Genomic DNA, 113166 nt, shown 5'->3' on the forward strand with positions numbered 1-113166 from the left:
TCGTGGTGTGATCGACGTCATCGCCACATCGCGCGCGTCAATGCCGGCGACGATACGGCCTGCGAGGAACCACCGGCGTCGGCCCGGCCGTGGCATCCAAGGGCGCCATCTGGTGCGCCCGCCGCATCAGGGCCTCGGGCGTCAGCGCGCCGCCATTGAGCACGTCGCGATCGGGGTGCATCGCCTGAAAGGCGGCAGGCTCCGAGAACGACTGTGCCGATCCGGCGGACATGGCCGCCATGGACAGCACCAGCGATGCGGCAAGTGTCTTCGCAACGGTCCTCGTCATGAATTCAACCTCCAGCTGCTGGAAAAGATCATAGCACGCCAACGGTTCCTGCAACATCAGGCCGCCATCATCAGCGGCGATACGGCCGCTGATGATGCACATAGACCCGGCCCGGCACCGGAGTAGCATACGGATAAACCGGCGCCGCGCCGCCGGCGCGCTCCAGGCCCATGCGGCCCGCGGGCGTCAGCGCCCCGCCATTGAGCACGTCGCGATTGGGGTACATGGCCTGAAATGCAGACGGCTCCTGCTCGCCCCAGAACCAGCCCTGGGCCGATGCCGGCGCAGCGCCAGCAACTGCCGACAGCGCAAGCGTCACTGCAAATACCTTCCAAATAGTCATGGTTGTCCTCCGTCTCTCTTACGTGCGGAGAAACGCGTTCGTCTGCTGCTCTGATCGGAGACGTTTCCAGCGGAAATTCTTGTCGGTGATGCCGATGTAGGAAGCACGCCGGCAGACGCCCAATCACCGTGCATCACGACCATGCGAATGATACGAACTATCGTTCTCGATGCGCGCTCCTCCGCTCCCGAAAGCGCGTTGTTTGTTGCTCTCGCTTCCGAGACGGTGCGCAAGACGGTTTTATTCCCCGGCAGACGCGTGCTGACAAAGAACTAATGGCTGGCGATCACGGCTCCGCGACCGCTGACTGACGATGGTCTCACAGCGTTTCGCGATGCTTCCACGATGATTCTCGCGGGAGCGTCAGAAGTACCGCGCCAGCCGCTTCCCTGGCAGCAGGTCATATGGCGCCTTCCAGCCGGGCAGCGCGGCGATGCGCCGCAGCCAAGCGTGAACATCAGGAAAGTTTGCGGCGAGATCGTAGCCGCTCTCCTCCACCGGAAACATGAGGTAGCCGCACATCGAGATGTCGGCCACCGTCGGCCGCTCGCCGATGATGAACGGCCGCTGCGCCACTTCGCTCGCGACAATCGAGAGGAAATCATCGATGCGCTTGCGGAAGAATTTCTGCACGCCCTCGTTCGGCGACGGTGTGAAGGCACGGCGATAGCGGTAGCTCGCCATGTAGCCCGATAGCTTGTGATTGTCCCAGAACAGCCAGCGCAGGATCTCGAACCGCTCGCGCTCGTCGGTCGCGCCGAACTGTCCATAGCGCTCGGCGAGCCGTAGCAGAATCGGCGCGGTCTGGGTCAGGCGGACACCATCCTCCTCCAGCACCGGAATCTCGCCCATGGGATTGACGCTCCCGCGCCACTCCGGCGTGAGGGTGACGCCGCCACCGAAATCGGTCCACACCGGTTCGAAGCTTTGGCCGCAAAGCGTGAGCATGAGCGCCAGCTTGTAGCTGTTGCCGGATTCCGGGAAATAGTGCAGCCGATAGGTCGCCATCTCAGCGGTCGCCTCCATGTGCGGACGGAAGCCTAAACGAGCGCGGCGGACCTGACCATTCAGTTTTCGGCTGCAAGCCTTCAGCGGCATGCAAGGCGTCGTCACGCCTCCCATCTATGCCGCGAAGGCCGCGGCCTCCGCAAACAGCCAGTCGCGGAATTGCGCGAAGCCGCGCGCCTGCTCCGCACGACCGCCGCGATGCACCAGATGAAACTGGCGCGGCAGCCGCACAGGCTCGGTGAACAACGGCGTCAGCCGGCCGCTCGCAACGAATGGCCGAACCACCGGATCGAGCCCGAGCGCGATGCCCATGCCCGCAGAGGCGGCCTCGTAGACGACCTGCAGATTGTCGAAGGCAAGACAGTGTTGCGGGATAGCGTTGACCCCGACGCCGGCGAACCACTCCTGCCAGAACGCGATCTGATGGCTGGTGCCGATCAGCCTCTGCTCCAACAGCGCGCGCGGCTCGTGGCATTCGGTCTTGCCGAGAAACTGCGGGCTGGCCACCGGCACTGCGTCGACGGCCAGCAGCGGTTCGCAGACGAGACCCGGCCACGGTCCCCGCCCGAGCCGGATCGCGCAGTCGATCTCCCGACGGGACTCCAGGTCTTCGATCTCCGGCGAGGTGTGCAGCTGGAGTTCGATCCCATCGTGCTGCGTCTGAAAACGCTGCAAACGTGGAATCAGCCAATTTGCGGCGAATGTCGGCATCACGCTGACGGTCAGGCCCTTGCGCTGCCCACGCCTCCTCACCGCCTCCGTCGCCCGCGCCATCCGCTCCCAGGCCGGATCGAGTGCCGCGAAGTAGTCACGACCGGCATCTGTCAGCGAGAGTCCGCGCGGCTGCCGTTCGAACAGCCGTGCGTCAAGCTCGGCCTCCAACAGCTGGATGCGCCGGCTCAATGCAGGCACCGTGAGGTTCAACCGAAGCGCGGCTTGCGCCAGGCTGCCGACGCGCGCCACCGCCACAAAGGCTTCGATGTTTTTCAGAGGAATTCGCCGCATGAGGGAAGTTTAGAGCAGCATCTCGACCGGTGCGAGGATGCTGCATGCAAGATCGAGACATAGCCTCATGCAGAAATTGCCCGTCGTGCCAATCTGCCGCATGTGTGTCGCCTTGCCGTGTCGGGCAAATCACCGGCACACTCTCCCGCGTCTCAGCCCACAAGAGGGGCGCTTCGCGATCGTCACGAGTGTCGGGCCTGGGATGCGACGGACGCAAGGGTATCGCAGCGTGGTTGCACGCCGACGAACGATATCAGCGCGTACGGTGAAATCGTGTGGTCCTGATACTCCGACGCTAGTATCAAGCTCGCGATGAGGTTTCGCCTCGCGCAGGTGACGGTGGCCAAAAAGCCCGGCGCACCGGGGAGACCACGTATAAGCCGTAAGACCGTCGTGCAGGGAAGGCCGGTTGTTCGGCTCGTACCTGTGGTGACTGCCGCCTGCATTTTCTTCTGCAGGCGGGCCATGGGTGCGGCCAGCATCCGGCCTTCCCTGTGCCCTCTTCGCGGAGAGGGACGCGAAACCATCATCACTCGGACGCAAAACGCGCCGCGAGGTCGGCAGTCATGTTCGCTTTCAGCTTCGGCTTTCATCGGCCCAGAGCGGTCCGGTCGCAACCCTTATCCTATCACGCAGTCGTGTCCCGGAGGCCGTAACGGGCACGGACGATGCGCGTATCTTGCGAGGATGCCGGCGGGACAGCCTCGCCCCGTCCGGACTTGACGACGAATAGCCAGAGACTGACTGAGAGGACACCCCATGCGCCGCAATCCGCTCCACCGCCTGCTCCCGAAAGCCACGATCCTCGGCGTCTTGACAGGCGTCTTGGCCGGAGCCGCCCTGCTCGCCGTCGCGCCTTTGCGTGCGGCCGAGGATGCCGTGGTGATCCCGCCGCCAGCCCAGGATGAGCCGGCCGCCAGCGGGCTGGAGACGGCCGTCCTGGCCGGCGGCTGCTTCTGGGGGGTACAGGGCGTCTATCAGCACACCGCGGGCGTCGTGAATGCGGTGTCGGGCTACGCCGGCGGCAGCAAGGCGACCGCCGACTACCACACCGTCTCGACCGGCAGTACCGGCCACGCGGAATCCGTCGAGATCAAATTCGACCCGAAGAAGATCAGCTACGGCAAGATCCTGCAGATCTTCTTCTCGGTCGTGCACGATCCGACCCAGCTCAACCGGCAGGGGCCGGATACCGGAACGCAATATCGCTCGGCGATCTTCGTAACCTCAGACGCGCAGAAGAAGGTGGCGGAGGCCTATATCGCCCAGCTCGACCAGGCCAAGGTGTTCAAGAAGCCGATCGTGACCAAGATCGGCAAGCTCGATGGCTTCTATCCGGCGGAAGGTTATCATCAGGACTATCTGACGCTGCACCCGAGCCAGCCCTATATTGCCTATAACGACCTGCCGAAGATCGAGAACCTGAAGAAGATCTTCGCCGAGAACTACCTGGAAAAGCCGACCTTGGTGAGCGACGCCAAAGCGACCAACTAAGGCGAACCAACTGACGGCATAACAAGAATGCGGCTGATCAAGCCGCTGGAGAGCGAGACATGACCGACACCAAGACGAGCGAGAAGATCGTCAAGAGCGAGACAGAGTGGCGCAAGGAGCTGACACCGATGCAATATGCGGTGCTGCGCGAGAAGGCGACCGAGCGCCCCTTCACCGGCGAGTACGAGCATGATCACCGCGCCGGCACTTACGTCTGCGCCGGATGCGGCCAGACCCTGTTCGAGTCCGATGCGAAGTTCGAGTCCGGCTGCGGCTGGCCGAGCTTCACCCGGCCGGCGGCCGAGAGCCATATCGACGAAGAGAGCGATACCAGCCACGGCATGGTCCGCACCGAGGTCCTGTGCTCGCGCTGCAGCGGCCATCTCGGTCACGTTTTTCCGGATGGCCCCGGCCCGACGGGGCTGCGTTATTGCATCAATTCGGCGGCGCTGAAGCTGAAGCCGCGGTGAACTGGTGAGGGCGGCGCTGGGGTCCGCCCTTGGCCCGTCATCCGGCGGAGGTAGGCGGGCGCCGTCCCGCTCCTGCCAAAGCAATCAAACCAGCACACGACATCGCCAGGAGGGTGATCAGGAAATGATTATTCACCCACTGGTTGAAAATAACATAAGTTACTGAAATACATTTATTTTCCGGGCTCGAGGGGAGCGCTCCTGGATTTACGATGTGCTCCTGGGGGATTCGCAATTTTGTCAAAAAGGCTTATATTAGCGCTGTAACTGACATGCAGGGCCGGGCCGCCTGGGCGGCTTTAACCGCCCTCGACACCCGCAATCGCTGGCGCCAGCCGCCACGCTGCAACAGAAAGCTCGCGTCAGCGCTCCATCCGACAAGAAGAGGTCTCAGACCATGCGTCCTATGCGTCCGTTCAACTTCAACACATCGGCCGAACTGTTCCCCGCCGCCATCCGCAAGAAGAAGCGGGCAGGCTTTGCCTATCGGCGGTTTGGCACCGCGGCGGAAGCCGTGCGTTTTGCCATGGAGGAACTGCCGGCGGATTCGCTGAACGGCGCCTATCTGCAGGTCGAGGAGGCCCGCTTCGACCAGAACGGCATTCGCTCGCTGTACGAGAGCGAGGCGTTCCCGCTGCCGCGCCGCGCGGCGCCGAAGACGCCGGATGCCAATGCGGCGTAAGCCTCCGATACATTCGACTTTAAACCCTGCCCCGCCTTGTGCGGGGCAGTTTTTTTCTGAAGCCTCTTTTGCTGCTTTTGCCGGTTTACCGCGGCTGGGTGTCCAGCCAGCGCCGCAAGATCCGGGCGTTGCGCATATTGGCGCGGAACAACACGTCGAATGCGTCACCCGCCACGGGCACCATGCCGACCACGCCTTCGACGGCGACATTGGCGAGCATGCGGGTGATGACATGCCAGGGCGCGCCGAGCGCGCGGGCCTCGCGCACCAGCCACAGCGACAATGCCGTCGCGATCAGGTCGCCAACGACCGGGATCAGGCCGATGATGCCATCGATGCCGTAACGGATATTGGTGCCGGGCAGCACGAAGGCGACGTCGAGCAGCTTCGCGATCGCTTCCAGGCGGATCATCCGCTGCTCGCGGGTCAGGTTGCCGAATGGATTGGCCGTCTGGAAATCGAAACGGTAACCGCCCGCATTCTGGAACGAACCCGTAAACGCCCCATGGGGCATTTCGTACGGGACTTCGCGCCCCTCCTGGTCGATCACCGGCCCGCGCGCCTCGGCGCCCGTGAAGCGCGCATGCGAGGTCCGTCCGGTGGGGCGGCGCGACCGGCTCGTGATGTTGTCTTGTGGCATGCCCATGAGATGGAAACGCGAGAGCGCAACACAAGTTGCGTCACGCCGTCGCGCTCAGGCGGCCGAAGGGGCAGCCGGCTGCGGTTCCTCAACGAATTTGTGCACCAGCCAGGACGAGACCGTCGCCGGGATGAAACCGACCAGGCCGTACAGGATGAACTGCGCCACGCCGGAATCCGCCCCGTGCGACGAATAGTTGAAAGCAGCCAGCAGGAACGCGATCGCGCCGACCAGCAGCATGCGCACGACCGGCCCGATGCGCCTGACATGGCAGAGGATGTCGTCGATGGCGCACATCATGAGCGCAGGCAGGAAGCCGAACAGGTAGCTGTATTGCAGCGAAACCGCGAAGACCTTGAACACCTTTGCGATCTCGGCCGCATTGGTGCCGGTCCAGTAGCCGGACTGATAGGTGGTGACGAGCAGGAGGCAGAATCCGCCGAGCGCAGGTCCTACGGCGACGAAGATCAGATAGCGTTTCATGCCTCACTCCCTCCGCCCTGCCGGTCGATCGCAGCCGGGCGCCCGCTTACTCACCCCATTGAGCGAACGCATCGTTGAAGGCGCGCTCGCCAGGCTCACCCTTCTCGATCGCGATGATCGCGCGGCGCTGGTTGGTGTAGACCAGCGGCACGTCGAACCAGGAGCGCTCCTTCAGGAGCTGGGTGTTGCGGGCGCGGTCGGAGTCCACATTGGACAATCCGACCAGGAAGAAGCCGTCGGTGACCTTGACCGCGAGGCCTGCGAGGGGCGTACCGCGCGCCTGCTCGTTGGACTTCATCAGCAGGCCCGGCACGTTCCCCACGCCGCCGCCGGAGAAGTCAGGCGGCAGGATGAAGGTCAGCTCGACCGTATGGCTGGCCGGCAGCGACGAATCCATGTTGCGCCGGAACGACATCGTCATCTTGAACTTGCGATCCGGGATCTCGATGTCGCCGCGTACCGCGATGTCCGGCTTCTGCTGGCCGGAGCCCTTGATCTGCTCGGTGCGCCAGACCACCGTCCCGATATACTGCTTGCCCTTGGGATCGGACGGATCCTCATCGTAGAGCACCACGCGCTGGGCGACCGGCGCGATCTGGTCGGACTGCGACTGACCGACCCGATCCGGAATCTTTGGTTTGGTCAACGGCGCCGTGGTGTCCTTCGGTGTCTCGACGGCGGGCGACGACCTGAGCATGTTGCCGACGGCCGAAACAATCGGCCTGCCCCACAACAGGCCCGCGCCGATCAGAATCAGGACGACGCCGACCGCGATCGCGCTCTTGAACGGGAATGTGGCGCGCCCGCCCAGCTTCTTGTTGGCCTCGCGGTCCCGCTCGGCGCCAGCGCGCGACCGGCCGGATTGCGCCGGCAACGCGTAGCGTTCGGCTTCCTCCACCGCTTCATCGTAGGAATAAGGTCCGTCGGACGCCGCCCCATGGTCATCGGGCCCCGGCTCCAGCCGGTCCAGGTCGGTCGGCGGCACGTTGGCGTAGGTCTTGCGCGCGGCCCGGTTGGCCTGGGCCGTCGCCTTGCCGAGGTCGTCGACGTCGGCCGTGATATCGCGGAAGCCGCGCATGGCCGGCGGCTGCCCGTCCCCATTATTGTTGTCGGGACCGCGCCGCGGTCCCGCGGCACGCTCGCGCAGGGGCGGCATCCGCGCCTCCGGGATCGCCCCTTGCGGCTGGCCCTGTGGCGGCTGCGGCCGAGGCGGCATCGCCGCTTGCCCGGCGTCGGGCCGTGGATTGCGCGGCAGCCGCGTCTGGTCGGGGGACGCAGGCTCACCGCCCGGCGGCCGCTCGCTGCGCCCTTGAGAAGGAGCGGCCGGCCGCGGCCGTGGTCCTGGCGCACTGGCACCCTGCTCGGACCCGGCCGGCGGTGGCGCTCCCGGCTGCCCCGCTGGGGCGGATGGAGCGTCTGCACCGCGCCCACCGGCACGGCGCAGGGCATCGCCCGGCCGGGGGCTGCCGCCCGCCGCCCGCGCTGCATCGCGCGCACGCTGCGCGGCTTCCGCTTCGACCTTGCGGACCGCCTCTTCCAGCGCCAGCCGCTCGCGGGTGATTTCCGATTCGGACAGCGGCGGCTGCACGCCGCGCAACTGCGCGATCAGCGCCGCTCGTGCCCGCTCATAGAGCGCACGACGACTTTCGCCGCTGGCATTGGGGTCCAGTCCGGCGATGGCACGGGCGATCAGCGGGTAGTAGTCGGCCATGTCAACTCAACTTGCGCGCTTGCCTGCCATATCCAGTCAAGCCTCGAACGGGTTCTGGACCAGAATAGTATCCTCGCGTTCGGGGCTCGTGGAAAGCAGAGCAATCGGACAACCCACCAGTTCCTCGACCCGCCGCACATATTTGATCGCCTGCGCCGGCAGATCCGCCCAGGACCGCGCATTCGCCGTGGGCTGCTTCCAGCCTTCGATGGTCTCGTAGATCGGCTCGACCCGCGCCTGCGCACCTTCGCCGGCGGGCAGATGATCGATTTCCTTGCCGTCCAGCCTGTAGCCGACACAGACATCGATCGAATCGAAGCCATCGAGAATGTCGAGCTTGGTCAGCGCCAGCCCGCTGATGCCGCAGGTCCGCACCGTCTGGCGCACCAGCACGGCGTCGAACCAGCCGCAACGGCGCTTGCGCCCGGTGTTGACGCCGAATTCCTTGCCCCTGCGACCGATCTCTTCCCCGATCTCATTGGTGAGTTCGGTCGGGAAGGGCCCCTGGCCAACGCGCGTGGTGTAGGCTTTGCAGATGCCGAGCACATAGCCGACACTGCCGGGCCCCATGCCGGTCCCGGTCGCCGCCTGCGCCGCCACCGTGTTCGACGAGGTGACATACGGATAGGTGCCGTGATCGACGTCGAGCAGCGCGCCCTGCGCGCCCTCGAACAGGATGCGCTTGCCCTCGCGCCGCTTGGCATCGAGCAGGCGCCAGACCGTCTCGGCGTAAGGCAGAAGCTGCGGCGCCATCTCCGCCAGCCCGCGCAGGATTTCGTTGCCGTCGATCTGTTCGAGGCCGAGGCCCCGGCGCAGCGCATTGTGATGGGCAAGCAGCCGATCGATCTTGTGCGGCAAGGTGCCGAGATCGGCGAGGTCCATCAGGCGGATCGCACGGCGGCCGACCTTGTCCTCATAGGCCGGGCCAATGCCGCGGCGCGTGGTGCCGATCGCAGTCGCCGTGTTCGACGACTCCCTGAGCGCATCGAGCTCACGGTGCAGCGGCAGGATCAGCGTGACGTTTTCGGCGATGCGCAGATTGTCCGGCCCGATCGCGACGCCCTGGCCCTGAAGCTTTGCGACCTCCTCCAGGAAGGCCTGCGGGTCGAACACGACGCCGTTGCCGATCACCGACAGCTTGCCCGGCCGGAGCACGCCCGAGGGCAGCAGCGCGAGCTTGTAGGTCGCGCCATTGATGACAAGGGTATGGCCGGCATTATGGCCGCCCTGGAAGCGCACGACGATGTCGGCTTGCTCCGACAGCCAGTCGACGATCTTGCCCTTCCCCTCGTCGCCCCATTGGGCGCCGACGACGACCACATTAGCCATTCCCAGCTCTTTCCTCTGCCATTATCCAAAACAGCACGATCTGCGCGGAAATTAACGGTTCCCATTTCCAAGGGCCGTCGTGCCCAATCATGCGCCCAGCCAGAATCGCGGCCGGGACCGCTCGCACGCGAGGCGCCCCACCGGATAAAGGAAGCGGCCCGGCTAGGCAAGCAAGAACGGGGCTTTTGGACCCGCCAGGGCGCGTCCAAGCCTTTGATAAGCCCCAAAATTTCATGCCGCCCCACCCGTCGGGTCGGATTGCGCCCGGTCATCCCGCTTCTTGGCGGCGGAGTCTCCCGGAGCTTGCCTCAATCACCACAGGACGACGGCAAATGTAGGTCATCGGTGCGTGTGGCCGTCGAGAGCGTGCTGCAGCCCACGGTCACATCGGCGGCGTCAGGATTGGATCCGGCCATCGACCACCTCGATGATGCGGTCGCAGCGGCGCGCCAGGTCGAGATTGTGCGTCACCAGAAGGAAGCTGGTGCCGCTCTCGCGATTGACCTGCCGCATCAACTCGAAGACGGCGTCGGCGGATTTGGTATCGAGATTGCCGGTGGGCTCGTCCGCAAGCACCAGGTCGGGATTCATGGCCAGCGCGCGGGCCACCGCGACCCGCTGCTGCTGACCGCCGGACATGTTGGTGGCGAGATTGTTGGCGAACTTCTCCAGGCCGACCTGCTGCAACAGCTTCAGCGCGCGCTGCTCGATGTCTGTGCTCGGGAAGCCGCGATCGACCAGCATCGGCATCATGACGTTCTCCTTGGCCGTGAATGCCGAAATCAGCAAATGATATTGGAACACGAATCCGATGGTGTGGCCGCGCAGGCGGGTGATCTCGGTGTCGCCGAGTGCCGCCGTATCCTCGCCCTTGATGGTGAGCTGGCCGGAGGTCGGCCTGTCGAGCAGACCGACGATGTTGAGCAGCGTGCTCTTGCCGGAGCCGGATGGGCCGATCAGCGCGACGAACTCGCCACGGTCGACCTCGAGGTCGATGTCGTGCAGCACCTCGGTCTCGGTCGGCTGGCCGATATTATAGGCTTTGCAAACGTTCTGAAGACGCAGGATTTCCTCAGCCACGGATCGCCACCACCGGATCGAGCTTGGCCGCGCGCAGCGCCGGCGCCATCGCCGCCAGCAGCCCGGTTATCGTGGCGAGCAGCGCAGTCATCACGAAGAGCTGGCGTTCGAGGATCAGCGGAAACAGCTCCGAGCCATCGGCCTGCCGCGCAACCGAGTGCCAATAGATCAGGGCGCCTGCCCCTAATGCCGCTCCGAACAACGAGCCGACAAAGCCGAGCAGCCCTCCCTGCAATAGGAACACGCGCAAAATCTGGCCGCGCGAGGTGCCCATCGCGCGCAGGATGCCGATCTCCTTGGAACGCTGAATTACCGAGACGATCAGCACGGCCGCGATGCCGAATGCGACCGAAAGCCCGACGAACAGCCGGATCAGCGTATTGGAGGTCTCTTGCGCGCGCACGGCCGTGAAGAACTGCGCGTTGGTCTTGATCCAGCTGTCGGCCTTGACGACGTTGGATGCCTGGATGCGCTGCGCGATTGTCTCGGCGGCGTAGATGTCCTGCACGGTGATGTCGATGGTGGTGACGCCGCCGATCATTCCGAGCAGCGACTGCGCCGTACGCAAGGCGGCATAGGCCGCGCGCTGGTTGACACCTTTGCTGCCGAGATCGACCAGTCCGGTCACCGTCAGCACGCGATTGGCGCCCGAAGCCGCCTGGATGTTGAGCTTGTCGCCGACGGAGGCGCCGAGATCCTTGGCGAGTTCGGTGCCGATGATGATATCGTCGCTGGTCAAACGCGGCTCGCCGGCGGCGATATAGTCTGGGATCTTGACGATCTTGAAATAGGTCTCTGGCTCGATGCCCGACAGCGTGACCGCGCGGCTGGCATCGCCGCGAATCGCGAGCACGGAGCCCGCAATGGTCGGCGACACCGCCGTCACCTCGGGCATCGCCTGCATCTGGTCGCGGATCTTCGGCCACTGGTCGATCGAGATCACCCGCTGGCTCGGGCGCTGCACGACCGCGTCCTCGATCACGCCCTTGTCATTGCGCAACGGCCGCGCGACCTGATCGGGCGTCAGCAGCTGGATCTGCGGCTGCGAGGTCAGCACACGTTTGATGAAATTCGCTTCCAGCCCGGCCAGCATCGCCGACATGAACACGATGACGCCGACACCGATGGAGATGCCGCCGATGATGAACAGCGTTTGCAGGCGCCCTTCGCGCAGGAAGCGCACCGCGGCGATCCACTCGAACGGCAGCCAGCGGTTCACGACAACACCGGACGCAGCCGCTGGCCGGTCAGGATGCCTGAATTGGCGGGAATTGCGACATCACCGGCCGAGAGGCCGCCGACGATCTCGACGTGGCTGTTGCCGCGGATGCCGACCTGCACCGGACGTTTGACGGCCCGGCCATCCTTCACGCCGAGCACCCAGGGCTGCCCCGAGGTGAGATCATGAACGGAGCGAACCGGAAGGACCAGCGCATCGTTCTTCGAGGCCACGTTGATGTCGACCGACACCGTCATGTCCTGCCGCAGATAATCCGGCGGATCCTGCACCGTGAGTTTGACCTGGACCGATGCCCGGGAAATGTCGATGCCGGGATTGATGTAGCTGACGATGGCGGCGAAGCGCCGGTCCGGATAGGCATCCGCCGACGCCAGCGCCTTCTGTCCCAGCGCGAGCTTGCCGAGGTTGCGCTCATCGATCTGCAACACGAGCTGGACCTCACCGGCGGGCGCGAGCACCAGCAGCGCCTTACCCGGCTGGGCCACCGTGCCCCGCTCGACATTGCGCGTGATCAGAACGCCATCGCGCGGCGCCACAATCGTGGCATACCCCAGGCGCGACTGCGCAGTGTCGAGATTCGCGCGCGACTGGTTCAACAGCGTCTCCGCCATCACATAATCGCTGCCACCCGGACTTGCGGTAAAGACCTGGAATTCGGCCGCACGCTTCTGTGCGAGCGCGACGTCGAGCGTCTTCTGCACGTCGTCGAGCGCCTGGCGCGTGGCATAGCCGCCCTCCGCCAGGTGCGAGGTGCGATTATAGGTCTGCTGCGCATTCAGCAGCGTGGCCTGCGCCTGGGTCAGGGCCTCCTTCGCCGAAGGCAGCGTCAATTCGGCGAGCTGGCGCATCCGCGCCTCGGCCTGCGCCACCGAGCCCTGCGCCTGCACGACGGCTGCCTTCAGCTCACGCGATTCCAGCGAGATCAGAGGCTGTCCTTTGGTGACGCGCTCGCCCTCCCGCACCAGCACCTCCTCGACCGTACCGGTGACCTGGCTGCCGATCTCGACCCGATAGGGTGTCTCCACATGACCACTGGCGACGACCGTTTCGACCAAATTGCCGCGCCTGACCTGGTCCACCACCACAGCGGGGCCAAAGATGACACGAGCGCCTTGCCAAGCTCCAATGCCGGCCAGCAGCAGAACGGCGAGAATAAGCCAGCGATGAGCGGAAATCGCGGACCACACCGCATGCACTTCGATGGTGCGCTTGGGCGGAAGGACGGCAGAGTGTTGAACCATCACATTCATGACAGAACCGGCCAAAGCGCGGTCTTCTCTGTTGGACCATGTCGGTCGGGGATTACAGCAACTAATACTCCAAGCTGTTCCCGTGTTGCGCTGGGTCAATCGCCTGACGAATCTTCATGCAAATCAGAGAGGAACATGAACAGTCATCCATGAAGATGAATGGAGCCGACGGTGGTCAACGACCTGAAGCAGACTGAGCACCAGTTCTGGCGGCTGTCGCCGGCACAGGCCGGCGACATGCTCGGTTGCGGCCTCGATGGCCTCAGCAGCGCCGAAGCCGGCGAGCGGCTGGAACGTTACGGTCCGAACAGCGACGCGCCGCCCCACGCCGTGGGCCCCTTGCGCGCCGTGCTGCGCCGCCTGCTCGAACCGCTCTCACTCATCCTGCTCGTCGCCGGGGTGATCTCGATGTTGACCGGCGACGGTATCGGCGGAACCATCATCGTGCTGATCCTGGTCCTTTCGATCGGACTCGACACGGTGCAGGAAGGGCACGCCGTCAGAGCCGCCGAGATGCTCCGCCGCTCCGTCGCATTGAAGGCGGAGGCCAAGCGCGATGGCGTGTTCCGCGAAATCGAGGTCGACGCCGTCGTGCCCGGCGACGTCTTGCGCATCCGCGCCGGAGATATCGTGCCGGCTGACGCGCTCATCCTCGAGAGCATCGCCTTCACGGCCGGTGAAGCAGCGCTGACCGGAGAACCCTATCCCGTCGCCAAGCGTCCGGGTGTTCCAAGCGATCCGGACGAGAGATCGAATGTCGTATTCCGCGGATCGGTGGCACAGACCGGTGAAGCGATCGCGATTGCTGTCATGACCGGGCCGAACACGGTGTTCGGCGCCGCAGCCTCGGCGCTGGCCGAAGCCCATGGCCGGACTCCGTTCGAGCGCGACCTGCATGAATTCGGCCTGGTCACGGCGCGCCTCACGCTCGCGCTCGCCTTCATCGTGCTGTCGATCCGTGTCGTGGCCGGCCGGCCGGTGCTGGACTCTCTCTTGTTTGCTGTCGCACTCGCGGTGGGGCTGACGCCGGAACTGCTGCCGATGATCACGACCGTGACGCTGTCGCGCGGTGCGCTGCGCATGGCCGGTCGCAAGGTCATCGTGAAGCGGCTCGCGTCCATTCACGATCTCGGTGCAATGTCGATGCTGTGCACCGACAAGACGGGAACGCTGACCTCGGCGGAGATCACCCTGGCACGCAGCGTCGCGCCCGATGGCAGCGACAGCAAGCGCCCGGCCGAACTCGGCGCGATCGCTGCGGCGCTTGGCGGCGACCGTGGCTCGCTCGATGCTGCGCTGGTGGCCGGAGCCGGTCATGCCGCCGAGGGCTGGAGCCTCGGCGGTCGCCAGGCTTTCGACTTCTCCCGCAGGCTGGGATCGGCACTCGCGGTCAGCTCGCTGGAACGGGTGCTGATCGTCAAGGGGGCGCCCGAAGCCGTGCTCGAACTCTGCACGACGCAACGACATGGGACAAACACGGACAGCATGGACAAGGCCGGCCGCGCGGCTGCACTCGCGCAGGTTCATGCGCTGGCCCAGGAGGGATTGCGGACCGTTGCCATTGCCTCCCGCCCCTGGCCCGGCGCGCCCCGCGAGATAGAGACTGAGGACGAACTGGACCTCGTCTTCGAGGGTCTCTGTGCCTTCGCCGATCCACCCAAGCCGACCGCAGCGGCGGCGATCACGCGGCTTGCACATGCAGGCATCGGGCTGAAGATCCTGTCGGGCGACGATCCCGTGGTGGTCAAGCGGCTCGCCGGGCTGGTGGGGCTGAAAGCCGAGCGCGTGCTATCGGGCAGCGACATTGCCGAACTCAGCGACGAGGCACTCGCCGTTCAAGTCCACTCCGCCGATGCCTTCGGCCGGCTCGCGCCCGACCAGAAGTCGCGTATCGTCAAGGCGCTGCAGGCCTCCGGCGAGGTGGTCGGCTTTCTCGGCGACGGCATCAATGATGCTCCGGCTCTGAAGGCCGCCGATATCGGATTATCAGTTGATTCCGCGACGGGCGTCGCGCAGGCAGCGGCCGACATGATCCTGCTCGCCTCCGATCTCGAAGTGGTCGCCGACGGCGTGGAGGAAGGACGACGCACCTTCGCCAACATCCTGAAATACATCCGGATGGGCGCAAGCTCCAATTTCGGCAACATGCTGTCGATGGCCCTGGCTTCGGTCGTGTTGCCGTTCCTGCCGATGCTGCCCACTCAGATCCTGCTCAACAACCTGCTCTACGACTTATCTGAGCTTGGCATTCCCTTCGACTGCGTCAGCCCGCGGGCGACAGCGCGGCCGCAGCTCTGGAGCATGAGGCGTCTGGTCCGCTTTGCGGCGATCATGGGTCCCCTGTCGTCGGTGTTCGATATCCTGACCTTCGCGGCGCTGATCTACCTGTTCAAGGCTTCGCCGGACGAATTCCGCACTGCCTGGTTCATCGAATCCATGGCGACGCAGATTCTCGTCATCTTCATCATCCGGACCAACGGGCCGCCCTGGAGCGATCGTCCCGACCCCGCGCTGACGGCCTCCTCGCTGATCGCGCTTCTGGTCGCAATGATCATTCCGTTCACGCCGGTCGGGACATGGTTCGGCTTCGTCCCGTTGCCAGCAGCGCTGCTTGGCACCATCGCGCTGCTGGTTGTCCTCTATCTCGTCTGTGCCGAGCGCCTGAAGTCACTCGCGGTGCGCCCGATGGTGCGACACGTGAGCCGAAGATACAGGCGACACCGACACGAAGCGGGCGCGTGAGGAAGCGGGCATGTGGCAAGGCATCACGGTTACAGAGATTCGGTTTGCTGCGGGCTCGATCCGTCGCGCCCCGTCGAAGCAGGCGGGCGCCCGCTGCATAGTTGCGATGCATCTGCCCCCTTGATAGGCACTCGCAATTGATGTCTTTGGATTGAGCCGAGGCAAATGCCGGCTCGATCGCAGTCGGGCTCGAACGTCGCGGCGCATCGAACCGGGCCTTAGACCTGATCATGTCCGCCGCAGACCCCGCCGCGCCTGCTTCACCTGCGCGCGCCTGGATCGCCAACCAGCCCTATCTGCTGCTCAGCATCACCGCGCTGTGCTGGGCGGGCAATGCCATCGTCGGCCGGCTTGCGGCCGGTCACATTCCACCGGTGACCCTGTCGTTCCTGCGCTGGTCACTGGCCTTCCTGATCATTCTGCCGTTCACCTGGAAGCAGCTGCGGCAGGATTGGCCCGCGATCCGCTCCCGGCTCGGTCTCATGATCACGCTGTCGATCGCCGGTATCGGTGCCTTCAACACGCTGCAATACTGGTCGCTCGAATACACCCAGGCGCTCAACATCCTGCTTCTGCAGTCCGCAGGTCCGCTGATCGTGGCGGTGTGGTCGATCCTGCTGCTGCGCGTCCATCTCACCGTCGCGCAAGGCCTCGGCATCCTGCTCTCCATGGCGGGTGTGCTCACCATCCTGACACGTGGCGATCTCACGGCACTTACGCAGATCAGCTTCAATCGGGGCGACCTGATCTTCCTGGTCGCGATGGCGATCTTCGGCTTCTATTCCGTGCTCTCGCTGAAACGGCCGCCGATCCACGGCCTGTCGTTCGTCACCTTCACCTTTGGCTGCGGCGCCGCCAGCCTGATCCCGTTGTTGGCTTGGGAGCTCTATGCCCGCCCCGTGATGGCATTCGACGCCAAGAATCTGCTGTCACTGCTTTACGTGGCCATTTTCCCCTCGACGATCGCCTATCTCTGCTTCAACCGAGGCGTGCTCCTGATCGGCGCCAACAGGGCAGCGCCGTTCTTCCACGTCGTGCCGGTATTCGGCTCGATCATGGCCATCGCGTTCCTCGGCGAACGGCCGCAGGCGTTCCATTTTCTCGGCTTTGCTCTCGTACTCGCGGGCGTGTTCGTCGCCTCGCGCAAGCAGGCGAGCTGACCCCGACCTGAGGCAAATCGACCCGGGACGGGGTTTTCCGGTCCCCATAGATGCTGTCGCACAGCCGCGCTATGCTGAGCGTGGCGGTCTCGTCCACCCGACGGCGGGCTCGCGATCTTTCGGGGTAACCGAGATGACGACCGTTCCGGAACTGGTAGCCGACGCGCTGGGCAAATTCCTGGCCAACTATATGCGCCGCCGATTTGGATCCCAGCAGGCTGAACTGGTCGAGATGGTGCCCTCGATCGCCCGGATCGCCATCGAATGCATCGGCAACAGCGATGCGCTGTATCACAATGTCGAGCACACGATGCTGGTGACCTTGGCCGGCCACGAGATCCTGCGCGGCCGGGCACTGCACAGCCACATGCCGGCGGAAGACTACGCCCACATCATCATCGCCTGTCTGACCCATGATATCGGCTATGTGCGCGGCCTGTTCATGGCCGACGACGAGGACGGCTACGTGGTCGACGACTCCGGCCGTAAGATCACCTTGCCGCGCGGCTCCTCCGATGCGGCGCTGATGGCCTATCACGTCGATCGCTCCAAGATGTTCGTGAGGGAGCGGATGGAAGGGATTGCGGCGCTCGACAAGGGGCGGATCGCCGCGGCCATCGAGGGCACGCGATTTCCCTGCAGCCTCCCGGACGGCACCGAATCCAGCGACGACGACGCGGCGATCCTGCGCGCGGCCGACCTGATCGGCCAACTCGGCGATCCCAACTATATCCGCAAGGCCAATGCGCTTTATTACGAATTCGAGGAGACCGGTATGAACCGCCAGCTCGGCTATTCCTCGCCCGCCGACCTCGTCAATCTCTATCCTCAGTTCTATTGGAACAGCGTCGCGCCACACGTGCAGACCGCGATCCGCTATCTCAACGTCACTTCGGTCGGACGGCAATGGATCGCCAACCTCTACAGCAACGTCTTCCGCGCCGAGCGCGAGATCTCGCTGTCCGGTCCGCAGACTTGAGCCGATCGCGTCGCGAGCGCAAGCGCATCGCCGACCAAGCTTGCCGCCCGATGCATGGCACCAATACGCCAGCCCTGCTTGCCGCCGGAGACGATTAGGCCCAACTTGCCGTTGCCCTGCACATCTGCATTTTTTCCTTGCTGACAAAACCCGCATCTCCGTTGCGCTGGCTCAACAACCAGCCCTATCTGTTGCTCGCTCTCGCCTCGCTGTTCTGGGCCGGCAACATCGTGTTGGCGCGCTATGTCGCGGGCCATGTGCCACCTTTGACGCTATCCTGCATCCGCTGGATCGGCACGTTCCTGATGCTCTGGCCGTTTGCCCGCCCCCATGTGAAACGGGACTGGCCTGTGATGCGGGCGCATTGGCCATTGCTGCTGCTGTTCGCGCTGACGGGATTCGCACTCAACAACGCGTTGTCCTATTGGGCGATGCAGTATACGCAGGCGCTGAACGGGCTGCTGATCCAGTCGTCCACCCCGCTGTTCGTCGCCCTGTGGTCGCTCGCGCTGTTCGGCGTCCGCCTCACCGCGCCGCAATTGACGGGCATCGCGGTCTCGTTAGCCGGCGTCCTGGTGATCCTGTTGCGCGGCGACCTTGCTGCTCTGGCCAACATTCAGTTCAATCGCGGCGACCTGATGTTCGCTGGCGCGCTCTTCACGTTCGGGCTCTATTCGGCGCTGATGTCACGACGGCCGACCATGCATCAGCTGTCCCTGATCTCGTTCTGCACCGCAGCCGGAGCCTTGCTGCTGCTGCCGCTCGCGGCGTGGGAATATTCATCCGGTGCCGTGCTCAAGCCCGATCTGCTGTCGCTCTCGACATTGGCCTATGTGATCGTCTTTGCATCGACGCTCGCCTATCTGTTCTTCAATCGCGGCATCAGCCTGATCGGGCCGAACCGCGCCGCGCCGTTCCTGCATCTAGTCCCGGTGTTCGGTTCGGCGCTCGCGATCCTTTTGCTCGGTGAGCAGCCGCAGCTTTTCCATCTCGTCGGCTATGCGCTGGTGCTCGCTGGCGTGATCACCGCGTCCCGCTCCGGTAGCGCAAAAAAACAGGGCAGCCGCGGCCGCCCTACCTGTTCTTCCTGATGAGAGCGAATTCAGGCCGCCCGGACCTTGGCGAGGAAGCCGTCGACCGCCTGGCGCAGCAGGCCGGATTGGTTGTCGAGCTCGCGGGCATTGGTCAGCACATCCGAAGCCGCGGCCCCGGTGGCCGCAGCGGCCTGGGTCACGCCGCCGATATGGGCACTGATCTCGTTGGAGCCCGCGGCCACCGACTGGATGTTGCGCGCGATCTCGCGCGTCGCATCCCCCTGCTGCGCGATCGAGGTCGAGATCGAGCCGGTGATCTCGCTCATCTGCGCGATGGTCTGGGTGATGCCGTTGATCGCGGCGACCGCGTCGTTGGTCGACGTCTGCATCGCCGCGACCTGCGCCGAGATCTCTTCGGTCGCCTTGGCGGTCTGATTGGCCAGTGCCTTGACCTCGGACGCAACGACCGCGAAGCCCTTGCCCGCCTCGCCGGCGCGAGCGGCCTCGATCGTCGCATTGAGCGCCAATAGGTTGGTCTGCGCCGCGATGCTGTTGATCAGGCCGACCACCTCCCCGATCTTCTCGGCCCCGGTCGAAAGCACCTTCACGGTCGCATTGGTGCGCTCGGCGTCGCTGACCGCCTGGCTTGCAATCTCGCTGGAACGGGTCACCTGGCGGGAGATCTCGGCGACCGAGCCCGACAGTTCCTCGGCGGCGGCGGCCACCGTGCCGACATTGCTGGTGGCGCTTTGCGACGCGGCACTCACCGTCGAGGCGCGCACGCTGGCATCGCTTGCGGTCGCCGTCATCGACTGCGCCGTGCTTTGCATGCCCTGGGCAGCCGCTGCGACCGAGCGCACGATGCCATTGACGCTGCGCTCGAACTCGGCCGCCAGATTCTCCATCGCGGCCCGACGCTCCCCGGCCGCACGCTCCTGGGTCGCCGCCTCCGCCTGCTCAAGCTCGCGCATGCGCAGCGCATTGTCCTTGAATATCTGCACGGTGGCGGCCATCGCGCCGACCTCGTCGCCGCGGCCGACACCGGGAATCTCGCCGTCGAGCCTGCCGTCGGCGATCTCCTGCATCCGCCTGCCGAGCAGGTTCAGGGGAACGCTGATGCTCCGGCCGATCATCCAGGCGATGCCGCCTGCAATTGCGACGATGCCGAGGATCGCAAGGCCCATCATCCATTTCAGCGGCCCCATGCGCGCTTCGATGTCGTCGATATAGACGCCGGTCCCGACATACATGTTGAAGAAGGGAATCGCGGCCGCATACGCCACCTTGGGAATCGGCTGGGTGGTGCCCGGCTTCATATAGTCGAAATACATCAGATGCTCGCCCTTGGCCGCGACATTGTCGCGCCATTCGCGTGCGATGAAACGGCCATTGGTCGACGTGTTCAACCGGTTGACGCCGATCTGCTTCGGATCAGGCACCAGGATCTGCATGCCATCCATGTCAGCACCGAACAGGTAGCCGTCGCCATTGTCGTAGCGGATCGAGTTGCCCCGCCTGCCGAACTCGGCAAGCGCCGCCTCCTTGGTCATCCGGCCCGCCTCGACCTCCTTTTGCAGGCCCGCGGCCATGCTGCGGGCGACGTCGATCACGGCATGGATCTGCTCGATCTTGGCGTTCAGCATCTCCCGCTGCATCAGATAGCCGGCAAGGGTGCCCGCGATGCAAAGGCCAATCAGCGCCACGCCCACCACGATGGCGAGCTTGGGGGCGATCTTCATATTGTTCAGCTTCACGGGGCACTCCACGGCAGGGACGAACCGAATTGGCATGACAACCGGTCACGCCTGCCGTGAAGGTAAATGGAAACCCTTTAGCGCCCGGTTACGACCGGCGACTTTCCGCCATGCCCGCCACGAATGCGCCCCTGACGCCAATGACGGGCGCAGGATGCGCTCGCCATGGCCGCAGACCTCGATCAGGCCGCGCGCACCTTGGCCAGGAAGCCGTCGACGGCCTGGTGCAGCAGAGCGGACTGGTTCTCGAGTTCGCGGGCATTGGCCAGCACCTCGGAAGCCGCCGTGCCCGTCGCCACCGCGGCCTGGGTCACGCCGCCGATATGGGCGCTGATCTCGTTCGAGCCCGCCGCGACCGACTGGATGTTGCGGGCGATCTCGCGCGTCGCATCACCCTGCTGCGCGATGGAGATCGAGATCGAGCTGGTGATCTCGCTCATCTGCGCGATGGTCTGACCGATGCCGCTGATCGCGGCAACTGCATCGCCGGTGGAGGTCTGCATCGCCGCGACCTGCGCGGAGATCTCTTCGGTCGCCTTGGCGGTCTGATTGGCCAGCGCCTTGACCTCGGAGGCGACGACCGCAAAGCCCTTGCCCGCCTCTCCGGCGCGGGCGGCCTCGATGGTCGCATTGAGCGCCAGCAGATTGGTTTGCGCAGCGATACTGTTGATGAGGCCGATCACCTCGCCGATCTTCTCGGCCCCGGTCGAAAGCACCTGCACGGTCGCGTTGGTGCGCTCCGCGTCGCTCACCGCCTTGCTTGCGATCTCGCTGGAACGGGTCACCTGCCGGGAGATCTCGGCGACCGAGCTCGACAGCTCCTCGGCCGCCGCCGCCACGGTGCCCACGTTGTCGGTCGCGCCCTGCGTGGCGGTGCTGACGGTGGAAGCCCGTGCCGTGGCGTCGCTCGCGGTCGCCGTCATCGACTGCGCAGTGCTCTGCATGCCCTGGGCCGCCGCAGCGACCGAGCGCACGATGCCATTGACGCTGCGCTCGAACTCGGCCGCCAGGTTCTCCATCGCGGTGCGGCGCTCCGCAGCCGCACGCTCCTGGCTGGCGACCTCCCCGCGCTCGAGCTCGCGCATGCGCAGCGCATTGTCCTTGAAGATCTGGACCGTCGCAGCCATCGCCCCGACCTCGTCGCCGCGCCCGACGCCGGGGATCTCCGCATCGAGCCTGCCGTCGGCGAGCTCGCGCATGCGGCTGCTCAGCTGATTGAGCGGGCCAGAGATGCTGCGCCCGATCATCCAGGCAATGCCGCCGGCGATCACGGCAATGCCGAGGGTCGACAGGCCCAGCAGCCATTTCAGCGGCCGCAGCTTGGCATCGATGTCGTCGATGTAGCTGCCGGTGCCGAGATACATGTTGAAGCCGGGCACTGCGACCGCGTAGCTGATCTTGCGGTTCAGCGTCTCCTGACCGGGCCGGGCGAATTCGTAGGTCAGAAGGATTTCACCTTTGGCCTTCACGCCGTCCATCAGCTCTTGGGACAGCTTGCGGCCGCCGGTCAACACGTCCATCCGGTTGGTGCCGACCTGCTTGGGATCGGGCGCCAGCACCGTGATGCCCTCATAATTGGTGCCGAACAGATAGCCGTTGCCGTTGTCATACGTCATGGAATTGGCGCGGCGGCTGAATTCGGCCAGTGCGGCCTCCTTGCTCATCTTGCCGGCCTCGACATCCTTCCAGATGGCCGCCGCCAGGTTGCGCGCGGTCTCGACGATCGCCTTGGCTTGGTCGATCCGCGCGTTCAGCATCTCACGCTCCATCAGCTGGCTCGCGAGCGTACCGGCCGCACCGAGCCCCAACAGCGCAACGCCGACGACGATGGCAAGCTTGGGCCCGATCTTGATGTTGTTCAGCAGCACGGCAGCTCCTCCGAGGGATTTTACGAACGTTCGAGGCAATTCCTCTCAAGCTAGCTGCGGTTTCTTAGTACTTGCTGTACGCGGAAGTCGGTAGAATTGCGGAGGACGCGCGTGATCTACGCACGCTCTGATACGGCCAGCCTGCAGACACGATTCTAGATCGTTGAGGGCGCGGAACTGTCGATGCAGCGCTCCACGGCAGCCAAATTTACCGTCGCCTCGTGGCGCGCGCAGACCGGCCTGGTACAGATCATTCTGCCTCAAGAACTCATCGAGTCCTTCCGGACCGCGCATCGCGCGGAGCCGTTGGCTCGCCTCAGCGACGCCGTCACGCCGACAGCTTCTGCTCCGCCAGAGGCCGCAGCGGCGGAAACTCGTCCGCGGTCAGCGTCTCCTTGGTGATCAAAAGCGCGACGCCGCGCTCGAGGTCTTGGCGGTGGCCTTCGAGAAGACTGCGCGCCCGCGCATCGCCCTCGGCGATGAGATCGCGAACCGCGAGATCGATCTCCCGACCCGTGGCCTCCGCGGCTGAGACCACCTGGTCCTGCGCCTGCAGGAAAGACATCTGAGGCCGTGGCGCGTAGGTTCGCTGGCCGACGGTCTTGTCCATCCCGTATTTCGTGACCATTTCGATCGCAATTTCGGTCGCGCGCTGCAGATCGTCGGCGGCGCCGGTGGAGACATCGCCGTCGAAGATCAGCTGCTCCGAAGCGCGGCCGCCCATCAGCACCGCAATGCGATTCTTCAATTCGCTGACCGATAGCAGGAAGCGATCCTCGGTGGGTCGCTGCATCGTGTAGCCGAGCGCGCCGACGCCGCGCGGAATGATCGAGACCTTCTGCACCGGATCGACACCGGCCAGATTGGCCGCGACCAGCGCATGTCCCATCTCATGATAGGCAACGCGGCGACGCTCAGCAGGGCTGAGGACTCGGCTCTTCTTTTCGATGCCGGCGACGATGCGCTCGATCGCGACCGTGAAATCGTCGAACGTGACTTCGTGACCCTTGCGGCGGGTCGCGGCGATCGCGGCCTCGTTGATCAGGTTGGCAAGGTCGGCTCCAGTGAAGCCAGCCGTGAGGCCCGCCACTTTGTCGAGATCCACGTTGGCGGCCATCTGGATCTTGCGGACGTGCACCTTGAGAATTGCGAGCCGTCCACTTTTGTCGGGACGATCGACCAGCACCTGGCGATCGAAGCGACCGGCGCGCAACAGCGCCGGATCGAGGATTTCCGGCCGGTTGGTCGCGGCAAGCAGGATGACCCCCGAGCTCGGATCGAAGCCGTCGAGTTCGGCGAGCAGCTGATTCAGCGTCTGCTCCTTCTCGTCATAGCCGCCGAACGAGCCACCGGCGCTGCGGCTGCGGCCGAGCGCATCGAGCTCATCGATGAAGATGATACAAGGTGCGGCCTTCCGCGCCTGCTCGAACAGGTCGCGCACGCGCGCCGCACCCACGCCAACAAACATCTCGACGAATTCGGAGCCGGAGATCGAGAAGAATGCAACGCCGGCTTCGCCCGCGACGGCGCGCGCGAGCAAGGTCTTGCCGGTGCCGGGCGGACCGACCAGCAGAATGCCCTTCGGCACATGCGCACCCAGGCGCCCGTAAGCCTTCGGATCCTTCAGGAACTGCACCACCTCCTGCAATTCGAACTTTGCCTCTTCGACCCCGGCGACATCGGCGAAGGTGACCTTGGTGTCGGTTTCGACATAGACCTTGGCCCGCGACTTGCCGATCGACATCAATCCGCCGAAGCCTTGGCGGTCCATCACCCGACGGCCGAGGAACACCCAGATCAGATAGAACATCAGCCCCGGGACCACCCAGGACAGCAGCGTCTGGATGAAACCGCCGGGCGGCACGCCGGTCACGGTGACGCCTTTGGCGGCGAGCTTGGCGGCAAGCTGCGGGTCCACCCGCGCCGTGATGAAGCCGGTCTTGCCGTCCGGCTGCTTGTCCTTGAACTTGCCCTGGATCGTGTCCTGGGCGACCGCGACCTCGGAGATCTTGCCCTGGTCGATCAGTTGTTCGAATTGACTGTAGGGGATGGTCTCGACCGTATTATAGGTGGTCAGCAGCCATTGCAGCAGCAGCATGCCGAAGCCGGCCAGCAGGATATAGCCGATGGCAATGGCCTGCTTGCGGGTGGACGGATCGGATTCCATGTGAGGCGCCTTTCGTCGGGTCGGGCATGCTGGTCATAACGCCGGAACGGCATCGCCTTTCCAAATCGACCACTTAACAAACGGCAGGTTCTCGGGCTTGTCCTGGATCAAGCCGCGCCGCACCCGCCATGGTTTGATGATCGACGAAGTCCAGCCGGTCGAGGACCCGGACGTGCCCTATGCCGAGATCGACGATCTTCCGCCATCGGTACGGATGCACTTGCCCGTGCATGCGCAGGAGATCTATCGCGCAGCCTTCAACAATGCATGGACGCAATATGCCGCACGCGGCCAACTTCAGCGCGAGCGCATCGCCCACCGCGTCGCCTGGGCCGCGGTGAAGCACAAATACGAGAAGGTCGGCGACGCGTGGCTTTCGCGGGACTGAAGCAAAATTCTACAGCGCGGCATTTGACCACGAACCTCCCCTCCTGAGCCACAGGAGGGGAAAGTCTGCACGGCAACAACGTAAGACCGGCTGGGGCGCACCCCAGCTCAGAACGCCAGCGCCTTGGCCTGCTTGACCTGGGGCAGCGCCTGGATCTGCGCGAGCAGATTCGCAGGTACCGCGCCGTCCACCTCGACCAGCGCGATCGCATCGCCGCCGGCCGCGACGCGCCCCAGATGGAAGGTCGCGATGTTGATCTTGGCGTCGCCCAACAAGCTTGCGAAGCGGCCGATGAACCCCGGCTTGTCCTCGTTGGTGACGTAGATCATCGACTTGCCGAACTCGGCATCGACGCGGATACCCTTGATGTCGACCAGCCGCGGCTTGCCGTCGGCATAGACCGTGCCGGAGACCGCGCGCTCCTGATGCTCGGTGGTGACGGTCACCGTGATCAGGCTCTCATAGTCGCTCTCGCCGGCACGCAGGATCTCGTCGACGACCATGCCGCGTTCCTTGGCGATGACAGGCGCGGACACGACATTGACCTCGCCCAGCATCGGCCGCAGCAGGCCGGCCAGCACCGCCGAAGTCAGCGCCTTGGTCTTCATCTCCGCGACCTGCCCCTCATAGGTGATCTGGATCTTGGCGATGCTGCTCTCGGTGAGCTGGCCCGCGAACGAGCCGAGCTTTTCGGCGAGCGCGATGAACGGCTTCAGCTTCGGCGCTTCTTCGGCCGTGATGGAGGGGAAATTGATCGCGTTCGAGATCGCGCCGGTCAGCAGGTAGTCCGACATCTGCTCGGCGACCTGCAGTGCGACATTCTCCTGCGCCTCGGTCGTGGAGGCGCCGAGATGCGGCGTGCAGATCACATTGGCGTGGCCGAACAGCGGATTGCTGGTCGCCGGCTCCTCGGCGAACACGTCGAGCGCCGCACCGGCGACATGCTTCGAATTGAGCGCATCGAGCAGCGCCTGCTCGTCGACGAGGCCGCCGCGGGCGCAATTGATGATGCGCACGCCCTTCTTCATCTTGGCGATCGCCGCGGCATCAATGATGTTCTTCGTCTTCTCGGTCAGCGGCGTGTGCAAGGTGATGAAGTCGGCGCGCTTCAACAGTTCGTCAAGCTCGACCTTCTCGACGCCGAGATCGCGCGCGCGCTCCTCGGTCAGGAACGGATCGAAGCCGATCACCTTCATATGCAAGCCCTGGGCGCGGTTGCAGACGATCGAGCCGATGTTGCCGCAACCGATCACGCCGAGCACCTTGCCGGTGATCTCGACGCCCATGAAGCGGTTCTTCTCCCACTTCCCGGCCTGGGTCGAGGCGTCGGCCTGCGGAATCTCGCGGGCCAGCGACAGCATCATGGTGATCGCATGTTCGGCGGTCGTGATCGAATTGCCGAATGGCGTGTTCATCACGATGATGCCCTTGGCGGTGGCCGCAGGAATCTCGACATTGTCGACGCCGATGCCGGCACGGCCGATCACCTTCAGCCGCTTCGCGCGCTCGATAATCTTGGCGGTGGCCTTGGTAGCCGAGCGGATCGCAAGGCCGTCATAGTCGCCGATGATGTCGGCGAGCTTGTCCTTGTCCTTGCCGAGATTGGGCTGGAAGTCGACCTCGATGCCGCGGTCCTTGAAGATCTGGACGGCAGCGGGAGAGAGTGCGTCGGAAATGAGAACCTTGGGTTTGGACATGGGGTCTATCCTGCAAAGCGGAATTGGCATGGCAGTCCAAGCCCTCTCTCCTTGTGAGAGAGGGACAACGTCGGCGAAAGTCTTGTAGGGTGGGCAAAGCGAAGCGTGCCCACCATCTTCGCTGTTTATGAATCCGTCATCGCGAGGAGCTCTTGCGACGAAGCAATCCAGACTTTTTGCTTGTCCCTGGATTGCTTCGCTGCGCTCGCAATGACGAGAAGAGCGAGCTTAAGCCGCCTTGGGCAGCGCCGCCTTGGTTTCGGCAAAGGCCCAGTCGATCCACCGCGTCAGGATCTCGACGTCCTTCGCTTCCACCGTGGCGCCGCACCAGATGCGCAGGCCGGCCGGCGCGTCGCGGTAATGCGCGAAGTCGAAGCCGGCATTCTCCTTCTCGACCAGCGCCACCAGCTTCTTCGCAAACTCGGCCTGGGCATCGGCCGAGAGCGAGGTGACGGCGGGATCGATCACCTTCAGGCACACCGAGGTGTTGGAGCGGATCGCCGGATCCTTGGCGAGGAAATCGATCCAGGGAGTTCGCGCTTTCCAGTCCGCCAACGCCTTGGTGTTGGCGTCAGCGCGCGCAATCAGCGCCTTCAGGCCGCCGATCGACTTGCCCCAGTTCAGCGCGTCCAGATAGTCCTCGACGCAGAGCATCGACGGCGTGTTGATGGTCTCGCCCTCGAAGATGCCGGCATTGAGTTTGCCACCCTTGGTCAGACGGAAGATCTTCGGCAGCGGCCAGGCCGGCTTGTAGGTCTCGAGCCGCTCCACCGCGCGAGGGGACAGGATCAGCATGCCGTGCGCGGCCTCGCCGCCGAGCGCCTTCTGCCAGGAGAAGGTCACGACGTCGAGCTTCGGCCAGTCGAGCGCCTGCGCGAAGGCGGCGGAGGTCGCGTCGCAAATGGTAAGGCCCGCGCGGTCAGCGCTGATCCAGTCGGCGTTCGGGACGCGCACACCGGAGGTGGTGCCGTTCCAGGTGAAGACGATGTCGCTCGCCGGATCGACCTTGGAGAGATCCGGGATCTCGCCGTAAGCGGCGTGCAGCTTGGTGACGTCCTTGAGCTTCAGCTCCTTGACGATGTCGCTGACCCAACCTTCGCCGAACGATTCCCAGGCGATCGTAGTCACCGGACGCGCTCCGAGCAGCGACCACAACGCCATCTCGACTGCACCGGTGTCGGACGCCGGCACGATGCCGATCTTGTAGTCGGCCGGAACTTCCAGCACTTCGCGCGTCAACTCGATGGCCTGCTTGAGCTTGGCCTTGCCGATCTTGGCGCGATGGGAGCGTCCGAGCGCTGCGTCTTTGAGGTTTTCGGGGGTCCAGCCGGGGCGCTTGGCACAGGGGCCGGACGAAAAATGCGGCACGACAGGCCGCTGAGCGGGCCTCGCTGCAGTCATGATCTACCCTTCCAGATAGTAAGCCTCCCGTTGGGGGGAGGTGTCCCGCCGTCGTGATTAAGGGAAACGCGACGCAGCGTCAAGGAAGTTCGCGCGGCGCGGAGACAGCATCACGCAGTCGTGGTCGCTCACCTCTATTCGGGCGCGGCGCCAATCGGCGCCTGCCCCGCTGGCGGACGATGTAGGAACGTCATCGATGCATAGGCGCCGATCCACGACCCGATCGCGGCGAAGCCGACATAGACCCAGTTCTCCGTGTAGCTGATCACTGCGAAGGACGAGAGCACGTACCAGACCGAGCTCCAGGTCGCGGCGGAGCCGCGCTTACGCGCCACCACTGCCGTCGTGAACATCACGTAGACCGCGTCGGTGGCCGCGGTCGCGAGCACGACACCGAGGGCCGTAAGCGGATTGATTGCAGACATCGCACCTGCTCCCATCATTCTGTTGCCGTGCCGCACAAACCGACTTCATTGTCTCGCTAATGACAATCATGCAGAATGCGACACGCGGCCAATGCGCAGCACGCGCCAACAACAAGGATACAGCGATGGAACGCGTCCGTCTCGGGAGGAGCGATCTCGAACTGACCAAGCTCGGTCTTGGCACCGCCCCGCTCGGCGGCCTCTTTGCGCCGGTGAGCGAGGAAGATGCCGAAGCGACCATCGCCCGCGCGTGGTCCCTCGGTGTGCGCTATTTCGACACCGCGCCACTCTACGGCTTCGGACTTGCCGAGCAGCGGCTCGGCCGATTTCTGCGCGCGCAGCCCCGCGACACTTACGTGATCTCGACCAAGGTCGGGCGTCTCCTCCGTGCCGGCGCCGCGGCGGCAGAGGACGATCACTACAAGGGCACACCGCGCCTGCGGCCGCAATTCGATTTCAGCTATGACGGCGTGATGCGCTCCGTCGAGGAGAGCCTCGCGCGTCTCGGCCTCGACCGCATCGACATTCTGCTGGTGCACGACCCGGACGATCACTTTGGCGATGCCGTTAACGGCGCGTTCCGCGCGCTGCAGCGGCTGCGCGAGGACGGCTCGGTGGGCGCGATCGGCGCGGGCATGAACCAATCTGAGATGCTGGCACGCTTTGCGGAGAGCGTGCCTGTCGACTGCTTCCTGCTGGCCGGCCGCTACACCTTGCTCGACCAAGGCGCGCTGACAGCCCTGCTTCCGATCTGCCTCGCCCAGAACATCGGCATTGTTCTCGGCGGCATCTACAATAGCGGCATCCTCGCCGATCCCCATGGCGCGGCGAAGTTCAACTACGAGGATGCCGATGCCGCGCTGGTGGCGCGGGCACAAGAACTCGATGCGCTCTGCAAGCAGCATGGCACCGAACTCAAGGCCGCTTCCATCCAATTCTGCGTCGCGCATCCGGCGGTGACGGTGGCACTGCAGGGCGCCCGCTCAGCCGATGAAGCCGCCGAGAACGTCGCGATGGCGAACGCTCCGGTGCCGGCGTCTTTCTGGCAGGAGCTCCGCGCTCGCAATCTTGTCGACCCGCGAGCCCCACTGCCGGGAGATATGCGATGACGATCGATGCCCATCAGCATTTCTGGGATCCTGGAAGGGCCGACTATCCCTGGATGCAGGGAGACGCGATGGCGCCGATCCGCCGCCCTTTTGGGCCGACCGATCTGGCGCCACTGCTCGATGCTGACGGCATCGATGCCAGCATTCTCGTGCAGACCCGATCATCGGTTGCCGAAACCGAGGAATTTCTTGGCATCGCAGACGTCACGCCGTTCGTCGCCGGAGTGGTCGGCTGGGTCGATCTGACCAATCCTGCCGTGGGTGCCACGATCGATCGGCTGCGGACACTTCGCGGCGGCCGCAAGCTGATCGGCATTCGTCACCAGGTGCACGACGAACCGGATGCGAACTGGCTCTGCCGTGCCGATGTCCAGCGTGGCATCGAAGCTGTGATCAGGCGCGATCTGGCTTATGATTTTCTGGTCCGTACCCGCGAGCTGCCGGCCGCGACCGCGACGGCGCGCGCCTTTCCGCAAGGCCGCTTCGTGCTCGACCACTGCGCCAAGCCGCCGATTGCGGCCGGCTTCGATCAGATTTGGGCGGGCCGGTTCGCCGAACTCGCCGCGTGCACGAACGTCTGGTGCAAGGTCTCGGGACTTGCGACGGAAGCCATGTGGGACGATTGGGACGCCGAACGGCTGTCCTCGTATGTCGCGCACGCCGCGCGCTGTTTCGGCGAGGATCGCCTGATCTTCGGCTCGGACTGGCCGGTGTGCCTGCTTGCCGGCGACTATGGCACGATCAAGCGTGCGCTGGAGCGCTGCCTGGCGAGGCTCGGCCCTTCGTTCCGAGACAAGGCGTTCGGCTCAAATGCAAAGGCTGCCTACCGCCTTTCCTTGTAGCTCTGTCGTCAGAACCGGATCGTCATGCCGACATGGCTGCGCTCGAAGCCGAGCCGCTCATAGAAGCGCTGCGCATCGACGCGGCTGTTGTGGGTCAACAACTCGATCAGCTTACAGCGCTTCTCGCGCGCCTGCGCGATCGCCCAGCGCAACAGCAGCTCACCGATGCCACGGCTGCGCCGGTCGGACGCCACCCGGACGTCTTCCACCAGCGCGCGCGAGGCGCCCTGCGAACTCAAGCCCGGCAGAATGCAGAGCTGCAGACAGCCGACCACCCTCCCCGCGTGCTCAGCCACCACGAGCGTGAGATTCGGATCAGCTACGATGGCCTCGAACGCCGCGAAATACGAGGCGGGCAGCGGATCCTCGATCCGCTCGCGCGCGCGGCCAAGATGATCGTCCGCGAGCATCGCGACGATCGCCGCGACATCCTCGCGCCGCGCGGCACGGATGGTGATTGCAGTCGTTTCGGTCATGATTGTCCTGCTCTCAGGCCGCAGGCTGCAGACCGAGTTCGGCTTCCGCGACGGCAATCCAGCGCCTCAGCGCCGGATAGCGCGACAGATCGAAGCCGCCCTCATGCGCCATGCGCGTATAGGCGAGCAGTGCGATATCGGCAAGCGAGAGCGTATCGTCCACCAGGAAGCTCGTGGCGTTCAGCTGACGCTCCATGTGGTCCAACGCCCGATAGCCGCGCGTGAACAGATTGCGGTCGAGCGCATCGACCGGCCTGCCGAGATAGGCGACCTGAAACCGCGCCACCGCGATATATGGCTCGTGACTGTACTGCTCCCAGAACAGCCAGGAATCCATCTGCGCAGCCGAGAAGGGATCGGCCGGAATGAGCACGCTGTCGCGCGCCAGATAGCGGATGATGGCGTTGGACTGAGTCAAGATCCGCGCGTCGGCGAGAACGACGGTCGGCACCTGCCCCCAGGGATTGAGCGCGAGAAAGCCGGAGGTGCGGGTCTCGCCCTTGACGACGTCGATGTCGATCCAGTCATAGGGCAATGCGAGCAGGTCGCACACCCATTTCACCTTGAGACAATTGCCGGATATGCGATCGCCGTAGATTTTCATGTCGCTGCCTCGTGATAGTCGCAGAGCAGCAGGTGTCTGTGGCGGTGTCAACCGCCACGAGCGATCGGCAGATCTTTGAAAGTCTCAGAACTTGTAGCCGAGACCGGCGCGAACGGTATTGATGTTCGTGTCGACTGTGGTCGTGAAGCGAACGTATTCGTACTCGAAGCGGGCAAAGAGTCCCGCGATCAGATTGACGTCGACACCGAGGCCGGCGGAATAGCCGTAGATCAGACGATTGTGCTGCCCTTCAGACGCGCTCAGCGTCGCGCAGAACGGGGGCGTTGCGCTGTTGCAGGGGGAGACCGCAACCGCGTAAGTCGTCGCATAATTGTCGTCGACGGATACGCCCCGGGTGATATCGGCCTTTCCCAGTGCCAACCCGAAGAATGCGTAAGGCAGGAAACTGCCCATCGCGTAGCCGGCCCGGCCGCGAATGGTGGCCATGTCGGAGATCGATATGGACGACGTAGCCGTCGACGTGACGGCGTGATAGAAGCCGTTGACCGGGGAATTGAATGCACGCGACATGCTGGCGGACGAGGTGCCTCCGAAGGAGCCGTGCATATAGCTCATCTCAACGCCCAGCACGACGTCGTCCCACTGCGAATTATATCCTGCGAAGGCGCCATAGGCGCTGGTTTGCGCGGTCGTCTTGCCGAAGGGAAGCGGCCACTGTGACACACCATAACTGCTCTCGATGGTAGTGTTGGCGAGCAACGCGGCCGTCATCGTCTGATTGCTGCCGCTGAACTTCTCATCCGACGAGCCGTAGCCGCCCTGTCCACCGATGTAGAAGCCCTCCCAGTTGACCTGAGAGGTGGTGAGGCCGTCGGTGAAGCTGCCCCGCAGAACGGGAAGATCCGGCAGGTCGGCGGCGTGAGCAGCAGCAGAAACGAAACCGCAGATCACACCCGCCAGCACAACGCGACGCATCGCAACGCTCCAAATCGGACAACTGAACTCTGACCGAGATCATCGCGCGTTAACCTTAATCATTCGTGTCTAAAATTGCCGAGCTGCAATTCTTTCATCCCCTGGTCGAGCGGACATGGAGCGCAAACAAAGCAAAACGGCGCGGGAAAGCCCGCGCCGTCGGCAAGTCGTCAGTTCAGGTGTCCGCTCAGCCCTTGCGGATCAGCGGCATCATCGGAGGCGGCGGCGGACTGTCGAAATTCCAGCGCACGCCGAGCTTCAGATCGTGCGAGGTGATGTCCTTGAACTTGAAGTAGTTGCCGGTGGTGGTGCCGTCATAGGCCGACAGCACGCCGGTCCGTCCTTCGCCCATGTTGACGTAACTGTAGGCGAGTTCGAGCACGAGGTTGGGATCGACCTGATAGGCGAGACCCGCATGGGCCGCCCAGGCGAAATTCCATCTCGAGGCGCTCGGCGCGCTGGCGAAGCTCGGAGCGCCCGTGAAGCTGTTGATGCCGGTGTCGGTGAAGTTCGAGATGGTCACGCGCGCGCCGCCGACGCCCGCACCGATGAACGGGGTGATGCACCACCAGGTGCCGAGATCGACATAGGCGTTGGCCAGAACCAGCCATTCGGACTTGCTGGCGCTGTAGTTGTCGATGCCGGAATACGGGATGCCGAAGGCAGTTGCGGTGAAGCGGTCCGTCCCCTTGAAGTTCGAATTGCCGCGATATTGCCCGGTGATGTCGCCGCGGAACCAGTTGTTGAAGCGGTACCCGACGCCGACCCCGTAGATGCCGGCGGTATCGAACGCCGAGGTCTGGTTGAATGACGTCATCGGCGTATAGGCCGACTCGCGGGTGTAATGAACGTCACTGGTCCTTTGGTTGCTGAAACCGATCTCACCGCGCAAATACCAACCGCCGAAATCCGCGGCCGGCGGCGGCGCGTACATGGGCGGAGGCGCGATCGGCATATCGGCCGCAAAGGCCAGTGTAGAAAACAGCGAGGCCGCTCCGGCGGCGATCAAAGACATAACGCTACGCATTGCTTCGTCCCTTTAGCGCGGTGGGGGCGAAATTCGAGGCCCACATCAAAACTGACGGCTACACGATGACGTCAAATGCTTAAGCGCCACTTAACCCTAATAATTAAGGTTGATAATTGCTTGATCGCGCGCAGCCGCATGGACACAGCACAAATACACGCATTGCGTGCCCATCAAATAACTAACAACTTACAGCAATCGATCTATGAAAGAACGGACGCAGATCTCGCCGGGCGCCGAAACCGGACTACGGCCGAACTAACAACTCGCTCGCATCGCCCCCTCATCGCAGGCCGATCAGGTACGAGCGGCAAAGACGACGACGCCGACCGTCAATTCAATGACGGCCGGCGCAGTTCGTCGCAAAGCTCGAATGGGCTAACAGCTCACGCCGCGGCAGCAGCGGCCTGACCGAGCGCATCGACGATGTTGTCGACGACCTCCTCGACCAGGATGCGGTCATCGCCCTCGCCCATCACGCGGATCACGGGCTCGGTGCCGGAGGAACGCACCAGCAGCCGGCCATGGCCGTTCAGGCGCTTCTGGCCGGTGTCGATCGCTGCCTTGACATCGGCATCGTCGAGCGGCTTGCCGCTGCGATAGCGTACGTTCTTGAGGATCTGCGGCAGTGGATCGAAGCGATGGCAGACTTCGGAGACCGGACGCCGCAGCTTCTGCACCGTCGCCAGCACTTGCAGCGCGGCGACGAAGCCGTCGCCGGTGGTCGCGTAATCGGACAGGATGATATGGCCGGACTGCTCGCCGCCGAGGTTGTAGCCGTCGGCCAGCATGCGTTCGAGCACATAGCGGTCGCCGACCGGCGTACGCACCAGCTCCAGGCCCTGCCCCTGCAGGAAGCGCTCCAGACCGAGATTGGACATCACGGTCGCAACGATGCCGGGCCGCGCCAATCGTCCGTCTTCCTTCCAGCTCTGCGCGATCACCGCGAGCAATTGATCGCCATCGACGATGTGGCCGCGCTCGTCGACCAGGATGACGCGGTCGGCATCGCCGTCCAGCGCGATGCCGATATCGGCGCGCATCTCCCGCACCTTGCGGCACAGCGCCTCCGGCGAGGTCGAGCCGCACTCCTTGTTGATGTTGAAACCGTCCGGCTCGACGCCGATCGCGATCACGTCGGCGCCCAATTCCCACAGCGCTTCCGGCACCACCTTGTAGGCGGCACCGTTGGCGCAATCGACCACGACGCGCAGGCCGTCCAGCGAGAGATCGCGCGGCAGCGTCCGCTTGGCGAATTCGATGTAGCGGTCATGCACGCCGTCGATGCGGCGCGCGCGACCGAGGCTAGCGCTCTGCGCGAGCTTCTTCTCGAGCGGCTCGTTGAGCAACTGCTCGATCTGCTTCTCGACCTCGTCGGAGAGCTTGAAACCCTGCGGGCCGAACAGCTTGATGCCGTTGTCCTCGAACAGGTTGTGCGAGGCCGAGATCATGACGCCGAGATCGGCGCGCATCGACTTGGTCAGCATCGCGACCGCCGGGGTCGGCATCGGGCCGACCAGCATCACATCCATGCCGACCGAGGTGAAGCCCGCCACCATGGCGTATTCGATCATGTAGCCCGAGAGGCGGGTATCCTTGCCGATCACGACGCGATGGCGATACTCGCCGCGTTGAAACAGTAGACCCGCGGCCTGCCCGACTTTGAGCGCGAGTTCCGGCGTGATCAGGCCATTGGCGCGGCCACGAATCCCGTCGGTCCCAAAATAGTTACGGCTCATAAAACCCCCAGCAACAGCCCCTGGATTCCGTGCCGGGCGACGAATCAACGGATCCGTTCCAATTCACCGGCCAGCTGCGGGGTTATAATCGCGTTACTGCGAAGATGGCTTCAAAAAAAATGATGAATCGTTACCGCGAGACTTCGAAGCCACACCTAACCCGTTGTTAACATTAATATTTGCCAGATCAAGCCCGTACTACTCGCGGCGTTCTCCGCTACCTTTGTCCCGGGATGGGGCCGGCTGCGTCGCACTCACGGGATCGGAGGCCGGGAAGGTCTCCTCCAGCCCCTCCTCCAGCTCCGCTTCGAGCCGCGCCTTTTCCGTGTCCTTTTTCTTGTCCGTGGCGTCCCGGTCTTTTGGTTTCGCGCTCATGGCTGGGAGCCCTTTCATCTCGCCCCGTCTTCTGTCTCGCCCTACCTTGACTCCCCGGCATTGCGTCCTGTTCCAAGTTCGATTTGGCAGCCGCCGCAAAGATGCTAGATGACACCCCGCGCATCAAAAGCAAGACGGGGCCGGGAGCCAACAGCGATGAAGCATATCACCTGCATCGAGGATCTGCGCGAGCTGCACAAGCGGCGCGTGCCGAAGGCCTTCTTCGACTATGCCGATCGCGGCTCCTATGCCGAGGAGACCCTGCGCGCCAATCGCGACGACCTGCAGAAGATCAAATTCCGGCAGCGCATCCTGGTCGACGTCTCCAAGCGCGATCTGTCGACCACGATCCTGGGCGAGCCGTCGGCGCTGCCGATCGTCCTCGCCCCTGTCGGCCTGCTGGGCATGCAGCATGGCGACGGCGAGATTCACGCCTGCCGCGCCGCGCAGGCGGCCGGCATCCCGTTTACGCAGAGCACGATGTCGATCTGCTCGATCGAGGACATCGCCGGCAGCGTGGAGAAGCCGTTCTGGTTCCAGCTCTACGTGATGAGAGACCGCGGCTTCATCAAGGCGCTGATCGAGCGCGCGATCGCCGCGAAGTGCAGCGCGCTGTGCCTGACCGTCGATCTGCAGGTGATCGGCCAGCGCCACCAGGACATCAAGAACGGCATGAGCGTGCCGCCGGAATGGTCGTTGTCCAAGTTGTTCGACTTTGCGACCAAGCCGGCCTGGGTCAAGGGCGTGCTGCAAGGCAAGCGCCGCACCTTCGGCAACATCGCCGGCCACGTCAAGAACACGGAAGATCTCACCAAGCTGTCGGCCTGGACGGCATCGCAATTCGACACCAGCCTGAACTGGAAGGACATCGACTGGATCCGCTCGATCTGGCCGGGCAAACTGATCTTGAAGGGCATTCACGACGTGGAGGACGCCAAGCTTGCGACAGAGACCGGTGCGCAGGCGCTGGTGGTCTCGAACCATGGCGGCCGTCAGCTCGATGGCGCGCCGTCGTCGATCCATGTGCTGCCCGGCATCGTCGACGCGGTCGGTGACAAGATCGAGATCATGTTCGATGGCGGCATCCGTTCCGGTCAGGACGTGATGCGCGCGCTCGCACTCGGCGCGAAATCCTGCATGATCGGCCGCGCCTATGCCTACGGCCTCGGCGCCGGCGGCCAGATGGGCGTGGCGAAGGCCATCGACATCATCAGGAACGAGCTCAACACCACCATGGGGCTCTGCGGCGTCAACACCATCGCCGAGATCGACCGAAAGGTGCTGGCGAATTAGGGCGCGGACGCAACTGACGCGAGGCCGCAGCCTGATTGTGGCTACAAAGTCGCTCCCGCCGACCATATGAGACGACAGCAAATTGAGGCCGCCGAACCGAAATTCGGCGGCCTCCTTTATGTCGACGCGGTAGCGGAGCACGAGGCTCAGATCCCGGTCTACAATCACTTCAAGTATGCAGGAGACTTAGCGGGTCGGGCACCGTTCCGTAGCTCGGTAGATTGCGAGGTGGTAGATCTACGGGTCCAGCGCCGCTCCGAGGCGCATTGAACCATGAGAGCGGCGCCGAGCCGGTCGTCAATTCGCAGCCGCGTTGGGGCACAGCTCGACGGGCAGATTGATTTCAAACTGCGCGCCGCCGCCTTCTGCAGACGACGCCAAGAGTTGCCCGCCGTGGCGCTCCACGATCAATCGACAGATGGCCAGTCCCAACCCCATTCCCTGAGATTTCGTGGTCACGAAAGCATCGAAGATGGTGTCGAGCTTCTCCGGATCGATGCCGGGTCCGGTGTCCGTGACCTTGATGCCGATCCCATCGTTCAGCCGCCGCTCGGTCGTCAATCTCAGGACCCGGAGTTTACCTTCGCTTGCATCCATGGCCTCGATGGCGTTGCGAATCAGGTTGAGGAGGACGTCCTGCAATTGACCCCGATGCCCCCAAACGAGCGGCAGCCCCGGCTGAAGTTCCGTTTGCACTTCAATGTCGTGTTCTGCGAACTCGAAATGCAAACTCTCCACAATGCTTGAGATCATTGCGTTCACATCGATCGCCATCCGCCGGCGATTGGACTTCCGGAACAGGTCGCGAATGTTATCGAATATCTCGCTCGCTCGGCGTCCTTCGGTGACGATCTTGTTGAGGGCCGACCGCGCCTTCCCGACATCAGGCGGGGTATGGCCCAAGAATCGCAAAGCGGTGCTTCCCCTCATCACGATGGCGGCAAGGGGCTGCTTGACCTCGTGCGAGATCGACGCAACCGCCGCCTCCAAGTTCATCAACTTGTTGTCGCGCTCGCGTCGCAACATCGCATTCGCACCAGCAAGGCGCGTGTACAGTCCGGTCGTCTCTGCAAGCAGGATGACGAGCACAATCGTCGAGGTGGCGATTGAAAGCATGCGGCTGACGTAAAATCCAAGACTAAAGCGAACCACAGTAAGAGCCAGTTCGCCGATCATCGCGCAAACCACCACCATCAACCCGAGATCGAGAATAGATCGACGATATACCCACAACAATCCGAGCGAGAGCGCACAAAACAGCAAGTCGACCAACGGGGCGAACGTACCCAGCATCGTGAGATCCGTTGCGCTTGTGAAAAGGCGCGGCAAATACGGATCTGCCGCAATTGCGATTCCTGTCAATGCCAATACGATTGCAACCGTGATCGCCACGCATCGGCCGATAGCAGACCGGATCGGGCCCCGAATTCCGGACGGGTCGCGTTTCAGCAAGACATAGGCAGAGAGAGCCGCCGGGAAGCCAAAATGCCAGAAAATATAGAGCCACGCGGTAGTCTGGATACCAGCGCCGAGGAAGCCTGCCGGAGCAAAGGCGCCCGGAAAAGTCAGCGCATGGGGAATGACAATGAGCGCCGTGAAAAGATAGCCGCCCGCAAGTACCAGCAATGCGCGTGACCGGGAGATCGAGAACTGGGCGAACAACAGAATGGCCGTGATCAGATCGGTGACGAGAATCGTGGCGTTCAGGAACGGTATGAACGCGGCGAAGATCGGCAGCGTGATCGACGCGAAGGGAGCAACAATCGCAACGGTGAAAAATAGAAGCACGACGGCTCTGCGCGCGATACGATTTTGCGTGGCTGTCGGCTGAAGATTGATGAGTCCGATCTCGCTGTCGAGCCCCTCGTAGGCTGACAGCTGGTCAACTGTGTCCCCGTCGCGCGCACCTTGAGAGGCTGCCTGGTCGCTCATTTACGATGGCGAGAGTTGGCTTGAGAGCCACAGACGGACGAGATCCGGCAGCCCTTTCGCCGCCAGCTTTTCAACGATATGCGCCCGATGGAATTCCACGGTACGCGGGCTGATGCCGAGTTCGACGGCGATCTCCTTGTTGGCTTTTCCGGTCACCAGACGCTTGAAAACCTCGTCTTCCCGCGGCGTCAACTTTTGGAGGCAGCGGCGCGCCGTTTCGGCGTCGATTGTCCCGATATAGCTCTGCTGGGGACGCAGGGCCAGATCGATAGCGGCCAGCAGCGCATCGGCTTCAAACGGCTTTTCCAGAAAATCCACTGCGCCCAATTTCATTGCCGCCACGGCCATGGAAACGTCGCCATGGCCCGTGATCAGCATGAACGGCAACATCGCGCCGGCAGCCCGAAGCCGGCGCAGGAGTGTGAGACCATCCACGCCCGGCATGCGGACGTCGCTCACGATGCAACCGGGCTCCAGCCCCGCGCCTCGCGCCAGCAATTCCTCAGCCCGTTTGTAGGTGCGGACCGTGTAGCCGGCGTCTTCGAGCAGATCGAGCAGAGACTCGCGCATCGCTCGATCATCTTCGACGACATGGATCACGGATTTACCAGGCACAGCGCTTTCCCCAGCGACAGCCAGCAAACCTGATAGCAGGCCCGCTATCCGTCGAGTTGATCAGGATCAACTCTCGGTTTCCAAGCGGCGCCGTGAACGTACCCAGGCTGACCGGATCTTGGCGCTGGAGGCGCTTTCCCCGTAAGTCTACTACCTCGCGTAATCCCGAGTTACCCGCTCATGTGTCCTCCGATAGACCGTTTGCCAATGGTTGAGTGACCAGATCGCAGGGAATGAAAATGGACCCGGCCTAGATCTTGATCGCTGCATTCGGTCGGTGTGATGACCCGAACCATCCCCAAGGTTGTCCCCTCATCACATGCGCACCGAAAAGGCCGTCGAACGATAAGTTCGACGGCCTTTTTTTTGTTTGGTGAGTGAGCCGGCGCGCCAACTATTTCCGAGAATGGCGGCTTTGCGGAGCAGCGCCCATGTCGCCTGCCACCCGCAATCAGTCTCGGGCCGATCGAGTCCCGGCGAGACGTGCCGGCGTGGTCGAACGTTCGGGTTTGTGCCGCCAAAAAGCTGGTTGGAAACAGACGCCGCAGCCGGCTTCGCAAGCACTCGCTCCCATAAGGAGAGAGGGCAGGAGCAGTCACATGGGCGGCGTGATGCCGTCGCGGCCGACGTTGACGCGGTTGGCTTCCAGCATGTCGTCCTTCTTGGTCGCTCCGAAAATGATGATCTGCGCCCCCACCTTCACTTCGGACTTATCGCTGGCGACGAAGGTCACGATCGGCGTGCCCGGCGGCACCACGACCTTCTTCTCCCCATCCTTGTACTTGACCAGGATGTTCTGGCCGTCGGTACCCTTCACCGTCTGTGCCACGGTCGCGTTGGTCATGGTCGAGTTCGGCTGGCGGTCCCAGGGACGGAAGCCTTCTGCCGCGCCGCGCTGATTCTCCGGGAAGATGTGAACAGCGATCGCCTTCTGGGTGCCATCGGGCTGAGGCATGCCGGTGACGCCGATATAGGAGCCATCATTGATCTCGGCCAAGGAGGTCTTGACAACCGCGAACACCGCAACGTCATCGGTCATGCGGACCTTCACCTCGTTGCCATCTCGCGTCTTGATGGCGAGCACGGGACCGTCGATCGCCTCGATCTGCCCCCGAATGCGGACTGTGGACGGCTGCTGAGCGAGAGCAAGCGTGGAGACCAGACCGAGCGCAAGCGCCGCAAGGCCCGACTTCAAAAGAGAACATTTTCGACATAACCTCTCCGGATGCTGGAACAATCCACAACCTGCGACCCGACCACAACGGAGCTATTCAGGTGACAGCGCGCAGCTGGATATGAGGGTATTACGCAACGAAGCGGCGGCTGTTACATCGGCGGCGTTATTCCATCGCGGCCGACGCTGACACGGCTGGTCTCGAACGAGCCGTCGGGCAGCTGTTTCATGAAGGCGATCACCTTGGCGCCCGGCTTGAGCTCGGACTTGTCGCCGGGCAAGAAGGTGACGACGGGCGTCTCCGGTGTCACGTCGACCTTCTTCTCGCCGCCCTTGTATTTGACCAGCAGCGTGTGACCGTCATTGGAGACGACGCTCTCCGAGACCGTGGCGTTGGTCATGCTGGAGTTCGGCTTCAGGTCCCACGGCCGCGAGCCCTCGCCCGTGCCGCGCATATTCTCCGGAAAGATGTGCACCTCGACCGCCTTCGGCGCGCCGTCCGGACCCGGCAGCGTGGTGACGCCGATGAAGGAGCCGACCTTCACATCCGCGAGCTGCGCCTTGACGACGCCGACCACGCGGAGATCGCCGGTCATGTGCAGCCGGACGTCCTCGCCTGTGCGCGACTTCACCGTGATCACATCGCCATCGGTGGTCTCGACCGTGCCACGCACGCGCGTCGGCACCGGCGCCTGCTGGGCGAGCGCGAAAAGGGATGTCGATGCAAGCATGACGACTGTAACAAACGGGCGGACCAGAACGACACGAACAGGCATGATGAGCTCCGAGGCTTGCCGCGGATGAATTCCCATCCGCGGCCCACACGACGCGTGCGGGGGACGAAGATAGATACGCTCCACCTTCGCGCTTATTCCGCGCTCAAGCCCTTGTGAGATCGGCTTCGACCAGCGCGCGGAGTTCCGCCGTCACTTGCGGCCGCTCCCCGAACCACAGCTCGAAACCGCGGACAGCCTGGTGCAGCAGCATGCCGAGCCCATCGGCGGTCCGCAGTCCCCTCGCCCGCGCGGCTGCCAGCAATTGCGTTTCGAGCGGCACATAGACGAGATCAGCGACCACGCAGCTTTCCGGCAATGCGCCGATGTCGAGCTCGAGCGGCGGCTGGCCGTGCATGCCGAGGGAGGTGGTGTTGACGAACAGGCCGGCGCGCGGCAGCAGCGCACCGATGCCGTCCCAGCGCGTTGGCAGCACGCACGCGCCGAACTGATCGGCGAGGCCTTGGGCCCGCGCCAGCGTGCGGTTGACGACATGAACGCGGCCGATGCCGCGCTCGAGCAGCCCGAACACGACGGCGCGCGCCGCGCCGCCGGAACCCAGCACGAGCGCCTCGTCGGTACGGTCCCAGCCAGGCGCCGAAGCATCGAGATTTTCGATGAAGCCCTCGACGTCGGTGTTGGTCGATCGCAGTACCCCGTCATCGTACCACAGCGTGTTCGCGGCGCCGACCGCGTGGGCGCGGGCATCTGGCTGCGTCAATGTGAGCACGCGCTCCTTGTGCGGAATCGTGACATTGGCGCCGATGAAGCCGTGCTTGGAGAGATGGGTGACGAAGTCGGCCAGTTCCTCCGGCGGCACGGCTTCGATCGAATAGCCGCCGGCGATCCCAAGCTTGTGGAGCCAGTGATGATGGATCAGGGGCGAGCGCGAATGCGCGGCGGGCCAGCCGATCAAACAGGCAGCGCGGGCTTTGGGAGCGGTCATGGCGGTGACATTGGCCAAGCGCGCGGTGCTGTCAATGCTTGCGGTCAAGGCCTGGTCAATGCTTGGGCTCGACGGCTGCGGCGGCGTACAGGGCTAGCAGCAGCGCAAAGGCCGCCGCGATCCAGACCGCCATCAGATTGAGCTGCGGATAAGCCCAGGCATCAGCGGCCGAGCCCGCCACCAGCGCGGCCCAGAGCAGGACGTTCGGCACCCAGCCAAACCGGGGTCCGCCGGTCAAGGCTACCGCGAGTTGCTGGCCACTTTGACCAGCGCGCCGCTCACATAGGTCAGGCCGAGCCCGCCGGCCCCGCCGATCTGACAGGCTGCATTCTCCAGGCCCATGGCCACCACGATGCCGGCCACCGCGCTCTGGGGCAGGCCCTTCAGATGACAAAGCGTCGCCGCGACCAGCAGGCCACCCTCGACCACCAACAGCAGAGACTGCGCATAGGCGCTGCGCAAGCGCATGATCAGGCTTCCCAGCGCCGCGCCCGCCACGAACAGGCCGATCAGGCCGGCCGCATAGGCCGCCTCCCACCACTGCGCTTCAGCGAGGCTGACGCTCATGCGGGTCGCGTTGCCGCTCATGAAGGAGACGAACAGGCCGCCCAGATGCAAAAAACCGATGCCGTCGACGAAGCCGGCGAGCGCGCTCAAGGCGAGGGCAAGGATCAGGTTCCGGAGATCGTCGAGCATGAAAAGCAGCCGATGCCAGCGCTGTTTTCAAAGCGAACGTATTGGTGAGCTGGCGCCCATCGCAGATGCGTTCCCCCTCGCCCACCGGGGAGAGGGTGAACGGAGCCGGGCCAGCATTGACCGGCCGGACATCGGGCTTCTAAAGCCGCTCCGCCGGCTCGGTTCCTATCGATCAGGAGAAAGCCGTCGGCGGAATGAGCATCAGCTCGCGGCCAGCGCCTCGGCCGCGATATCCGGCGGTGCTTCGCCGCCTTTGATGTCGCTCACCGCCCGCTCGATGGTCTCGCGATAGCGCACCAACGGCGGGCGCACGCCATGGGTCAGGAGAGCACGGCGGACAGTGGGAGAGGCGCCGGTGATGAAGAGCCTGATGCCCTGGCGCTTGGCTTTCGCGGCCACCCGGCTCATGGCGTTGGCGGCGGTCGAATCCAGGAACGGCACGGCGGAAAAATCGACCACGAAAGCCTTGCGGCGATCGGCGATCGAATCGAGCACGGTGCCCACGGTCGAGGCGGCGCCGAAGAAGAAGGCGCCGGTGATGCGGTAGATCAGCACGTCCTTGTCGGAACCGAGCTTCGGATCATAGGGCACCCGCGCGTCGTCGAAGTCCGGCCGGTCTTCCGTCGCCAGCGGCGTACCAGCCTCCACACCCGTCATCTGCGCCATGCGGTGGATGAAGAGGACGGCGCCGAGCGCGAAGCCGACCAGGATGCCTTCGGTGAGATCGCGGAAAATCGTGAGCAGGAAAGTCGAAAGCAGCACGGTGGCATCGCCCCAGGAGGAGCGGATCAGGGTCATGAATTCGTGCTTCTCGGCCATGTTCCAAGCCACCACCACGAGCACGGCGGCGAGCGCGGACAGCGGGATGTAGCTCGCCAGCGGTGCCGCGATCAGCATGAACAGCATCAGAAATACCGAGTGCAACATGCCGGAGACAGGGCCGCGCGCGCCGGCCCGCACATTGGTCGCAGTACGGGCGATAGTCCCGGTGACGCAGATGCCGCCGAACAACGCCGAACCGACATTCGCAAAGCCCTGCGCCACCAGTTCGCAATTGGAGCGGTGCCGGCGGCCGGTCATGCCGTCGGCAACGACGGCCGACAGCAGCGACTCGATCGCACCCAGCAGCGCAAAAGCGATGGCATCCGGGAACACAGCCACCGCCTTGGCGAGCGAGAAGGCCGGCAGGGCCGGCAGCGGCAGCTCGCGCGGGATGCCGCCGAAGCGGGTACCGATGGTTTCGACCGGAAGGTTGAAGGCCCAGGTGAAGACAGCGGCAACGGCGACAGCAATCAGAATCCCGGGCCAGGTCGGGCGCAGCCGCTTCAACCCGACGATGATCAAAATCGCGGCCGCGGCGAGCAGGAGTGCAGGGATGTTGGTCGTCGGCGCGCCATGGGCCAGCGCAACCAGCTTCGGAAGCAATTCGCCGGGCTCCTTTTCCGTCAGCGTGATGCCGAACAGATCCTTGAGCTGGCTTGCGAAGATGATCACGGCGATGCCTGCCGTGAAGCCGACCGTCACCGGATAGGGGATGAACTTGATGTAGGTGCCAAGCCGCAAGTAGCCCGCGATCACCAGGATCACACCGGACATCATGGTCGCCAGGATCACGCCGTCGAGGCCCTGGACATCGACGGTATGGGCGACCAGCACGATGAAAGCGCCGGCCGGGCCACCGATCTGGAAACGGCTGCCACCGAGCAGCGACACCAGGAAGCCGCCGATCACGGCGGTATAGAGCCCTCGTCCCGGCGAGACGCCGGAGGCGATCGCGATCGCCATGGAGAGCGGAAGCGCCACGATCGCAACGGTAAGACCGGAGAGTGCATCCGCCCGGAGGTCGGAGAGGCCATAGCCTTCGCGCAGCACAGTCAGCAGCTTGGGCGAAAACAGCTCGGCGAAAGTCGGCTGATGCTCCGCGCCCCGGCTCCGCGTCACGCGCTCACTGGCAATGCTCATTTACAATGCTCCCGTCGTATCATCGGCCGGCTCCCGCCACGCAACGATGTCTCAAGCACGACGAAACGCGCCGGCTCCGCCGTGCGGCGCAAGCCTATGACGCGTCATCGCGTTCAGCCTCAATATTTGACGGCCCACGCGGCGGAGGCGGTCCCGGCTCCTTCAGACGAACACCGCGCCCGCCATTCTCGCTGCGCGTATGTTCGCCGATCAGATCCACGCCCGCACGATTGAGCGCATCGACGACCTTGGTCAGCGTATCCACGACGCCCCGGACGTTGCCTGTAGAGGCTTCCATCCGCTGGATCGTCGGTAAGGACACACCGGCCAGCTCGGCCAAGGTTTTCTGATCTATCCCGAGCAGCGCTCGCGCTGCCCGCATCTGGAACGACGTGATCACACTGGCCTCACGTGACAAGCATCATAACTGATGCTTAGAACCAAGACAATGATGTAAAATACATCACACAAGGACGTGAAGCAAGAGCAAACCTCCCCCCGTTCAGGAGGGGAGGCCCGCAGCCGAACGAGGGGCTTAGTCCTTAGGCCGCATCCCGATGCGAAGCGATGATGTGCTCGGCGGCGCGCCCCGCCACCTCGGCCATGTGGTCGAACTGGCGAGTGAAGCTGCCGGCCCCGGCGGTGGCGGAGCGCAATTCGACGATCAGTTCGCCGATCTCGGCCTCCGGCATCATCGCCCGCACGCAATCCCAGCCCGGCCAGCCGTCGCGCGTGTCGAAGGAGAGGATCTGGCCGCGTCGCGCCGACAGAATGGCATTGATCTTGGCGGTCGCATCGGTGGGACAGACGATCTCGACCGTGTAGATCGGCTCGAGCAGCACCGGCTGGCACTGCGGCAGCGCCTCGCTGAGACCGATCCGGGCCGCGGTCCGGAACGCGAGATCGGAGGAGTCGACGCTGTGATAGGAGCCGTCGGTCAACGTCACCGCGACGTCGATCACGGGGAAACCGAGCGGGCCGCGCGCAAGCCCATCGACGACGCCCTCTTCCACCGCCGGGATGTAGTTGCGCGGCACCGCGCCGCCGACCACGGTCTCGGCAAACTTGAAACCCTCGCCGCGCGACAACGGCTTGATCTCGAGTACGACATCCCCGAATTGGCCGTGGCCGCCGGACTGCTTCTTGTGGCGCCCGCGCTGGGTGATGGGCTTTCGGATGGTTTCCTGATAGCCGATTCCCGGCGCATGCGATTTGACATTGACGCCGAAGCGGTCACGCAAGCGCTCCAGCGCGACCCGCAGGTGCATCTCGCCCTGCCCCCATAGCACCGTGTCATGGGTGCGTTGGTTCTGCACCATCGAAAGCGACGGATCCTCTTCGCTCAGCCTGAGCAGTGCCTGACCCAGCTTGACGTCGTCCTTACGGTCGATAGCGGCGATCGAGATCGCGAGCACCGGAGAGCACGGCTCGACCTTGCTCAGTGCCGCAGGCGCGCTCTTGCCGGTCGCGATCGTGTCGCCCGTCTTGACCGGGTCGAGCTTGCCAAGTGCAACGGTGTCTCCAGCTTCCGCGGCCGCGCGCTTGTTATCGTAGCTGCCGTTGGCGGCAAGAATACCGGAGACCCGCGCGGTCTCGCCCGAAGCCACATGCAACGTGGCGCCGTCGTCGAGATGACCGGCCAGGAGCCGCGTCAACGACAGCTTGCCGCCATGCTGCAGATGGAGCGTCTTGAAAACGTAGCCGAGCGCTTCCTTCTGGTCCTTCACGCCGAGCCGCTTCGCGGTCTCGGCCACACCTGGCGCTTCATGGCGCAACGCCTTCAGGAGGCGCAGCACGCCGTTCTCGCGCAGCGCCGAGCCGAGCAGCACCGGACAAATCACCCCTTCGCGCAGTTCGCGGGCGAGATCATCGAACACGGCATCGCGCGGCGGCTGGATGTCTTCGAGCAACTGCTCCATCAGCGCGTCGTCATGGTCGGCGAGCTTCTCCAGCATCGAGAAGCGCGCCTCCTTCTCACGGTCGAGATCGCCGCCTTCGAGCGCGATCACCTCGGAAGCCTTATGCTCGCGATAGACGAAGGCCCGTTCCAGCGCGAGATCGACGAAACCTTCGATCAGCTCGCCGTTCCAGATCGGGATTTGTCGCAACACCAGCGGCATCCGTGAGGCCGGCTGCAAGATCGCCAGCGTGTCCCTGATCCGCGCATTGGCGCGGTCGATCTTGTTCAGGAACAGAAAACGCGGAATGCCGAGCTCTTCTAGTTCGCGCAGAATGATCTGCAGCTGCGGCAGCTTCTTCTCGTCCGCCTCGCAGACCACGATCGCGGCGTCCACCGCAGGCAGCGCCGCGCGCATGTCGTGCGCGAATTCGATCGAGCCTGGGCAGTCGAGGAACGTGTAGCTGTCACCCATGAATTGCGTGGTCGCGACCGTCAGGGCGATGCTCATCTTATGATGGCGCGCCTCAGGGCTGGCGTCGCCGACGGAGGTGCCGGCGTCGACGCTGCCGGCGCGCGCAATCGCGCCCGTCCGCGCCAGGATCGCTTCCAACAGAGTGGTTTTACCGCTTTGGAAAGGGCCCACCAGTGCGATGCACCGTGGACCGCGGGGACTTCTGACGTCTTGTCCCATTCGCCGCCTCCTTGATCTGGAGCTCGGCCCTTGATTGGGTCGGCGAAGGCTAATGCTCTGCCTGGCGAGCTACTTTGGCAAGCGGGAAAACGTCGCTGCGTTGCAGAGACGCTTCCTCTCCCCGGGGCTTTACGGAGAGAGGCCGTGTTCACGACAAAGGGAAGATTACAAAAGGAAGATCAACGACCCGGACGCAGTTCCAGGCTTTCGAGTCCTGCCGACACGGCGAGGCCGACCTGCCCTTGCACGCTGAGCGGCTGCAGCGCGATCGAATTGGCGGAGCCGCCGATCAGCACGTTGCCGCCGAGGCCGACGCCGACCGCCGCCGAGCCCTGGGCGCCGGCGTAGTCGCCCGACAGATCGCCGATCCCGAGCCGCGCGACAGGCGCATAGACCACCCAGGCCAGCGTCGATTCCTGTGTGATGCCGAGGTCGACGCCCACCTTCCGGATCGTCGCGATATAGCGGTCCTCGGGCAAGCCATCGGCGCGCAGCACGCAGCCGAGATGAGTGACCGAGCCGACAATAAATCCGATGCTCGTGCCGCCGCGGCATTCGAGCACGCCGACGCGGACGCGGTCCATCTGTTGCGCATGAGCGCCGGCGCCGGTGGCCGCCACGACGATGGCCGCGAGCCCCGCAAGGAGAGACGAGCGCATGAACAAAAACTCCGGATGAAATGAAAGATGATGCAGGCCCGGCGATCAGGAGCGCGATCAACCGCGCACCGCATCTATGGCACAATGAAGGAGTTCGTACCAGGAGGCGAAAGCATCTTCGCTGCGAAAGACAATCAAGACGAACGGCGACGAAGCGATTTCGACTCGCGGAAACCCCATGGAGACGCGGCGGATGCTCGCGTTCCTGAACCTCCATTCATCCACTCCGCTTCGTCCGCGAAGTTCTTCACACCGATCAGGTCGACAAATCGTCGCAGCGCTGCGCGCCTCTCGCGGGCTCAACGGTAGAATAGTTCGAGGTGGGACGACGGATGGCTCGGACTGCGATGCAGTGGCAGAATCGGCTGCAGCTCGACCTCGACGACGCCGGCGGCGATGTTGAGGCCGATCTGGCCCTGCAGGCTGATCGGCTGCAGCGCCGCTGCACGATCAGGTCCGCCCCACAGGAAATTGCCGCCGAAGCCGACGCCGGCCGAACCGTTGGCCGTGAAGCCGCCATAGCGCCCGCGCAACTCGCTGCGGCCGAACTCGTTGACCGGTGCAGTCACGGCCCAGGCCAGCCTGGTCCGCGCGGTGACGCCGAGATCAATCCCGAAGCGGCGCAGCCGCGCGGCATAGCGCTCGGGGCGATAGCCCTGGCTGCGAAACAAGCAGCGCAGGCGTGCAGAGGAGGTCACGAAATAGCCGGGATGCCGATGGCCTTCGCATTCGAGGATGCCGACACGCATCGGCCGGAGATAATGGGCCTGCGCGACCGGTGCGAACCAAGCCAACAACACGATCGACAGCAGGACCCGGCGCGTCAAAACTCGAACTCCGCAACGCTACAAACTTGCGTTGCAGACACAAGAAAAGCGCCATGTTGAAAACATGGCGCTTTCCCGGGCGGAAATTGACAGTTCCGGATTCGAGGGCGCTGTTGCCCGATTACCTCAAATTGCCGCAGAAGCGTTGGATGCGCTTGCAGGCGTCCTCGAGGTCGGAGGTCTTGGTTGCGTAGGAGATGCGGAATGCCGGGCCGAGGCCGAACGCCGAACCGTGCACCACCGCGACGCCTTCGGCTTCCAGCAATTCGGTGACGAACGCCTCGTCGTTCTCGATCACTTTGCCCGACGGCGCGGTCTTGCCGATCGTGCCGGCGCAGGACGGGTAGACATAGAACGCACCTTCAGGGCGCGGACATTCGATGCCGCTCGCCTGGTTGAGCATCGAGACCACGAGGTCGCGCCGCTCCTTGAAGATCTTGTTGTTCTTCGGAATGAAATCCTGCGGACCGTTCAAGGCCTCGACTGCGGCCCATTGCGCGATCGAGCACGGGTTCGAGGTCGATTGCGACTGGATCGTCGCCATCGCCTTGATCAGTTGCGCAGGCCCGCCAGCGTAGCCGATGCGCCAGCCGGTCATGCAATAAGCCTTGGAGACGCCGTTCACGGTCAGCGTGCGGTCGAGCAGGCTCGGCTCGATCTGCGCCGGCGTGGTGAACACGAAGTCGTCATAGACCAGGTGCTCATACATGTCGTCGGTCATGATCCAGACATGCGGATGCTTGACCAGGACGTCGGTGAGCGCCTTCAGCTCGGCCTTGCTGTAGGCCGCGCCGGTCGGGTTCGACGGCGAGTTGAGGATCAGCCACTTGGTCTTCGGCGTGATCGCCTTTTCCAGGGCCTGCGGCTGCAGCTTGAAACCGTGCTCGGCGGTGCAGACCACCGGCACCGGCTCGCCGCCGGCGAGCGCGACCATCTCGGGATAGCTGACCCAATAGGGCGCCGGCACGATCACCTCGTCACCCGGATTGATGGTCGCCATCAGCGCGTTGTACAGCACCTGCTTGCCGCCGACGCCGACGATGACCTGGTTCGGCTTGTAGCTGAGCCCGTTCTCGCGCTGGAACTTGGCGATGATGGCTTCCTTCAGCTCGGGGATGCCGTCGACCGCGGTGTACTTGGTCTTGCCGTCCTGGATCGCCTTGATCGCCGCCTGCTTGATGTTCTCCGGCGTGTCGAAATCCGGCTCGCCGGCGCCGAGGCCGATGACGTTGCGGCCCGCCGCTTTGAGGACGCGCGCTTTGTCCGTGACCGCGATGGTCGCGGACGGCTTCACACGGTCGAGCGCAGCGGCAAGGAAAGGCATCATCAGCTCCTATGCAGGCGTCGTGAACCGCTCTTCGGCCACGACTTGTCATGTTTGGGAAACGCCGCATCGTAAGGCGTGCGGCGCTGCATCGCAAGAAGCTTAACCACATGGCTCCCAAGACTTTAGGGAACATTAAAGCCGCCCGGCTAGGCTGCCACGTAACATTGTTCGAATTTGCCGGCCGAAAATGAACGATTTCCTTGCCGCCTTGCGATCCGGCGACTGGCTGACGGCCGCGCGGATCAGAACCTACAGCCTGATGCTGCTGGGGCTCGCGGTGGTGGCCATCGCGGGCTGGATCGCGCTCTCGGATCATCTGGTCGACCGCAACGGCAAGCCGATCGGCACCGATTTCTCCAATGTCTATGCGGCAGGGGTGCTGACCCTGAAGGGCAAGGCGGCCGATGCCTACGACCCGCCGCTGCAGCACGCCGCCGAGATGGCCGTGTTCGACGGCCGCGACGTGCCGTTCTTCGGCTGGCATTATCCGCCGTTCTTTTTCGCCATCGCCGCCGCGACGGCGCTCCTTCCTTATGCCGGCGGACTGGCGCTGTGGGTGTTTGCGAGCCTTGCGATGTATCTCGCGGTGATGCGTGCAATGCTACCGCGCCCGGAAACCCTGCTCGTGGCGGCAGCCTTCCCGGCAGTGTTCGTCAATATCGGCCACGGCCAGAACGCGTTCTTCACCGCGGCCCTTCTGGGTGGGGCCATGCTCGCGCTGGAGCGCAAGCCCTGGCTCGCCGGCGTGCTGATCGGCCTGCTCGCCTACAAGCCGCAATTCGGGGTGCTGATCCCGCTCGCGCTGCTGGCAGGCTCGCGCTGGTCGGCCATTGCGGCGGCCGCCGCCACGGTGGCGGCGCTGGTCGCCATCAGCTTTGCCACGCTCGGCAGCGAGGTGTGGCATGCCTTCTTTCAATCGATGAATTTCACGCAGACCGTGGTGCTCGAACAGGGTGGCACCGGCTGGGAGAAGATCCAGTCGATCTTCTCCGCAGTGCGGCATTGGGGCGCCGACATCCACACTGCCTACGCCATGCAGATGCTGCTTGCGCTGACGCTCGCAGCGAGCGTTGCCTGGCTTTGGCACAGCGATGCCGCATTCGATTTGAAGGCTTCGGCGCTGGCCACCGCGAGCCTGCTGGCGACGCCCTACGTGCTCGATTACGATCTCGTCGTGCTCGCCGTTTCGATCATCTTCTTCGTCCGCCACGGTCTTGCGCACGGTTTTCGCGACTATGAGATCAGCCTGCTTGGCGCGGCCTGGATCGTGCCGCTGCTATCACGCAGTGTCGCCGGCCTCACCACCGTTCCGCTCGGCCTGATCGTCATGCTGATGCTATTCACCCTCACCATGCGACGCGCGTGGAATGATCGCGCTGCCGAGATCGCCGTGCAGGCGCATATCGCGCAAGCGTGATCTCATTTGTTTGAACGGGCGGGCAAGTTGTTGCTCGCCGCTGCACTGCGGCAGTGCTTTTCGACTTTTTCCAGCCGCCGGCCCTTGCAGCGCGCCGCCTTCGGCATCATTGTCTGGCCGCATTGCGGGATGATTTGCTATCCTGCTCTGGTAGACTGCGCGTGGCGCTTCCTTCCATCGCAAGCTTCGTCAAACCGAAACGGCCGAATGTACAAGCTCTATTCGATGCAGCGCTCGGGCAACAGCTACAAGGTCCGCCTTGCGCTCGCGCTTTTGAACGCGCCCTATCAGGCGGTCGAGATCGACATCCTGCGCGGCGAAAGCCGCACGCCTGAATTCCTCGCCAAGAACCCGAGCGGCCAGGTGCCGCTGCTCGAGGTCGGCGATGAGCGCTTCATCGCGGAGTCCAATGCGATCCTTTGGTATGTCGCTGGCGGCACGCCCCTGGTGCCGGAATCCCGCATCGAGCGCGCCGAAGCGCTGCAATGGATGTTCTTCGAGCAGCACGCGCTGGAGCCGAACATCGGCGCGGCCTATTTCTGGCTCTTGCTGGTGAAGGGTGGGCGCGACCTGCAGACGCACGCCTTGGAGGACTGGATGGAGCGCGGCTATGCGGCGCTGCAGGTGATGGAGAATCATCTCAAGGGCAACGACTACTTTGCCGCCGGCCAGCTCACGGTGGCCGACATCGCGCTGTATGGCTATACCCATGTCGCCGACCGCTGCGACTACGATCTTTCGACGTTTCCGAAAGTGCGGTCCTGGCTGCGGCGGGTCGAGCAGACCCCCGGCTTCGTGACGATGGACTGGCAACCGGCCGACGTGGCCGACAGCGCCGGAATCGCCGCCGACTACGACTGATGGGCAGTCGGCCCCAAAAGCAAAATATCGGGTAAAAAACCCGGATTAGCGGGAACAAACCCCTGCACTGCCTCGATTCCGCCTTTTTCCATGGCGCACCGCCGCAATCCTGCCTGCCATTCCCTTAGAATTTACTTCTGCGGGTGATTCGCCCGTGCATGTACGGGTAAGGGATTCCGGTTCATGGTTCGGTCGCCTCGCGCCCCGCTCGTGAAGTCTACAAGGCTTCCCCGCAGCCATCCGTTGCGAACGTCGCAACGACGTGGCTCGGGCCCGAACCTGTCGGAGGCCGGCTTTCACGGCGAGACGACACTCACGCTCTCCTCGCATTTCACCAACATGGTGGCCGCGATCATCGCCGTCGGCACGCTGTCACTTTGCGTCAGTGTCACCATCGCGGTGCTGACGATCAAAGCCAGCCTGTCCATCCCCACGTAGCTTCAGGCCATTATGACAACCCATCGCGGTTTTCGCGACAACGGGCGATGATCGTCTCGCGCGCACCACATGGCGATGAAATCAACTGTCGTAATCGTTGCCGTCAGCTTGGCTCTCGCGATCCTGCTGGCCGCCTCCCTTGTCATCGCCATCGAGCGCCGCGGCGAACTCTCGCTGTGGCCGCTCAGCGACGGTCCGGTGGTCCAAGTCCGCGCCGCCGAGCCGCCCACACAACAAACATCCGAGCCGGATTGATCCTGTAAGACATGCCGCGTATCGAAGGTTCGTTCACATGGTGAGACCTTCGATGTCCGACGCACTGACCATTCGCGCCATCACGCGCCAGGATTACGACCGCTGGCTGCCGCTCTGGGACGGCTATAACGCCTTCTATGGACGCAGCGGCGCGACTGCACTGCCGGCGGAAGTGACCGCAACGACGTGGTCGCGCTTCTTCGACGCCTATGAGCCGGTGCATGCGGTGGTCGCTGAAAGCGGCGGGACATTGCTGGGGCTTGCGCATTATCTTTTTCACCGCACGACAACGGCGATCGTACCGCTCTGCTACTTGAACGATCTGTTCACGGCGGACGCCGCGCGCGGCAAGGGCGTTGGGCGCGCTTTGATCGAGGCGGTCTATGACGAAGCCCGGCGTGCCGGATCGCCGCGTGTCTATTGGCAGACCCACGAGACCAATACTGTCGCGCAGGCGCTCTATGACAAGGTCGCGGAGCGTTCGGGGTTCATCGTGTATCGCAAGACGATGTAACACCACGAGAGTTGCAGCGAAAGCTTGCTGCGGTTCGATCATGCGACTGTCACGACTACGTAACACGGCAAGGCTATCCTCATCCGGCGTTTGATCAGGCCCCCCGTCAAGGATCATGCGCAGCGGTCCCGTCAGTTGCCGCATCTGACCGGGGCCGCATTTTTTTTGTAACCTATTGTTGCGCCTGTTTGTCGGCGCTTACTTTCCGCCGACCGTCTGCCGCACTTCAAAGCCTTCGAATTGCGGCGGACCGAGATACATCACCTTGTGGTCGCCGGCGCCCTTGTGCGCGGCACGGAAGGCCTCCGAGCGTGTCCAATCCTCGAAGGCGGCACGGCTCGCCCAGATCGTGTGCGAGGCGTAAAGCGTGTGATCCTCGGCCTCGGGCCCTTTCAACAGATGAAACTCGACGAAGCCCGGCACCTTATCGAGGTGGCTGTCGCGCGACGCCCAGACCTGCTCGAAAGCGGCCTCCGAGCCCTTGGCGACGCGAAAGCGATTCATGGCGATGAACATGCTGATCTCCTGCTACGGTATGTGCCGCGACACCTCAGTAGCAGACTTTGCGGCCGCCCGCCTACGCCACCAATCCCTTCATCGGCTTCACTGCGGCGCTGTCCGGGAATACGGTTGCAGCCAGCGCGCGATCGCCGATGCCGAGATGATCGGCGAGCACACCCTTCAGCACAGCGCGCAGATCGGTCGTCGGCGCGAGGTCCCGGGCCTGATAGAGGTTCGCGGGCTTCAGGCCTGGCCAGTCCGCGATCACGCGGCCACCGTTCACGGCACCACCCGCGAGCAGCGCGACGGTGCCGGTGCCGTGATCGGTGCCCTCGGTGCCGTTGATCTTCGCCGTGCGGCCGAACTCGGTTGCGACCACGACGACGGTGTCGCGCCAATGTGAGCCGAGCCCGCTCTCGAATTCGGCCAGCGCGCCGTCGAGACCCGAGAGCAGGCCGGCGAGGCGCCCGACCGCGCCGCCTTCATTGGCATGGGTATCCCAGCCGTCGAACGCGAGCGCTGCGATCCGCGGACCGTCATCGGCAGCCATCAGCTTGGCGGCACCCCGCGCGACTTGGCGCATGGCTGCGGCGGCGTTGCCGCCGAGCTTGACCTTCATATCATTGCCGAGCGCGACTTTCTCCAGTTGCAGGCCTTGCGAGAGCACGGTCGCCAGCGCCGGATCGCGATGGGTGTAGAGATCGATGAGGCGCATCGCGGTGTCGTCATCGGCTTGCGGCAGGCTCACCGGCGCCCAACCGACCGTCGGAGCCGTGCCCCGCAACACCAGCGGCGTGGTCGGCCCGACCGCGAGCGCACCGGCCACGTGCTCGCCACGCGGCAGCGCCTCGACGGCGCGGTTGAGCCAGCCGGACTGCACCCGGCCGGGACCGGGAAATCCGCTCTCCAGCACGTCCTGACCGTCGAAATGCGAGCGATCACGATAGGACGTCGCGACCGCATGCACCACCGCCGCATGCTTGTCCCGATACATGCGGGCGAATTCCGGCATCGACGGATGCAGCGCGAAGAACGCGTCGAGCACGAGGGCAGGATGCGGACCGTCGGCGCTCAACGCGATCGCGCCGTGCAGGCCGGCATAATCGGGATCGCCGATCGGAGCGACCGTGGCGAGGCCATCCAGCGCGCCGCGCAGGATGATGACGACAAGACGCGGATCGCGCGCATCCGCGGCACATGCTGACCTCGGCAGGTAAGCCCAGGCAGCGAAGGATGCGCCGGCGAGCAAAAACTGGCGGCGTGACGTCAGCAGCGGCGGCTTGATCAGCTCCATCGTCATCTCCTCTGGAATTCCGGCGACATCAACAACAGCGCGAGCGCCTGCTGGCGCGACTCCGCCCGTTCGATGGTGCGCCGCGTCTCGCTCGACGCTGCGTCGCCCGCGACGAGATCCAGCAGCTCGCGCGCATCGATCGCATTGCCGAGCTTCGAGGCCAGCTGCGCAGAGATGTCGAGCCGCAACTTCATGCCCTCCGGCGCGGCCCAGGCCGCGTTGGTATCGGGAAAGCCATTGGGGCCCGCCGGGGTCCACAACGGCTGCCCCAGGCTATTGAGGCCGCCGAGATAAGGGCCGGGATCTTCCGGCACCCGGGCCAGCAAGCGTCCGCTCGCCACCAGGAATTCATAAGGGTTGCGGATCTTGGTCAGCGGCGCCGACCACGCCTCGTCGGCGTCGACGAGCGCGAGCGTGAGCGCGTTCAGGTCGCCATCGGTGCTCCTGAACACGCTCTCGAGCCGCGCCACCAGTGCGGGCGGAGGATCATCGGCAACGAAATGGCGCACGAATTTGGTCGCGATAAATCTTGCGGTCGAGGGATGGCGCGCGATGTCGGCGAGCGCGGCTTCGCCCTGCGCCAGGCCGTTGTCCTGATAGACCTTGCCGAGCAAGGTCTGCGGCCCCGGCTCGTGCGCGTTGGCGTTGAACGCGAAGCTGCCTGGCGTCCCTAATTGGCCCCGCCGCCCGGCGAAGGTCCAGCCCGTGATGATGCGCGCGAGCGTGGTGACGTCTTCCTGGGTATAGCCGCCGCCGACGCCGAGTGTATGCAGTTCCATAATCTCGCGCGCCAGATTCTCGTTCAGGCCACGCTGGCGATTCCGCCCGGCCCGCGAGTCCGGTCCCAGCGATTGCTGGTTATCGAGAAAGAACAACATGGCCGGATGCTGCTCGACCGCCTTCAGCATGTCCGCGAAGCGGCCGAACACATGCGGGCGGATTGCCTCGCGTTCAAATGCGCCGGCCCAGATCCGAGCCAGTTCGCCCTTGCTGGCGGAAATGCAGAAATGGTTCGACCAGAATGCCACCAGCCGCTCGGTGAATCCGCAGTCGGCCAGCACCGCGCGCTGCAGCCGAGCCAAGGCTTCAACGCGGTAGGTCTTCTGGATCACGTTGAGCGGTTGTTGTGGCTGCGGCGCCGGCCTGGCCATATTGGGCTGCATTGCCGCGTTGGACTGGGCGACGCCAGGCGCGGCCATGCTCGCATCGCCGTCCGCAGGCTTCGTTTCCGGCGCGCCGCCTCCGACGTTGCTGGCGAGCGCGTTGAGCGAGAGGCTACGTTGCAGCGGCTTGCCACCCGTTGGAGCCGAGGGCGGAGACTCGGTTGTTGGCGCACCGGATCTCGCCATTTCTCGCGCGCGCTTCACCTCGTCCTGATAGGCGAAGACGGCTTCCGCCAAGGCTTGCGTCGATTGCAGCCCAGGCACCTCGAGCAGCGCACCGCTCGCGCGAGCGATCTCTGATTTGACGAAGCCGCGCGGGTCCGTCGCCGCATTGGTGAAATCGCCTGACGCGCCGCCGCGCGCACCGAAGCCGAAACGATTGAGCGCAACGAGGGCTGCTTGCGGATCCCGGGCCATCGTCATCACCTACACGATCTCATGCACCGGCCGATGCAGCGCCCAGCTTGCACTGTGGCATATTGGCCGACGCGCCACTATACTTGGCGGCCACATGAACCTGACATGAAAGGGCGCGGTTCCGATCATGACAAATCGTTTAGAAAGCGCCCCGCTTTTGGAAGGCGTTGCGCGCCGCCTTACCTGCGCAGCCTGCGGGACCGAATTCACCTGCGATCCCGGCGGGGCCTGCTGGTGCTTCGAAGAAGCCGTTCGCTTGCCGCTGCCCGCCGCCGGCGCGAGCGGCTCGGATCAGGACTGCTTGTGCCGCGACTGCCTGCGCAGGCTTGCGAATGAGCGGAATGCGGCTGCGCGGTGATGGAACGCTGGCACATCGAGGCCGTCCTGCTCGACATGGACGGCACGCTACTCGACACCGAGAAGGTCTATCTCGAAGCTTCGATCGCAGCGCTGGGGACGCTCGGCTACACCGATGGCGTCGAGGCGCTGTGCCACCGGATGATCGGCATCCCCGGCCCGGAATGTCAGCTGCTTTTGCGCGAGCATTTCGGCGCTGACTTTCCGATCGAGCAGGTGAACGGGCTGTTCGCGGCGAACTGCGCCGAGATTCTCAAACAGGGCTTGCCGTTGAAGCGTGGCGCGATCGCGCTGCTCGATGCGCTCGAAGCCGCCTGCCTCCCAAAGGCGATCGTCACGTCCTCGTCCCGGCGGACGGCCGCGCAGCATCTCGGCGCGGCCGGCATCGGCGCGCGCTTCGACGCAATCCTGACGCGCGATGATGTCAGCCGCGGCAAGCCGCATCCCGACCTCTATCTGCTCGCCGCCGAGCGCCTCGGCACCGTTGCGCAAGCTTGCCTCGCCGTGGAGGACTCCAATCCCGGGGTCGCGGCAGCCCATGCCGCCGGCGCGATCACGCTGATGGTCCCGGACATCGTCGCACCGACCGAGGAGACGCGGGCGCGATGTGCCGCCGTGCTCCCGAGTCTCTATGCGGCGATCAAGCTCCTCGCGAGAAACGGGGTTCTGGATCTCGCGCGTGGCGACGGCAGTCAGCCCGCAGATCTATGAGCCGACCAGCACGCGGCCTGTCTGGCAGCGATCCGATCTCATCAAAAGCAGGCTTAGGCTGCTAAACTCTATTTACGATCTTCCCTGCGGAATGCAGGCCATATTTTCCGGTTAACCCCTAAATGCTACATCGCGCTCGAATTCCAAATGAGCGTTTCATGACCCGCTTCGTTGTCGTTGTCTGCATTGCCTTCGTCACGACCTTTGTGGGTGTCAGTTGGGCCATTCGCGGCTTTCCGATGCGAGCGCCGGCCCCCCAGTTAGCCGCGCAAGTCCCTGCGCTTGTTGATACGACCTTCGGCGACGATCATGCCAAGGAATTCGAGCGAAAGGCCTGGATCGCCGAGCACACTTCGCAGAGCGACAAGAATCCCAAGCTCGATGCGCTGCGACTCGACGCGCTCCAGGCTGCCACCGCCTACAAAATGTCGCCATGCGACAAGACGATGAAGAAGAACCTGGTCGATGCCGTGACGGCCTATACGCGGGCCTACATCGCCAAACTGGATTGCCCCCGCCCCGGAGGCCTGATGATGTTCTGCAGCGACAAGACGATCAGGGATGCCGCAGACACGTTCTCGACTCCGCTGGACAAGCGCGTGCAGGATGCCTTCAACGAGGCCTTCGAGCAAAAGGGCGTGGTCAAGGTCGATTTTCCGGAAGATGTTCGGTTCGAGATGCTTCAGTTCACCGGACCGTCCTTCTGGGGTGACGACGAATCACCAATCTGCCTGCCGAGACAGCTGCATACGGGGCGAGACGCGCGATGAGTCGCCTCTGGTTCATCGTCTGGGCCATCGTGATCTGGCAAGTTGCCGTGCGCACCTGGACGCCGGCAGCGACTCCAACACCCGAATCTTTCACGCCGATAAGTGGAATAGAATTCGACGAACACGAGAAATACATCGAGGATGCTCGCCGATCGAATCGCAAAGACGCCTTGGCTGCGCTCGATAGGCCATGGAGCGAGCGCTGCGGCCCGAACCGACCGAAATTCATTGGCGGATTGAATGCGTACTACCGTGATCGCCAGAACCAGCATGATCGCTACCCAGAGATCTACGGTCCAGCCGGCGCTGACTATATTGCCAAGCAATGGGACACGCCCGACGACCGGCGCATTGTGCGCTTGACGCAGGAGGCGTTTGCCAACGGCTATTTGCGCCTGTCGGATTTCGATGGCCTCGCGACCGAAATGGTCAGTGCCGTTGTCCTCGGCGAGCGAGTGACCGGACGCGGCTGCGCTGCGTAGCGCGGCGGAAAATGCAGCGGTCACGAGCGCGTGCGCGGCGCGGCCAGGGGTTCCATGTAGCTAGAATTCCGGGAGCAGCTTCACAACGGCAAAGACGCGGGCCAGAGTGGCAGTTCTCGAATGACTTACGGTGCGACGCGTTCCTTGATCTGACGCAATACGCGATCTCCGAATGCGGTGCGTGATGCACTGATCGCAACGCCGCCTGGGAGTTCATCGTGAGCACGCTGACCAAGTTTGCGCTCGGCGCCATGGGACGTCTCCGCCCGAAACCCGTCCGTGGCGACGCCTCGCCGACCCTCCCCCTGCCGCCCCCCGACAAGCGCGCGCCCCTGATGCTGGCGCTTGCGGAGCGACATTCCTCGCGCGAGTTCGCCGCCACCGAACTGCCGCTGCCGCTTCTCGCCAACCTGTTGTGGGCCGCCAACGGAATCAATCGCGATGACGGCGGACGCACCGCCCCATCGGCGATGAACACTCAGGAAATCGACATCTACGTTGCCCTGCCCACCGGGGCATATCTTTACGATGCAGCCGCAAACGCACTCCGCCTTGTCGCCGGCAGCGACGTCAGGCGCGTGACCGGCTATCAGGATTTCGTCGACAATGCGCCGCTCGACCTCGTCTATGTCGCCGACCACGGTCGGATGAAGCTGATCCCGGTGAACATGCGCGCGAGCTATGCGAACGTTGCGGCCGGCGCGATCACCCAGAATGTCTACCTGTTTGCCGCCGCGAACGGGCTGGCGACCGTTATCCGCGCCTGGATCGACCGCGAGGCGATCGCCAATGCGCTCGGCCTCAGTCACGATCAGGAGGTCCTGCTGTCGCAGACGGTCGGATTTCCGAAGTAGCGGACGCGGGCGTCAGGTCATAGCCGCGGCGCGGCTCATTGGCCTAGCGGACGCCGGTGCGCGCGTTTCGATGCCGTCGCGGGCCTGCGGATGCCGTCCGTGCCGGAGGCGCCGATAGGACGGGGACCGCCCGCGAGCGCAGCAGCGACCAGCGCGTGCGCGGCGCTGCCGGCCGTCTCCATATAGCCGGCATCCCGATGCAGCAGCACGACGGCGAAGGCGCCGTCCAATAGCAACAGCATCTGCCGCGCCAGTTCGCCCGCGTCGCGAATCCCTGCGGCTTCGAAAGCGGCAAGCAGCCAGCCTTCGAACTTCTTCTTGTGCGCGGCGCCGATCTTGATCGCGGGATGCCCGGGCAGATTGGCGAGTTCGGCCGTGGTGCGCAGGAAGCCGCAGCCGCGCCATTTCGGATGGCGCACCGAGCGCGCGAGGTTCGTGAAGATGGCGGCGACCTTGTCCGGCAGAGCCCCTTCGGCCTCCTCGAACCAGCGTTTGAACAGCGCCAGATTGGGCTGGTCGCGCGCGGCGAGATAGGCGGCGATCAGGTCGTCCTTGCTCCGGAAATGATAATACAGCGTCTTCTTGGTGAGCCCCGCCTTCTCCGCCACCGCATCGACGCTGACGGCGCGGATCCCCTCGCTATAGAACAGCGCGCTTGCCGCCTGGATGATGCGCGTGCGGGTCGGATCGGAGGAACGGGCCATGGCGTCAATGTATACTGACCAGTGAATATACACAATGTGGACCCTCCTCTACTTTAATGACTGCTTTGCCCAGCCGGAGACCACTTGCATGCCCGCCCCTGTCCTGATCGAGATCGAGGACCACATCGCGCTCCTGACGCTGAGCCGGCCTGAGCGCCTCAACGCACTGAACTACGGTCTGATCGATGCGCTGATGGCCGCGCTCGACCGCATCGAAACCGACTCTGCGGTGCGCGCGGCCATCCTGACCGGCGCCGGCGAGCGCGCTTTCTCGGCCGGCGCCGACATCCACGAATTCTCCGTGAGCGTTCGTCAGGGCCGTGGAGCGGCGATCCGCGATTTCGTCCGGCGCGGGCAAGCCCTGACCGCGCGGCTGGAGTCCTTCGGCAAGCCGGTGATCGCCGCCGTCAATGGCCTGGCCTTCGGCGGGGGCTGCGAGATCACGGAAGCCGTGCACCTCGCCATCGCCAGCGAGCGCGCCTCGTTTGCCAAGCCCGAAATCAAGCTCGGCATGCCGCCGACATTCGGCGGCACACAGCGGCTGCCGCGGCTGGTCGGCCGCAAGCGCGGCCTCGAATTGCTACTGACCGGCGATCCGTTCTCGCCTGAGCGCGCAATAGAGATCGGCCTCGTCAATGCGGTGGTGCCGCATGACGAGCTGCTGCCCGCCGCACGCGAGCTTGCGCGCCGTATCACCCGTCATTCGCCCGATGCGGTCACGAGCATCATCACGGCTGCGACGCGTGGGCTCAACATGGCGGTTGCGGAGGGCTTGCTGGTCGAGAGCGAGCAATTCGCCCGCCTCGTCGGCGGTCGCGATCTTGCGGAGGGGTTGGCGGCCTGGCACGAACGCCGGCCGCCGAAGTTCTGATCGTTAGACGGGAAAGCCCGGCGACTTGCGCGCCATGCCATCGAAGGCGTCGAGCAGCCGCTCGCGCCAGGCATAGACGGGATCGTCCTGGTCCAGCAGCTTGAAGGGGCTCACGACGCGCGCCCATTGAAAGCCGCCGAACACGATGTAGTCGGCGTAATTTGGCTGCTGACCGCCAATGAAGGGCTGCGACTTCATCGTCAGCCGCAACGGGTCGAGCGACTTGCGAAAACCGGGCACGGCCTGATCGCGATTGGCCATCACCTCTTCGAGGCTCTTGCCGAACCGTGCCTCGCGGGATGCGCGGAAGTAATCGGCATCGACGGCGGCAAGATTTTTCGGGATGTCGGCGATGATGAACGGAAAGATGCCGCCGACGATGGCGATGTCGCCCCACCAGTTCATGAAGCGCGCCACGGCGCGACCGCCGTCGCCGCCGAACAGCGACGGTCGTTCCGGATAGGTGTCTTCCAGGTAGTTCGCGATCACCCAGGAATCGACCACCGCTTTGTCGCGGTCGAGCATCACCGGGACCTTGTCCGCACCGTGCGGAGCGATCGCTGCCTTCTCGGTGAAGCGCCACGGAATCGATTCCGCTGTGAGGCCCTTATGCGCCAGCGCCATTCGAATGCGCCAGCAATAGGGGCTGAACGGACGGGTTTCGTCGGTGCCGACGAGTTCAAACAGTTTGAGTGACATGCGTTCCTCCCGTTCCCGATAGTCATGCCCCGCGCAGGCGGGGCATCCAGTACGCCGAGCCGGTCATTGTTGATCGAAACAGCTGCGTCTACTGGATCATCTGCTTTCGCTGATGATGACAGCCGGAACGTGGCCCGTCTAGCGCACCACCGACGCGGTCTGGCCGAACAGGATCTTGCGCTCCTCTTCGGTGCGGATCGCCGGCTGGCCGTAATTGGGATTGACCTCCTTGGCCTTGGCATAAGCGCGCTGCGTCGCCGGTCGCGCCTTGATGTCGGCGAGCCAGCGCTTCACGTTCGGGAAGTCCTCGATGTTCTGGCCCTGCGCCTCGTGCGGCACCACCCAGGGATAGCAGGCCATGTCGGCGATCGAATAATCGTCGGCGATGAATTCGCGGCCGGCCAGGCGCTTGTTGAGCACGCCATAGAGCCGATTGGTCTCGTTGACGTAGCGGTCGATCGCGTACGGGATCTTTTCCGGCGCGTAGTTGCGGAAGTGATGGTTCTGCCCGGCCATCGGCCCGAGGCCTCCCATCTGCCAGAACGTCCACTGGATCACGTCGTAGCGGCCATAGATGTTGGAGGGCAGAAACTGCCCGGTCTTCTCGGCGAGATAGAGCAGCATCGCGCCGGATTCGAAGATCGAGATCGGCTTGCCGCCGCCCTTCGGCTCATGGTCGGTCAGCGCGGGAATCCGGTTGTTCGGCGCCACGGCCAGAAACTCGGGCGCGAACTGCTCGCCTTTGCCGATATTGATCGGGATGATCCTGTAGGGCAGCCCGGTCTCCTCCAGGAACATCGTGATCTTGTGGCCGTTCGGCGTGGTCCAGTAATAGAGGTCGATCATCGCGCGTTTCCCTGTGCCTCATGCAAGAAGATGCATCTGCATGAAACTCGCCGGAACGCATCCGCAAGTCAATGCCGGTCGCGGCACCCGCAGAAATGTGATCGCGCCTACGACGTCCGCCCATGCGTCCGCAACAGCTGCTCGCCCGCTTCGGTCACCGTGATCACGACGCCGAAGCCCTCGATGGTCTCGCGCGTGACGTAGCCGCACTCGGCAGCATCCTCGAAGATCGTCAGCCGCGGACACGACGTCTTCCAGGTCGCGATCACCTCGGCGTGGCTGCGCGGCGCCCGCGCGATCCATTCGACGAAGTCCAGCACCAGCGGATCGGCAATTTCGCTCATGCTCGCTCTCCCTTAATCGGCGGCGAGGGTGCTGCGGGCAAACAGCAGCAGCCACCCGCCGTAGAGTATGTAGTAGCCGGCAACGGTCGTGATCAGGCGGTTGGCCCAGATCCGGAACTGCTGCTCGCTCAGCGCCTCCAGGATGCGGCGGGCCAAGGTGGTGCCGAGCATCGAGGCGGCGATCGCAACGACCGCGAGCGTAGGATCGAGGCGCGCGGCCTGGTCGATGATGCCGCCGAAATAGATCAGCTTGGTCAGGTGGCTTGCGACCTGGCAGGTCGCCTTGGTGGCGACGATCGCGCGGCGGTCGAAGCGGGCTCCCAAAAAGAAGGTATCCAGTAGCGGCCCCGATACGCCGGTCATCAGCATCAGCCCCATGCAGACCGAGCCGTACAGCGTGCCTTGCCAGATGCTGTCCGGATCCGGCTTCAATCCGGCCGGCATCATCCGCGCCAGGAAGGGCGTGATGCCGAGCATCAGCAGCGCGGCCGGCTTGTCCGGCACGTAGCGGACCAGCGACCACGCCGCCAGCGCCAGCGCACAACCGATGAGATAGACGAGGACCGGCCGCCAGCGGACATGGCGGCGCCACAGCACCGCGCGCCAGCCGTTCGAGGCCATCTGGGTGATCGCATGCAGCACCATGGCCGCGGGCAGCGGCATCAGCGCCAGCAGCACGCCGATCAGGATCAGCCCGCCCACCATGCCGAAGATGCCGGACAGGAAGGCTGTCCCGACCATCAACAATCCAAGTGCTGTGATCAGCGCCGCCGTCATGTCCGTTCTCCTCTGCAGCTATGAATTGCTCCGCATTGCCTGTGACGCAAACCGAGTTATGTTGTCCTCCATCAGCTTTCCTGAGGGTTTATGCGGCGGGTCCTGTTTCTCAACGGCATCAAGGCATTCGAGGCGGCGGCGCGCAGTGGCAGCTTCGCCGCGGCCGGTGCGGAGCTCAACGTCTCGGCTGCCGCGATCAGCCGCATGGTCCACCTGCTCGAGCAGCGGCTGGGCGTCGTGCTGTTCGAGCGCAAGGCCAACCGCCTGGCACTCACCGCCGCGGGCCGCACCTATCAGAACGGCTTGACCCCGATCTTCGATGCGCTGGCCTCGCTCACCGCGCAGGTCATGGCGCCGGCGAATCGGCGCGTGCTGACGCTCGGGGTGGGACCGACCTTTGCGATGAAGTGGCTGATCCCACGGCTGGTGGATTTCAGCAAGGAAGAGCCCGACATCGAGGTGCGGATCACGACCGGTGGCGCCGCGGTCCCGTTCGGCGACGATTGGAGCTGCGGCATCCGTCTCGGCGACGGAGCCTGGCCGGGCCTGGTCGCCGAGCCGCTGTTCGCCGCCGATCTGCTGCCGGTCTGCACGCCGCGGCTGGCGGCCTCCTTGAAGCGGCCCGCGGATCTGAAAGGACCGAGCCTCTTGCGCGTCGCACACGCCGCCGAGGACTGGTCGCTCTGGCTGAAGGCCGCCGGCCTGACGCGGATCGCGGCGCGCGGCACCGTCTTCGAATACTACGGCCAGGCGCTGCAGGCCGCGGTCGACGGCCTCGGCGTCGCCATGGGCATCCGTCCTTATATCGATGACGACCTCGCTGCCGGCCGGCTGGTTGCGCCGTTTGCGCTCAGCGTCCCCAAAGGCGAGCGCTGGTATCTGGTGTATCGCAGCTTCCAGTCCGGACAGCGCGATTTTACCGCTTTCCGCCGCTGGATCATGCATGCTGCAGCGCAGCCCGATGGCACAGCGGCCCGACCCGACGTCGTTCGACAAAAAAGACGTGATCATGTGAACCGACTCACACACGCCGGCACAAATTCATGATGTGATGGAGGTTCGGTGTCTTCAGCCCTGCTGACCGGAATTCGCGTGCGTGGTCGCCGCAGCGGGTTGCGCGAATGCTCAAGTCAGCCTGCTGGGAGCCGCCGCTTGCGTACCGCTATTCGGTCTGAAGTCCCTCAGGTTCGAATCCGCGGCATCCGCGCAGGGGATTTCGGACTGCGGGTACCAGGACTGCTTATGACGTATCAGTACGAGGATTTTACCATCGAACCTTTCGAAGCGGGTCGAGGTCTCTGGCACGCGCGGATTCGCCGCTCGGACATGAGCCCTGTCATCATCAATGGGGTCTCGTTTCCCAGCCTGGAAGTCGGCTTCGCCTGGTCGGATGTCGAAATGGCGGTGGCCGATGCCAAGAGCCACATCGATCGGTTTCGGAAGCGCTGGGGATAACTCGCAAGCTTCCGTGCCAGCCAACTAACAGGCGAACTAAAAAGCCCTTCTCAACCAGTCCTTTCACTGCTCACCGCGGACCGCCATCATGGCCGAGCCTCAAATCCGGCACTGGAGTGCCACGATCCGCTCCCGTTGCCCCGACTGCGACGGGCAGCTGACGGTGCTGCGCGTGATCGACGGCCGCGGCGGCGCCGAATATTGGGCGCTGCAATGCGTGTCCTGCCAGGGCGTGCATCTCGACATCATCGAGCCGCCGACGCGGCACTAGCTACTCCACCGCTTGCTTGGGCGGCTCGACGATCGCGAAGCCGCCGGCAAACTCGTCGAACATCGCAAACAGCTCCTGCAGCTTGAGCGGATTGCCCGACAGCGCGACCTCGCCGGTCGCGACCGCCGCCAGCATGGTGCGCTGCTTGCTCGAGATCGCATCGAACGTGGCGCGGGTCAGCTTGACGCCGGCATCGGCCTTGTCGTCGAGCGGACCGGCGCGATGGGTCAGCGCCGAATTCTCCAGGTTCATCACCTGGGTCTCGCCGCTATCGGTGAAGGTCCAGTTGATCACGATGTGCTTGCCCTCGGCCTTGGCGGCGTTCAGCCGCACGCCGAGGAAATCGAAGGCGAGATCGATGCTGACGCCCTTCAGGAGCTCGGCATTCGCTGCCGCCGCCGCTTGCGGCTTCGGCGGTCCATTGCGCAGCTCGGCCGCGCCGGTGAGATAAGCATCGCGCCAGGTCGCGGCCTCGCTCTGGTAGCCGAGCTGCTCCAGCGCATCGGCCCCGAGCGCGCGCGCCGCCTTGTTCTCGGGGTCGGCGAAGACGAGCTGGCTCATGATGCTCGCCACCCAGCGGTATTGCCCCGCCTTGAAATCCTCCTGCGCCCGCGCCAGCACGGCATCCGCCCCACCCATGTAATCAATGGTCTTCTTGGCGGACTCGCTGCGCGGCAGCGGGTTGAGGTCGGCCGGATTGGCATCGTACCAGCCGAGATAGAACTGATAGACCGCCTTGGCGTTATGGCTCAGCGTGCCGTAATAGCCGCGCGCCGACCAGTCGCCGGCCAGACTCGCCGGCAGCTTCAATTTTTCCGCGATCTCCGTCGACGTCAGCCCGTGATTGAGCAGCCGCACCGTCTGGTCGTGGATGAACTTGTAGAGGTCGCGGTGCCGCTTCAGGAACGCGACGATCCGCTCATTACCCCACATCGGCCAGTGATGCTGCGCGATCACGACGTCAGTGCGGTCGCCATAGCGCGCGATGGCGTCGTCGATATAGCGCGACCACATCCGGCCGTCGCGGATCTCGGCGCCGCGCAGCGTGTAGAGATTATGCATGTTGTGCGTGGCGTCTTCCGCCATGTCCAGGAGCTTGAACTGCGGAAAATACAGCAGCATCTCGGCCGGCGCTTCCGAGCCCGGCACCAGGTAGAATTCGATCTCGACGCCGTCGATCGTGCGCGTCTCGTAGTCCTGCTTGATGAGGTCGTTCGGCGGGATCAGCGAGTTGGTGCCGCGCGACAGCGCCTTGCCGAGCCCGATGTCGATCTGACCGCGCTCGCTGATCGGCAGGTTGATGCCATACATATATTGCGCGCGGCGGGCCATCGCGGCGCCCGCGATCACGTTCTCCGCGACCGCATGCTCCATGAAGCCGTCGGGCGCGAGCACCTTGACCTTGCCGGAGGCGGCATCCTCGGCGGTGATGACGCCCTTGGCGCCGCCGAAATGATCGATGTGGCTGTGGGTGTAGACCACGGCGACGACCGGCTTGGCCGGACGGTGCTTCAGATAGAGGTCGAGCGCGGCCTTCGCGGTCTCGTTCGACAGCAAGGGATCGATCAGGATCAATCCGCTGTCGCCCTCGATGATGGTCATGTTCGAGATGTCGAGGCCCCGCACCTGGTAGACGCGGTCCGTGACCTGGAACAGGCCGTTGGCGGCATTGAGCTGCGCCTGCCGCCACAGGCTGGGATTGACGGTCGGCGGCACCTGATCGCTGTTGAGGAATGCGAACGGCCTGGTGTCGAAGGCCGGCCCGCGCGGACCGGCGATGACGCCATCCTGCACCGTGGCGATGAAGCCGCGCTTGGCGTCGTCGAAGTCGGCGCGATCGGCAAACGGCAGATCCTTTGCGAAAGTCGCGTTGGCCGCGCGGGTCGCCGGCTCGGCATCCGCCTGCTGTGCTGCCAGCTGCTGACAATTCCCTGACAATGCAGCGATGACCGCTCCCGCAATGAAGGCCTTGGGCGCTACGCTCATTCGGTTTCCCTCACGTTCCATGCCGACAGCATCGATGGCTGGCCTTCGCTCTTTTCTGACGGCCGTTTCAGTCCCATATTCCGGCCATGGCGAAGAATCCAGACGCGACCAAGAAACCTGCGAAATCCCCGAAATCCAAAGCACATCGGCCCGACGTGCAGCCGATCGGGCCGGCGCTCGCCGAGCTGTTGAATCCCGCCATCAACAGAGGCGAGAGCGGCATCGGCTCATCGACGGGATTGCAGCCGCCGCCGGATAACTCCTGGGACCGCCGCAGTGGCGGCGAGGCCGCCGCGCATCGCGCCCGCGCTTCGACCCGCGGCAAGAGCGAGGACGTGGCGAAGCGCGATGCCGCAGAGCCCCACCCGATGCCGCTGCGGCCGAACCCGCAGCCGGTGGGGGCAAGACGGTCCGATATCTCGCGTGCGGCGCCCCCACCCAACCCTCCCCCGCAAGCGGGGGAGGGCTCCAGACCGCACACGCCGAGCCCGTATGCGAATAACGATTCCGTGGCCGCGCCGCTTGCGTCCCCTCCCCCGCCTGCGGGAGAGGGTCAGGGTGGGGGCGAGCCGAGCACAGGTCAGCATGGCCTCGCCGAAGCCCCGCAAGCCAATTACGGCACCGCCGCCACCATCCCCACGCTCGATCCTGAGCTCGCGCGGCAGCTCGGCCTGCCGACCGCGGAGGACGACGAGGAAGCGCTGGCCCGTCCGCCCCGCAGCAAGATGGAGGCGCTCGGCGTCAAAGCCACGGCGGAAGCGCTGGAGGCGCTGATCCGCGAGGGGCGCCCGGAATTCCGCAAGGATGACGGCTCGCTGAAGGTGTGGACGCCGCACCGGCCGCCGCGCCCGGAGAAGAGCGAAGGCGGCGTTCGCTTCGAGATCAAATCGTCCTACGAGCCGAAGGGCGACCAACCGCAGGCGATCGCCGAACTGGTCGAGGGCATCGATCGCAACGACCGCACGCAAGTGCTGCTCGGCGTCACCGGCTCCGGCAAGACCTACACCATGGCCAAGGTGATCGAGGCGACGCAGCGCCCTGCCCTGATCCTGGCGCCGAACAAGACCCTCGCCGCCCAGCTCTATGGCGAGTTCAAGAGCTTCTTCCCCGACAACGCAGTCGAGTACTTCGTCTCCTATTACGACTACTACCAGCCCGAGGCCTACGTCCCCAGAACGGACACCTATATCGAGAAGGACTCCTCGATCAACGAGCAGATCGACCGCATGCGCCACGCCGCGACGCGCGCGCTGCTGGAGCGCGACGACGTCATCATCGTCGCCTCGGTGTCCTGCATCTACGGTATCGGTTCGGTCGAAACCTACACCGCGATGACCTTCGCGCTGAAGAAGGGCGAGCGCATCGACCAGCGCCAGCTGATCGCCGATCTCGTGGCGCTGCAGTACAAGCGTACCCAGCACGATTTCACCCGCGGCACCTTTCGCGTGCGGGGCGATGTCATCGACATCTTTCCGGCGCACTATGAGGACCGCGCCTGGCGCGTGAACCTGTTCGGCGACACCGTCGAGAACATCGAGGAGTTCGATCCGCTCACCGGCCACAAGCAGGACGAGCTGGAATTCATCAAGGTCTACGCCAATTCGCACTATGTGACGCCGCGCCCGACCCTGGTGCAGGCGATGAAGTCGATCAAGCAGGAGCTGAAGATCAGGCTCGATCAGCTGCACGCGCAGGGGCGCCTGCTCGAAGCGCAGCGGCTGGAGCAGCGCACCACCTTCGACATCGAGATGATGGAGGCGACGGGAAGCTGCGCCGGTATCGAGAACTATTCGCGCTATCTCACCGGACGCCGGCCTGGCGAGCCGCCGCCGACCCTGTTCGAATATGTCCCCGACAACGCGCTGGTGTTCGCGGACGAAAGCCACGTCACCATCCCGCAGATCGGCGCCATGTTCCGCGGCGACTTCCGCCGCAAGGCGACGCTGGCCGAATACGGCTTCCGCCTGCCCTCCTGCATGGACAACCGCCCGCTGCGCTTCGAGGAATGGGACATGATGCGGCCGCAGACGGTCGCGGTATCAGCGACGCCCAGCGGCTGGGAGCTGAACGAGGCCGGCGGCGTGTTCGTCGAGCAGGTCATCCGCCCGACCGGACTGATCGATCCGCCGGTCGACATCCGCCCCGCGCGCACCCAGGTCGACGATCTCCTCGGCGAAGTGCGCGCCACCGCGGCCGCGGGCTATCGCACGCTGATCACCGTGCTGACCAAGCGCATGGCGGAGGACCTGACGGAATATCTGCATGAGCAGGGCATCCGCGTCCGCTACATGCACAGCGACATCGACACCATCGAGCGCATCGAGATCATCCGCGATCTGCGGTTAGGGGCGTTCGACGCGCTGGTCGGCATCAACCTGTTGCGCGAGGGCCTCGACATTCCCGAATGCGCGCTGGTCGCCATCCTCGATGCCGACAAGGAAGGTTTTCTGCGCAGCGAGACCTCGTTGATCCAGACCATCGGCCGCGCCGCGCGCAACGTCGACGGCAAGGTGATCCTCTATGCCGACCAGATGACGGGCTCGATGGAGCGCGCGATCGCCGAGACCAATCGCCGCCGCGAGAAGCAGGTGGAGTACAACAACGCCCACGGCATCACGCCGGAAAGCGTGAAGAAGTCGATCGGCGACATCCTCAACTCGGTCTACGAGCGCGACCACGTCCTGGTCGAGACCGGCGGCGGCACCACGACCGACGACGCGATCTCGATCGGGCACAATTTCGAGACCGTGCTGGCCGATCTCGAAACCAGGATGCGCGAAGCCGCCGCCGACCTGAACTTCGAGGAAGCCGCGCGCCTCCGCGACGAAGTGAAACGCCTGCGCGCCACCGAACTCGCGGTGGTCGATGATCCCACCGCCAAGCAGAAGACGGTGCAGGGCAAGGCCGGGTCCTATGCCGGCGCCAAGAAATACGGCGACGCCGCCAATCTGCCGACTGCGGCCTTGAAGGGGCGCGGTGGTGCGCGCAGTGGCTCAAGCCGCCCGGGCGGTCTCTCCTCTCCCTCCCCCCTTGCGGGGGAGGGGCGGGGTGGGGGGTCCGCGAGTCGCGGCGGTCGTGGTGGCGGCAAATCCCGCAACACCGACCCGCTGCTGCCGTCCTACGAGGACATCACCGGGGGCTCTTCGCGCAGCGGCTCCAAAGTCCACAAGCCCCATCTCGACGAGATGCACGGCCCGGAATCCCTGCCCTACCGCCCCAACCCCAAGCTGCCGGAAAAACCGTTCGGCGCCACGAGCCGCATCATTCAGCCGACCAACTCCCGCGACTCCGGCCCCGAATTCGGCCCCGCCCCACGCTCCACCGGCGGCGCGCCGGGCAAGAGGGGTGGATGGAAGAAGCGGTGACGTCGTGTGGGTCCGCCCGTGCCGGACGACGCTCTCGCTCGCGGACCTTTGTCAGCGCTCTCTCACAACGTCATTCCGAGGCATCGCGAAGCGATGATGAGCCCGGAATCCATAGTCCCAGGCGCTCTTGCTTTGGCAAGATGCCAGATATCGAAGCACGAACTCCGGCCTTCTCTGCGCTCGCAACGACGTCCCATCGAGCTTCCAAGCCCGCACTGGAAATCGATATGGCATCCGCTACTCTCACCACATGAAACTCGGCTTCGAAGAATCCCAGACCGCCTACACCAGCGGCACGCAGAAGGCGCGGGCCTGGACCGAAGCCTGGGTGAAGGCTCAGGCCTACTGCCCGCACTGCGGCAACACCAACATGTCGCAATTTCCCAACAACAGTCCGCTAGCGGACTTTCTCTGCACCTCATGCAAAGAGGAGTTCGAGCTCAAGAGCCAGAAAGGCACGTTCGGCGCCACGGTCGCCGACGGTGCCTACAAGACTAAGTGCGAACGGATCGCGGCGAGCAACAATCCCAACCTGCTCCTGATGAACTACGACCTGAAGTCGCTCGCAGTAGTCAACCTGCTCATCGTCCCAAAGCACTTCTTCGTCCGCGATATCGTCGAAGCACGCAAGCCGCTGGCAGCCACAGCGCGTCGCGCTGGCTGGATCGGCTCGAAAATCCTACTCGATCGTGTTCCCGAATCCGGGAAAATCCACATCGTCCAGAACGGTATCGTCAGGCCGAAAGAGCATGTGCTGCAGGAGTGGCGGAAAACACTCTTTCTTCGTAGTGAGTCACCCGACCGACGCGGCTAGCTGCTCGACGTGATGCGCTGCGTCGAAACAATCGGAAAGCCGGAATTCGGCCTTGACGAGGTTTACGCGTTCGAGCGTCATCTCAGCGAGCTCTATCCGGGCAACCAGAATGTCCGGCCGAAGATACGCCAGCAGCTTCAGTTCCTGCGCGATCAAGGCTTCATCGAGTTTGTCTCGCGCGGCCAGTACCGTTTGCGAAGATAGGGATCGTTGCGATGGCTTGGTTCTTGAACGTCTATCGATGCGACCGTTGCCGAAAGCTATGGACCGATGAATGGTCCTGCATGTGTGATGACGAATGTCCTCATTGCGGTCGCCGCGACATGACGCCCTTCGACAGCCAGAACCTCACGAAGCTGATCCTGCAGGAGGACAATCAGTTCATCGCCCTTCGGTCGCCTGACACGGCCGAGGATGAGCCGGATTACGAAGAACTGGGACGCTTTCCGACACGAGCTGCAGCTGAGGAGTTTTTGAGTTCGTGCTGATCGGCTTGGCTTCGGAAGCGATAGTCCGTGAAAGCTTAGCCTCACAAACACCGTCATGCCCGCGAAGGCGGGCATCCAGTACGCCGTGACGTCTCGATCGAGAACGGAAGTCTCTGGAATACTAGATCACCCGCTTTCGCGCGTGATGACAGTGGAGCGATTCAAGCTGACCACAGATGGATAAGTGGTGCACGCGGCTGATTGTTTTCCGGCGATGGACGAGCGCCGTGAAATGTGACCTCCTCTGTGACTGCCCGTCGTGCCAATCTGTCGCGGCGGTCTTCTCTTGTCATGTCGGCCAAATCAGAACGATGATCTCGCTTATCCCGCCTCCACATGGAGGGGCGTACGCGTCGTCACGATACGTGGGAAGCGGGATGCGGTGGACGCGCGCGGGCTGTACGACGAACAGCCTCGGGCGCGGACGGCGAAGTCGCGTGGTCCTGATACTCCGACGCTAGTATTAAGTTGGCGAAGACGCTTGCGCGTCTCGCTGGCGACGGTGGCCAACAGCCCGGCGCACCGGGGAGATCGCGTATAAGCCGTAACCCATCGCGCAGGGAAGGCCGGGATGTCTTGGCCGAACCTGTGGTTCTGCCGCGTGCTTTTTTTGCTGCACGCGGACCATGGGTGCGGTCGGCACCCGGCCTTCCCCATAGGCGTTAAGGTAGCGCGAGCATCGATTGATACTTGCGTTTTCGAGGAGGCTCGCGAAGGTGGCGCCCCAACGCGCGTTTTCTGCGGCGCAAGCAACGGATGGTTGGTTGTGGAATGATTGCTTGCAGCAAGGATGCAACGAGCTGCTGCAGGACCCGCCAAGCGCCAGGCGTCGTTAAGCGGCCTGCGTCCAGTGGGGAGAGTCCTCGAAGTCGCTGGCAAGCGGCTCGAGCAACAGGATGATCAGGAGGTGGGCCAGCAGGTAGGGCTTGGCAGAGCGCGGATCGGTTCCTGGCGGCGTCTTGAGGCCAATCAGACTCTTCAGTCGCTTGAACCCAAGCTCGATCCGCCATCGCAATCGATAGAGCGCAAGCACATCTTTGGTGGAGAACTCGTCCCGCGCGAGCGACGTGATCAGAATGACCCAATCCGCAGCCTCCAAAGTTTCTTTGGAGATGATGCGGTTTTCATCTTTTGCGTCTTGCCGGGCTTTACGCCGAGAAGCAGCAGCCGCACCGGTGGGCTTCTTGATTGCGACCAGACGCATAGCCAGAGGCGCGCCGCCCTTGCGCTTGATCCAAATCTCCCGATCGACCAGTCCGCGCGCCTTCGCGGCACGCAATTGGGCCATCAGATCGAACGGAAGGCCTTTGGCGTCAAGCCAACGTGCGTTCTTCCAGCCCGCTCGGATCAAAACGTCGGCCCCGGCTTCGCGGACGGCCGCAATGCGGTCAGGTTGCAGATAAGCGCGGTCAGCAATGCGGATCTCGTTCTTGACCACTGGTATCCGGTCAAACGTTTCGCCCTCTTGCTGATCTGTCAGCTCGAAGTGACCAAAGCGCTCATAGGGCAGATCAAATGCGCTATGAACGCGCCAAAGCTCACTGTTCTTGCGCGCAGCCGGTCCCGCCTGAGGCACTGTCGTCGCATCGATGATGCGGATCAGGCGGCCTTGGCTCGCCTTCGGAGCTGCCGCAGCGAGCAAGCCCTCCACCAGCACCGCAAACCAATCACCACATTGACGCAGCCGATAGAACAACGCCACGCTGGTGAGGTCGGCAAGGCCAACAGAAGCCGCCCATGCGGCTGTCGATCTCAGCCCTCTTTCACCCAAACAATAGGCCAGCATCAGCCGAAGTAACGTCACCGCATCTGGAATCTGCCGCCGACGCGCGAAGGCCTTCGTCTGGCGCGCAGTTTTCTCGAGCTGCGCAGCCCCGCCCAGCTGCGCAACCACTCTCGTCCAGTCCTCGTTCAGGAGCGATTCGTCTGCCATCCCCTGTTCGAATCACGGCGGATTCCAACACTCAAGCATAAACTTAACGCCTATGCGGCCTTCCCTGCGCCCTCTGTCTCTTGGAGGGTGAGACGAGATGCAAAGCTCGGGCGCAGATCGCGCCGCGAGGACGCGGGCGTGTATCCGCCTGCGTCATTGCGAGGAGCGTAAGCGACGAAGCAATCCAGAATCATCGAACGGCGCTGGATCGCTTTGCGAAGCCTGCCCTCGGGCGAGCAAGGCGGGACCCGGGGGCGCGCGATGACCGCGTTGCATGCGTGAGATTGGCTGTTTGACAATTGAATCCAAATTGAAGAACGCGCGCTGACGTCTTCGTCCAGCACGACAGCCAGCCTCGCTATCCAGATCGCAGGGTGGGCAAAGCGACTTGTCCGCCGAAGCTCGCAGAACGAAGGCGTGCCCACCCTATCGAACGAGGTTGTCATTGGTGGGCACGCGCTGCGCGCTTTGCCCACCCTACCCTGTCAGTTCGGCCTCTCAGGTCCGGCCATCGTCCTGGCTCGGCTGCCGCTGCTGACGCTGCTGCTGCATTTGCTGCTCCTTGGCGTGGTGGCGGCCGTAGAGGCAGCCGGCGGCGGCGCCGAGCATGCCATGATGGCCGGCATAATGGCCGGCGACGCCGCCGACGATGGCGCCCTTGATGCAGCCCTTGGCCTCGGCGGCCTGGGCGGTGAGCAGCGCGCAGGCTGCGAGCGAAGCGGCGATCAGCATCTTCATGGTGAATGCTCCGGAAAGGAATCTTGCAAGCTTTAACCACCACGGTGGACCACGGTTCCCGCGAGACCGACGGCAAGCGGCCTGCGGCTTATCCCGGCACCACGCGGCGAACGCGAATGCACCGGCGCGAAGCGTCGAACCCAGCGCGCGCTGGCGCGACAAACAGCTGCAAGCCGTCGATCTGCGCCGGAATTGCTCAGCATTCGTTCACTCTTTCAGCGATTACACCGACACCTAATCGCGGAGGTAGTTGACGGTCGCGAGCCCTTGCGCAAGTTGGGAACAATGACCGGCTTCCCCATCATGGAGACCGCATGAACGAGCAAACCAACCGCGAACGCGTGCTGCAGCTGCTCGATGCGTACTCCGCCAGCGATTTCGATAAGGTGCTGTCGTTGTGCAGCGAGGACGTCGAGCATCTCGCCTCGGCGCCGATCGACATCCTCCCGCATCTCGGGCCGCGCCGCGGCAGAAGCGAGGTGCGGCGCATGTGGGAAACCGTGCGCAGCCGCTATGTCGAGCGTCGGCACGAGGTGCTGGCGCTGATCGCCGAGGGCGACCAGGTCGCCGCTGATCTCCGCATCTATTTGCGCAAACGCTCCAACGATCGCATCGTCCGGTACGACGTCGCCGTGTTCTACACCCTCAAGGATGGCCGCATCACGCGCATCCGGGAAATCATGGACACCTTCGACCTGGTGCAGCAGGTGCTGGAGCGCGATCTCGCCGCGCTGGCAATGGAGCATCTGCCGCGCGAGCCGTGAGCGGGTTCGAAGCTTCGGCCGACTCGTCCGCAGCCTTCTCATCGGAACGTCCAATTCAACGGCCCACGCGATTCGCCGATTTCCCGGTGCTCCGAACGCGCCGCTTGAACCTTGCACCGCCGCGCTGCGACCTATCGCAATCAATCGAGCGAGCGCACCAGCGGCATGAAAATCACCTTGCTAGCCTTCGCGGGGCTGATCATCGGCATGTTCGGGGGTGCCGTGCTCGGCGTCGGGCTCGGGCTGGCCTGGACCGAGATCGCCAACACCAGCGATTTCGAGGGCTATAGCGGCATGCTGGTGTTCTTCACCTTCATGCCGCTCGGCGCGGTGGTCGGCGGGCTCGGCGGTGCCGCGCTGTTTGCGCTGCTCGCGATTCGCGACCGTGACGTCGCGCTCGCCCGCACGCTCCAGCCGCGCGAGAACGGCTGACTGCAGCGGTAGCGTGCATTTGTGCAATGCAAAAATATCGATTGCACCCCGGGCGGAATGGCTTATGTGGGGGCCTCGCAATTTTCATGAAGCGCACTTGATGTAGCGCCCCTGGCCGTAACGTCGCGAATGACGTCACCCGAAGGCCGGCGCGCCCTTGCAAAGCCAGTTCAGGACCACATTCACCATGGCAGAGCATCGTCTCTGGCGTCTGTCGCGCGATTTGCAACGCGCGATCAACGAACGCCATTTCGAAGACCTCGCAGAATTGCTCGACGAAGACATCGATTGGGCGATCTACGGCCCGATCGACATGTTTCCCTTTCTCGGCGCACGCCAGGGCAAGGCCGCGGTAATCGAGGTCGTCAGGCAGATCTCGCAAACCTTGCGGATTCGCCGTCTCGACCGCGAGACCATCATGCTGGATCAGGATAGAGCGGCGTCCATGGTGCGGTGTTCGTTCGCGACGCGGGATTCGGAGAAGCCGATCACGACGCGCTTTGCCCATTTCGTGCAATTCCGTGCCGGCAAGCTGATCCGGCTGCGCGTGCTGGTGGATACGTTCGATCTGGTGGAGCAGACGCTCGGTCGCCCGATTCATCTGCCGCGGGTCGGCTCCTTCGCCGGCTAGCCTCGGACGCAGCGGCGGAGCGATGCCGTGAATGGTTCTTGCGATCACGTTCACTGAACCAAGACGTGACTTGTGCAGTCATAATTCTGCGCCCAGATTCCACCATAATGCGACGTGATTTTCCGCGAGGGGCGGGGGTTGGTTCTCATGATGATCGGCAGGTTGACGCTGGCTTTTTTGGCGGCGAGCGCGAGCTTTGCTGCATGCCCGGTTGTGGCGCAGAGCCTGACGCAACCGCTGAAGCAGCAGCCGCTGCAGCTCGTGCCCTGGCAGCAGATCGCCCCCGCAGATGATGCCGCCGAGGACGCGAGCGACGCGCCGAAGGCGGCCGCGGCCGATTCGATGCAGGAGGTCGACGTCAGCAAGGTCGACTGGAGCCAGCTCAACGTCGATGCTTCCACTTTTTTCGACCGTCCGGAAGCAAAGCCCCGTTCGGGCAAGCCCGCAACGGCCAACGCGGGCAACAACCTGAACTGGTCGAACAACAACAAGGACAACGGCACTTCGGCCGTCTCCGTCAAACAGAGTGTGTCGCCGTTCTGGGACGCGCGGGTCGGAGCCGACATGACGGTAACGAAGACGCCGACCACGATGTCCGAGCTCTTGGCCGAGAGGGCCGAGAACGGCGGCAACGTGCCGCAATCCGGCGGCACCGCATGGGCCGCGGTCACGGCGCCCGGCGCCGGCGCGATCTGGGACAAGACCGCGATCGAAGCGCGCGTCGATCCGAACGCGGACCAGAGCAAGATCGGCACCACCATCACCAAGGCGGTGCCGCTCGACGGCTATAATCTCTCCCTGCAGAACGGCTACAACGTGAATCAGCAGGGCATGGTGCCCCTGCCCGGCGCTGCCCCGCGCACCAACCGCAGCTTCGACACCGAGCAGTCCGCCAAACTCTCGATCGGCGAAACCGGCACCAGCCTGACGGCCGGCCAATCGCTGTCGTCGAACGACGACAAATGGCTGCGCAAGATCGGCGCCGAGCAAAAGCTCTACGACGGCGTCACCATCTCCGGCGCGATCGGCGAGACCGCGCAGGGCACCACGAGCAAGAGCATCTCGGCGGGATTCAAGCGCAGCTGGTGATCGCCTCACATGGGGCAATTCGCAGTCAATCGTCGAACCATTGCCGCATCTTGGCCGCGATGTGGCCCAATTTCGCCGCAACTGATAGATCCACGTCACTTTCGTCGTGCGGGGACACCGCGCTCGCGTAACGCGCAACAGGGATTTAGCCGATGAACGCTATTCGTCCGGACAAGGTCGAAGGAACTGAAACCGAGCTGAGCGCCGATCTCGCGGCGGTCTCCGAAGTCGAAGCCGGCATCCGCGATTTCGTGCGTAACGACATCGCTTATTTGCGCCGGCCGGGACCTGCGAACGGCGCCGATCCCGCGCTGGTGGACGTCAGCACAGACGCCGCCGTCAACAACGTCAACTCGCTGATCCAGCGCGTCGCCGGCACCTCGCTGTCGGAGATCGAGCACCTGATCTCGGAGCTGGAAAGCCTGCGCGACGTGCTGCACGCCGAAGGCCAGCGGGTCCAGCGCGAGATCGCCAGCTATGCCCAGCTGAGCCAGGCCGCGATGAAGTCGACCCGCATCATCGCCGAAAGCGTCACGCAGTGGAAGCGCGCCGCGGACGGCCTGCGCAACGGCTGACGCGGAACGGCAGAAACCAACGAACCGCCATCCCACCGGACCGCCGCGCGAGCGCCCTCGTGCGGCGGTCTTGGTTTATGTCCGGGGGGTCCGCAAGCTGGATCGCGCGGCTGCGACCAAGAACCAGCACGTTGTCGGACGTCGTCGATCGCGGTTGCGGTGTTCGCCGGAGCTGGAGCCGCTGATGCACGTCAACCGGGCTTCGGAGCGCTTGGACGCGGTGCCGGCGGGCGGTCATCGCCGCACGTGGTTAACGAAGTCTTAACTTATTGACCGTCGACCGCGGTGGTCTCGAGCGTGTAGGACCCGTCGGCATAGCCCTTCACGACCATGCCAGTTGCGAGCATCACTGCCAGCATCACACTCGCGAAGATGAAGCCGAGAAGTTTCAGGCCGCCGCGATCTGCCATGATCGTCCCTTACCACGCTTGTACCAAGTGGCTGTCTTATAGAGTCGCGGTTCAAAATGCGTTAGCGCGAAATTGGTTCCGGCCAGACAATCCTAATCGCCGTGACCTTTTCGCCTCAACCTCTGTTCCGTCGCGGGACGAAGCCCGACGCAAGGAACGCGAACACAAGTTCGCCGCGCTGATTTGTACCGACATTGCGCGCCTGCAAAATTCCCCATTCCGGGCGCGAGGTGGACAGGCGCAAGGATTCGATCTCGCTAGCAAAGCTTATAACATCGCCAGCCAGCACCGGCTTGATCCAGCGCAATTCGCGGAAGCCCGGTGACGGTCCGCCGACGGCGACCGGCTCTCCGCGAGCGCGCGCGAGCTCCGCAAGACGCTGATTGTCGACCACGAGGAGCTTCATGCAGACCGAGGCAACATGCCAGCCGGATGCAGCAAGCCCGCCGAACAGCGAGTTGCGTCCCTCCTCTTCATCAAGATGGAACCGCTGCGGATCGAATTGCGACGCAAACCGCTTGATGTCCTCGGCGGTGAAAGTGAACGAGCCGAATTCGCGCCGTTGGCCAACTTCGAGATCTTCGAAAAACCGCATCAGGCGACCTGCTCTTTGCGCCGCTCGACGATGATCGGCGAGACCATCTCGCCGAGCTTCTCTCGGACCGCGTTCCGCACCACGCATTTGAAAGTGACGATCCCGGTGGTCGGACGGCTGCGCGACACCCGTGCTTCCAAGACCTCGACATCGAGCATCAAATCGTCGCCGGGGCGCAGCGGCGACATCCAGCGCATTTCGTTGACCCCGGGCGAGCCGAGTGACGCAGTGCGGCCAATGAAGCCGTCGAACATCATTCGCATCGTCAGCGAGCAAAGATGCCAGCCGGATCCGGAAAGCCCCTGGAGCATGGAGGCGCGGGCCGCCTCCTCATCGAGATGCATCGGCTGCGGATCGAATTCGGTCGCGAAGGCGATGATCTCCTCGCGTGTCACGTGCCGCGGGCCAAAGCTGCCAAAATGGCCCAGCGGAAAATCTTCAAAGGTGAGTGTCATGGACTGATCAATGGCTGAAAGAAGCCCGATTGTGGCCGTACTTTGCAGCAATCACAACCCGCCCACCCGCATGGCTCATAATCCATCCGACCGAAACCCGTCACTGCCGCTCTCAGCGGCCTCCATTTCGGCGAGACTTGGACAAATGAGGCTTACAAGTGAGACTTGGACAAGTGAGAGTCGGACAAGTGAGAGTCGGCCAAAAGAGGCTTGGACCAAAGAGACTTGGACAAATGCATGGGGCGGGCATTAGGACCAGATCCTGCTCGCACATTCGACTTAGCTGGGGAGTTTAGGATGTTCGAATTTCGCGATTTGTTTCAGTGGGACCGGTTCATTACGCCGGCAATCATCAAGACGTTCTACTGGCTCGTGATTGCGCTCGTCTTCCTGTTCGGGGTATCCGGAATCTTCTCCGGGCTCGCGGCGATGGCGATCAGCCCGTTCGGCGGCTTCCTGATGCTGTTGTCCTCGATTGCCGGCGTCATCGTCGGCATCGTGTTCTCGCGCATCGTTGCCGAATTCGTCCTGATCGTGTTCCGCATCAACGAGCATCTCGGCGCGATCCGCGAACAGGGCCGGATGCACTGACGGTGTTTACGTGTTGAAACGGAAGTGCATCACGTCGCCGTCGGCGACGACATAATCCTTGCCTTCCAAACGCAGCTTGCCGGCGTCGCGTGCGCCGGCCTCGCCGCCGAGCGCCACGTAATCGGCATAAGCGATGGTTTCGGCGCGGATGAATCCCTTTTCAAAATCGGTGTGGATCACGCCTGCCGCCGCCGGCGCCTTGGTGCCGCGATGGATGGTCCAGGCGCGCGTTTCCTTCGGTCCGACGGTAAAATAGGTGATGAGATCGAGCAGCTGATAGCCGGCCCGGATCAGCCGATCGAGGCCGGCCTCCTCGAGACCAAGCGTCTCCAGGAATTCCGTCCGCTCCTCGCGCGATAATGTCGCAATCTCGGATTCGATCTTGGCCGAGATCACGACAGCGACGGCCCCTTCCTTCTGAGCCTGCTCGAACACCTGGCGCGAGAAATTGTTGCCGTCCTTGGCCGACCCCTCTTCAACGTTGCAGACATAGAGGACTGGTTTGGAGGTCAGCAGACCCAGCATGCCGAAGGCACGCTCCTCCTCGGGCTTACGTTCCAAAAGCCGCGCCGGTTTGCCGGCACGCAGCAGTTCGAGCGCACGGATCACGAGCTCGTACTGCTCCTTGGCGTCCTTGTCGTTGCCCTTGGCCTTCTTGGAGAGATTGTCGACCCGCTTCTCGAGGCTGTCGAGATCTGACAGCATCAGCTCGGTCTCGATGGTCTCGATATCGGCGAGCGGCGCGATCTTGCCCTCGACATGAGTGATATCGGAATCCTCGAAGCAGCGCACGACATGCGCGATCGCATCGACCTCGCGGATGTTGGCGAGAAACTGATTGCCGAGACCTTCCCCCTTCGAGGCGCCGCGCACGAGGCCCGCAATGTCGACAAAGGTCAGCCGGGTCGGAATGATCTGCGCCGACTTGGCAGCCGCCGCAAGCTTCTCCAGCCTGGGATCGGGAACGGCGACCTCGCCGACATTGGGCTCGATCGTGCAAAATGGGTAGTTGGCCGCCTGAGCCGCAGCAGTCTCAGTCAGCGCGTTGAACAGCGTGGATTTGCCGACGTTCGGCAGCCCGACGATTCCGCATTTGAATCCCATGATCCGTCCCGAATTCCGTTGGCCCGCCGCGCATCAAGCTGCGCCGGCATCGCCCTTGTCCAAAAATCCCTTGGCCTGCAGCACCAGGTGCACCTTGTTCGCGAAGGTGGAATCGCGCTTGCCGGTCAACAGCCCCGCATTGTCGGCCACCGCGTCGCAGAGGGCTTCGACCCAGGGCATCTCGGCCTTGGCGAAATCCGACAGCACATGCCCGTGCACCAATTCCTTGACGCCGGGATGACCGATCCCGAGTCGCACCCGACGATAATCGTTGCCGATATGCGCCGAGATCGAGCGCAATCCATTATGGCCGGCAATTCCGCCGCCGACCTTGACGCGCAGCTTGCCGGGCGGCAGCTCAAGCTCGTCCTGGAACACGGTGACCTCGCCGGCGCCGAGCTTGAAGAAGTTCAGCGCTTCCTGCACGGAGCGGCCGGACTCGTTCATGTAGGTCGTCGGCTTCAAAAGGATCACCCGCTCGCTATCGAGCGAGCCTTCCGACGTCTCGCCTTGAAAACGCCGGCGCCACGGCGAGAAACCATGGCGGCGTGCGATCGCATCGACCGCCATGAAGCCGATATTGTGCCGGTTGCGCGCATACTTCGCGCCGGGATTGCCGAGGCCGACAAACAGCAACATGACGCGGCATCCGCGCTCCGAGCCGGTGTTCTGAAGCTCGCGGGCCTACCCGCGAGCTTCAGAAGCACGCAGCTTACTTCTTCTTGTCGCCGCCGGCGGGCGCCTTGGCGGCAGCAGCCGGAGCCTTAGCCGCGGCAGCCGGGGCGGCAGCGGCCGGAGCTGCGGCACCTGCAGCCGGAGCGGCACCCGCCTTCTGCTCTTCGCCATAACCGGACGGCGGCACGATGGTCACGAGCGTCGCGTCCTCGCGCAGCGGCTTGACACCGGTCGGCAGCTTGACGTCCGACATATGCAGCGAATTGTTGATCTCGAGCGCGCCGACATCGGCTTCGATGAACTGCGGGATGTTCTCCGCAAGACATTCCAGCTCGAGCGTATGGGTGACGATGTTCACCGTGCCACCGCGCTTCACGCCCGGGGCGGTTTCCGCGTTGACGACGTGCAGCGGCACGCTGACGCGAATGGTTGCGCCCTGCCCGAGCCGCATGAAGTCGACGTGGATCGGGAAATCCCTGACCGGATCGAGGTGGAAGTCGCGCGGGATCACGCGGTGCTTCTTGCCGTCCAGGCTGACGTCGAAAATGGTGGTCAAGAACCGACCGGCGGCGATGCGCTGGCGCAGTTCACGGTCGTCGACCGAGATCGGCAGCGGGGGCTGGTTGTCTCCATAAATCACTCCGGGCACTCTCCCGGCGCGACGCTCTGCCCGTGCGGCCCCCTTGCCGACTGACGGACGGGCGGTCGCCTTCAGTTCTCTGACGGTCGCCATTGTGGTAAGTCCTTGTTTTAAAAAAGTTAAAGGCCGCAACGCGGCCCGTTCTCGGATCCAGCGGCAAGCCTCCAGGGGTGCGGGGGCCGCGGACACGGCGGCGTTCTAGCCGCAAAGCGGCAAAATGACAAGGAAATGAAAGGATTTTCTTGCGGCCTCCTTCCCTTTCCAGCCCGGCGGTTCGCGCCTATCCCTGCCGGGCGGCCGACGAATCCCGCCCGCCCACCGGCCGCGTCTTCAGGCCCCCGACGCCGGCCCCGGCTGGCCGCCCCCGAGCTTGCCTTCCAGCGCGGCGATGCGCGCCTTCAGCACCTCGTTCTCCTCGCGGGCCAGACGTGCCATCTCCTTGACGGCCTCGAACTCCTCGCGCTTGACGATGTCGAGGTCGTTCAGGATCTTTTCCGCCTGGTTGCGGACCAGGGAATCGACTTCGCGCTTCATGCCTTGCGCTGCGCCCGCGGCATCGTTCATCAGGCGACCGAGTTCGTCGAAAAACCGATTGGTGGTCTGGGTCATGCAAAACTCCGCTTCGCGCTCAGGTTCGGCCTTAAAACTTGGCCTTTAGGTTCGCCTTGGGCTCAATCACACAATGGCGATCCGGACGGCTCCGTTCAAGCCGAACCTCGCCTTGTCATGCACCAGTTTCCTTGTCATCGTAGTTGAAGTCATGACATGTCCCGGGTATCGCACGGTGCAATCGTCCCATTAAGCGGGTGCGCTTTAAGAAGTACATCTAGCGGGCCTCGCGAGGGCCGGTGGCGTCCCGCAGATCCCAGATGAGGGATGCCGTGTCCACGAAAGCCTCTGCATGACCCCTCTCCTCATCGACTTTCCGGTGTTCGATCCGGTGGCCATTGCGATCGGGCCGTTCGCGATCCGCTGGTACGCGCTCGCCTATATCAGCGGCATCGTCATCGGCTGGCTCTATGCGCGCTCGCTGCTGAAGAATGAGCGGCTGTGGGGTGGTTCCGCGCCGATCTCGCTTCTGCAGCTCGACGACTTCATCCTCTGGGTCACGCTCGGCATCATCCTCGGCGGCCGCACCGGATACGTGCTGTTCTACAACCTGCCCTTCTTCGTGCAGCACCCGCTGGAGATCTTCGAACTGTGGAAGGGCGGCATGTCGTTCCACGGCGGCTTCATGGGCTGCGTCATTGCCGTCATCTGGTTCTGCCGCCGCAACGGACTGCCGATCCTCTCGCTCGGCGATATCACCACCGCAGTCGGACCGATCGGCTTGTTCCTGGGCCGTATCGCCAATTTCATCAACGGCGAATTGTGGGGCCGTCCCGCCGACCCCAGCCTGCCCTGGGCGATGATCTTCCCGAGCGGCGGCCCGGTGCCGCGACATCCCAGCCAGCTTTATGAGGCCGGCCTCGAGGGAATCGTGCTGTTCATCGTGCTGGCGATCCTGGTTCGCTTTGGTGCTTTGAAACGACCCGGCCTGATCCTCGGCAGCTTCATCCTGCTCTATGGGATCGCCCGCATCACCGGCGAGCATTTTCGCGAACCTGATCCGCAGCTCGGCTTTCTCTGGGGCGGCCTCACGATGGGCATGCTGCTGTCGGTCCCGATGTTGATCATCGGCGCGATCCTCATCCTGAGAGCGCTGCGCAAGCCCCAACATCAGCCAGCCCCATCCGTGCAGGCCCAGCCGTGATCGAACTGTCCCCGCTCCACACCGAGATCAAGCGGCTGATCAAGGCATCCGGCCCGATGCCGGTCTGGCGCTACATGGAGCTGTGTCTGCTGCATCCGCAGCATGGCTATTATATCTCGCGCGATCCGTTGGGTCGCGAGGGCGACTTCACCACCGCGCCGGAAGTCAGCCAGATGTTCGGCGAGCTGTTGGGCTTGTGGGCCGCCTCGGTCTGGAAAGCGGTCGGCTCGCCGCAGCAATTCCATCTGATCGAACTCGGGCCCGGACGCGGCACCATGATGTCGGACGCGCTCCGCGCGCTGCGCGTGCTGCCGCCATTGTATCAGACGCTCTCCGTGCACATGATCGAAGTCAATCCGGTGCTGCGGGAAAAGCAGCAGGCGATGCTGACGGGCATGCGCGACGTCACTTGGCATGAGCGCTTCGACGAGGTGCCGGAAGGCCCTTGCGTCATCTTCGCCAACGAATATTTCGACGTGCTGCCGATCCATCAGATGGTGCGACGCGAGACCGGCTGGCACGAACGCGTCATCGAGCTCGATGACGACGAGAACTTCACCTATGGCGTCGCCGCCGAGCCGACGCCCGGCTTCGAGGCGCTGCTGCCGCCCTTGGTCCGCGCCGCGCCCCTCGGCGCCATCTTCGAGTGGCGGCCCGACACGGACATCATGGCGCTCGCCAAGCACGTGCGCGATCAGCGCGGCGCCGCGCTGATCATCGACTACGGCCATACCCGCAGCGAGGTCGGCGACACCTTCCAGGCGATCGCCCGTCACAGCTTCGCCGATCCGTTGAAAGCACCTGGCCTCGCCGATATTACCGCCCATGTCGATTTCGACGCCCTGGGCCGCGCCGCCGACGCGGTCGGCGCGCGCGTCCATGGACCCGTGACCCAGGGTGAATTCCTGCAGCGGCTCGGCATCGAGACACGTGCACTCACCTTGATGCAGAAGGCCTCGCTTGAAGTGGCCGAGGACATCGCCAGCGGGCTGAAACGCCTGATCGGCGGCGGCCGCGGCGGCATGGGGGCCCTGTTCAAGGTCTTGGCCGTCTCCGACCCCGGTATCCCCGTGTTGCCGGCGCTCAGCGACGACAACGGGAACTGACAAAGCGGGAGCGTGATGATGCTGGCATCGGACCTGATCTCCGCCGTTCCCGGATTGCGGCACGCCTTCTTCACCCGCGAGGGCGGCGTTTCCGCCGGGATCTATGCCGGATTGAACGGCGGCCTCGGCTCGAACGACCTGCCGGACAATGTCCGCGAGAACCGCCGTCGCATGGCGGCGCATCTCGGCGCAACGCCGGAGAACTTCTTGAGCGTGCACCAGATCCACTCGCCCGACGTCGTGGTCGCCACCGGACCATGGGACGGACCGGCGCGGCCGAAGGCCGATGCCATCGTGACTCAGATTGAGAAGTTGGCGATCGGCGTCACCACGGCCGATTGCGGTCCCGTGCTGTTCGTCGACCCGCACAAGCGCGTGATCGGCGCGGCTCATGCCGGCTGGAAGGGAGCCCTCACCGGCGTTCTCGAAGCCACCATCGGTGCCATGGAGATGCTCGGCGCCGAACGCGGGCAGATCATTGCCGCGATCGGCCCGATGATCCGTCAGCCGAGTTATGAAGTGGGCGCCGAATTCGTCGAACGTTTCCTCGACGCCGATGCGGAGCACGCGATGTTCTTCCTGCCCTCTACACGCGAGGGACATGCGATGTTCGATCTCGCCGGCTTCATCCGCGCGCGACTGGACAAGGCCGGCGTGCTCATGATCGACGATCTCGGTCACGACACTTACGCCGACGACCGCTTCTTCAGTTACCGCCGTTCGGTGCACCGCAAGGAGCCGGATTATGGCCGCCATGTGCACGCGATCATGCTGGAAGGCTGAAGCTGGCCCAAACTGTGACATCACTTTGTTTGCTTAACTATTTCTGAACAATCAGCTGCATTCTGTCCCGCTCTGTGTCACCGGCGACCTAGACGTTAATCGATTTTAACGATATCGCTCCAATCGATGAGGGGAGCGTCAATACTACTTCACCGACTCGGCCGGACTCCGCGGCACGCTTGCGTTGCAGCGATGCTGATGGTGTGCGCCTGTGCGCTCGCTGGCTGCGCGAGCAACAACAGCGCGAGCAATTCCTACGCGATGGCGACATCGACGGTTCCGAGCGATGGCGCGACCATCGCGTTCGATCAGATCGACGGTCCGCCGCCGCAAGTCTTCGACCGGATGGTGAATGTGCTCGACAGCGAGTCGAAACTCCGGAGCCTCGCCATCGTGTCGCGCGAGGCACCCGCCGCCTACCGCGTGCGCAGCTATCTCTCCGCGCAGGTGGTCAGCGGCAAGAGCGTGGTCGCCTGGGTATGGGACGTCTACGATCGCAATCAGCAGCGTACGCTGCGGCTGTCGGGCGAAGAGCCGACAGGCCGTGCGGGACGAGATGCGACGCGTGATCCGTGGGGTGCGGCGGACGATCTCGTCCTGCGCAAGATCGCGCAAGCCGGCTTCAGCGGGCTCACCAGCATGCTCAATGGAACGGCGCCGGCCGACAATCCATCGCAGCCCGCTCCCGCATCGCAGGGCCCTGCAGTCGCGACGGCGGCTCCGGCCGACTCGGCCGAGAGCACCAACGTCGCGGCCCTCGGCTACACCGATCATTAGCCGGGGCGATCGAATTCGTGGCCATTTTTGGTCGGAAAAACGCCTCCCGCGGGTTGCCAGCCGCGCTATGTCCTTGATATCACCTCGCGCGTCCAACATTGCCGGTTCCACGGGTAGCCCGATATGCTGAATATTGTCTCCAGCAAAGCGCGAGGAGAAATCTCGATGTCGGCCAAGAACGGCTCCATCAAACTGGTCGCCGGCAATTCCAATCCAGCATTGGCGAGCGCAATCGCGGCCGAACTCGACTTGCCGCTCACAAAGGCTGTGGTCCGGCGCTTCGCCGACATGGAGATCTTCGTCGAGATCCAGGAAAACGTCCGCGGTTCCGACGTCTTCATCCTGCAGTCGACGTCCTATCCGGCGAACGATCATCTGATGGAACTCCTGATCATCACCGACGCGCTGCGCCGTGCCTCGGCGCGCCGCATTACCGCGGTGGTGCCCTATTTCGGCTATGCGCGGCAGGATCGTAAATCCAGTTCGCGCACGCCGATCTCGGCCAAACTCGTCGCCAATTTGATTACGCATGCCGGTGCCGACCGCGTCATGACGCTCGACCTGCATGCCCTCCAGATCCAGGGCTTCTTCGACATTCCGGCCGACAATCTCTATGCCTCGCCGGTGATGGTGCGCGACATCAAGGAGCGCTTCGATCTCGCCAAGGTGATGGTGGTGTCGCCCGACGTCGGCGGCGTGGTGCGCGCGCGCGGCCTTGCCAAGCGCATCAACACCCCGCTTGCAATCATCGACAAGCGCCGCGAGCGCGCGGGCGAGTCCGAGGTCATGAACGTGATCGGCGACGTCGCCGGCTTCACCTGCATCCTGGTCGACGACATCGTCGATTCCGGCGGTACCCTGGTGAATGCGGCCGACGCGCTGCTCGCCAACGGCGCCAAGGAGGTCTACGCCTATATCACCCATGGCGTGCTCTCGGGCGGCGCGGTCAGCCGCATCACCTCCTCGCGGCTGAAGGAGCTCGTCATCACCGACTCCATCATGCCGACCGAAGCGGTCCGCAATGCACCGAACATCCGCGCCCTGCCGATCGCGCCGCTGATTGCCGAAGCCATCGGCCGCACCGCGGCAGAAGAGTCGGTCTCGAGCCTGTTCGACTGACGCTGTTTTCCTGACAGGGTCACGCGTCCTCCTCGGACCATTCTCCTCGCGCGCAAGCCTCTCGATTTGGCCGCCCCTCCCCTGGAGGGTGAGGGGCGCCTCACGAGGAGCGCAGCGAAACGTAAGGCAGGGTGGGGTGATGTCTCCACGTCCAGCCCGACAACCACGATCAGCATTTCAGACGAACTTCCACGATCTCGCGGCGCGTTTCGCGTCCGAGCTTTGCTCACAGCGTCACCCTCATAAGGTGGAGGGTGCAGGGAAGGCCGGGCGCTGGCCGCGCCCGTGGCCCGCCTGCGGCAAAAAAATGCAGGCGGCAGGTACCACAGGTCTGGCCGAAAACACCCGGCCTTCCCTGCGCGATGGTTTTGACGGCTGCTTCGCGTTCTCCCCGGTGCGCCGGGCTTGTTAGCCACCGTTGCCTGCGCGACGCGCGAGCGTCGTCGCAAACGTGACACCAGCATCGGGGTGCCAGGACCGCGCGACTTGACCGTGCGTGCCGGGTTGTTCGTCGGCGCAAATGACTCACGCTGCAACCCGAACCCGCCCACCGCATCCCGCTGCCGACGTCCGTGACGACCGCGATACGTCCCCTTCCGACGCAACGGAACGGTCGCGACCATAATGCTGATTTGCCGAAATCGCCAAGCGATTTCTTTCTTCCAGAAGGGCTGGACAGGATTTCGCGAAGCGACCTGATTTGCCCGCCGGGCAGAGATCGTCTGCTAAGTTCGACCGTGTCGCGCGAGAGCCTCTTCACGCAGGCATGCACCAACGAAGGCGCGGAGACGTATCCTCATAAACCAACTCATGGGGTTCGAACCCATGGCGACGCGCCATCCGTCCGCTCGGCTTTGCACCCTGCAGGCAGGTCCGAAATGTCATGCAAACTCGGATCGAACTGGAGCAACCCGCCGACATGAACAAAATGACCGTCTGCAGCGCAGTAATGATCATTCTCGCCGCACATGAATTTCCAGCCGTCGGATTCATGCAAAGCATATCGAATACGACCCTCGCGACGAAACACGTGGCCGCAGCAAATGACGCCAAGCCGCGGATTGGAAAAACCCGAGGACATCTTCATCGGTTCGCAGTGAAGCTCACTCTTGCTCCCCGTCACTCCTCGAAATGACGATCGCCAAGCGCGGGCGTCTGCACCGCGCCTTGCACACCCACTTAGGTTGGTTCACAACATCCCACGATCTGCCCCGGACAACAATAAGAACACCGCGAGAGCCCTGCCCTCATGTTCAGCGCTATCGAACGCCCCGCGGGACCACTGCCCGGCCTCGGCCGGATCGCCGATGATTTCGGCCCGCTCTACGCCTCGCATGGCTTCATCGGCTGGTTGTTCGCCATCACCGGGCCGGTCGCCATCATCCTGTCCGTCGGCGCCAATGGCGGTCTGTCGCAAGCGGAGATCGCATCCTGGATCTTCGGCGTGTTCTTCATCAACGGGCTGATCACCCTTGTCCTGTCGTGGCTGCATCGGGAGCCGCTGGTGCTGTTCTGGACCATTCCCGGCACGGTGCTGGTCGGTCAGTCGCTGACGCATCTCACCTTCCCGCAGGTCGTGGGCGCATTCTACGGAACCGCGCTGTTGATGCTGGTCCTGGGGCTGACCGGCTGGGTCAAGCGCGCGATGCAGCTGGTGCCGATGCCGATCGTGATGGGCATGGTCGCCGGCGTGTTCCTGCGCTTCGGCCTCGATCTCGTCCGTGCCGTCTTCACTGATGTCGCCATCGCCGGCCCGATGATCGTGGTCTGGCTCGTCCTGAGCGCGCTGCCCGCGCTCGGCCGCCGCTGCCCGCCGATCATCGGCGCGCTCGTCGTCGGCACGCTGGCCGCCCTGCTGCTCGGGACATACGATCAGGGCGCAGCGCTGCGGATCGAGCTGATCACGCCGGTGATCCAGGTACCGTCCTGGTCACTTGCCGCCATGATCGAGCTGATCGTGCCGCTCGCGGTCACCGTGCTCGTGGTGCAGAACGGCCAGGGCTTTGCGGTGTTGACGGCCGCGGGTCACACGCCACCGGTCAATCTCGTCACCGTCGCCTGCGGCCTCGGCTCGGCGCTCGCTGCCGTGGTCGGAGGTGTCTCCACCTGCCTGACTGGGCCGACCAATGCGATCGTCGTCTCTGGCGGCGAGCGCAAGCGTCACTACACAGCGGCGATGTTCGTCGGCCTGCTCGCACTCGGCTTCGGCCTGCTGGCGCCGACCTTCACCCGCCTGCTGCTGATCGCGCCGAAATCCCTGGTCACCGCGCTCGCGGGGCTCGCCATGCTGCGCGTGCTGCAGACGGCGTTCGTGACCGCGTTCAAGGCCCGCTTCTCGCTGGGTGCGCTGATCGCCTTCCTGGTCACGGTCGCGGACGTGCCGCTGCTGAATATTGGTGCCGCATTCTGGGGTCTCGTCGGCGGGTTCGCGCTCTCGTGGTTGCTGGAACGGGCCGACTTCGCGGCTGAAGCGCAGAGCTGAGCCATCCGTTTTCCTCACGGCCGGCTTCGCCGCATCACGCTCAACCGTTGCATCCCCAAACTCGCAGGCAAGGCGCAGTTGCAGCGCCGCTGGATCGCGCTACACTTCCCAGCCAAACAAGAAACATCCTGGGGAGGACACCATGACAGCGATCACGCGCCGCAACATGCTTGCGGGCACGGCAACGGCGGGCGCATTGGCGCTGACCGGCCGGCCTGGGCCGAGCCGCAGTGGAAGAAATACGCCGGCACCCGACTCGAGGCGATGCTGATCAAGGGGCCGCGTGGCGACAATGTGCAGAAGTACCTCAAGGAATTCACCGCACTGACCGGCATCGAGGTCGAGTCCGAGCAGATTCCCGAGCAGCAGCAGCGCCAGAAGGTCGTCATCGAGCTCTCCTCCGGCAAGCCGAGCTTCGACGTCGTTCACTTGAGCTATCACGTGCAGAAGCGGCAGTTCGAGAAGGCCGGATGGCTGGCCGACATCACCGACTACATGAAGGACCCGAACCTCACCGCGCCGGATCTTGTCGAGAGCGATTTCTCAACAGCTGGATTGGCTTACGCCAAGAACGACAAGGGGCGGATGCTGTCGCTGCCGTGGTCGGTCGACTACTTCATCCTCTACTACAACAAGGAGCTGTTCGCGAAGAAGGGCGTCGCGGTGCCGAAGACACTCGACGAGATGGCCGAGACTGCCGAGAAGCTGACGGATGCCAAGAACGGCACCTTCGGCTTCGTCGGCCGCGGCCTTCGCAACGCCAACATGACCTTGTGGACGAATTTCTATCTCAACTATGGCGGCGAATTCCTCGACGACAAAGGCAACATCCTGAGCGACGGGCCGGAAGCCGTTGCAGCAACCAAGCTCTATCAGAGGCTGCTCACGACGAGCGCACCGCCTGGCGTCGCCGGCTTCAACTGGATGGAGTCGATGGCCTCCTTCACGCAAGGCCGCTCTGCGATGTGGATCGACGGCGTCGGCTGGGCGCCGCCGCTGGAAGACCCGAACGCCTCGCGCGTGGTCGGCAAGGTCGGCTACACCGTGGTGCCGGCAGGACCGAAGGGACAGTACTCCGCCACCTATGGCGATGGCATCGGCATCGCGGCAGCCAGCAAGAACAAGGAGGCGGCCTATCTGCTCTGCCAATGGATCGTCTCCAAGACGCAAGGCGCGCGGCTGCTGCAGGCTGGCGGCGGCGTGCCGTTCCGCAACTCCATCCTGAACGATGCCGAGGTGCAGAACGGCGTGAAGCTGCCGAAGGAATGGCTGCAGTCGGTGATCGACTCCGCCAAGATCTCGAAGCTCGGCCTGCCCGTCGTGATCCCGGTCGCCGAATATCGCGACATCGTCGGAGCCGCATTGACCGCAACCCTCTCCGGCGCCGATCCTGCGAGCGAATTGAAGAAGGCGCATGAGCAGTATCGCCCGATCCTGGAGCGCAGCGAGAAGGCGTGAGCACGGTCCTTGAACAGGCCTCCGGCATAGCAGAGCACGTCACCGTGCCGGAGCAGCAGTGGCGGCCGCCGTCCTATTGGCCGTTCGTGCTCCCGGCGCTCGTCGTCGTGCTGTCGGTGATCATCTTCCCCTGGCTGTTCACGATCTGGATGAGCTTCCAGGAATGGAAGGTCGGCTCGCCGACAATCTTCGTCGGCGCCGCCAATTACCTGCGGCTGCCGGCCGACCCGCGCTTCGTCGAGGCGGTCGGGCACACGCTGTCCTACACCGCGCTTTCGGTGTTGCTGCCGCTCGTCTTCGGCACCTTCGCGGCCGTGGTTTTCCACGCCAGGTTTCCGGGCCGGGGGCTGTTGCGGGCGCTGTTCATCATGCCGATGATGGCGACGCCGGTCGCGATCGCGCTGGTCTGGACCATGATGTTCCACCCCCAGCTCGGCGTGCTGAACTACCTGCTGTCGCTGGTCGGCCTGCCGCCGCAGCTTTGGGTGTTTCACCCGGCCACCGTGATCCCCTCGCTGGTGCTGGTGGAGACCTGGCAATGGACTCCGCTGGTGATGCTGATCGTGCTCGGCGGCATCGCCTCGCTGCCGACCGAGCCTTACGAAAGCGCGCAGATCGACGGCGCCAGCCCGTGGCAGATGTTCCGCTACATCACCCTGCCCCTGATCATGCCGTTCCTGTTCATCGCCGCGATGATCCGCTGCATCGACGCGGTGAAGAGCTTCGACATCATCTTCGCGATCACCCAAGGCGGCCCCGGCACCGCCTCGGAGACCATCAACCTCTATCTCTACAATGTCGCCTTCGCCTATTACGATCTCGGCTATGCCTCCGCCATCGCGGTCGTCTTCTTCGCGCTGATCGTCGCATTGACCGCGCTGCTCCTGCTGCTTCGGCGACGCGCGCAGTGGAACGCGCTCGGGAGTGAGGCATGAACGGGCGCGCGATCCTCGCTCGGATCGGATTGGCGCTGGCGGTCTTCGTGATCGTCTCGCCCGCGATCCTGTTCTTCCTCTGGATGCTGTCGCTGTCGGTGAAGTTCGAGATCGACAACGCGGCCTATCCGCCGGTCTTCATCCCTGAGCGGTTCGCCTGGAGCAACTATGCCGACGTGCTCGCCTCCAACCGCTTCCTGACCTATTTCGAGAACAGCGTGCTGGTCACCGGCGGCGCCACCTTGCTGGCGATGCTGGTCGGCGTGCCCGCGGGCTACGGCATCGCGCGGATGGCGGCGCACAAGTCCGCCATCGTGATCCTGATCGCACGCATCACGCCCGGCCTGTCCTACCTGATCCCGCTGTTTCTCCTGTTCCAATGGCTCGGCCTGCTCGGCACGCTGGTGCCGCAGATCATCATCCATCTCGTGGTCACCGTCCCGATCGTGATCTGGATCATGATCGGCTATTTCGAAACCACGCCGATCGAGCTGGAAGAGGCGGCAAGGATCGACGGCGCCACGCGGTGGCAGGTATTCCGTCATGTAGCGCTCCCGGTCGCCAAGCCCGGCTTGGCGGTCGCCTTCATCCTGTCCGTGATCTTCTCCTGGAACAACTTCGTGTTCGGCATCGTGCTGGCGGGGCGCGAGACGCGCACCTTGCCGGTCGCGGTCTACAACATGATCTCGTTCGACCAATTGAGCTGGGGCCCGCTCGCCGCCGCCGCGCTGATCGTGACCGCGCCCGTGCTGCTGCTCACCGTGTTCGCGCAGCGACAGATCGTGGCGGGGCTCACGGCGGGTGCCGTCAAGGGTGGCTGAGAACCACGTATACAGCATGCCAGCGTGAGCGCGCGAAAGAAGGTCGGAGCTGCCTTGGTCAGGCCATACTCTGCCTTTTGGTTGTTCCTCATGGAATCGAGTTTCGGCCCGCGCGCCTGACGTGCGGACACTCGCCTCGAAGGTTTCATCCTGTTTCCGTGCCGGCTTCGTTCGAGCCGAAGTAAACCGCGCCGCACGACCGTCCAATGCCGGATGGGGTATCCGGCTCGGTCCTCGTGCGGCATGTCCGCATCGGCTCAACCGCCCGACGAAGTCCAGCATGCCCCCCGATCGTGACTCTCCCGCGCCGGACCGACTGACCAGCCTGTCGCAGACGGACCTGCTCGACACTCCGCCCGAGCCGGGCTTCGATCGTGTCACGCGCCTCGCGACGCGGCTCTTGCAGGCGCCGGCCGCGATCATCGCGCTCGTCGATCGCGACAGGCAATTCTTCAAGAGCTCGATCGGCCTGTGCGAGCCGTGGAATTCGTTGCGGGAGACGCCACTGAATCACTCCTTCTGCCAGCACGTCGTGAGCACAGCAGCGCCGCTGGTCGTCACCGATGCGGGCCAGCATCCTCTGGTGAAGAACCATCTTGCCGTGCCTGTCCCCGGGGTGATCGCCTATCTGGGTGTTCCCTTGAAGCTGTCGGGAGGCGAGGTGATCGGCGCGCTCTACGTCATCGACCACGTCCCGCGTGCCTGGAGCGAGGATGACATCGCCCAGCTCACCGAACTCAGCGAGATCGTGATGGACGAGATCGCGTTGCGCGCCGAGAATGCGCGACGACGGACCGTCGAGCAACACCATCGCCTGCTGGTCCACGAGCTCAACCACCGCGTCAAGAACACGCTGGCCCTGGTCGACAGCATCATCGCTCTCAGCGTCCGCGCCGACGCGACGTTCGTGAATTTCGGCGAGGCGCTGCGCGGCCGCATCGCGGCGCTGACGCGCAGCCACGCGCTGGCGCTCGATCGCGGCCGTGAGGCGATCACGCTCGACGAGCTTGTGGAGGCCGAGCTGGCGCCGCTGCAATGCGAGCGCATCGCGGTCGACGGCCCTTTGGTGCAGCTTGCTCCGGGTATTGCGCTTTATCTCTCGATGGGACTGCATGAGCTCGTCACCAACGCGGTGAAGTATGGCGCACTCTCCAACGATGCCGGCGGCGTGACGCTGGGCTGGAGGCTCGACAGCGGCCGCCTCGAGCTGTCGTGGCAAGAGAGCGGCGGACCTCAGGTCACGCAGCCGGCCCGCAACGGTTTCGGCTCGCTGCTGTTCGAGCGCATTCTCGGCCCCGCGCTCGGCGGGGCAGTCACGCGCGACTTCGCCGCCGACGGGCTGAAGGTGAGGTTCGACCTGCCGCTCACGAGCTGACAGGCGAAACGGCCGCAACACCGTGCCGCCTGTCAGCGCAATACGAGCCAATGCCGAGGCGCCTTCGCCGCTCATCCATTCAGCATCGACGACGTCAACTGCGCTGTCTGCGCTCACCCTTCGCCAGGCAGCGTGGCACGCATCAGCGCGAATGCCGCAACGGCCGCGATCAGCGCCGGGATCGCCGCCGCCGTGAACAACATGTCGACGCCGACCTTGGCGGCCAGCATCGCGCCGCCGACCAGCGGTCCGACGATCGAGCCGATGCGGCCGATGCCGAGCGCCCAGCCCATGCCGGTGGAGCGGATCGCGGTCGGATAATAGGTCGCCGTCAGCGCGTTGGCGGCGATCTGACCACCGACGATGCAGAAGCCGGCGGCGAAGATCGCGACCGTGACGAAGCCGGTCGAATGGCTGGTGAAGCCGATCGCCGCGACCGCTAGCGCCGCACAGAAATAGACGATCGCCAGCGCCTGGAAGGAAAAGCGGTCGATGACGCGGCCGAGCGTGAAGGTGCCGACCACGCCGCCGACCTGCAGCATGGCGCCGATCACCGCAGCAACTGAGACCGAGGTGCCGAGATCGTTGAGCACGGTCGGCAGCCAGTTCGACAACAGATAGAGATCGAGCAGGCTCATGAAGAAGACGACCCAGAGCAGCAGCGTCACCCGGCCGCGATGCTCAGCGAACAGATGCGCGAGCGGCAGACCCGGCAGTTTCGGCTCGCGCACGACGAAGTGGGCGTCGGGTGCGACCTCGACCGTCGGCGCGACCCGCCGCAACAGCGCAGCGACCTCGCGGTCGCGCCCGCCGACCAGCGTGAGATAGCGGATCGATTCCGGCAGCACGACGCCGAGGATCGGCGCCAACGCCAGCGGCACCAGCCCGCCGACCAGGAAGACCGAACGCCAGCCGAAGGCGGGAATCAGCGCGGCTGCGAGCAGGCCGCCGAGCGCAGCGCCGATCGAGAAGCCTGCGAACATCGTCATCACCATGGTGGCGCGGCGCCGGTGCGGGCTGAGCTCGGAGGTCAGCGCCACCGCGTTCGGCATCGCGCCGCCAAGGCCAAGCCCGGTGAGAAAACGAAACGCGATCAGCCAGGTCGCATCCTGCGCCAGCATCGTCAGCAAGGTGCCGACACCGAATGCGGCGGTGCTCAGCACGATGATCCGCTTGCGCCCGATCCGGTCGGCGATCGTACCGAACAGCATGGCCCCGATCATGAGGCCGAACAGGCCGGCGCTGAACACCGGCCCGAGCGCGCCGCGCGTCAGCTTCCATTCCTGCGCCAGAGCCGGCGCGACGTAGCCAATGGCCTGGGTGTCGAACCCATCGACGAACAGGACCGCCGCACAAATCAGGAGCACGCGGATCTGGAAGGGACCGACCGGCAAACGGTCGATGGTCTCCGGCACGTCGATAACAGCTGCCGCCCTCGCCCTAACGTCGAGATCCATCCGCGTCGTCCTTCCCCGTGGCCTGCCGGCCTGTTATCGATTTTTGTCTCAAATCTCTTATTATGAGATTTTATTCAACACAAGCCGTCAGCCGCGAGCATTTTCGCGAACCCGCAAATCCGGGTATCAGGACGGCGGCGTGAGACATGGTGAGGCAGGCGTTGAAGAAGACCAACAGTCAGGATCGAGTGCTGGCGCTGCTCGACCTCTTCAGTGAGAGCCGCCCGCTCTGGACGCCCGAGGAGTTGATGCGCGACCTCGGCTACACCAGGCCGACGCTCTATCGCTATCTGAAGAGCCTGAAGGACATCGGGCTTTTGATGTCGACACGGGGAGGCCGCCTGACGCTCGGTCCGCGCGTTGTCGAAATGGATTACCTGAGCCGCCGCGCCGACCCTCTGGTCGCAGCGGCCACGCCGCATCTGGCGCGCCTCACCACTGCCCATCCCTGCACCGCGCTGGTCGTGCGCTGGTATGGCGACAAAATGCTGTGCGTCGCCTCACAGTCCTCCGCCCCCAATCCCATCAGCAGCTATCCGCGCGGACGGCCGATGCCGATGGGACGCGGCGCGATCGCCCGCTCGATCATGGCGTTCCTGCCGAAGCCGCAACTGATGGCGTTGATCGGCCGCTATGCGGACGATCTCCGCCAGGTCGGCGTCGGCAGGACGCCGGATGACATCCTGGCCGCGCTCAAGCGCATCCGGCGCGCCGGCGTCGCGGTGGCATTCGGCGAAGTGACGCCTGGCGCAGTCGGTGTCGCCGCACCGATCCTCGATGCCGGTTATCCGGTGGCCAGCCTCTGCGTCACCATCGGCGGACAACAGGCGAATGGCGAGCTGATCGACCGGATCAGCACGGAGGTGTGCGAGGCGGCTCGGCTGATCGGGACAGAAGCCTTCGACGAATCCATTCAAAATCTCAATATATGAGATTCTTATTGACGCATCGGGCGACAGACGGCATGTGAAGCACCGGAGCGCCCGGCAGACCGGAATGACCGCGGCGCGCGAAGAGAGGAGACGCATGCGGATGATGGCGCACCCAAAAACGCCTGTCATGATCGTCGGCGGCGGCCCGGTCGGCATCGGGCTCGCGATCGATCTTGGCCTGCGCGGCATCAAGTCGGTCGTCGTCGAGCGCTACACCGAGCCGCAGCAGATCCCGAAGGGCCAGAACCTGACCCAGCGCACCATGGAGCATTTCCATGTCTGGGGTGCGGAAGATGCGCTGCGCGCCGCGCGCACCATCCCGCGCGAGTACGGCATCGGCGGGCTCACCGCCTATGGTTCGCTGCTCAGCGGCTACAACTATGACTGGCTGCAGCGCGAGCTGGTACGGCCGTTCTACTTCACCGACAACGAACGGCTGCCGCAATACGCCACCGAAGCCGTGCTGCGCCGGCGCGCGGCGGAGATCGAGGCGATCGAGCTGCTCTATGGCTGGACCTGCACCGCCGTCCACCAGAACGCTGACGATGCCGAGGTCGAGATTGCCGATCGCGACGGCGGCAAGCGGATCCTGCACGCCGAGTACGTGGTCGGCTGCGACGGCAGCCGCTCGCTGGTGCGCGAGCAGGCCGGCATCACCCAGACGAAATCCGACCACGATCGGCTGATGGTGCTGCTGGTGTTCCGCTCCAACGGCCTGCACGAACTGCTGGCGCGCTACCCCGGCAAGTCATTCTACAACGTGCTGCATCCGGCGCTTGACGGCTACTGGAAGTTCTTCGGCCGCGTCGATCTCGGCTCGACCTGGTTCTTCCATGCGCCGGTGCCGGCCGACACGACACGCAACAATTTCGACTTCAAGCGCTTCCTGCACGAGGCCGCGGGCGCCGAGTTCGATGTCACGCTCGAGCATGTCGGCTTCTGGGATCTGCGCTTCGCGATCGCCGACAGCTATCGCGCGGGGCGCATCTTCATCGCCGGCGACGCCGCCCACAGCCATCCACCCTATGGCGGCTATGGCGTCAACAGCGGGCTCGAGGATGCCGTCAACCTGTCCTGGAAGCTGGCCGCCCGGCTGCAGGGCTGGGCAGAGGCCGGCCTGCTCGACAGCTACAGCGCCGAGCGGCAGCCGGTGTTCGCTTCCACCGCACGCGACTTCATCGAGAAATCGATCCTCACCGACCGCGACTTCCTCCGCAGCCACGATCCGGCCCGCGACCGCGCCGATTTCGAGACGGCCTGGCGCGAGCGGCAGTCCGGCGCGCGCGCCGAGGTGAACGCATTCGAGCCGAACTACGAGGGCTCGCCGATCGTGTGGGGAGCGCCGGGCGCCGTGAGTAGCGCGATCGGCAACCATGCTTATGCCGCTCGTGCCGGCCATCACCTGACGCCGCAGAAGCTGTCATCGGGCAGGAACGTGTTCGAGGAGCTGGGCCAAGGCTTCACGCTGATCGCACTCGGCGCCGGCGACGCGGCCTCCCACTTCGCGAAGGCGGCCGCGGACCTGCGCGTGCCGCTGAAGGTCATCAACGACACCGCAACAAATGGCCGCGAGCGATATGAGGCCCGCCTGATCCTGGTGCGGCCCGATCAGTTCGTGGCCTGGGCCGGCGACGATGTGTCCAGCGAAGAGCCAAGGCGCCTGCTGCAGCGCGCGATCGGCGGAAAGATGATGTAAGCTGCGCGAAGACCGCGCGACATCGCCCTGCCGCGAAGCGCATGGTGGCTCTTTCTAACCGGTCGGGGAGGCATGAGCGCTGCGCTGCCCCCGCCTCCGCTCGATCGTCATCTCCGCCAGGATCGACATCGCGATCTCCTCCGGCGTGATGGCGCCGAGATCGAGCCCGGCGGGCGCCTTGACGCGGTCGAGATCAGCAGGATTTGCGCCCTCGGCGATCAGCTTGGTGCGCAAGACGGCCATCTTGCGGCGGCTGCCGACGAAGGCGTGATAAGTCGCATCGGTGGCGATGGCCGCCCGCAGCGCCGCCTCGTCGCCCTTCCCTTGCGTCGAGACGACGACGAAGCGCTTGGCATCGCCGAGCCGATCGAGCGCAAAGCCGTCGATCACCATATCGGCTTCCGGCGCGGTGACGAGGTCGGATGCGGGCGCGGCCAGCGTGACGTGATAGCCGAGCGGCTTGGCTTGCGCAGCCAACGACAGCGCCACCGGGCTGGCGCCGAAGATCACCAGCGAGGGATGCGGCAACACCGGCTCGACGAAGATGTCCATCGTGCCCTTGCTCGGGCACATGTTGCTGGCGAACTTCACGCCCAGGCGCGTCTCGCCAGCCTTGACGCCGAGTTCGGCCAGGAGGTTTTCCGGCTGCACCGAGACCATGCGCGGGATGCCGTCGGCCAGCGCCTCGCGCGCAGCCTTCAGCACCGCGCCGCGTGCGCAGCCACCGCCGATCCACCCCGCCACGATGGTGCCGTCGGGACGGATGATCGCCTTCGCCCCTGCCTTCGCCGCCGTCACCGACACCGTGCGCACGATGGTGGCGAGCACGAAGCTTTCCTCCGACGCCTTCAGCTGCGCGGCGAGATCGAGCACTTCGGGGATGGCGGTCATTGGCGCCTGCTCCGCAGGTCGTTCGAGGCATACTGTCGAGGCATCAGAAATGCGTTCCCTCCCCCCTTGTGGGGGAGGGTTAGGGAGGAGGGTAAGCCACGGGCGATCTGCCTGGAGGCCCCCCTCCCCAGCCCTCCCCCACAAGGGGGGAGGGAGCATACTGCCTTCGGGCTACCAGTTCGGCTCAGTCTCGCTTCAACCCGGCTCACCATCATCACAACCTCGCCAGATATGGCTCCAGCGCCGCGAGCGACGCGAGCGTGTGCGCCGGCGCATAGAGATCGACATGAGGCAGCGCCGCTTGGATGCCCTTGGCCTCCGGCGCGTAGCCCTGCCAGCCCGCCATCGGATTGAGCCAGACGATGCGGCGGCAGCGCCGCGCCAGCTGCGCCATCTCCCGTCCCAGCAGAGCAGCATCGCCGGTCTCGTAGCCGTCGGACACGATCATCACACAGCTACGCGAATGGATGACGCGCGTCGCGTGCCAGCGGTTGAAAGTCTGGAGGCTCTCGCCGATCCTGGTGCCGCCACCCGCTCCCTGCGCCATCATCGAGAGACGATCGAGCGCGCGCGCCGCATCCTTGTCCTTCATCGCATCGGAGACGTGGACCAGCCGCGTGTGGAACAGGAACGCCTCGGCCTCGCGAAATTCGTCGAGCACGCCATGGATGAAGCGCAGGAACACCGCCGTGTACATGCTCATCGAGCCGGAGGCGTCAAGCAGCACGACGAGCCGCAGCGGCTTGTGCTTGCGGCGGCGATGCACGAGCGTGATCGGCACGCCGCCATGACTGATATTGCGATGGATAGTGCGGCGCAGATCGAGCCGCTGGCCCTTCTTCGTCAGCTGATCACGGCGGGTCAGCCCCGTGCGCATGGCCTTCGCGAGCCGCGCGGCCGCCTCGTGCGCCCGCGCCATCTGATCCGGATCGGACAGCTTGCGGAAATCGACCTCGGCAAGATTGTCGACGCGCGAGGCGCCCTCGCTGCGCCCTTCACCACCTGCCTCCTGCGGCGCGTCGTCCGACGACGGCACCTGATCGGTCGCCGATTGCGGTGTGCCGCGCCTGTCATCTGCATCCAGCAAGCTCTTCAGGGATGGGCTGTTCGCCGCCTTCGACGATCCGGATATCAACGAGCGCGACCGCACGCGCATGTTCAGCCAGAATGCATCGAACAGGCCGTCGAACCGGTCCCATTCGCTCTTGCGCGCCGAGAGCAGGTGTTTCAGGGCCGAACGAAGCAAGCCCGGCTTCTGCGCGTAACCGGACGTCAAGATGGTCGCGGTATCCCGGCCTTCGGCGAGGCCCACGGCAAAGCCGTTATCGCGCAGGGTCTTCAAGAACGCCGAAAGACGGATCGCGATCAGTCGCGTGGCCGCGCTCATGTCGTCGGCATCTGGCGTGGGACCGCAGCAGCTCATGCGACCTTCCCCAGTAGGCGCGCCGAGACCTCACGCGTGATCCGGGCGCGATCTTCATGGGTCTTGAGCAGGCACATCAGCGTCTCCTGCACGATCTCGGGCTGGTCCTTGAGATCATGCACGTCGAGACCGACCAGCGCGGCCGCCCAGTCGAGCGTCTCGGCGACGCCCGGCACCTTGCGCAGCTCTTCCTTTCGGATCGATTCCACCATGCGCGCGATCTGCAGCGACAGCTGCGCCGATGCGCCGTCGATCCGCGCCAGGATAATGCGGGCCTCGCGATCGACGTCGGGATAATCGACATAATGGTAGAGGCAGCGCCGGCGCAGTGCATCGGAGAGCTCACGGGTGCCGTTCGAGGTCAGCACCACGTGCGGGATCGACGTCGCCTTGATGGTGCCGAGCTCAGGGATCGAGACCTGGAAGTCGGAGAGCAGCTCCAGCAGGAACGCCTCGAACTCGTCGTCGGCGCGGTCGATCTCGTCGATCAAGAGCACCGGCGGCGTGGCGCGCCGGATCGCGGCAAGCAGAGGCCGCTCCAGCAGATATTTTTCCGAGAAGATCTGGTCCTCGATCTCGTCGGCATGGCCGCGATGCGCCTCGATCGCAAGCAGCTGGCGCTGGTAGTTCCACTCGTACAGCGCCTGGGACTGGTCGAGCCCTTCGTAGCATTGCAGTCGGATCAGCTCGGTCGCGTGCACGCAGGCCAATGCCTTGGCCACTTCCGTCTTGCCGACGCCCGCCTCGCCTTCGAGCAGCAGCGGACGCTTCAACAGCTGCATCAGCGAGATTGCGATCGTGAGCTCGCTGTCGGCGATGTAGCCGCAGGCGGCGAGTTGTTCCGCAATCTGGTCTCGGGTTTTCATTGCCGAAACTTATTTGTAGCGACAACGGAAGCACGTTCCCTCCCCCCTTGCGGGGGAGGGTTAGGGAGGGGGGTACCCAGCAGGCAGTGTGCTTGGAGACCCCCACCCCCGACCCCTCCCCGCAAGGGGGAGGGGAGTAGAGGCACTTCTGCAAGAGAGCGAAGCTGACGCATCACGAGCTGCTCCTCGCAAGGACGGGCCATCACGCCACCACGCCCAGCTTCTTCGCCGCCTTCCAGTTGCGCCAGAAATCGTGCGGCATCTGGATATGCGTCGACCCTAAGAACGAGAAGGCATCGTTGACCGCATTGGAGAACGCCGGCACGCCGCCGACATTCGGGCTTTCGCCGACCCCCTTGGCGCCGATCGGGTGATGCGGCGACGGCGTGACCGTGAAGTCGGTTTCCCAATGCGGGGTTTCCACCGCGGTCGGCATGAAGAAGTCCATGAACGAGCCGGTGACGACATTGCCGCCCTCGTCGTAGCGGATCTCCTGGCCCATCGCGATCGCGAAAGCTTCGGTGAGGCCGCCATGCACCTGCCCTTCGATGATCATCGGATTGATGCGGGTGCCGCAATCGTCCAGCGCATAGAAGCGTCTGATCTTGTAGACGCCGGTGTCGACGTCGATATCCATCACACAGAGATAGGCGCCGAAAGGATAGGTCATATTGGGCGGATCATAATACGAGACCGCCTCCAGCCCCGGCTCCATGCCCGGCGGCACGGAATTATACGCCGCCCAGCAGATGTCCTTCATCGACATCACCTTCTCCGGCAGTCCCTTGACGCGGAAGCCGTCGATGTCCCATTCGAGATCGTCCTCGTGAACCTCGAGCTTGTAGGCAGCGATCATCTGCGCCTTGGCCTTGATTTTCCGCGCGGCCATCGCGATCGCGGCACCCGCGACCGGCGTCGAGCGCGAACCGTAAGTGCCGAGGCCGTAAGGCGCGGTATCGGTGTTGCCCTCCTCGACCATGATGTTGTCGGCGGGAATGCCGATTTCGGTGGCGATGATCTGTGCCCAGGTGGTCTCGTGGCCCTGGCCCTGGCTCTTGGTGCCCATCCGTGCGATCCCCGCACCGGTTGGATGCAGGCGGATCTCGCAGGAATCGAACATCGCGATGCCCAGGATGTCGCAGTTCTTCGATGGGCCGGCGCCGACGATCTCGGTGAAGAAGGAGATGCCGAGCCCCATGATCTCGCGGGTCTCGCCGCGCTTGAAGGCCGCGCGCTTCTCAGCCTGCTCCTTGCGGAGGCCGGCGTAATCCACACTCTCCATCATCTTGCGCATGGCGGTGTGGTAGTCGCCGGAATCGTACTCCCAGCCCAGCGCCGAATGATACGGAAATTGCTCCGGCTTGACGAAGTTCTTCAGGCGCAATTCGGCCGGATCCATGCCGAGCTTCTGCGCCAGGATATCCATCGCGCGCTCGATGCAATAGGCAGCCTCCGTAACGCGGAACGAGCAACGGTAGGCCACGCCGCCCGGAGCCTTGTTGGTATAGACGCCGTCGACCGCAAGATGCGCGACCGGGAAGTCATACGATCCCGTCACGATGTTGAAAAAGCCGGCCGGCCATTTCGACGGATCGGCGCAGGCGTCGAAGCCGCCGTGATCGGCAAGCACGTGAACACGCAGGCCGGTGACCCTGCCCTCCTTCGTCGCGGCGATTTCGGCCGTCATGTGATAGTCGCGTGCGAACGCGGTCGCGGTCAGGTTTTCGATGCGGTCCTCGACCCATTTCACCGGCTTGCCGGTGACGATCGAGGCCACCGCCGCGCAGATATAGCCCGGATAGGCGCCGACCTTGTTGCCGAAGCCGCCGCCGATGTCGGGCGCGATCACGTGGATCTTCTGCTCCGGCAGCTTGGCGATCAGCGACACCACCGTGCGGATGACATGCGGCGCCTGGAAGGTGCCCCAGATCGTCAGTTCGCCCTTGATCTTGTCGAACGAGCAGACGCACTGGCAGGTCTCCAGCGGCGACGGATGGGTGCGGTGATAGGAGATCATCTCCTTGATCGTGACCTCGGCCTTGTTGAAGGCTGCGTCCGTCAGCTCCTTGTCGCCGACGCTCCATTCGAAGATGTGGTTGTGATGCTTGCGCGGGCCGTGGGCGCCGGACGTCTTGCCGGCGAGATCCTCGCGCAGCACCGGCGCGTCGGGGTCCATCGCCTTGAACGGATCGATCAGCACCGGCAGCGGCTCGTATTCCACCACGACCTTGCAGACCCCATCGTCCGCCGCATAGCGGTCGGTCGCGACGACGAAGGCAACCTCCTGGTTCTGGAACAGCACCTTGCCGTCGGCGAGCACCATCTGCACGTCGCCAGCCAAGGTCGGCATCCAGGCGAGATTGACCGTCTTGAGCGTCTCGGCGGTGATGACCGCGAGCACGCCGGGCACCTTCAGCGCCTCCTCGGTGTTGATCGACTTCACCCGCGCATGCGCATGCGGGGAGCGGACGAAGTCGCCGTGCAGCATGCCCGGCAGCTTGACGTCGTCGACATAGTTGCCCTTGCCTTGCGTGAAGCGGATGTCCTCGACGCGCTTGCGCTTGCAGCCCATGCCTTCGAGCGCCGCTTCGCGTTGTTCCCGCGTGGGAGTCATGTCGTTCATTCGGCGGCCTCCTTGAATTCCACGCCATTGATCTTGGCGGCGGCGTATTGAATCGCCCTGACGATGTTCTGGTAACCGGTGCAGCGGCAGATGTTGCCGGAGATGCCGGCGCGGATTTCCTCTTCGGTGGGCGACGGATTTTCCTGCAGAAGCCGGTGGGCGCGCACGATCATGCCGGGCGTGCAGAAGCCGCATTGCAGGCCGTGCATCATGCGAAAGCCTTCCTGCAGTGGCGACAATGTCCCGTCGGCATTCGCCATGCCTTCGATCGTGGTGATCTCGGTCCCCTGCGCCTGGACCGCGAACATCGTGCAGCTCTTCACGCTCATGCCGTCGATGTCGACGGTGCAGGCGCCGCAATGGGTGGTTTCGCAACCAATATGCGTGCCGGTCAGCAGCGCCTGCTCGCGCAGGAAATGCACCAGCAGCGTGCGCGGCTCGACGAGGCCTTCGACCTCGCTGCCGTTCACTGTCATCGTGACGTGGGTTTTGGGCATTGGTTCGCTTCCTCAAGAAATTGTGGATCGGTCTCACTGAGGCTACGGCATCGGTTTGCTCCCCCCACGCCGCAATCGCGAAGCGATTGTCGGCAGCGGGGAGGGGTTGGGGGTCCACGGCGACAGAGCCGCTTGGGGCTCCCCCCACCCCGCCCCTTCCCCGCAAGAGGGAGGGAGACGACCGCGCTCGCGGCGGCTTCACTCCGAAAAGCAGATCGTCACTTCGCGCGTTGCGCTGCCCGCTGCAGCGCGCGGATCACCATGATGCCGCCGACATGTTTGCGGTATTCGACTGGGCCGCGCGCATCGGCCGCCGGCGCCATGATGGCGCGCGCCGCGTCGGCCGCCGCATTCAACGCGGCCGGATCGAGCGCCGTGCCGATCACTGCGTTGGCGGCATCGGTCGCGAGCAGCGGCGTCTCGTGCAGATTGGTCAGGCCAATCGCGCAGGCTGCGACTTTGCCGTTTGCCATTGTCAGCACCACGGCGGCGGCGGCGGTCGCGTAATCGCCCACTTTCCGTTTCAGCTTCTCATAGGCATAGCCATGGCCGGCCGGCGGAAGAGGAACGGAGATTTCCGTCAACAGCTCGCCGGGCTCGAGCGAAGTGAAATAGGCGCCCTGATAGAACTCGGTGGCGGCGATCTCGCGTGCCCCGCCGGGCCCTTCGAGCCTGTAGCCTGCGCCCAGCGCCATCATCAGGGCCGGCATGTCATTGCCGGGATCGCCATTGGCGACATTGCCGCCCAGCGTGCCGCGATAACGCACCTGGGGATCTGCGATCAGGGCGGCGGCCTCCTGCAGGATCGGCAGGTTCGCACGGATCTCGTCGGACGTGAGCAGGTCGTGTTGCGTCGTCATCGCGCCGATGCGGATGCGATTGCCGTCGCGGCGGATGAATTTCAATTCGGACAGGCCATGCAGATCGATCAGGTGCGCCGGCGTGGCGAGCCTGAGCTTCATCATCGGGACGAGACTATGGCCGCCGGCGAGCGGCCGGGCTTCGTCGCCCAGACCTGCGAGCAGCTTGACCGCATCGGCCACGCTCTCGGGCCGGTGATAGCTGAACGGACCAGGAATCATCCGCTGTCCTCCCTGTTCTGATTTTTCGCCGCGTCTCTTGCCGCAATCGCGAAGTTGCAGCCGCGAAGAGAAGAGGCGCGTCGTGTTGGGAGAAGGCTTGTCCGAGAATGAGCCGGGCGCAACGCGCCCGGCACGAATGCGGCTCAATTCACACGAATTGCGGGCCGCAGCGCACGAACTGCGTCAGCGTGTGCGACCTATCATGCCTGCCGCCGCACGAGCCCGAGGCGCGATTTGACCTCGGCGATCTTGGCGCGGCTAACGGGGACGCGATGCGGCGCGGGTCCGTCGAGTTCGATGATGGCGCCGTCGCCGTCCTTGCCCACGAAGCAGACATGCGAGATCGCGACGATGTGACTGCGGTGCACACGAACGAACAGGCTGGGATCGAGTTGCGCTTCGGCCTCCGAGATCGACCATGGGCACATGCGCTCGCGCATGCCGTCGTGCACCCTCGTATAATGAGCATCGGCACGGACGCTGCGGACCTCGGCGGCGTCGATGAAATGGGTGCCGTTGGCACCCTCGATCGGAAGCCGGGACGCCGCAACGCGCGGCGGCTGGCCGAGGCCGCCCAGCGGCGCCGCCGGCATCATGCGCGCACTGGTCGGAAGGATCGGCTCGGCTTCTTCGGGCGGGGCCGAAGCCAGGTCCTCTGCCCTCTCCGGCTCCAGATGGGCTGGTTCGTCCGAAGTGGCTTCGACCTGCCGCCGCGCGTCCGGCACCAGGGAGAGCAGAAACCCGGCCGCGATGACGAAGCACAGCACAGACACCACGATCGACAGCACCTGCTGCGACGCAGCGAGGCCCGCGACACCATGGTGATGAACGTCCGCCGTGAGCGGCACGAAATGCATGCCGAGCATCGCGGTATAGTGCATGCCGGAGACGGCGATGCCGAAGGCGATCGCGCTTGCCGCGAGCCGCAGGCCGTCCTGCCGCGCCAGAAAGATCCGCAAGCCGCCATAGGCAGCGAGCATCGCGATCGCGACCGACAGGAGCACCATCGGCGGATCATGCGTGATGGCGAAGTTTCCCGACAGGCCGTGGATGCCGACATAATGCATGCTGGCGATGCCGGTGCCGAGCAGCACGGCGGAAGGAATGATCCGCTCCGGTCCCCGCTCGCCGATGCTGACGAAGAAGAGCGAGATGCCGACGACCAGCGCGCAGATCAGGAACGAGGTGACGGTCGGCAGCATGAGGTAGGTGGCATCAGCCGGGAGCGGTGCGGCCATGACGCCGACGAAATGCATGGTCCAGATGCCAACGGCGAGAAAGGCCGCGGCGCCGGACAGCAGCACGCGGCGGTTCACGCCCGCGGCCTCGCGGATGCGCGCGGTCAGGCTGAAGCCGGTGTAGCCGCCCAGAATCGCGATTGCCACCGACAGCGCGACCAGAAAGGGATCGTGTCCGTCGAACATGATGCTTGCCGACCCGTCGCCACGGGCCGACGTCCTCCCACCGCCGATGTTATAGAGGTGGCGAGCACGATGGCAAACAATGCGTGGATAGCCGACGCGGACGGGCCTGATCACAGATCACACCCGTCCGCGATTGCGTTACACGATCCCCGCCGCGACCTGGCTGCGCAGCCGCTCCAAACTCAGCAGCGTGTTGGCGCAGGCTTCGGCGACTTCCCCGCCCTTGACCGCAAAATGCTTGCGGAAGAACTCGAAATGCGCCTGCGTCTCGTGGAATTGCTGCGGCGTCAGCACCGCCGAAAACACCGGCACTTCCGTTCGCAACTGCACATCCATCAGCGCCTTGATCACGGTATCGGCGACGAATTCGTGGCGGTAGATGCCGCCATCGACGACCAGCCCGGCCGCAACGATCGCGGTGTAGCGGCGCGTCTTGGCCAGCAGCTGCGCATGCAGCGGGATCTCGAAGGAGCCCGGCACCTCGAAGATGTCGACGCGCTCGCGTGCGATATGCCGCGCCTCGATCTCGTCGAGAAAGGCGATGCGGCATTCGGCGACGACGTCGCGGTGCCAAGCCGACTGCACGAAGGCGACGCGCTGCGGCTTGGCAAACCGCGGATGCGAGGGCGTAGGCGGCGCCTCGTCAGGCGGGCTTGGCTCCACCGGCACGGCGGCCTGCGGAGAGGCTTCGGTTTCGATATCAGCTTGGGGGTCTTGCAACATCTGATTCATGGTTGTCCTCGTTTGAGACCAGAATCAGGGCATACGGAACGACGACGCCCCCACGCGCATGCGCGGGGTGCCGGGACCCGTTCTCTTTCATCCGGACTGTGACCGTCGGCTTCGGAGTCGCACCGAATCTGCTGACCCCTGCCCGATCGCGAGAACGGACAGGGCGCTCGCGGGCTTGGACGCTTCCAGGAAGGCCCTTACCGCCGGTGGGGAATTCCACCCCGCCCTGAGAACATGGACCGCCCGGCTGGACGGCCCGCTCGAACTATGCCGGGCGGCGAGCAGCCCGACAAGTTCCCTGACCGGCAAAATTCGACCACCGGCCATGCAGTCCCGGCTCGGCCTCCGCCGAATCCCGAATGCCAGAATCAAGTCGCTGAGGCCGAGCGCGCCCCCCGAATCCGATTCCGTTTTGTTCACGGCCATGAAGTCCACCGCTTGATGAGCTGTGGACGAAATAGGGTTTGGCTGTGGACGGATTCAGCGTGCAGTTGCGCGGATTCAGCAAATCACATCAGTTTGTTCGCGCAACGCCCGGGGTTCCTCCGGGACTGCAAGCCGGTTGCGACTGCGCCTCCAACGGCGCGGGCCGGGTCGCCGCGTGAGTACCACCCAGATCAAGAAGACAGAGGTCGAGACGGCATGTCCCTGCTCGAAGGCATCATCGATTCCGGAAACGATCCGCTGACCGTGGTCGAGACCATCGCCGCGGATAACAACTGGGCGTTCGAACGCTCCGGCATCGATGAAGTAACCATCGCCTCCAGGGGGCAGTGGACGGACTATCAGATCTCGTTCACCTGGATGGCCGAGATCGAGGCGCTGCATCTCGCTTGCGCCTTCGACATGAAGATTCCGGAAAACCGGCGCGCGGAAGTGCAGCGGCTGATCGGTGCGATCAACGAGCAGCTCTGGCTTGGCCATTTCGATATCTGGACCCACACCGGCATGGTGATGCACCGCCAGGCGCTGGTGCTGCCCGGCGGCATCACCGCTTCGGAACAGCAATGCGCCAGCATGCTCGAGGGCGCGATCCATGCCTGCGAGCGCTATTACCCGGCGTTCCAATTCGTGGTCTGGGCGGGCAAGTCGACGCAGGAAGCCATGGCTGCGGCGCTGTTCGACACCGAGGGCGAGGCGTAAGGCAAACAACGGCGGATCGCTGCCGCCTCAAATTCGGTGTCGTCCCGGCGCACGTCGGGACCCATAACGCGTGACCTCTCCGTTCAGGCAAGCTGCTTGTCGCTCTGCCATCGCTCCACTAAAACCGCGGTGGGTTATGGATCCCGGCTCAAGGCCGGGACGACAGCTTTTGTGCGGTGACAACAGTGAACAACAATAAGCTCCAAAACATCACCGGCACCATCGCACTCGCCGGGGCCGGCAAGATGGGCGGCGCGATGCTGACCGGCTGGCTTTCGCAAGGCCTCGATCCGTCGCGCGTGGTGGTGATCGATCCGATGCCGTCAGCCGAGATCGGCGCGCTCGCGACCAGGGGCGTGCGGCTCAATCCGGCTGAAGCGCCGGAGGCGGAGACGCTGGTGATCGCGGTGAAGCCGCAGATGTTCCGCGAGGCCGGCCCGACGCTGAAACGTTGCGTGGGCGCGTCGACGCTGGTGGTCTCGATCATGGCCGGCACCACCATCGCCGCGCTCCAGGAGGTCGTGGGCGGCGCCGTGGTCCGGGCGATGCCGAACACGCCGGCCGCAATCGGTCGCGGCATCACGGTCGCGGTGCCGGCCCCCGACGTCAGCACCGCACAGCGCGCCATCGCCGACGCCTTGCTGCGCGCCACCGGCGCGGTCGAATGGGTCGATGACGAAGCCCTGATGGACGCTGTGACGGCCGTATCGGGCTCGGGACCGGCCTACGTCTTCCTGCTCGCCGAGGAGCTCGCGCGGGCCGGTGTCGCGGCTGGCCTGCCGGAAGCGCTGGCAACGAAACTCGCGCGCGACACGGTGTCGGGCGCGGGCGAATTGCTGCATCGCTCGGAGCTGTCAGCGGCGACCTTGCGCCAGAACGTGACCTCGCCCGGCGGCACCACGGCCGCGGCGCTGGCGGTGCTGATGGGCGCGGACGGATTTGGCCCGCTGCTGACGCGCGCGGTGGCCGCCGCCGCGGCGCGGTCCAAGGAATTGGCGAAGTAGGAGTTTCCGTCGTTGCGAGCCGCCCGGTCCGCGCGAAGCGCGGCCGGATGACGAGCTCCGCGAAGCAATCCAGGCATGAGGCGCGGACAGAGCCTGGATTGCTTCGGCGCTTACGCGCCTCGAATGACGGCTTCGTCGTAGCCGCTACGGCACACCAAACCGCTTCTTGAACTGCGCGACATTGACGAGCCCGCGGCCGTGCCGGCCCTCGCCGATCTTGAGATCGCCGTGGAATGCGGCGACCGCAAACCGGATCACGCGCCGCTCGACCTCGATCACTTCGGCCGTGGTGCGGATGGTGGCACCGACCGGCGCGGCCGCCAGATGCTTGATGTCGACCTCGGTGCCGACCGTGACCCAGCCCTCCGGCAGGCTGGCCTTGATCGCGTCACCCGAGGTCATCTCCATTTCCAGGATCATCATCGGCGTCGCATAAACCATGGGCATGTGCGGCACAAAATGCCCGACCGTGCGCTCCGGCGGCACGATCAGGATGCGCTCGGCGCTCAGGCCGACTTTGATGATGTCGCGTGCGTCCATGTCGGGCCCCAGCTTTCGTCATTCCGGGCGCTCGCCAATAGCGAGCGAACCCGGAATCCAGAGATGATAGCTCGAGATTCCGGGTTCGCGCTACGCGCGCCCCGGAATGACGCTATGACCTATTTCTTTAACTCGGCCGCGCGTTCGACGAAGGTCTTGCCGCCCTTCATCTTGTGGGAGAGCGGCGCCTCGTTGATCTGGATCACCACGGCTTCTGCATCGACGCCGAGATGCGTCACCAGCGCCTTGGTGATGTCGCGCATCATGCCAGCCTTCTGCTCGTCGGTGCGGCCAGCGGCCATGTTCACGGTGATCTCGGGCATGCATTGCTCCCTGCTGTTTCGTTCTGGCCGAGCAAAAGCGCGAAGCGCGTCTTCGCCCTGAATGTCCCGGCCATCCACGTTGGGCCTATCAAACAA

114 protein-coding genes, 1 pseudogene and 1 riboswitch (1 of these 116 running past the window's edge) are annotated in these 113166 nt (G+C 64.3%); of the genes and pseudogenes, 50 read left to right on the forward strand and 65 right to left on the reverse strand.

The genetic code is table 11. The annotated features are described in order from the left end of the window. Positions 1 to 11: the 3' end of an ATP-dependent RecD-like DNA helicase gene (locus tag QX034_RS05475; RefSeq protein WP_315704833.1), read on the forward strand. 1099 nt of this gene lie to the left of the window's left edge; the window shows 11 of its 1110 coding nt (coding positions 1100-1110); the start codon falls outside the window, past its left edge; its stop codon occupies positions 9 to 11. 26 nt (positions 12 to 37) lie between these two features. On the opposite strand, the gene QX034_RS05480 is transcribed toward QX034_RS05475, so the two are convergent. The 4 genes from QX034_RS05480 to QX034_RS05495 form a co-directional block, all read right to left on the reverse strand. Next, entirely contained in the window at positions 38 to 391 is a 354-nt protein-coding gene (locus QX034_RS05480) for a hypothetical protein (protein ID WP_315704834.1), read from the reverse strand. Further along, the gene (locus QX034_RS05485; RefSeq protein WP_315704835.1) at positions 360 to 632 is read right to left on the reverse strand and encodes a hypothetical protein; all 273 of its coding nucleotides are present in this window, start codon (positions 630 to 632) and stop codon (positions 360 to 362) included. The genes QX034_RS05480 and QX034_RS05485 overlap by 32 nt, the downstream gene beginning before the upstream one ends. Positions 633 to 995: 363 nt before the next feature. Next, positions 996 to 1640 carry a glutathione S-transferase family protein gene (locus QX034_RS05490; RefSeq protein WP_315704975.1) on the reverse strand — a complete coding sequence of 215 codons (645 nt, stop codon included), beginning with the start codon at positions 1638 to 1640 and terminating at the stop codon, positions 996 to 998. Between the two features lie 114 nt (positions 1641 to 1754). Beyond that, positions 1755 to 2645 (reverse strand): LysR substrate-binding domain-containing protein, encoded by an 891-nt coding sequence (locus QX034_RS05495; protein WP_315704836.1) that lies wholly within the window; start codon positions 2643 to 2645, stop codon positions 1755 to 1757. Positions 2646 to 3404: 759 nt separating this feature from the next. Between QX034_RS05495 and msrA the strand changes: the two genes are divergently transcribed. The 3 genes from msrA (at position 3405) to QX034_RS05510 (ending at position 5291) form a co-directional block, all read left to right on the forward strand. After that, positions 3405 to 4139 carry a peptide-methionine (S)-S-oxide reductase MsrA gene (gene msrA / locus QX034_RS05500; RefSeq protein ID WP_315704837.1) on the forward strand — a complete coding sequence of 245 codons (735 nt, stop codon included), beginning with the start codon at positions 3405 to 3407 and terminating at the stop codon, positions 4137 to 4139. Between the two features lie 59 nt (positions 4140 to 4198). Beyond that, a complete protein-coding gene (gene msrB, locus QX034_RS05505; RefSeq protein WP_315704838.1) occupies positions 4199 to 4609 on the forward strand; it encodes a peptide-methionine (R)-S-oxide reductase MsrB in 411 nt (136 codons plus the stop codon). A gap of 397 nt (positions 4610 to 5006) precedes the next feature. Further along, positions 5007 to 5291: a hypothetical protein gene (locus QX034_RS05510; RefSeq protein WP_315704839.1), complete on the forward strand. Its 285-nt coding sequence runs from the start codon at positions 5007 to 5009 to the stop codon at positions 5289 to 5291. An 85-nt stretch (positions 5292 to 5376) separates the two neighbouring features. Here QX034_RS05510 and QX034_RS05515 read toward each other — a convergent pair whose 3' ends face one another. The 7 genes from QX034_RS05515 to QX034_RS05545 all read right to left on the reverse strand — a co-directional run bounded on the left by QX034_RS05515 (position 5377) and on the right by QX034_RS05545 (position 13015). Next, on the reverse strand, positions 5377 to 5937 hold the full coding sequence (locus QX034_RS05515) for a DUF4112 domain-containing protein (protein WP_315704840.1): 561 nt from the start codon (positions 5935 to 5937) through the stop codon (positions 5377 to 5379). 48 nt (positions 5938 to 5985) lie between these two features. Beyond that, on the reverse strand, positions 5986 to 6414 hold the full coding sequence (locus QX034_RS05520) for a DUF5413 family protein (RefSeq protein ID WP_315704841.1): 429 nt from the start codon (positions 6412 to 6414) through the stop codon (positions 5986 to 5988). A gap of 46 nt (positions 6415 to 6460) precedes the next feature. Further along, on the reverse strand, positions 6461 to 8125 hold the full coding sequence (locus QX034_RS05525) for a hypothetical protein (protein WP_315807364.1): 1665 nt from the start codon (positions 8123 to 8125) through the stop codon (positions 6461 to 6463). A gap of 36 nt (positions 8126 to 8161) precedes the next feature. Then, complete coding sequence (locus QX034_RS05530; protein ID WP_315704843.1) at positions 8162 to 9454, reverse strand: adenylosuccinate synthase; 1293 nt, start codon at positions 9452 to 9454, stop codon at positions 8162 to 8164. Positions 9455 to 9850: 396 nt separating this feature from the next. Beyond that, positions 9851 to 10534: an ABC transporter ATP-binding protein gene (locus QX034_RS05535; protein ID WP_315704844.1), complete on the reverse strand. Its 684-nt coding sequence runs from the start codon at positions 10532 to 10534 to the stop codon at positions 9851 to 9853. After that, positions 10527 to 11753, reverse strand: coding sequence for an ABC transporter permease (locus tag QX034_RS05540; protein WP_315704845.1), 1227 nt, complete (start codon positions 11751 to 11753; stop codon positions 10527 to 10529). Before QX034_RS05540 ends, QX034_RS05535 begins: the two co-directional genes overlap by 8 nt. Next, the gene (locus tag QX034_RS05545; RefSeq protein WP_315704846.1) at positions 11750 to 13015 is read right to left on the reverse strand and encodes an efflux RND transporter periplasmic adaptor subunit; all 1266 of its coding nucleotides are present in this window, start codon (positions 13013 to 13015) and stop codon (positions 11750 to 11752) included. Before QX034_RS05545 ends, QX034_RS05540 begins: the two co-directional genes overlap by 4 nt. Before the next feature lie 168 nt (positions 13016 to 13183). Here QX034_RS05545 and mgtA point away from each other — a divergent pair, with 168 nt between their 5' ends. The 4 genes from mgtA to QX034_RS05565 all read left to right on the forward strand — a co-directional run bounded on the left by mgtA (position 13184) and on the right by QX034_RS05565 (position 18996). Beyond that, positions 13184 to 15766 (forward strand): magnesium-translocating P-type ATPase, encoded by a 2583-nt coding sequence (gene mgtA / locus QX034_RS05550; RefSeq protein ID WP_316195051.1) that lies wholly within the window; start codon positions 13184 to 13186, stop codon positions 15764 to 15766. A gap of 230 nt (positions 15767 to 15996) precedes the next feature. Then, positions 15997 to 16926, forward strand: coding sequence for a DMT family transporter (locus tag QX034_RS05555; RefSeq protein WP_315704848.1), 930 nt, complete (start codon positions 15997 to 15999; stop codon positions 16924 to 16926). A gap of 133 nt (positions 16927 to 17059) precedes the next feature. Next, a complete protein-coding gene (locus QX034_RS05560; protein ID WP_315744086.1) occupies positions 17060 to 17905 on the forward strand; it encodes a metal-dependent phosphohydrolase in 846 nt (281 codons plus the stop codon). Between the two features lie 137 nt (positions 17906 to 18042). After that, on the forward strand, positions 18043 to 18996 hold the full coding sequence (locus tag QX034_RS05565; protein WP_316195053.1) for a DMT family transporter: 954 nt from the start codon (positions 18043 to 18045) through the stop codon (positions 18994 to 18996). An 11-nt stretch (positions 18997 to 19007) separates the two neighbouring features. Here the strand turns inward: QX034_RS05565 and QX034_RS05570 are convergent, their stop codons facing one another. From QX034_RS05570 to ftsH, 3 genes are all read right to left on the reverse strand, one after another. Then, the gene (locus tag QX034_RS05570) at positions 19008 to 20693 is read right to left on the reverse strand and encodes a methyl-accepting chemotaxis protein (RefSeq protein WP_316195054.1); all 1686 of its coding nucleotides are present in this window, start codon (positions 20691 to 20693) and stop codon (positions 19008 to 19010) included. A gap of 182 nt (positions 20694 to 20875) precedes the next feature. Then, a complete protein-coding gene (locus QX034_RS05575; protein WP_316195055.1) occupies positions 20876 to 22561 on the reverse strand; it encodes a methyl-accepting chemotaxis protein in 1686 nt (561 codons plus the stop codon). Positions 22562 to 22889: 328 nt separating this feature from the next. Then, complete coding sequence (gene ftsH / locus QX034_RS05580) at positions 22890 to 24728, reverse strand: ATP-dependent zinc metalloprotease FtsH (protein ID WP_315744084.1); 1839 nt, start codon at positions 24726 to 24728, stop codon at positions 22890 to 22892. A gap of 97 nt (positions 24729 to 24825) precedes the next feature. Here ftsH and QX034_RS05585 point away from each other — a divergent pair, with 97 nt between their 5' ends. Beyond that, positions 24826 to 25116: a ChaB family protein gene (locus tag QX034_RS05585; protein ID WP_315766865.1), complete on the forward strand. Its 291-nt coding sequence runs from the start codon at positions 24826 to 24828 to the stop codon at positions 25114 to 25116. 107 nt (positions 25117 to 25223) lie between these two features. On the opposite strand, the gene serA is transcribed toward QX034_RS05585, so the two are convergent. The 3 genes from serA to QX034_RS05600 all read right to left on the reverse strand — a co-directional run bounded on the left by serA (position 25224) and on the right by QX034_RS05600 (position 28639). Further along, positions 25224 to 26813, reverse strand: a complete 1590-nt coding sequence (gene serA / locus QX034_RS05590; protein WP_315766866.1) for a phosphoglycerate dehydrogenase — start codon at positions 26811 to 26813, stop codon at positions 25224 to 25226. Between the two features lie 228 nt (positions 26814 to 27041). Continuing rightward, a complete protein-coding gene (locus tag QX034_RS05595) occupies positions 27042 to 28214 on the reverse strand; it encodes a phosphoserine transaminase (RefSeq protein ID WP_316195057.1) in 1173 nt (390 codons plus the stop codon). A 134-nt stretch (positions 28215 to 28348) separates the two neighbouring features. Continuing rightward, a complete protein-coding gene (locus tag QX034_RS05600) occupies positions 28349 to 28639 on the reverse strand; it encodes a hypothetical protein (protein ID WP_315704856.1) in 291 nt (96 codons plus the stop codon). Positions 28640 to 28764: 125 nt separating this feature from the next. Between QX034_RS05600 and QX034_RS05605 the strand changes: the two genes are divergently transcribed. Both QX034_RS05605 and QX034_RS05610 read left to right on the forward strand, forming a co-directional pair. Beyond that, positions 28765 to 29748: an aldo/keto reductase gene (locus QX034_RS05605; RefSeq protein ID WP_315704857.1), complete on the forward strand. Its 984-nt coding sequence runs from the start codon at positions 28765 to 28767 to the stop codon at positions 29746 to 29748. Then, positions 29745 to 30590 carry an amidohydrolase family protein gene (locus QX034_RS05610; RefSeq protein ID WP_315704858.1) on the forward strand — a complete coding sequence of 282 codons (846 nt, stop codon included), beginning with the start codon at positions 29745 to 29747 and terminating at the stop codon, positions 30588 to 30590. The genes QX034_RS05605 and QX034_RS05610 overlap by 4 nt, the downstream gene beginning before the upstream one ends. Before the next feature lie 8 nt (positions 30591 to 30598). On the opposite strand, the gene QX034_RS05615 is transcribed toward QX034_RS05610, so the two are convergent. The 6 genes from QX034_RS05615 to QX034_RS05640 all read right to left on the reverse strand — a co-directional run bounded on the left by QX034_RS05615 (position 30599) and on the right by QX034_RS05640 (position 35747). Next, a complete protein-coding gene (locus QX034_RS05615; protein ID WP_315704859.1) occupies positions 30599 to 31066 on the reverse strand; it encodes a GNAT family N-acetyltransferase in 468 nt (155 codons plus the stop codon). 13 nt (positions 31067 to 31079) lie between these two features. After that, positions 31080 to 31670, reverse strand: a complete 591-nt coding sequence (locus QX034_RS05620) for a glutathione S-transferase family protein (RefSeq protein WP_315704860.1) — start codon at positions 31668 to 31670, stop codon at positions 31080 to 31082. Positions 31671 to 31754: 84 nt separating this feature from the next. Further along, complete coding sequence (locus QX034_RS05625; protein ID WP_315704861.1) at positions 31755 to 32606, reverse strand: outer membrane protein; 852 nt, start codon at positions 32604 to 32606, stop codon at positions 31755 to 31757. A 187-nt stretch (positions 32607 to 32793) separates the two neighbouring features. After that, positions 32794 to 33633, reverse strand: a complete 840-nt coding sequence (locus QX034_RS05630; protein WP_315704862.1) for an outer membrane protein — start codon at positions 33631 to 33633, stop codon at positions 32794 to 32796. A 386-nt stretch (positions 33634 to 34019) separates the two neighbouring features. Then, the gene (glmM, locus tag QX034_RS05635) at positions 34020 to 35372 is read right to left on the reverse strand and encodes a phosphoglucosamine mutase (RefSeq protein ID WP_315704863.1); all 1353 of its coding nucleotides are present in this window, start codon (positions 35370 to 35372) and stop codon (positions 34020 to 34022) included. Positions 35373 to 35570: 198 nt separating this feature from the next. Continuing rightward, positions 35571 to 35747, reverse strand: coding sequence for a hypothetical protein (locus QX034_RS05640; RefSeq protein ID WP_315704864.1), 177 nt, complete (start codon positions 35745 to 35747; stop codon positions 35571 to 35573). Between the two features lie 156 nt (positions 35748 to 35903). Between QX034_RS05640 and QX034_RS05645 the strand changes: the two genes are divergently transcribed. Beyond that, positions 35904 to 37040: an alpha-hydroxy acid oxidase gene (locus tag QX034_RS05645; RefSeq protein ID WP_315704865.1), complete on the forward strand. Its 1137-nt coding sequence runs from the start codon at positions 35904 to 35906 to the stop codon at positions 37038 to 37040. A 297-nt stretch (positions 37041 to 37337) separates the two neighbouring features. On the opposite strand, the gene QX034_RS05650 is transcribed toward QX034_RS05645, so the two are convergent. From QX034_RS05650 to QX034_RS05710, 13 genes are all read right to left on the reverse strand, one after another. After that, entirely contained in the window at positions 37338 to 38972 is a 1635-nt protein-coding gene (locus QX034_RS05650) for a sensor histidine kinase (protein WP_315704866.1), read from the reverse strand. Then, positions 38973 to 39587 carry a response regulator transcription factor gene (locus tag QX034_RS05655; protein WP_315704867.1) on the reverse strand — a complete coding sequence of 205 codons (615 nt, stop codon included), beginning with the start codon at positions 39585 to 39587 and terminating at the stop codon, positions 38973 to 38975. It lies immediately after the preceding gene. A gap of 595 nt (positions 39588 to 40182) precedes the next feature. After that, on the reverse strand, positions 40183 to 40782 hold the full coding sequence (locus tag QX034_RS05660) for a hypothetical protein (RefSeq protein WP_315704868.1): 600 nt from the start codon (positions 40780 to 40782) through the stop codon (positions 40183 to 40185). 131 nt (positions 40783 to 40913) lie between these two features. Then, complete coding sequence (locus QX034_RS05665; protein WP_315704977.1) at positions 40914 to 41492, reverse strand: hypothetical protein; 579 nt, start codon at positions 41490 to 41492, stop codon at positions 40914 to 40916. Positions 41493 to 41640: 148 nt separating this feature from the next. Next, a complete protein-coding gene (locus tag QX034_RS05670) occupies positions 41641 to 42480 on the reverse strand; it encodes a shikimate dehydrogenase (RefSeq protein ID WP_315704978.1) in 840 nt (279 codons plus the stop codon). Between the two features lie 55 nt (positions 42481 to 42535). Next, complete coding sequence (locus tag QX034_RS05675; RefSeq protein WP_315704869.1) at positions 42536 to 42718, reverse strand: hypothetical protein; 183 nt, start codon at positions 42716 to 42718, stop codon at positions 42536 to 42538. 2 nt (positions 42719 to 42720) lie between these two features. Next, positions 42721 to 43176 (reverse strand): YoaK family protein, encoded by a 456-nt coding sequence (locus QX034_RS05680; protein ID WP_315704870.1) that lies wholly within the window; start codon positions 43174 to 43176, stop codon positions 42721 to 42723. Positions 43177 to 43377: 201 nt separating this feature from the next. Continuing rightward, entirely contained in the window at positions 43378 to 45138 is a 1761-nt protein-coding gene (locus tag QX034_RS05685) for a SulP family inorganic anion transporter (RefSeq protein WP_315704871.1), read from the reverse strand. A gap of 94 nt (positions 45139 to 45232) precedes the next feature. Further along, positions 45233 to 45538 (reverse strand): helix-turn-helix domain-containing protein, encoded by a 306-nt coding sequence (locus QX034_RS05690; RefSeq protein WP_315704872.1) that lies wholly within the window; start codon positions 45536 to 45538, stop codon positions 45233 to 45235. A gap of 142 nt (positions 45539 to 45680) precedes the next feature. Then, positions 45681 to 47729, reverse strand: coding sequence for an elongation factor G (locus tag QX034_RS05695; protein ID WP_316195058.1), 2049 nt, complete (start codon positions 47727 to 47729; stop codon positions 45681 to 45683). A gap of 179 nt (positions 47730 to 47908) precedes the next feature. Further along, positions 47909 to 48388 (reverse strand): DUF992 domain-containing protein, encoded by a 480-nt coding sequence (locus tag QX034_RS05700; RefSeq protein ID WP_315704874.1) that lies wholly within the window; start codon positions 48386 to 48388, stop codon positions 47909 to 47911. 299 nt (positions 48389 to 48687) lie between these two features. Next, positions 48688 to 49215: a DUF992 domain-containing protein gene (locus QX034_RS05705; RefSeq protein WP_316195060.1), complete on the reverse strand. Its 528-nt coding sequence runs from the start codon at positions 49213 to 49215 to the stop codon at positions 48688 to 48690. Between the two features lie 121 nt (positions 49216 to 49336). Beyond that, positions 49337 to 50539: a pyridoxal phosphate-dependent aminotransferase gene (locus tag QX034_RS05710; protein ID WP_315704876.1), complete on the reverse strand. Its 1203-nt coding sequence runs from the start codon at positions 50537 to 50539 to the stop codon at positions 49337 to 49339. A 190-nt stretch (positions 50540 to 50729) separates the two neighbouring features. Here QX034_RS05710 and QX034_RS05715 point away from each other — a divergent pair, with 190 nt between their 5' ends. From QX034_RS05715 to QX034_RS05735, 5 genes are all read left to right on the forward strand, one after another. Continuing rightward, positions 50730 to 51959 carry a glycosyltransferase family 87 protein gene (locus tag QX034_RS05715; protein ID WP_315704877.1) on the forward strand — a complete coding sequence of 410 codons (1230 nt, stop codon included), beginning with the start codon at positions 50730 to 50732 and terminating at the stop codon, positions 51957 to 51959. Between the two features lie 207 nt (positions 51960 to 52166). Next, positions 52167 to 52820, forward strand: coding sequence for a glutathione S-transferase family protein (locus tag QX034_RS05720; protein WP_315704878.1), 654 nt, complete (start codon positions 52167 to 52169; stop codon positions 52818 to 52820). A gap of 183 nt (positions 52821 to 53003) precedes the next feature. Then, positions 53004 to 53258 carry a hypothetical protein gene (locus tag QX034_RS05725; protein ID WP_315704879.1) on the forward strand — a complete coding sequence of 85 codons (255 nt, stop codon included), beginning with the start codon at positions 53004 to 53006 and terminating at the stop codon, positions 53256 to 53258. Positions 53259 to 53327: 69 nt separating this feature from the next. Next, positions 53328 to 53513, forward strand: a complete 186-nt coding sequence (locus tag QX034_RS05730) for a hypothetical protein (protein WP_315704880.1) — start codon at positions 53328 to 53330, stop codon at positions 53511 to 53513. A gap of 52 nt (positions 53514 to 53565) precedes the next feature. Next, entirely contained in the window at positions 53566 to 54027 is a 462-nt protein-coding gene (locus tag QX034_RS05735) for a GNAT family N-acetyltransferase (protein WP_315704881.1), read from the forward strand. 198 nt (positions 54028 to 54225) lie between these two features. On the opposite strand, the gene QX034_RS05740 is transcribed toward QX034_RS05735, so the two are convergent. The 3 genes from QX034_RS05740 to QX034_RS05750 all read right to left on the reverse strand — a co-directional run bounded on the left by QX034_RS05740 (position 54226) and on the right by QX034_RS05750 (position 57402). Further along, positions 54226 to 54543 carry an antibiotic biosynthesis monooxygenase gene (locus QX034_RS05740; protein ID WP_315704882.1) on the reverse strand — a complete coding sequence of 106 codons (318 nt, stop codon included), beginning with the start codon at positions 54541 to 54543 and terminating at the stop codon, positions 54226 to 54228. Between the two features lie 61 nt (positions 54544 to 54604). Then, positions 54605 to 55828, reverse strand: a complete 1224-nt coding sequence (locus tag QX034_RS05745; protein WP_316174383.1) for a DUF1501 domain-containing protein — start codon at positions 55826 to 55828, stop codon at positions 54605 to 54607. Beyond that, the gene (locus tag QX034_RS05750; protein ID WP_316196050.1) at positions 55825 to 57402 is read right to left on the reverse strand and encodes a DUF1800 family protein; all 1578 of its coding nucleotides are present in this window, start codon (positions 57400 to 57402) and stop codon (positions 55825 to 55827) included. Before QX034_RS05750 ends, QX034_RS05745 begins: the two co-directional genes overlap by 4 nt. Positions 57403 to 57529: 127 nt before the next feature. Between QX034_RS05750 and QX034_RS05755 the strand changes: the two genes are divergently transcribed. The 5 genes from QX034_RS05755 to QX034_RS05775 all read left to right on the forward strand — a co-directional run bounded on the left by QX034_RS05755 (position 57530) and on the right by QX034_RS05775 (position 60576). After that, positions 57530 to 57760, forward strand: a complete 231-nt coding sequence (locus QX034_RS05755; protein ID WP_315765714.1) for a cysteine-rich CWC family protein — start codon at positions 57530 to 57532, stop codon at positions 57758 to 57760. Then, complete coding sequence (locus QX034_RS05760) at positions 57760 to 58470, forward strand: HAD family phosphatase (protein ID WP_315765715.1); 711 nt, start codon at positions 57760 to 57762, stop codon at positions 58468 to 58470. The genes QX034_RS05755 and QX034_RS05760 overlap by 1 nt, the downstream gene beginning before the upstream one ends. Positions 58471 to 58628: 158 nt before the next feature. Further along, on the forward strand, positions 58629 to 59240 hold the full coding sequence (locus tag QX034_RS05765; protein ID WP_315704886.1) for a hypothetical protein: 612 nt from the start codon (positions 58629 to 58631) through the stop codon (positions 59238 to 59240). After that, positions 59237 to 59722, forward strand: coding sequence for a hypothetical protein (locus QX034_RS05770; protein ID WP_315704887.1), 486 nt, complete (start codon positions 59237 to 59239; stop codon positions 59720 to 59722). The genes QX034_RS05765 and QX034_RS05770 overlap by 4 nt, the downstream gene beginning before the upstream one ends. Positions 59723 to 59940: 218 nt before the next feature. Beyond that, positions 59941 to 60576, forward strand: a complete 636-nt coding sequence (locus tag QX034_RS05775) for a SagB/ThcOx family dehydrogenase (protein WP_315704888.1) — start codon at positions 59941 to 59943, stop codon at positions 60574 to 60576. A 35-nt stretch (positions 60577 to 60611) separates the two neighbouring features. Here the strand turns inward: QX034_RS05775 and QX034_RS05780 are convergent, their stop codons facing one another. Further along, positions 60612 to 61280: a TetR/AcrR family transcriptional regulator gene (locus QX034_RS05780; RefSeq protein ID WP_315704889.1), complete on the reverse strand. Its 669-nt coding sequence runs from the start codon at positions 61278 to 61280 to the stop codon at positions 60612 to 60614. 88 nt (positions 61281 to 61368) lie between these two features. Between QX034_RS05780 and QX034_RS05785 the strand changes: the two genes are divergently transcribed. Beyond that, complete coding sequence (locus QX034_RS05785; protein ID WP_316195062.1) at positions 61369 to 62151, forward strand: crotonase/enoyl-CoA hydratase family protein; 783 nt, start codon at positions 61369 to 61371, stop codon at positions 62149 to 62151. Positions 62152 to 62154: 3 nt separating this feature from the next. Here QX034_RS05785 and QX034_RS05790 read toward each other — a convergent pair whose 3' ends face one another. From QX034_RS05790 to QX034_RS05805, 4 genes are all read right to left on the reverse strand, one after another. Then, positions 62155 to 62850, reverse strand: coding sequence for a glutathione S-transferase family protein (locus QX034_RS05790; RefSeq protein ID WP_315704891.1), 696 nt, complete (start codon positions 62848 to 62850; stop codon positions 62155 to 62157). Between the two features lie 138 nt (positions 62851 to 62988). After that, positions 62989 to 63696, reverse strand: a complete 708-nt coding sequence (locus tag QX034_RS05795; protein WP_315704892.1) for a glutathione S-transferase N-terminal domain-containing protein — start codon at positions 63694 to 63696, stop codon at positions 62989 to 62991. Between the two features lie 107 nt (positions 63697 to 63803). Next, a complete protein-coding gene (locus QX034_RS05800; protein ID WP_315704893.1) occupies positions 63804 to 64040 on the reverse strand; it encodes a hypothetical protein in 237 nt (78 codons plus the stop codon). Positions 64041 to 64052: 12 nt separating this feature from the next. Further along, positions 64053 to 64817, reverse strand: a complete 765-nt coding sequence (locus tag QX034_RS05805) for a sulfite exporter TauE/SafE family protein (protein ID WP_315704894.1) — start codon at positions 64815 to 64817, stop codon at positions 64053 to 64055. 90 nt (positions 64818 to 64907) lie between these two features. Here QX034_RS05805 and QX034_RS05810 point away from each other — a divergent pair, with 90 nt between their 5' ends. From QX034_RS05810 to QX034_RS05820, 3 genes are all read left to right on the forward strand, one after another. Then, a complete protein-coding gene (locus tag QX034_RS05810; RefSeq protein ID WP_315704895.1) occupies positions 64908 to 65864 on the forward strand; it encodes a LysR substrate-binding domain-containing protein in 957 nt (318 codons plus the stop codon). A 15-nt stretch (positions 65865 to 65879) separates the two neighbouring features. After that, a complete protein-coding gene (locus QX034_RS05815; protein WP_315704896.1) occupies positions 65880 to 66272 on the forward strand; it encodes a hypothetical protein in 393 nt (130 codons plus the stop codon). An 88-nt stretch (positions 66273 to 66360) separates the two neighbouring features. Next, on the forward strand, positions 66361 to 66543 hold the full coding sequence (locus QX034_RS05820) for a hypothetical protein (protein ID WP_315704897.1): 183 nt from the start codon (positions 66361 to 66363) through the stop codon (positions 66541 to 66543). On the opposite strand, the gene QX034_RS05825 is transcribed toward QX034_RS05820, so the two are convergent. Continuing rightward, positions 66544 to 68529: an alkyl/aryl-sulfatase gene (locus QX034_RS05825; protein WP_315704898.1), complete on the reverse strand. Its 1986-nt coding sequence runs from the start codon at positions 68527 to 68529 to the stop codon at positions 66544 to 66546. 86 nt (positions 68530 to 68615) lie between these two features. On the opposite strand from QX034_RS05825, the gene uvrB reads away from it, so the two are divergent. From uvrB to QX034_RS05845, 4 genes are all read left to right on the forward strand, one after another. Continuing rightward, the gene (uvrB, locus tag QX034_RS05830; protein ID WP_315704899.1) at positions 68616 to 71894 is read left to right on the forward strand and encodes an excinuclease ABC subunit UvrB; all 3279 of its coding nucleotides are present in this window, start codon (positions 68616 to 68618) and stop codon (positions 71892 to 71894) included. Between the two features lie 250 nt (positions 71895 to 72144). Further along, positions 72145 to 72708, forward strand: coding sequence for a DpnI domain-containing protein (locus QX034_RS05835; protein WP_315704900.1), 564 nt, complete (start codon positions 72145 to 72147; stop codon positions 72706 to 72708). A gap of 12 nt (positions 72709 to 72720) precedes the next feature. After that, positions 72721 to 72912 (forward strand): hypothetical protein, encoded by a 192-nt coding sequence (locus QX034_RS05840; RefSeq protein ID WP_315704901.1) that lies wholly within the window; start codon positions 72721 to 72723, stop codon positions 72910 to 72912. A gap of 11 nt (positions 72913 to 72923) precedes the next feature. Further along, a complete protein-coding gene (locus QX034_RS05845) occupies positions 72924 to 73196 on the forward strand; it encodes a hypothetical protein (protein ID WP_315704902.1) in 273 nt (90 codons plus the stop codon). Positions 73197 to 74028: 832 nt separating this feature from the next. Here QX034_RS05845 and QX034_RS05850 read toward each other — a convergent pair. Beyond that, the gene (locus tag QX034_RS05850; RefSeq protein ID WP_315701243.1) at positions 74029 to 75129 is read right to left on the reverse strand and encodes an IS4 family transposase; all 1101 of its coding nucleotides are present in this window, start codon (positions 75127 to 75129) and stop codon (positions 74029 to 74031) included. 498 nt (positions 75130 to 75627) lie between these two features. Further along, positions 75628 to 75867 (reverse strand): hypothetical protein, encoded by a 240-nt coding sequence (locus tag QX034_RS05855; RefSeq protein WP_315704903.1) that lies wholly within the window; start codon positions 75865 to 75867, stop codon positions 75628 to 75630. A 314-nt stretch (positions 75868 to 76181) separates the two neighbouring features. On the opposite strand from QX034_RS05855, the gene QX034_RS05860 reads away from it, so the two are divergent. From QX034_RS05860 to QX034_RS05880, 5 genes are all read left to right on the forward strand, one after another. Beyond that, positions 76182 to 76631 carry a nuclear transport factor 2 family protein gene (locus tag QX034_RS05860; RefSeq protein ID WP_315704904.1) on the forward strand — a complete coding sequence of 150 codons (450 nt, stop codon included), beginning with the start codon at positions 76182 to 76184 and terminating at the stop codon, positions 76629 to 76631. A gap of 165 nt (positions 76632 to 76796) precedes the next feature. Continuing rightward, positions 76797 to 77063: a hypothetical protein gene (locus QX034_RS05865; RefSeq protein ID WP_315704905.1), complete on the forward strand. Its 267-nt coding sequence runs from the start codon at positions 76797 to 76799 to the stop codon at positions 77061 to 77063. Positions 77064 to 77250: 187 nt separating this feature from the next. Beyond that, positions 77251 to 77694 carry a nuclear transport factor 2 family protein gene (locus QX034_RS05870; RefSeq protein WP_315704906.1) on the forward strand — a complete coding sequence of 148 codons (444 nt, stop codon included), beginning with the start codon at positions 77251 to 77253 and terminating at the stop codon, positions 77692 to 77694. 147 nt (positions 77695 to 77841) lie between these two features. After that, the gene (locus tag QX034_RS05875; protein ID WP_315704907.1) at positions 77842 to 78783 is read left to right on the forward strand and encodes a hypothetical protein; all 942 of its coding nucleotides are present in this window, start codon (positions 77842 to 77844) and stop codon (positions 78781 to 78783) included. Between the two features lie 152 nt (positions 78784 to 78935). Then, complete coding sequence (locus QX034_RS05880; protein WP_315704908.1) at positions 78936 to 79358, forward strand: hypothetical protein; 423 nt, start codon at positions 78936 to 78938, stop codon at positions 79356 to 79358. A gap of 266 nt (positions 79359 to 79624) precedes the next feature. Here QX034_RS05880 and QX034_RS05885 read toward each other — a convergent pair whose 3' ends face one another. The 3 genes from QX034_RS05885 to QX034_RS05895 form a co-directional block, all read right to left on the reverse strand. Then, complete coding sequence (locus tag QX034_RS05885) at positions 79625 to 79768, reverse strand: hypothetical protein (protein ID WP_315704909.1); 144 nt, start codon at positions 79766 to 79768, stop codon at positions 79625 to 79627. Positions 79769 to 79883: 115 nt separating this feature from the next. Next, on the reverse strand, positions 79884 to 80363 hold the full coding sequence (locus tag QX034_RS05890; RefSeq protein WP_315704910.1) for a MaoC family dehydratase: 480 nt from the start codon (positions 80361 to 80363) through the stop codon (positions 79884 to 79886). Beyond that, positions 80363 to 80818, reverse strand: a complete 456-nt coding sequence (locus QX034_RS05895) for a MaoC family dehydratase (protein ID WP_315704911.1) — start codon at positions 80816 to 80818, stop codon at positions 80363 to 80365. The genes QX034_RS05890 and QX034_RS05895 overlap by 1 nt, the downstream gene beginning before the upstream one ends. A 297-nt stretch (positions 80819 to 81115) precedes the next feature. On the opposite strand from QX034_RS05895, the gene QX034_RS05900 reads away from it, so the two are divergent. Beyond that, positions 81116 to 81409 carry a DUF4282 domain-containing protein gene (locus tag QX034_RS05900; protein ID WP_315704912.1) on the forward strand — a complete coding sequence of 98 codons (294 nt, stop codon included), beginning with the start codon at positions 81116 to 81118 and terminating at the stop codon, positions 81407 to 81409. Between the two features lie 6 nt (positions 81410 to 81415). Here QX034_RS05900 and ychF read toward each other — a convergent pair whose 3' ends face one another. The 4 genes from ychF to QX034_RS05920 form a co-directional block, all read right to left on the reverse strand. Then, positions 81416 to 82513 carry a redox-regulated ATPase YchF gene (gene ychF, locus QX034_RS05905; RefSeq protein WP_315704913.1) on the reverse strand — a complete coding sequence of 366 codons (1098 nt, stop codon included), beginning with the start codon at positions 82511 to 82513 and terminating at the stop codon, positions 81416 to 81418. A gap of 33 nt (positions 82514 to 82546) precedes the next feature. Beyond that, positions 82547 to 83152 (reverse strand): aminoacyl-tRNA hydrolase, encoded by a 606-nt coding sequence (pth, locus tag QX034_RS05910; RefSeq protein ID WP_315704914.1) that lies wholly within the window; start codon positions 83150 to 83152, stop codon positions 82547 to 82549. Between the two features lie 73 nt (positions 83153 to 83225). Continuing rightward, on the reverse strand, positions 83226 to 83921 hold the full coding sequence (locus tag QX034_RS05915; protein ID WP_315704915.1) for a 50S ribosomal protein L25/general stress protein Ctc: 696 nt from the start codon (positions 83919 to 83921) through the stop codon (positions 83226 to 83228). 237 nt (positions 83922 to 84158) lie between these two features. Then, on the reverse strand, positions 84159 to 84437 hold the full coding sequence (locus QX034_RS05920) for an accessory factor UbiK family protein (protein ID WP_315704916.1): 279 nt from the start codon (positions 84435 to 84437) through the stop codon (positions 84159 to 84161). Positions 84438 to 84729: 292 nt separating this feature from the next. Between QX034_RS05920 and lgt the strand changes: the two genes are divergently transcribed. From lgt to QX034_RS05970, 10 genes and pseudogenes are all read left to right on the forward strand, one after another. Then, a complete protein-coding gene (lgt, locus tag QX034_RS05925) occupies positions 84730 to 85581 on the forward strand; it encodes a prolipoprotein diacylglyceryl transferase (RefSeq protein ID WP_315727619.1) in 852 nt (283 codons plus the stop codon). Then, positions 85578 to 86687 (forward strand): class I SAM-dependent methyltransferase, encoded by a 1110-nt coding sequence (locus QX034_RS05930; protein WP_315704918.1) that lies wholly within the window; start codon positions 85578 to 85580, stop codon positions 86685 to 86687. The genes lgt and QX034_RS05930 overlap by 4 nt, the downstream gene beginning before the upstream one ends. 15 nt (positions 86688 to 86702) lie before the next feature. Further along, on the forward strand, positions 86703 to 87470 hold the full coding sequence (gene pgeF, locus QX034_RS05935) for a peptidoglycan editing factor PgeF (protein ID WP_315704919.1): 768 nt from the start codon (positions 86703 to 86705) through the stop codon (positions 87468 to 87470). Positions 87471 to 87596: 126 nt separating this feature from the next. Further along, on the forward strand, positions 87597 to 88247 hold the full coding sequence (locus QX034_RS05940) for a hypothetical protein (RefSeq protein ID WP_315727617.1): 651 nt from the start codon (positions 87597 to 87599) through the stop codon (positions 88245 to 88247). A 165-nt stretch (positions 88248 to 88412) separates the two neighbouring features. Next, the gene (locus QX034_RS05945; protein ID WP_315704921.1) at positions 88413 to 89366 is read left to right on the forward strand and encodes a ribose-phosphate pyrophosphokinase; all 954 of its coding nucleotides are present in this window, start codon (positions 88413 to 88415) and stop codon (positions 89364 to 89366) included. A 1249-nt stretch (positions 89367 to 90615) separates the two neighbouring features. Then, entirely contained in the window at positions 90616 to 91848 is a 1233-nt protein-coding gene (locus QX034_RS05950; RefSeq protein ID WP_315727615.1) for a benzoate/H(+) symporter BenE family transporter, read from the forward strand. A gap of 142 nt (positions 91849 to 91990) precedes the next feature. Next, a pseudogene (locus QX034_RS05955) lies at positions 91991 to 93306 on the forward strand (ABC transporter substrate-binding protein). Beyond that, positions 93303 to 94241 carry a sugar ABC transporter permease gene (locus QX034_RS05960; protein ID WP_315704924.1) on the forward strand — a complete coding sequence of 313 codons (939 nt, stop codon included), beginning with the start codon at positions 93303 to 93305 and terminating at the stop codon, positions 94239 to 94241. The pseudogene QX034_RS05955 and the gene QX034_RS05960 overlap by 4 nt, the downstream one beginning before the upstream one ends. After that, positions 94238 to 95062 (forward strand): carbohydrate ABC transporter permease, encoded by an 825-nt coding sequence (locus tag QX034_RS05965; RefSeq protein WP_315704925.1) that lies wholly within the window; start codon positions 94238 to 94240, stop codon positions 95060 to 95062. Before QX034_RS05960 ends, QX034_RS05965 begins: the two co-directional genes overlap by 4 nt. A 280-nt stretch (positions 95063 to 95342) precedes the next feature. Then, the gene (locus tag QX034_RS05970; RefSeq protein ID WP_315766696.1) at positions 95343 to 96437 is read left to right on the forward strand and encodes an HWE histidine kinase domain-containing protein; all 1095 of its coding nucleotides are present in this window, start codon (positions 95343 to 95345) and stop codon (positions 96435 to 96437) included. 113 nt (positions 96438 to 96550) lie between these two features. Here QX034_RS05970 and QX034_RS05975 read toward each other — a convergent pair whose 3' ends face one another. Next, on the reverse strand, positions 96551 to 97894 hold the full coding sequence (locus tag QX034_RS05975; protein ID WP_316195065.1) for an MFS transporter: 1344 nt from the start codon (positions 97892 to 97894) through the stop codon (positions 96551 to 96553). 146 nt (positions 97895 to 98040) lie between these two features. Between QX034_RS05975 and QX034_RS05980 the strand changes: the two genes are divergently transcribed. Beyond that, complete coding sequence (locus tag QX034_RS05980) at positions 98041 to 98826, forward strand: IclR family transcriptional regulator (RefSeq protein ID WP_316195066.1); 786 nt, start codon at positions 98041 to 98043, stop codon at positions 98824 to 98826. A gap of 94 nt (positions 98827 to 98920) precedes the next feature. After that, entirely contained in the window at positions 98921 to 100522 is a 1602-nt protein-coding gene (locus QX034_RS05985) for an FAD-dependent monooxygenase (protein ID WP_315769567.1), read from the forward strand. Between the two features lie 54 nt (positions 100523 to 100576). Here the strand turns inward: QX034_RS05985 and QX034_RS05990 are convergent, their stop codons facing one another. The 8 genes from QX034_RS05990 to QX034_RS06025 form a co-directional block, all read right to left on the reverse strand. After that, positions 100577 to 101413, reverse strand: coding sequence for an XdhC family protein (locus QX034_RS05990; protein WP_315769565.1), 837 nt, complete (start codon positions 101411 to 101413; stop codon positions 100577 to 100579). A gap of 214 nt (positions 101414 to 101627) precedes the next feature. After that, positions 101628 to 102836: a VWA domain-containing protein gene (locus QX034_RS05995; RefSeq protein WP_315769563.1), complete on the reverse strand. Its 1209-nt coding sequence runs from the start codon at positions 102834 to 102836 to the stop codon at positions 101628 to 101630. Continuing rightward, a complete protein-coding gene (locus QX034_RS06000; protein ID WP_315769562.1) occupies positions 102833 to 103702 on the reverse strand; it encodes a MoxR family ATPase in 870 nt (289 codons plus the stop codon). The genes QX034_RS05995 and QX034_RS06000 overlap by 4 nt, the downstream gene beginning before the upstream one ends. A gap of 202 nt (positions 103703 to 103904) precedes the next feature. Continuing rightward, on the reverse strand, positions 103905 to 106325 hold the full coding sequence (locus QX034_RS06005) for an aerobic carbon-monoxide dehydrogenase large subunit (RefSeq protein WP_315744041.1): 2421 nt from the start codon (positions 106323 to 106325) through the stop codon (positions 103905 to 103907). Further along, the gene (locus QX034_RS06010; RefSeq protein WP_315704934.1) at positions 106322 to 106822 is read right to left on the reverse strand and encodes a (2Fe-2S)-binding protein; all 501 of its coding nucleotides are present in this window, start codon (positions 106820 to 106822) and stop codon (positions 106322 to 106324) included. The genes QX034_RS06005 and QX034_RS06010 overlap by 4 nt, the downstream gene beginning before the upstream one ends. Positions 106823 to 107040: 218 nt before the next feature. Then, positions 107041 to 107904, reverse strand: a complete 864-nt coding sequence (locus QX034_RS06015) for a xanthine dehydrogenase family protein subunit M (RefSeq protein ID WP_315744040.1) — start codon at positions 107902 to 107904, stop codon at positions 107041 to 107043. Positions 107905 to 108104: 200 nt separating this feature from the next. Continuing rightward, complete coding sequence (locus tag QX034_RS06020; RefSeq protein WP_315744038.1) at positions 108105 to 109328, reverse strand: MHYT domain-containing protein; 1224 nt, start codon at positions 109326 to 109328, stop codon at positions 108105 to 108107. 138 nt (positions 109329 to 109466) lie between these two features. Beyond that, positions 109467 to 110060: a 6,7-dimethyl-8-ribityllumazine synthase gene (locus QX034_RS06025; protein ID WP_315744036.1), complete on the reverse strand. Its 594-nt coding sequence runs from the start codon at positions 110058 to 110060 to the stop codon at positions 109467 to 109469. Between the two features lie 75 nt (positions 110061 to 110135). Continuing rightward, positions 110136 to 110298, reverse strand: a riboswitch (FMN riboswitch). Between the two features lie 404 nt (positions 110299 to 110702). On the opposite strand from QX034_RS06025, the gene QX034_RS06030 reads away from it, so the two are divergent. Further along, positions 110703 to 111203, forward strand: coding sequence for a YbjN domain-containing protein (locus QX034_RS06030; protein ID WP_315704938.1), 501 nt, complete (start codon positions 110703 to 110705; stop codon positions 111201 to 111203). A gap of 176 nt (positions 111204 to 111379) precedes the next feature. Beyond that, positions 111380 to 112207 carry a pyrroline-5-carboxylate reductase gene (proC, locus tag QX034_RS06035; RefSeq protein WP_315766450.1) on the forward strand — a complete coding sequence of 276 codons (828 nt, stop codon included), beginning with the start codon at positions 111380 to 111382 and terminating at the stop codon, positions 112205 to 112207. A gap of 144 nt (positions 112208 to 112351) precedes the next feature. Here the strand turns inward: proC and QX034_RS06040 are convergent, their stop codons facing one another. Then, on the reverse strand, positions 112352 to 112747 hold the full coding sequence (locus QX034_RS06040) for a thioesterase family protein (RefSeq protein WP_315704940.1): 396 nt from the start codon (positions 112745 to 112747) through the stop codon (positions 112352 to 112354). Positions 112748 to 112866: 119 nt separating this feature from the next. Continuing rightward, positions 112867 to 113070: a tautomerase family protein gene (locus QX034_RS06045; protein WP_315706691.1), complete on the reverse strand. Its 204-nt coding sequence runs from the start codon at positions 113068 to 113070 to the stop codon at positions 112867 to 112869. Positions 113071 to 113166 lie beyond the last annotated feature (96 nt).

Source organism: Bradyrhizobium sp. SZCCHNR3119, assembly GCF_032487775.1.
Taxonomy (GTDB): Bacteria; Pseudomonadota; Alphaproteobacteria; order Rhizobiales; family Xanthobacteraceae; genus Bradyrhizobium.

Coding starts and splice junctions, on each gene's coding strand:
- QX034_RS05480 (WP_315704834.1), bottom strand. CDS start 391: ATGTGCATCATCAGCGGCCGTATCGCCGCTGATGATGGCGGCCTGATG.
- QX034_RS05485 (WP_315704835.1), bottom strand. CDS start 632: ATGACTATTTGGAAGGTATTTGCAGTGACGCTTGCGCTGTCGGCAGTT.
- QX034_RS05490 (WP_315704975.1), bottom strand. CDS start 1,640: ATGGCGACCTATCGGCTGCACTATTTCCCGGAATCCGGCAACAGCTAC.
- QX034_RS05495 (WP_315704836.1), bottom strand. CDS start 2,645: ATGCGGCGAATTCCTCTGAAAAACATCGAAGCCTTTGTGGCGGTGGCG.
- msrA (WP_315704837.1), top strand. CDS start 3,405: ATGCGCCGCAATCCGCTCCACCGCCTGCTCCCGAAAGCCACGATCCTC.
- msrB (WP_315704838.1), top strand. CDS start 4,199: ATGACCGACACCAAGACGAGCGAGAAGATCGTCAAGAGCGAGACAGAG.
- QX034_RS05510 (WP_315704839.1), top strand. CDS start 5,007: ATGCGTCCTATGCGTCCGTTCAACTTCAACACATCGGCCGAACTGTTC.
- QX034_RS05515 (WP_315704840.1), bottom strand. CDS start 5,937: ATGGGCATGCCACAAGACAACATCACGAGCCGGTCGCGCCGCCCCACC.
- QX034_RS05520 (WP_315704841.1), bottom strand. CDS start 6,414: ATGAAACGCTATCTGATCTTCGTCGCCGTAGGACCTGCGCTCGGCGGA.
- QX034_RS05525 (WP_315807364.1), bottom strand. CDS start 8,125: ATGGCCGACTACTACCCGCTGATCGCCCGTGCCATCGCCGGACTGGAC.
- QX034_RS05530 (WP_315704843.1), bottom strand. CDS start 9,454: ATGGCTAATGTGGTCGTCGTCGGCGCCCAATGGGGCGACGAGGGGAAG.
- QX034_RS05545 (WP_315704846.1), bottom strand. CDS start 13,015: ATGGTTCAACACTCTGCCGTCCTTCCGCCCAAGCGCACCATCGAAGTG.
- mgtA (WP_316195051.1), top strand. CDS start 13,184: ATGGAGCCGACGGTGGTCAACGACCTGAAGCAGACTGAGCACCAGTTC.
- QX034_RS05555 (WP_315704848.1), top strand. CDS start 15,997: ATGTCCGCCGCAGACCCCGCCGCGCCTGCTTCACCTGCGCGCGCCTGG.
- QX034_RS05560 (WP_315744086.1), top strand. CDS start 17,060: ATGACGACCGTTCCGGAACTGGTAGCCGACGCGCTGGGCAAATTCCTG.
- ftsH (WP_315744084.1), bottom strand. CDS start 24,728: ATGGAATCCGATCCGTCCACCCGCAAGCAGGCCATTGCCATCGGCTAT.
- serA (WP_315766866.1), bottom strand. CDS start 26,813: ATGTCCAAACCCAAGGTTCTCATTTCCGACGCACTCTCTCCCGCTGCC.
- QX034_RS05595 (WP_316195057.1), bottom strand. CDS start 28,214: ATGACTGCAGCGAGGCCCGCTCAGCGGCCTGTCGTGCCGCATTTTTCG.
- QX034_RS05600 (WP_315704856.1), bottom strand. CDS start 28,639: ATGTCTGCAATCAATCCGCTTACGGCCCTCGGTGTCGTGCTCGCGACC.
- QX034_RS05605 (WP_315704857.1), top strand. CDS start 28,765: ATGGAACGCGTCCGTCTCGGGAGGAGCGATCTCGAACTGACCAAGCTC.
- QX034_RS05610 (WP_315704858.1), top strand. CDS start 29,745: ATGACGATCGATGCCCATCAGCATTTCTGGGATCCTGGAAGGGCCGAC.
- QX034_RS05615 (WP_315704859.1), bottom strand. CDS start 31,066: ATGACCGAAACGACTGCAATCACCATCCGTGCCGCGCGGCGCGAGGAT.
- QX034_RS05620 (WP_315704860.1), bottom strand. CDS start 31,670: ATGAAAATCTACGGCGATCGCATATCCGGCAATTGTCTCAAGGTGAAA.
- QX034_RS05625 (WP_315704861.1), bottom strand. CDS start 32,606: ATGCGTCGCGTTGTGCTGGCGGGTGTGATCTGCGGTTTCGTTTCTGCT.
- QX034_RS05630 (WP_315704862.1), bottom strand. CDS start 33,633: ATGCGTAGCGTTATGTCTTTGATCGCCGCCGGAGCGGCCTCGCTGTTT.
- glmM (WP_315704863.1), bottom strand. CDS start 35,372: ATGAGCCGTAACTATTTTGGGACCGACGGGATTCGTGGCCGCGCCAAT.
- QX034_RS05640 (WP_315704864.1), bottom strand. CDS start 35,747: ATGAGCGCGAAACCAAAAGACCGGGACGCCACGGACAAGAAAAAGGAC.
- QX034_RS05645 (WP_315704865.1), top strand. CDS start 35,904: ATGAAGCATATCACCTGCATCGAGGATCTGCGCGAGCTGCACAAGCGG.
- QX034_RS05650 (WP_315704866.1), bottom strand. CDS start 38,972: ATGAGCGACCAGGCAGCCTCTCAAGGTGCGCGCGACGGGGACACAGTT.
- QX034_RS05665 (WP_315704977.1), bottom strand. CDS start 41,492: ATGCTTGCATCGACATCCCTTTTCGCGCTCGCCCAGCAGGCGCCGGTG.
- QX034_RS05670 (WP_315704978.1), bottom strand. CDS start 42,480: ATGACCGCTCCCAAAGCCCGCGCTGCCTGTTTGATCGGCTGGCCCGCC.
- QX034_RS05680 (WP_315704870.1), bottom strand. CDS start 43,176: ATGCTCGACGATCTCCGGAACCTGATCCTTGCCCTCGCCTTGAGCGCG.
- QX034_RS05685 (WP_315704871.1), bottom strand. CDS start 45,138: ATGAGCATTGCCAGTGAGCGCGTGACGCGGAGCCGGGGCGCGGAGCAT.
- QX034_RS05695 (WP_316195058.1), bottom strand. CDS start 47,729: ATGGGACAAGACGTCAGAAGTCCCCGCGGTCCACGGTGCATCGCACTG.
- QX034_RS05700 (WP_315704874.1), bottom strand. CDS start 48,388: ATGCGCTCGTCTCTCCTTGCGGGGCTCGCGGCCATCGTCGTGGCGGCC.
- QX034_RS05710 (WP_315704876.1), bottom strand. CDS start 50,539: ATGCCTTTCCTTGCCGCTGCGCTCGACCGTGTGAAGCCGTCCGCGACC.
- QX034_RS05715 (WP_315704877.1), top strand. CDS start 50,730: ATGAACGATTTCCTTGCCGCCTTGCGATCCGGCGACTGGCTGACGGCC.
- QX034_RS05720 (WP_315704878.1), top strand. CDS start 52,167: ATGTACAAGCTCTATTCGATGCAGCGCTCGGGCAACAGCTACAAGGTC.
- QX034_RS05725 (WP_315704879.1), top strand. CDS start 53,004: ATGGTTCGGTCGCCTCGCGCCCCGCTCGTGAAGTCTACAAGGCTTCCC.
- QX034_RS05730 (WP_315704880.1), top strand. CDS start 53,328: ATGGCGATGAAATCAACTGTCGTAATCGTTGCCGTCAGCTTGGCTCTC.
- QX034_RS05735 (WP_315704881.1), top strand. CDS start 53,566: ATGTCCGACGCACTGACCATTCGCGCCATCACGCGCCAGGATTACGAC.
- QX034_RS05740 (WP_315704882.1), bottom strand. CDS start 54,543: ATGTTCATCGCCATGAATCGCTTTCGCGTCGCCAAGGGCTCGGAGGCC.
- QX034_RS05745 (WP_316174383.1), bottom strand. CDS start 55,828: ATGACGATGGAGCTGATCAAGCCGCCGCTGCTGACGTCACGCCGCCAG.
- QX034_RS05750 (WP_316196050.1), bottom strand. CDS start 57,402: ATGGCCCGGGATCCGCAAGCAGCCCTCGTTGCGCTCAATCGTTTCGGC.
- QX034_RS05755 (WP_315765714.1), top strand. CDS start 57,530: ATGACAAATCGTTTAGAAAGCGCCCCGCTTTTGGAAGGCGTTGCGCGC.
- QX034_RS05760 (WP_315765715.1), top strand. CDS start 57,760: ATGGAACGCTGGCACATCGAGGCCGTCCTGCTCGACATGGACGGCACG.
- QX034_RS05765 (WP_315704886.1), top strand. CDS start 58,629: ATGACCCGCTTCGTTGTCGTTGTCTGCATTGCCTTCGTCACGACCTTT.
- QX034_RS05770 (WP_315704887.1), top strand. CDS start 59,237: ATGAGTCGCCTCTGGTTCATCGTCTGGGCCATCGTGATCTGGCAAGTT.
- QX034_RS05780 (WP_315704889.1), bottom strand. CDS start 61,280: ATGGCCCGTTCCTCCGATCCGACCCGCACGCGCATCATCCAGGCGGCA.
- QX034_RS05785 (WP_316195062.1), top strand. CDS start 61,369: ATGCCCGCCCCTGTCCTGATCGAGATCGAGGACCACATCGCGCTCCTG.
- QX034_RS05790 (WP_315704891.1), bottom strand. CDS start 62,850: ATGTCACTCAAACTGTTTGAACTCGTCGGCACCGACGAAACCCGTCCG.
- QX034_RS05795 (WP_315704892.1), bottom strand. CDS start 63,696: ATGATCGACCTCTATTACTGGACCACGCCGAACGGCCACAAGATCACG.
- QX034_RS05800 (WP_315704893.1), bottom strand. CDS start 64,040: ATGAGCGAAATTGCCGATCCGCTGGTGCTGGACTTCGTCGAATGGATC.
- QX034_RS05805 (WP_315704894.1), bottom strand. CDS start 64,817: ATGACGGCGGCGCTGATCACAGCACTTGGATTGTTGATGGTCGGGACA.
- QX034_RS05810 (WP_315704895.1), top strand. CDS start 64,908: ATGCGGCGGGTCCTGTTTCTCAACGGCATCAAGGCATTCGAGGCGGCG.
- QX034_RS05820 (WP_315704897.1), top strand. CDS start 66,361: ATGGCCGAGCCTCAAATCCGGCACTGGAGTGCCACGATCCGCTCCCGT.
- QX034_RS05825 (WP_315704898.1), bottom strand. CDS start 68,529: ATGAGCGTAGCGCCCAAGGCCTTCATTGCGGGAGCGGTCATCGCTGCA.
- uvrB (WP_315704899.1), top strand. CDS start 68,616: ATGGCGAAGAATCCAGACGCGACCAAGAAACCTGCGAAATCCCCGAAA.
- QX034_RS05835 (WP_315704900.1), top strand. CDS start 72,145: ATGAAACTCGGCTTCGAAGAATCCCAGACCGCCTACACCAGCGGCACG.
- QX034_RS05840 (WP_315704901.1), top strand. CDS start 72,721: ATGCGCTGCGTCGAAACAATCGGAAAGCCGGAATTCGGCCTTGACGAG.
- QX034_RS05845 (WP_315704902.1), top strand. CDS start 72,924: ATGGCTTGGTTCTTGAACGTCTATCGATGCGACCGTTGCCGAAAGCTA.
- QX034_RS05850 (WP_315701243.1), bottom strand. CDS start 75,129: ATGGCAGACGAATCGCTCCTGAACGAGGACTGGACGAGAGTGGTTGCG.
- QX034_RS05855 (WP_315704903.1), bottom strand. CDS start 75,867: ATGAAGATGCTGATCGCCGCTTCGCTCGCAGCCTGCGCGCTGCTCACC.
- QX034_RS05860 (WP_315704904.1), top strand. CDS start 76,182: ATGAACGAGCAAACCAACCGCGAACGCGTGCTGCAGCTGCTCGATGCG.
- QX034_RS05865 (WP_315704905.1), top strand. CDS start 76,797: ATGAAAATCACCTTGCTAGCCTTCGCGGGGCTGATCATCGGCATGTTC.
- QX034_RS05870 (WP_315704906.1), top strand. CDS start 77,251: ATGGCAGAGCATCGTCTCTGGCGTCTGTCGCGCGATTTGCAACGCGCG.
- QX034_RS05875 (WP_315704907.1), top strand. CDS start 77,842: ATGATGATCGGCAGGTTGACGCTGGCTTTTTTGGCGGCGAGCGCGAGC.
- QX034_RS05880 (WP_315704908.1), top strand. CDS start 78,936: ATGAACGCTATTCGTCCGGACAAGGTCGAAGGAACTGAAACCGAGCTG.
- QX034_RS05885 (WP_315704909.1), bottom strand. CDS start 79,768: ATGGCAGATCGCGGCGGCCTGAAACTTCTCGGCTTCATCTTCGCGAGT.
- QX034_RS05890 (WP_315704910.1), bottom strand. CDS start 80,363: ATGCGGTTTTTCGAAGATCTCGAAGTTGGCCAACGGCGCGAATTCGGC.
- QX034_RS05895 (WP_315704911.1), bottom strand. CDS start 80,818: ATGACACTCACCTTTGAAGATTTTCCGCTGGGCCATTTTGGCAGCTTT.
- QX034_RS05900 (WP_315704912.1), top strand. CDS start 81,116: ATGTTCGAATTTCGCGATTTGTTTCAGTGGGACCGGTTCATTACGCCG.
- ychF (WP_315704913.1), bottom strand. CDS start 82,513: ATGGGATTCAAATGCGGAATCGTCGGGCTGCCGAACGTCGGCAAATCC.
- pth (WP_315704914.1), bottom strand. CDS start 83,152: ATGTTGCTGTTTGTCGGCCTCGGCAATCCCGGCGCGAAGTATGCGCGC.
- QX034_RS05915 (WP_315704915.1), bottom strand. CDS start 83,921: ATGGCGACCGTCAGAGAACTGAAGGCGACCGCCCGTCCGTCAGTCGGC.
- QX034_RS05920 (WP_315704916.1), bottom strand. CDS start 84,437: ATGACCCAGACCACCAATCGGTTTTTCGACGAACTCGGTCGCCTGATG.
- lgt (WP_315727619.1), top strand. CDS start 84,730: ATGACCCCTCTCCTCATCGACTTTCCGGTGTTCGATCCGGTGGCCATT.
- pgeF (WP_315704919.1), top strand. CDS start 86,703: ATGATGCTGGCATCGGACCTGATCTCCGCCGTTCCCGGATTGCGGCAC.
- QX034_RS05940 (WP_315727617.1), top strand. CDS start 87,597: ATGAGGGGAGCGTCAATACTACTTCACCGACTCGGCCGGACTCCGCGG.
- QX034_RS05945 (WP_315704921.1), top strand. CDS start 88,413: ATGTCGGCCAAGAACGGCTCCATCAAACTGGTCGCCGGCAATTCCAAT.
- QX034_RS05950 (WP_315727615.1), top strand. CDS start 90,616: ATGTTCAGCGCTATCGAACGCCCCGCGGGACCACTGCCCGGCCTCGGC.
- QX034_RS05965 (WP_315704925.1), top strand. CDS start 94,238: ATGAACGGGCGCGCGATCCTCGCTCGGATCGGATTGGCGCTGGCGGTC.
- QX034_RS05970 (WP_315766696.1), top strand. CDS start 95,343: ATGCCCCCCGATCGTGACTCTCCCGCGCCGGACCGACTGACCAGCCTG.
- QX034_RS05975 (WP_316195065.1), bottom strand. CDS start 97,894: ATGGATCTCGACGTTAGGGCGAGGGCGGCAGCTGTTATCGACGTGCCG.
- QX034_RS05980 (WP_316195066.1), top strand. CDS start 98,041: ATGGTGAGGCAGGCGTTGAAGAAGACCAACAGTCAGGATCGAGTGCTG.
- QX034_RS05985 (WP_315769567.1), top strand. CDS start 98,921: ATGCGGATGATGGCGCACCCAAAAACGCCTGTCATGATCGTCGGCGGC.
- QX034_RS05990 (WP_315769565.1), bottom strand. CDS start 101,413: ATGACCGCCATCCCCGAAGTGCTCGATCTCGCCGCGCAGCTGAAGGCG.
- QX034_RS05995 (WP_315769563.1), bottom strand. CDS start 102,836: ATGAGCTGCTGCGGTCCCACGCCAGATGCCGACGACATGAGCGCGGCC.
- QX034_RS06000 (WP_315769562.1), bottom strand. CDS start 103,702: ATGAAAACCCGAGACCAGATTGCGGAACAACTCGCCGCCTGCGGCTAC.
- QX034_RS06005 (WP_315744041.1), bottom strand. CDS start 106,325: ATGAACGACATGACTCCCACGCGGGAACAACGCGAAGCGGCGCTCGAA.
- QX034_RS06010 (WP_315704934.1), bottom strand. CDS start 106,822: ATGCCCAAAACCCACGTCACGATGACAGTGAACGGCAGCGAGGTCGAA.
- QX034_RS06015 (WP_315744040.1), bottom strand. CDS start 107,904: ATGATTCCTGGTCCGTTCAGCTATCACCGGCCCGAGAGCGTGGCCGAT.
- QX034_RS06020 (WP_315744038.1), bottom strand. CDS start 109,328: ATGTTCGACGGACACGATCCCTTTCTGGTCGCGCTGTCGGTGGCAATC.
- QX034_RS06025 (WP_315744036.1), bottom strand. CDS start 110,060: ATGAATCAGATGTTGCAAGACCCCCAAGCTGATATCGAAACCGAAGCC.
- QX034_RS06030 (WP_315704938.1), top strand. CDS start 110,703: ATGTCCCTGCTCGAAGGCATCATCGATTCCGGAAACGATCCGCTGACC.
- QX034_RS06040 (WP_315704940.1), bottom strand. CDS start 112,747: ATGGACGCACGCGACATCATCAAAGTCGGCCTGAGCGCCGAGCGCATC.
- QX034_RS06045 (WP_315706691.1), bottom strand. CDS start 113,070: ATGCCCGAGATCACCGTGAACATGGCCGCTGGCCGCACCGACGAGCAG.